Below are 113,589 nucleotides of genomic sequence, written 5' to 3' on the forward strand. Positions count from 1 at the left end.
AACGAAACAATCAGCGAGGTAGCGATGGTCTTCATGGCAGTTCTCCTAGTCCTTGTCAGTGGGAGCAGACCGGTTCGGGTCATTCCGTAGGGGTCTGTTGCTGTTCCCGATGACTGCATTCTGCGCCCGCCAGGACTAGGGATAAACCCGATATGCGCTAAATCACTTTTCCATAAAACAGACTAATCGAGGATATCTACAAGATAAAACTATGAAATCCATAGCTAAGCTCAATCACGGCCTTGCGAGATGAAGCCATGCCCGTGCGCCTATGCAAGCAAGCGCCGCGTACCGGCCAGTGACGTCTGCAAGGCGGCCCTTCCCCGCGCGCGCAGATCGCTTTCGTAGGCCCGGAGCGCGCCTCGCAGGTCGGCCCGCTCGCGCACGGTGGCAAGCGCTGCCGCAAGGCTGGCGGCATCCGCCAGGGCGGTATTGGCGCCGAGGCCACCCGCGGGGCTCATGGCGTGGATGGCGTCGCCGAGGAAAGTCACCGCGCCGACGGGCCATTCCGGCACCGTGTCGGGCATGCGCACCGCGCGCTGGCTGATCGATCGTGGGTCCGCCAGGTCCAGCACGCGGCGCAGCGACGAATGCCAGTCGCGCACGGTGTGCCGCAGCCCCGCGAGCCATGCCGCGGCGTCGGCATCGTCCTCCAGCGCGGCGACGCCCAGCGTCTCTGCGCGGCCGAGAAAGGCCCAGTACAGATAATCGTCGGCCGGGCTCAGCGTGCATCCCGGCGCATGCCGTGCGGCGAGCGCGGGCAGGGGCGCGGAGAAACGCATGGGCTCGATGATCAGCGACAGGCCGGCCCCGAAGACCACGGTCACGCCCTCCAGCAGGCGCGCGTCAAGCGCGGCGGCGCACGCCGGGTCCAGCGGCGTCCTCCCATAGACGGTATAGGCGCCAAGATGGTTGGCGGCGGCGTGCGGCAGCAAGGTCTGGCGCAGCGGCGATGCGACGCCATCGGCCGCGACGATCAGGTCGTAGGCGTGGCGCTGGCCGTCGTCCGTGACCAGCGTTCCCGCCGAGGCGGCCTGCGCGCCTGAAACGTCCACCGCCACGACGGCGTGGCCGTAGCGGATCCGGTCCTGCAAGCCGTCGCCGAGGATTTCGCGCAGCGTCTGGCGATGCACGGCGAGATCGCCCGGCTCCGTATCGGCGTCGTCGCCGGCGCCGCCGGTAGCGCGCCAGTTCACGGGACGCCGTTCCTCGCGCGGCGCCAGGTCCGGCCCTATCCAGCGCGGCGCCCCTTGGGCCTGCGTGGCGCTGTGGCGGAACAAGGCGTACCGGTCCGGCGCCAGGCACGCGGCGAGGGCGCGCTGGCCATCGGCGTCGATGCGCAGCCGATAGCCCTGGGCGCGGGCGTGCATGCCGGCGTCGCGCTCGAAAACATCGACATCCATGCCGACGCGCGCGAGGCCCTGGGCCAGGCATAATCCGCCCAGGCCGGCGCCCGCGATGCCGATGCGCAAGGGATGGTGCTTCATGTAAACGACTCCTGTCAGGCTATGGGGGCAGGCAGCCGTCGCGGAATGCCCCGGCGCCGACCCGTCCCACATTGTTCGGCCCGATGGCAAAGGCGAGGTAATGACGCGAAGCCAACAAATACTGGAATCTGTTCAATCGTCATCGGCGCAGGCGGCCGGCCCCGACGATGCCAGCGAGTGGCTGGGCGGCCCTGCCGTGATCGCCCAGGTCGGTGACGACGGCGAGGGCAGCCAGTACCGACTGGGCAGCCGCGAATACCCGTGGCATCGCCATGCGCGCGGCCAGGTTGCTTGCGTCGAGACCGGCATGGCGCAGATTCGCACCCAGGCGGGCGCCTGGCTGCTGCCGCCAGGACGCGCCTGCTGGATCCCCGCGGGCACCCTGCACCAGGGGCGTGTCAGGGGCGCCATGACAGGCTGGAGCCTGCTGATCGCGCCCCGTGCCGCGCGCCGCCTGCCCAGCCAGCCTTGCGTGATCGGCATCTCCGACCTGCTGGGCAGCCTGGTGCGGCGCGCGCAGACGTGGGATCCACGCTCGCCCTTGACGGCGGCGCAGGCCCGCATCGCGCGGGTGATCCTGGATGAGCTGTGCGCCGCGCCGCATGAGGCCCTGCACCTGCCGATGCCCGCCAGCGAGCGGCTGGCAGTCCTGGCGCGCACGCTGATGGACGAGCCGGGCGACCGCCGCACGCTGGAAGCCTGGGCCGCCACCCTGGCCATGTCAGCCAGCACCCTGCGCCGCCGCGTGCGCGCGGAAACGGGCATGACCTTCGGCCGCTGGCGCCAGCAGATCCAGTTGGTCCATGCGCTGGAGCGGCTGGTCAATGGCGCCAGCGTCGCGGACGTGGCGCACGGCCTGGGCTACGCCACGCCCAGCAATTTCATCGCGATGTTTCGCCTGGCCTTCGGCGCCACGCCGGCGCGCTACGCCACCTCCCATCGACGCTAGGCGCCGGCTCCGGTAAAGTGCGCGGATAATGACGGGCACGGACAGTAGACGCTGACCGTGCAAGCGTGGCGCGTGCCAGCGCCGCGACCCAATGTCATGGCGCGCATCGTATCGGCACTACAGCGGGCGCCGGCCATGCGGACAAGGGCAAGGAGCGATACAGCATCATGGATTCCCTGGACATGGAGGTCCTGCGCCGGGCGCGGGACTGGATCGCCGCGGGTCATCGGGTGCACCTGTTGACGGTGGCGCAAACCTGGGGCTCGGCACCGAGGCAGGCGGGCGCGCTGGCGGCCCTGCGCGGGGATGGGCAGCTGGTGGGTTCGGTATCCGGCGGCTGCGTCGAGGACGACCTGAGCGAGCGCGCGCGCCAGCAGACCTTGCCGGACCGGCCTGAGCGCATCACCTACGGCATTACCTCGGATGACGCGGCGCGTTTCGGCCTGCCTTGCGGCGGCTCCCTGCGCCTGGTGGTCGAACCGCTGCGCGACACCGTCTGGCTGGACCCGGTGCTGGCGGCCATCGGGCGCCATGAGCTGACCATGCGCACGGTCGACATGCAGACCGGCGCCTGCACGCTGGCGCCCGCCAGCCCCATCGACGGCCCGGACTTCGACGGCCGCACCCTGCGCGCCGTGTACGGTCCGCGCTGGCGGCTGCTCATCATCGGGGCGAACCAGACGGCGCGCGCGCTTTGCGACATCGCCATCAGCCTTGATTTCCATGTGCTGGTCTGCGATCCGCGCGAAGATTTCCAGGCCACCTGGGACGGCCGCGGCGCGACGCTGTTGACCAGCATGCCCGATGACGCGGTGGCCGAGATCAACACCGACGAACGCACCGCCATCGTCGCGCTGACCCACGATCCCAAGCTGGACGACATGGTCTTGCTGGAAGCCCTGAAATCCCCGGCGTTCTACGTCGGCGCGCTGGGCTCCGGGCCCAGCCAGGCCCGGCGGCGCGAACGCCTGCGCCTGTTCGACCTCAGCGACGAGGAAATCGACCGCCTGCACGGCCCGGTGGGCCTGCGCATCGCCAGCCGCACGCCGGCCGAGATCGCCGTCGCCATCGCGGCCGAGCTCGTCTGGGTCCGCAACACCCTGGGCGGCGCGGCGGCTTGCGCGCCCCACCCGCCCAGCGCGGCACGCCAGCCCTAGGATCCGGGCGGCATAAGAAGCGCTCGCGGGTGCGCGACGGCTTCAGCGCCGGGGCGGCACCGCGCCCTGGGCGTTCACGTAGAGCGCGTACAGCGACTGGCCCGCCGCCATGAACAGGCGATTGCGGTCCACGCCGCCGAAGCAGAGATTGGCGCAGCGCTCGGGCAGGTGGATGTGGCCGATGCGCTGGCCGTCCGGCGCGAAGATGGCCACGCCGTCGAGTTCTTCCGAGCCCATGCCCCACCCGCACCACAGGTTGCCGTCGGTGTCGCAGCGGATGCCGTCCGACGTGCCGGGACCGCAGTCGATGAAGCTGCGGCCCCGACCCAGGCCGCGGCCGTCCGCGCTGACTTCGTGCGCCGTGATCAAACGGTTGGGCTGGGCGCGCGACTGCACCAGGTAGAGCAACTTCTCGTCCGGCGAAAAACACAGCCCGTTGGGGCCGTGCGCCGTTTCATCGACCACGGTCAGCGTGCCGCTGTCGGGGTCGAGCCGGTATACGCAGGCCGGTAGCTCCTGCTGGGCGCGCTTGCCTTCGTACCAGCCGCCCAGTCCGAACGGCGGGTCCGTGAACCAGATGGAGCCGTCGGACTTCACCACGACGTCGTTGGGCGAATTCAGGGGCTTGCCGTCGTAGCGGTCGGCCAGGACGGTGATGGTGCCGTCGTATTCCGTGCGGGTGACGCGCCGGCCTTCGTGCTCGCAAGTGATGAGGCGGCCCTGCAGGTCGCGCGTGTTGCCGTTGGCGTTGCGCGAAGGCTGGCGGTAGACGCTGAACTGGCCGGTGGGCTCGTCCCAGCGCATGATGCGGTTGTTGGGGATGTCGCTGACCAGCAGGTAGCGGCCGTCGCCGAACCACACCGGTCCTTCGCCCCACCGCAGGCCTGCACCCAGCTTCTCCACGGCGGCATTGAAATGCACATAGCGCGCGAAACGGGGGTCGATGATTTCGATACGGGGATCGGGGTAGCGCTCACTGGGTTGCCACACGGCCGTGTTCTCCAAAATAGGCCCGCTCCAGGCGCGCCGGCAGATCGGCCTCGCGGGCGCCGGCCTGCATGGCGATGCGGCCTTGCGCCAGGGCATACACGCGATCGGCCAAGGCCAATGCTTTCTCCACCAGCTGTTCCACCAGCACGATGGCCGTGCCCCGTGCGCGCAGCTGTCCCGCGACAGCCAGCACCCGGTCGACCAGCACCGGCGACAGACCGGCGGACGGTTCGTCGAGGATCAGCAGGCGAGGCCGTTTCACCAGGCCCTGCGCGACCACCAGCATCTGCTGCTGGCCGCCGCTCAGGGCGCCGGCGCGCTCATGGCGCTTGGCGGCGATCTCGGGAAAGAAGGTCAGGGCTTCCTCGATACGCGCACGGCGTTCTGCCCGTGGGGCATCGTAGCCCGCCAGCATGAGGTTGTCGATCACGCTTTGCTGGGTGAAGACGCGATGGCCCTCGATCACATGGACCAGCCCGGCGCGCGCCGCGGCGCGCGGCGTGGTGCGGCTGAGGTCGGCGCCGTCGAAGGTGACGCTGCCGGCCGTCAGCGGCAGCAGACCGGAGATCGCGCGCATCAGGGTGCTCTTGCCCGCGCCGTTGGGACCCAGGATGGCGACCACTTCGCCCGCGCCCACTTCCAGGTCTATGCCGTGCAGGATGCCGATCTTGCCGTAGCCCGCGTCCAGTCCGCGCACTGTCAGCAGGGGATCGCGCCGTGTCGTTTCAGCCGCCGAGGTAAGCACTGACCACCTCCTTGTGTTCGCGCACCTGCGCCGGGGTGCCGTCGGCCAGTACGCGGCCCAGGTTCAGCACGGTGACGTGGTCGCAGATATCGAAGATCAGGTCGGCATGGTGTTCCACCAGCAGCACGCCGGTGCCGTGGCGGCTGATATGCCGGATCAATTCGCCCAGCTGGCGGATTTCCTCGGCGGCCAGGCCCGCGGCGGGCTCGTCCAGCAGCAGGAAGGCCGGCCGCAGCACCAGCGCCCGCGCGATTTCCAGGAAGCGCAGCTCGCTGTGCTGCAGGCGGTCGGCGCGGGCGTCGGCAAGGGCCGACAGGCCCACCGCCTGCAAGGCGTCGTGCGCGGCCTGGCGCAAGGCGGCTTCGTCGCGATGATGACGCGGCAGGCGCAACAGGGTCTCGACGAAGGAGGCATGGCCTTGCAGCGTGCCGCCGATCATGACGTTCTCCAGCACCGACGCTTCGCCGATGATGCGCGGCGTCTGGTAGGTGCGGGCAATGCCGTGGGGCGCGCGCAGCAGGGGCCGGCCGGCGGGTAGCGGCGCGCCCGCCAGCCGCAGCGCGCCGGACTGCGGTTCGTAGTAGCCGGAGATCACGTTGAGGGTGGTGGTCTTGCCGCTGCCGTTGGGGCCTATCAGGCCATGGACTTGCCCCGGCGCGATGGCCAGCGTCAGGCCGTCGATGGCGCGCACGCCGCCGAAGGCGAGCACGATGTCGCGCAGGACGATGCCGTCCTCGTGGCGTTTGCCGCTGCCATCTCCGTCCCCATTCCCGTCCCTATTCCTGCCGTTGCTTACGCTGCCATTCCCGGCCCGCGCCAGCAGGCGGTCCAGCGGCGCCGCGTCGGGCACGATGTGGCGATTGGCGGGCAAGGGGCGTCGGTTGCGGAAATCCAGCAGCGCGGCGATGCCGCCGGGCGCCGCCAGCACGATGACCAGCAGCATCAGCGCATAGAGAAAGTTCGACCAGGCGGCCAGCGGGGCCGCCAGCTCCGGCAGCACGGTCAGGATGATGGTGCCCAGCAGTGGGCCCAGTATCGAGCCGCGGCCGCCGATCAGGATGGAGATGAAGAACAGCACCGACAGTTCGAAGGTAAAGGCGTCTGGCGTGATGTAGGTCTGGAGCGAGGCGAACAGGCCGCCCGCGATGGCGGCCAGCACGCCGGCGAAGACGAAGATCAGCGCCAGCAGCCGCACCTTGGAAATACCGCTGGCTTCCGCCGCCACTTCGGCGTCGCGTATCGCGATCAATCCCCTGCCGTAGCGGCTGCGCGCGACATTGGCGGTCAGCAGCGTGCACACCAGGGCGAGTCCCAGGCACAGGTAGAACAGGCCCAGCTCGCTATCGAACGGCGCCGGCATGGCCGGCCCGGACAGGCCGATGCCGCCGCCCGTGACGTCCTGCCAGGCGAGCGCGATCTGCGTCACGATGGTGGCGAAACCCAGCGTGGCCATCGCGAAGTAGAAAGTGCGCAGGCGCAGCGCCGGCAAGCCGACGATCAAGCCGAACACGCCGCCCCCGATGCCGGCGCACGCCAGCGCCAGGAACGGCGGCATGGCCGGCAGCACGTTGCCGGCGGCCAGCACGCTGGTAATGTAGGCGCCCAGCGTGAGCAGGGCCACGTAGCCGATGGCCAGCTGGCCCGCATAGCCGACGACCAGGTTCAGGCCCGATACCAGGATCCAGTAGATGGCCGCGCGCGTGGCGATCACCGTCCAGTAGTTGTTGCCCGCCAGCGGCAGCAGCGCGGCCAGGACGAAGATGGCCAGGAAGGGCCAGGCCTTGCGCCAGTCCTCGCCTGCGCGGCGTCCGGTATCGGACTTGGGCAGGGAGGCGCCGGCGCGTCCCGTCATCGCCAGCGGTTGGCGCGAAGGCAGTTGACTGTCGACGCCCATCACACCCTCCGCGCGGTGGCGCTGCCGAACAGGCCTTGCGGCACGGCCAGCAGCACGACGATGAACAGCACGAACACCGCGATCGAGGAGAACACCCCGCCCACCGTGAAGTTCGCGGCCTGCTGGAACAGCCCCAGCGCCAGCCCGCCCACCAACGCGCCGCGGTTATTGCCCAGGCCGCCCAGCGCGACGGGGACGAAGCCGTAGAAATTGAGCAGCGTGCCATTGGCGAAGAAGGCCAGCATCAGCTGGCCGCTGGCGAATCCCGCGATGCCGCCGATTGCCGCAGCCAGTACATAGCTCCACACGCGCAGGCGCCGTTCCGGCAAACCCAGCGCCCGCGCGGCGAAGTTGTCTTCCGCCACCGCCAGGAAGGCCATGCCCACCAGCGTGCGGCGGTAGAGATATTCCAGGCCCAGCACCACCAGTGCGCAGGCCACCACCGGCAGCCAGAATTTCTCGTCCGCCAGGCCGCTGCCCAGGTTGAACAGGCGGGGGAAGGGTTGTGGTTCGGTGCCCCATTCGATGGCGGTGACCTGCTGGATCATCAGCGCCAGGGCCAGCGTCGACAGGACGTACAAGTGCTGGTCCAGGCTCTTGAGCACCGGCCGCACGGCCACCAGTTCGGTCACCAATCCCACCACCGCGCAGCCCAGCAGCGTCGCGATGAATCCCAGCCAGGGCGGCAAGCCCAGCTTGAGCATGAACAGCGAGCCGAATACGCCGCCCAGCATGCCAAGCTGGCCGGCGGTGAAGCTCATGACGCGCGAGGTGGCGAACATGGTGTTGTAGGTGATGCCGATGAGCGCGTATACCGCGCCCATCGCCAATCCCGAAGCGATGATGGAACCGAGCATCGAGGCCTCCGCGTCAGACGTAGCCGGGCGCCAGCAGGAAAGTGCCGTGCTTGGCAGAGTTCGCCGCCGACATCACCACGTCGGCGGTGGGATAGCCGTTGTGCTCCTCGGGCGTGTAGGTGTAGTCGCCGAAATAGCCCGGGTAGGGATGCAGGGTGTTCCAGTAGGCGATGATGTCCTTGGACGAGCCCGCGCCTTCCTGGACTGCCTTCGCGACCATGTTCACGGCGTCATAGCCGGCCGTGACCCACCAGAACAAGGTGTCCTCCAGGTTGACCTTGCCCTGCACCTTGTCGACGAATTCCTGCGAACGCGCCGGCAACTTCCCATCGGCGCCGTAGCTGCAGCTGCGATAGCCCACGGCGTAGACCTTGTCCCAGTTCTGGGGCTTGGCCAGCAGGCCGCGGATCTCGCCCGACGCCATCGAGGGGTGGCCGGCGAAATTGACGTCCCAGTTCATTTCGGCGCGCGTATTGAACAGGCGTGCTTCCATGCCCGTCGAAACGCTCCAGATGACGATGACTTCGGCGCCCGCATTGCGCGCCCGCGTCATGTCCGGCGTCATGTCGGTCTGGGTGGCGTCGATGTTGTTGCTGTAGACCACGTCCGCGCCGTCGCGCTTGAAGTTGGCCACGCAGGCCTTCACCGCCGTGACGCCGTAGCCCGTGGTGTCGCCGATGATGGCGATCTTCTTGACCTTCAGCACCTTGAGGCAATACCCCCGCACGGCGTCGTCCCACTGGCCGTTCGATGGCGCGATGCGGAAGGCGTTGGGGAATTTCTTGGTGTCGATCAGGGTGTCGACCACGCAGGGATGGATATTGGGGATGCCGGCACGCGCCATGATGGGCGTCACCGCCAGCGATTCGCCGGAGTTGGTCGGCCCCCAGATCGCGTGCACCTTCTGCGAGTTGATCATTTCCTGTGTGGCGTTGACGGCCTTGGTGGGGTCGCCCTGGGTATCGCGCGTGATGATCTCCACCTTGCGGCCCTTGACGCCGCCGGCGGCGTTCAAGGTGTCGGCGGCGAACTTGACGCCACGGTCGAAGCCTATGCCCGGCGCGGAGCTGGGGCCGGTCAGCGCGGCCAGCCAGCCGATGCGCAAGGGTTCGGCGGCGGCGCGCGCATGGCGCGGCGCGCCGATGATGGCGGCGCCGGCGATGGCGCTGGTTCCCAGGACGAAGTTGCGGCGCGTCAGGCTCATGGTGGTTTCCTTGGTGTAGGTGTTGTTCAGCGCGTTTCTCTTTCAAGCGCGGCGATGCGCTGCTCGTCGAACGTATATCCCCAGCCCGGGCGCTCCGGCACGATCGCCATGCCGTCGGCGAATTCCAGCGGCTCGCGATACAGCGTCGAGAACCAGGGCATGTACTCCAGGAAGATCGCGTTGGACAGCGCGCCCAGCACCTGCAGGCTGGTCTCGGGAAACAGGTGGCTGGATACGGGAACGTCGTGGCTCTCGGCCATGTGCCCGACGCGCATGAATTCGCTGACGCCGCCCACCCGCTGCAGGTCGGGCATCAGGACGTCGGCGCTGCGCAAGGTCAGCATGTGGCGAAAGCCGTAGCGGGTGTACTCGGTTTCGCCGCTGGCGATGGGCGTGTCCAGGGCTGCCGCCACGCGCGCCAACCCTTCGAGGTCCCAGGCCGGCAAGGGCTCCTCGAACCACGTCAGGTCGTGCTCTTCCAGCAGGCGGCCCAGGCGTATCGCCTGGGCTTCGTTCAAGCCCTGATTGGCGTCGGCCATCAGCTTGACGCCCGGGCCGATTGCGGCGCGCACGGCGCGCACCCGCTCGGCATCCTGCCGCGCGTCCGGCATGCCCAGTCGCATCTTCACCGCGCGGAAACCCTGCGCCACCATGTCTTGCGCTTCGCGCGCCAGCGCGTCGATATCGCGGTCCAGCCACAGGCCGCCGCTGTGGTAAGCGGGCAGGCGGTTGCGCGCGCCGCCCAGCAGGCGATACAGCGGCAGGCCGGCGGCCTTGCCCGCGATGTCCCACAGGGCGCCGTCCAGGGCGGAGATGCCCATCACCGTGACGCCTTTGTGCCCGAAAAAGTTGATGTCCTTCCAGGCGCGCGCCCAGAAGCCGGCGATATGCCCCGGATCCTGGCCGACGAGCAGGTCGGCCAGTTCGTCGACCATCTGGCGCAGCACGCGCGTGCGGCGATCGTTCAGCGCGAACACCAGGTTCTCGCCGACGATGCCCGCATCCGTGTGCACATGGACCAGCACGCAGCCGCAGCTGTGCAACTGTCCCAGCGCGCTGCCTATCGGCTGTTCAAAAGGCAGGCGCACGACGCGGGTTCGAACCTCGGTGACCTTCATGGGCGGGCTCCGCGAGTGACGTGGGGTTGGCCGACGCGGTAGCGCGCCAGTACATCCGGGTCGGGGTCGCAGCCCAGGCCGGGACCTTGCGGCACGGACACCTTGCCGTCCTGCGTGCGGACCCAGGGATCGAAGGGATTGGCCTCCATGTCCAGCCACAAGACCTCGATCAGCGGGCGCTGCGGCAGCGCGGCGGCGATGTGCAGCGTGGCGATGAAGCCCGGCCCGAAGTAGGGACAGTGCGGGACGGTCTGCACGCCGTGCGCCTGGCACAGCGTGGCCACCTTCATGGCTTCGCCGATGCCGCCCAGCTTGGTCACGCTGGGTTGCGCGATGTCCAGCGCGCCCGCTTCCAACAGGGTCTTGAAGCCGGTGGGCCCGGCCACGTTCTCGCCGGCCGCGATCGGAATGCCGCGCGTCCGCACGCGCGCCAGGCCTTCGGCATCCTCCGGCGGCCAGACCGGCTCCTCCAGCCAATAGAGCCCGTCACCGCGCATCGCATCCGCCATCCGCAGCGCCGTGGGCACGTCCCAGGCGCAGTTGGTGTCCAGCATGACGGCGGCGCCGTTGGCGGCTTGCAGCGAAGCCCGCACTGCTTCGTGCGTCACCTCGTGCAGCTTGATGTGACGGTAGCCGCGGTCGGCGGCCGCGGCGGTGTTGCGCGCCACCAGCGCGCAATCGGTGTAGTTCAGCAGGCTGGCGTAGGCCGGCAGCTCCGTGCACGGCGCCGCGCCCAGCAAACGGTGCACGGGCATGCCGGCGCGCTTGCCCAACAGGTCCCACAGGGCGATTTCGATGCCGGACCAGGCATAGACATAGCAGCCGTTGCGGCCCAGCAGATGGGTGGCATGCAGGACCTGGCGGGTCAGGCCGGCGATGTCGCCGGCATCGCGGCCGACGGCCAGCGGCGCGACGATGGTATCGAGCGCGGCGCGCGTGGCGGGAATGGCCGCGTGGCCGAAGGCCTCGCCCCAGCCAACCAGGCCGTCCTCGGTCTCGACCCGCACCAACAGGATTTCCAGCTTGTCCCACAGTGCGCCGGCAAAGCGCTGATAGGGCCCGCCCATGTCGAAGGGCAGGGACACGACATCGGATGTGACGGATACGATTTTCATCCGCCGCACCATTCAAGCTGCGCCATGACGTCTCCTCCTGGCGATTCTTGTGATGGGGCAGCTCGCGGGGCGCTGTGCCGCGCCTTGCCGACGGCTGCCTTCGTTTGGGTACCTTTGTTCGCGACCTGAATGAGGATAGGTAGGCCACAAAATAAAATCAATTGAGTACACCTAATTTCGACATAAGGTGTTCTTATATGCCTCAGCACTGCCGCAAGGCCCGGAACACGAGAAAAACACGCGGACCCGCGCCCCCACGCGGGCAGCCCAGGACGCATGAAAGGAGCGAGACATGGCGCTTACCGTACGCCAGCTGGAGGTCATCCGTGCCGTCAGCCTGCATGGTTCGGTCACCGAGGCAGCCAGCGCGTTGGGCATCTCCCAGCCCGCCATCAGCCTGATGCTGCGCGATTGCGCCTCCCACGCCGGTTTTCCCTTTTTCGTGCGCAAGCACGGCCGCTTGCAGGCCACCCGCGAAACCCAGGTCATCCTGGCGGAACTCAACCGGATCTTCGACGGCATCGAGCGCGTCAATCGCCTGATGGACGACATGCGCGACATGACGGTGGGCACGGTGCAGGTGGCCTCGGTGCCGACCCTGGCCGACAACCTCATTTCGCCCACCATCGCCGCTTTCCAGAAAGCGTGGCCCAATATCCAGGTTGGCGTGTTCACGCTGGACAATGTCGGCGTGTTCGAGAACGTCATCCAGGAGCGCGTGGACTTCGGCCTGGCCCTGTCGCCGCTGAACCATCGCGATGGCCGGGGCGTCGACGGCCGATTGGTCGATCTTTGCACGACCGAGCTGGTCTGCGTGATGCATCCCGACTGCCCGCTGGCGCGGCGCGAGGTGGTGATGCCCAAGGACCTGGCGCCCTATCCGCTGATTTCCTTCGGCAAGAGCCTGCCGCTGGGCGCGCTGGTGGAGGAAAGCTTCCAGCGCGCCGGCGTGCCGCGGCGCATCGCGCTGGAGGTGACCCTGACCTCGGTGGCGTGCTCGCTTGCGCGCTCGGGCGCCGGCGTGGCGATCATCGACCCCTTTCACTTGTGGAGCGAGCGCGATCACGGGGTGGTCACGGTGCCCTACGCGCCCCGCACCGAGGTGCGGGCGCAGATGGTGCTGCCCAGCAATGCGCCGCTGTCGCGCTCCGCGCGGCTGTTCGTCGACGCGCTGCGGCAGACCGCGCGGCAGCGACAGGGGGCGCTGCTGGCGGCCTGACGGCGGCTTGATGGCACCCCGGCCCCAGCCGGTCCCTACGCGTGTCCGGGAAAGCCCTGATCCGGGTTAATCCTTAGCGGTGGCGGCGGCCGGATTGCAACTGACAGTTTTGTCAGTTTTCCGACAGCGTGGCGTCCGTTCGCGACGCCTACAGTGCGTCATGGCAAGGCCGGCGCCTGGTGGCGCGCGGGCCTCTTTTCTCCCCCGCAACCCCTTCCCGAACCGCGCGCTGCGTCATGACTCCTCCGTTTTGCCGGCCGTCACGCCCACCGGGGCGGCTGAAACCTTTCCCGAAGCTGGCCTGCCCGGCCGCCGTCCTGGCCGCTGTCGTGGTCCTCTCCGGCTGCGCCGCGGGGCCCGACTACGTGCGGCCGGCGATGCAGGTGCCTGTCGCCTATGCCGAGCCCGGCCCTTGGAAGACCGCGGCCCCAAGCCACGTCGACCCCAACGGACGCTGGTGGACGGCGTACGGCGACCCCGTGCTGGATGGCCTGATCGACCAGGCCAACCAGGCCAACCAGGACATCGCTCTGGCGGCCGCGCAGTACCGCCAGGCGCGCGCCGCAGCCGATGCCGCCCGGGCGGCCTTCTGGCCGACGGCGGGCCTCAGCGCCAGCGCCGACCGGGCGCGCGCCTTTTCAAGCGGCACCAACAAGCTGGGCAATGCCCACGCCATCGGCCTGGATGTCAGCTGGGAACCCGACCTGTGGGGCGCCGTGCGGCGGTCGGTCGAGGCCGGCAATGCCACCGCCCAGGCCGGCGCGGCGCAATTGGCGGCCGCGCGCCTGAGCATTCAGGCCACCCTGGCCCAGGACTATTTGCAGCTGCGCGTGACCGACCAGGAAAAGGCCTTGTACGCCCGCACCATCGACGCCTATGAACGCGCGCTGAAACTGACCCGCAGCCAGTACGCGGCGGGCGTGGCGCTGCGGTCGGACGTGGCCCTGGCCGAAGCGACGCTGAACACCACGCGCGCCCAGGCCATCGACCTGGACCAGCAGCGGCGCCAGTTGCAGCATGCGATCGCCATCCTGACCGGCCGCGCGCCGGCGGATTTCACCCTGCCGGCGGATCCGGCCTGGCGTCCCGCGCTGCCGCAGGCGCCGGTGGGCCTGCCTTCGGAGCTGCTGGAACGTCGTCCCGACATCGCGACCGCTGAACGCCAGGCGGCCGCCGCCAACGCCAATATCGGCGTGGCGCGCGCGGCCTACTTCCCGTCGGTGGTGCTCAGCGCGACGGGCGGGTTCACGGGCGGCGGCTTCGGGCCCTGGTTCAATACCCCGGGCCGCATCTGGTCGCTGGGGGCCGCGCTGGCCGAAACCCTGTTCGACGGCGGACTGCGCGCGGCTCGCGATGCGCAGGCGGTGGCCGCCTACGACGCCGCCGTGGCGCAATACAAGCAGACCGTGCTGGGCGGCTTCCAGGAAGTCGAGGACAACCTCGCCACCCTGAGCGTGCTGGCCGACGAAAGCCAGGCGCAGGACCAGGCGGTGAGCGCTTCGCGCCTGTCCGAACAGCTGGCCTTGAGCCAATACCGCGCCGGCACCGTGACCTACCTGAACGTGGTGACGGCGCAGAACCTGACCCTTTCCAACGAGCGCGGCGCGGTCCAGCTGCTGGGCCGCCAACTGGTCGCCAGCGTGGCCTTGATCAAGGCCACCGGCGGCGGCTGGGATGCCTCGCAACTGGGGACGGGCGCAAGCGCGACCCCTGTCGTTTCCGCCACGGCCGCGCCGGCCGGGCAAACCAAACCAGACTGAAGAGGCATCGACATGGCCAAATCTTCGACTCAGCGCCGCGTAGGCGTGGCAACCGGCATCGTGGCCCTGGCGGGCCTGGGCATCGCCTTCTGGGGTATCGGGCACAATGCCGCCGCCGATACGCCGGCGACGCAGGGACCGCCCGTGATGGTGACGTCCACCGCGGTCAAGCGCGCCGATGTGCCCATCTACCTGACGGGCGTCGGGACCGTCACGCCCAACCAGTCGGTGACCGTCAAGGCGCGCGTGGACGGGCAGCTCGACAAGGTAGCCTTCACCGAGGGCCAGGACGTGACGGCCGGGCAACTGCTGGCCCAGATCGACCCGCGCACCTTGCAAGCGCAGCTGGCGCAAGCGCAGGCGCAACAGGCCAAGGACCAGGCGCAGCTGACCAACGCCAACCTTGATCTGCAACGCTATACGCGCTTGAGCAAGGAAGACGCCACCACGCAGCAGACCCTGGATACGCAGCGCGCGCTGGTGGCGCAACTGGACGCGGCGGTGAAGACCGACGCGGCCCAGGTCGCCTACGCCAAGGTGCAGCTGGGCTTCACCACCATTACCGCCCCGATCAACGGACGCACCGGCGCGCGCCTGGTGGACCAAGGCAATATCGTGCACGCGACCGATACCACGGGGCTCGTGGTGATCAACCAGATCGACCCCATCAGCGTGGTGTTCACGCTGCCCGAAGCGCATGTGCCGGATATCAACCAGGCCGCGGCGCACGACCAGCAGGGCCTGCCGGTCACCGCCCTGCGCCGCGACAGCGAACAGGTGCTGGGCAAGGGCAAGCTGGTGCTGGTCAACAACCAGATCGATACCTCCAGCGGCACGGTGCAGTTGAAGGCGTCCTTTCCCAATCCCGAGCATCTGCTGTGGCCCGGCCAGTACGTGAACGCGCGCCTGCGGCTGGGCACGCACACCGGCGCGCTGACCATCCCCGCGCCGGCGGTGCAGCGCAGCCAGACCGGCACCTACGTCTACGTCATCGACGAACATACCGTGGCGCGGATGCAGCCCGTGCACGTCGCCATGATCCAGGATGGCGTGGCCGTCATCGACAAGGGCCTGGCCGCCGGCCAGCGCGTGGTCGTCGATGGACAGTACAAGCTCAAGCCCGGCGTGCGCACCGTGGAAAGCAAGCCCGGCCTCGCGCCGGCGGCCCGCCGCGGCGAGGCCACCGACCTGGCCATGAACCAGGTCGCAGAGGGAGCGGGTGCATGAGTATTTCAGCAGCATTCATCAAGCGCCCGATCGGTACGTCGTTGCTGGCGCTTGCCATCCTGTTGGTCGGTATCGCCGCGTGGCCCTTGCTGCCCGTGGCGCCGCTGCCGCAGGTGGATTTTCCGACCATCCAGGTGACGGTCAACCTGCCCGGCGGCAGTCCGGAAACCATGGCGTCCAATGTGGCGCAGCCCTTGGAGCGGCAGTTCTCGCTGATCGCCGGCCTGTCGCAGATGACCTCGACCAGCGCGCAGAGCCAGACCCAGATCACCCTGCAATTCGACTTGAACCGCAGCATCGAATCGGCAGCCGTGGACGTGCAGGCGGCGATCAACGCGTCTTCCGGACAGCTGCCTTCCAACCTGCCCAACGCGCCCACCTTCCGCAAGGTGAATCCGGCCGACGCGCCCATCCTGTTGCTGGCGGTGCAGTCCGATACCTTGCCGCTGACCGAGGTCAACGACTACGCCGACAACATCCTGGCGCAGCAGATATCGCAGATCGCCGGCGTCGGCCTGGTCAATATCGCCGGCCAGCAGAAGCCCGCCGTGCGCATCCAGGTCGACCCCGACCGCCTGAAGTCCCTCAACCTGAGCCTGGAAGACATCCGCGGCGTCATCGCCAACACCACCGTCAACCAGCCCAAGGGCACGCTGGATGGCCCCGCGCAGAGCTTCACCACGTATACCAACGACCAGCTGACCAAGGCGGCGCAGTGGAACGACATGGTGCTGGCGTACCGCAACGGCGCGCCCATCCGCGTGCGGGACGTGGGCGTGGCGGTGGACGGCCCGGAAAACAACAAACTGGCCGCATGGGCGTTCGCCGGCGCCGCCGCGCCGCCGGGCGAGGGCATCACCAACGGCCGTTCCATCGTGCTGCAGATCAGCAAGCAGCCGGGCGCCAACGTCATCGACACCGTGGACGCGATCCAGGCCGCGCTGCCGCGCCTGCGTGCCGCCATTCCGCCGTCCGTCTCCGTGAATACGGTGATCGACCGCACGCAGAACATCCGGGCCTCGGTCAAGGATGTCGAATTCACGCTGCTGCTCACCATCGGCCTGGTGGTGGTGGTGATCTTCATGTTCCTGCGCAACGTGGCGGCCACCGTGATTCCCTGCATCACCGTGCCGCTGGCCATCCTCGGTACGGCGGGCGTCATGTACGTGCTGGGCTACAGCCTGGACAACCTGTCGCTGATGGCGCTGACGATCGCGGTGGGGTTCGTGGTGGACGACGCCATCGTGATGCTGGAGAACATCTACCGCCACATCGAGGACGGCATGCCGCCCTTGCAGGCGGCCTACCAGGGCGCGGGCGAAATCGGCTTCACCATCATGTCCATCTCGGTGTCGCTGGTTGCCGTGTTCATCCCGCTGCTGTTGATGGGCGGCATCGTCGGCCGGTTGTTCCGCGAGTTCGCGGTCACCGTGACGCTGACCATCGTGGTGTCGGTGATGATCTCGTTGACGCTGACGCCCATGTTGTGTTCGCGCTACCTGAAGAACCAGGGGCACGGTCATCAGCAAGGCCGGCTGGCGCGCTTGTTCGAGGCGGGCTTCGACGCCATGCTCAATGGCTACAAGCGCGGCTTGAAAATCGTGCTGCGCCATCAGTTCATCACCTTGATGACTTTCTTCGCGACCCTGGCGGTGACGGGACTGATGTTCCTCACCATTCCCAAGGGCTTCTTTCCGCAGCAGGACACCGGCTATATCTTCGGCTTCGCGCAGTCGTCGCAGGACTCCTCGTTCGCGGCGATGAACGGGCGCATGCTGGCGCTGGCCGACGTGGTGCGCCAGGATCCGGACGTCGTCAGCTTCGGCATGAACGGCAACCAGTCGCAGTACAACACGGGCAACTTCTACATCAACCTGCGCGCCAAGGACGATGGCCGCACGGCCAGCGCCGACGACGTGATCCGGCGCTTGCGGCCCAAGCTGGCGCAGATCGAAGGCGTGACGCTGTACATGCAGGCGGGCCAGGACATCAACGTCGGCGGCCGCCTCTCGCGCACGCAGTACCAATACACGTTGACGGATTCCAACCTGGACGAGCTCAACGCGTGGGCGCCCAAGCTGGCGACGCGCCTGTCCGAGCTGCCGGAGCTGGCCGACGTCGCCTCGGACCAGCAGAACGCGGCGCCCACCGCCACGCTGGCGATCGACCGCGCGCGCGCCAGCAGCTTCGGCTTCACGCCCGCGCTGATCGACGCGACCATCTACGACGCCATCGGGCAGCGCCAGGTGGCCCAGTACTTCACCCAGCTCAACAGCTACCACGTGGTGCTCGAAGTGACGCCGGCGCTGCAAAAGGATCCCGACATCTTCAGCAAGCTGTACCTGACGTCGCCGCTGACCAACCAGCAAGTGCCGCTATCGACCTTCGTGCGGGTGGACACCGAGAAGACCGGCTACCTGGCCATCAACCACCAGGGGCAGTTCCCCGCCGTCACGCTGTCGTTCAACCTGGCGCCCGGCGCCTCGCTGGGCCAGGCGGTGCAGGCCATCGACAAGGCCAAGGTGGAGATGGGCGTGCCGGGCACGGTGGTCGGCTCGTTCCAGGGCGCGGCGCGGGCCTTCGGCGATTCGCTGCGGACCCAGCCCTACCTGATCGCCGCGGCCCTGATCGCCGTGTACATCGTGCTGGGCCTGCTGTACGAAAGCTATATCCATCCCATCACCATCCTGTCGACGCTGCCGTCGGCGGGCCTGGGCGCCCTGCTGATACTCCGGGCGGGTGGCTATGACCTGTCCGTGATCGCGCTGATCGGCATCATCCTGCTGATCGGCATCGTCAAGAAGAACGGCATCATGATGATCGACTTCGCGCTGCACGCCGAGCGCGAGCGCGGCCTGGCGCCCGTCGATGCCATCTACGAGGCCTGCGTGCTGCGTTTCCGTCCCATCATCATGACCACCATGTGCGCCTTGCTGGGCGGCCTGCCGCTGATGCTGAGCCACGGCCAGGGCGCGGAGCTGCGCCGACCGCTGGGCTACGCGATGGTGGGCGGCTTGCTGGTGTCACAGCTGCTGACGCTGTTCTCGACGCCGGTGGTCTATCTTTATCTGGATCGCGCCCACTATTGGTACATGAATCGCAAGAAGGCGCGCGCCGGCCGCCGGCACGCCATACAGGAACCCGACGGCCAGCAGGCCTTGCCGCGACCGGCCGCGGCGCGGGAATGACGGTGCGCCGTGAATTACAGGTAAAGTGAGCCTCCGGAGCCCGCTATCATGAAAATCCTGATCGTCGAAGACGAAGCCAAGACCGCCGACTATCTGCATAAAGGCCTGACCGAGCAGGGTTGCGCGGTGGACGTGGCCAACAACGGCATCGACGGCCGGCACCTGGCCACGGAACTGGACTACGACGTCATCGTGCTCGACGCGATGCTGCCCGGCATGGACGGCTTCGAAGTGCTGCGGGCGCTGCGCAAGACGCGGCAGACGCCTGTCATCATGCTGACGGCGCGCGACGGCCTGGATGACCGCATCAAGGGTTTGCAGGATGGCGCCGACGATTACCTGGTCAAGCCGTTCTCCTTTCTCGAACTGCTGGCGCGCTTGCAGGCGTTGACGCGGCGCGGCCGCGCGCAGGAGCCGATGCAGCTGCGCATCGGCGACCTGCAGATCGACCTGGCGAGCCGCAAGGCGCAACGCGGGGGCGTGCGCATCGATCTCACCGCCAAGGAATTCGCGCTGTTGGCGGTGCTGGCGCGGCGCAAGGGGGAAATCCTGTCCAAGACCGCCATCGCCGAGCTGGTGTGGGACATGAACTTCGACAGCAACGTCAATGTGGTGGAAGTGGCCATCAAGCGGCTGCGCGCCAAGATAGACGGACCTTTCTCCACGCGCCTGCTGCACACCATACGCGGCATGGGCTACGTGCTGGAGCAGCGCGGGAGCGAGGCGGCGTGAAACGGTCCCTGACGACGCGCCTGGCGGCCATGTTCGCCCTGGTCGCCGTGGTCGCCTTCACCTTGATCGGCGCGGCGCTCTACGCGGTGCTGGACCGCGAGCTGGTGCGCCAGCAGATGGACGTGCTGAACACAACGTCCGGCGAGATGATGTTCTCGCTGACCCGCATGGGCACCACGGAGCGCTGGGCGCGCGGCATGGCCAAGATGGACACCTTGACGCCGGCCGACGGCAGCCTGCGCTTCTGGGTGGTGAGCCCGGACCCGCGCTTCAGCTACGGCAAGGACGCGGCCGAGCTGGCCGAAATCGCCCAGCTGGACGAGGGCTACGACGAAGTGGTGCTGCCCGGGCGCGACCGTCCCATGCGCACGTTCACGCGCACGGTCGACGGGCTGGAGCAGCGCCCCGAGGTCAAGTTCGTCGTCGGCATCGCCACCGAGCCTTATGTGCATACGCTGCACACCTTCGTCATCGCGCTGGCCGCGCTGCTGCTGGCGGCGGTGCTGGTGATCATGCTGCTGTGCCAGTGGATGGCTTCGGTGGGCCTGCGCCCGCTCAAGCGGCTGTCCAGCGAGGCGCAGGAGCTCAGCCCGGCGCATCCGGAGCAACGGTTGCGCGCGACCAGCCTGCCCGTTGAGCTGGACGACCTCGCGCACACGTTCAACGGCGCGCTGGACCGCCTGCAATCCGCCTACACGCAGCTGGAAGCCTTCAACGCCGACGTGGCCCACGAGTTGCGCACGCCCCTGACCAACCTCATCGGCCAGACCCAGGTGGCGCTGGCGCGCCCGCGCAGCGCCCAGGAGCTGGAGGAAACGCTGCAATCGAACCTGGAAGAGCTGGATCGCCTGCGCGCCATCGTCAACGACATGCTGTTCCTGGCGCGTGCGGACCGGGGCGAGGCGGCCACGGGGCTGGTCAACACCGTCGTCGCCGACGAGGTGGGCAAGACCATCGAGTTCTTCGAGTTCGTGCTGGACGACCTGGGTCTGACGGTGGTCGTCGAAGGCGATATCGACGCCGTGGCGCCCATGGACCGCGCGCTGTTCCGGCGGGCGGTCACCAACCTGCTGCAGAACGCCATTCAGCACACCCGGGGCGGCACGCGCATCGTGGTGCGGCTGGAGCGCCAGGCAGGCGGCGTCAGCGTGACGGTTTCCAATCCGGGCGAACCCATAGACGCGGCGCACCTGCCGCGGTTGTTCGATCGCTTCTACCGGGTCGATGCCGCGCGCAACGATCATGGCGCCGCCCACGGCCATGGCCTGGGCCTGGCCATCGTCAAGGCCGTGGCCGGCATGCATGGCGGCAGGGTGTTCGCGTTCAGTGCGGACGGCAGCACGGCCATCGGCTTCAACCTGCCGCGGTAGGGACTCCCGGACTACAACTGCTGGAAGCTTCCGTAGCGCTTGTCGATGAACTGGCGTTCGGTTTCGATCCCGCGCACGACGGCGCCCGGAGGACCGCGGCCCAGCCATTCCAGCATGGCGTCGACCTGCTCGGCCGTACCCTGCACCAGCGCCTCGACCGTGCCGTCCTCCAGGTTCTGGACCCAGCCGGTGGCGCCCACCATGTGCGCGCGCCTGACGGTGGACATGCGGAAGCCCACGCCCTGCACTTTGCCGCGGACGTGGACATGGACGGTTTCGATATGGGGTTCGCTCGCCATTGCTGTATTCGGTGTTGAAAACGGAAGACACCTGCATTCTTTCATATCCGGGCGGCGCCCGTGTTGCGGGCCGGGCGCCGTCCGGGCGCGGGATTAGTCGCCTGGCGGAAATAGTCTAGTCACCGATGCCGGGTTTATCACGGGGCTGGCATTACCTATGCTAACCGCATTGTCAATTCGCCCATTTTTGCTTTTGGGGCAATGGTTTACGCATTATGTCCTCCCCTCGTCCCGAGGCCCTCGCGGGCGTCGACGCGGCCGCCTGCGGTCGCATCGCGGCAGATCTTCCCGACCCTCCGAGCCCGGCCGTGCGCTTCTATGGCCGCCGCCGCGCCGATGGTCCCACCCCCCTGATCGTCCACTTCCACGGCGGCGCCTTCAATTCCGGCTCGCTGGACAGCGGCGGCAAGGTCGGCGCCCTGCTGGCCGCCGCCGGCGCCGTGGTGCTGTCGGTTGACTATCCGCTCGCGCCCGAGCATCCCTTCCCCGCCGCGGCCGAGGCCGGTCATGCCGTCCTGGAATGGGCGCACCGGCATCGCCGCCTGCTGGGCGGCCGCGGCAGTCCGCTCTTCGTGGCGGGCGAGGAAGCCGGCGGCAACATCGCCGCCGCCACCGCGCTGATGGCGCGCGACCGGGGCGGCCCCGAACTGGCCGGCCAGATCCTGCTGTCGCCCATGCTGGACGCCTGTATGGGCACGGCGTCCATGCGCGACGCCCATGCCAGCCCGCAAGCCACGCACTGGGCCGATGGCTGGAAGCAGTACCTGCCCTGTTATTGCGATGCGAGCCATCCTTATGCCGCCCCCCTGGTCAACACCCGGCTGGCCGGCCTCGCCCCCATGCTGCTGTTGACCGCCCGCGACGACCCCTTGCGTGACGAGGTGGCCCATTACGCCCGGCGCGCGCGCCAGGCGGGCGTGCGCGTGACGCAGGCGGTCGTGGCAGGCGCCCGCGATTGGCCGGCTGCGCTGGCCGGGGCGGCAGGCGCGCCGGCCGCATGGGACGACGAGGTGCTGGCACAGGTCTTTACGTTTCTCATCACCCATCCGCCCGGGACGGCATCGGCCGCGCGACCTAGTCCGGCTTCCGCCACGACGCGGTCCGGCGCCGCGCGCGGGTGAACGGGTGGCCGAGGGCCGGTCTTGCTACGGCCCTTGCACTAGGCGAGACGAGCGATAGTTGCAACAGAAGGCAAGGTCTACCTTAGCGGCGACGACCATCCGATTCCGGCTGGTTCCATGAAAGCGGAGCTGCAAGGTGAAAGAGCCTCTCCCATTATCGGCAGGCGTGACCTCCGAATACGAGAAGAACGGATATATCTCCATCGAAGCAATGTGCCCGCCCGAGGAGGTGCTGGCCATCCGGCAGACGCTGATGCGCATGTTCGAGAACCGGACCGGATACAACGAGGGCGCGCAGTATGATTTTTCCAGCCGCGACGATCCGGACAAGCCGCAGGTTTTTCCCAGCCTGCACGATCCCTCCCACTATGCGCCGGAATTGCTCAAGACGGAGTATCACAAGCGGGCCCTGGCGATCGCGCGCCAGCTGCTGGGCGAAGACGCCGCGCTGTATGGCGAGCACGCCCTGCTCAAGCCGGCGCGCTTCGGCCCGGAAACACCCTGGCACCAGGACGAGGCCTTCCGTTCGCCCGACTTCGAATACCGCGAACTGAGCATCTGGCTGGCGCTGCAACCGGTCGGCGCGGTCAACGGGTGCATGCAGTTCATCCCGGGGTCGCATAAGCAGGACGTGCTGGAGCATCGATCGCCGGGCTACGACAAGGCCCTGCATCCCCTCGAATGCTGCGCCGATTTCCCGCGCGACCAGGCCGTGGCCGTGCCCTTGCCTGCGGGGGGATGCACCATCCACGACATGCGCACGCTGCACTACACCGCGCCCAATACCTCGGATGCGCCGCGCCTGGCCTATATCCTGATTTTCAACGTCCCGCCGACCTACAAGCCGGGCCTGCGCGAATTCCCGTGGCTGGAGGGGCGCCGCACGGACAGCCAGGTGCGCAAGCGCGAATGGCATCGCCGGGGCGGCATCGCGGTGGAGGTCATGCGGCGCCTGCCACGGGCGCGGCTGACCAGCGGCAAATGGGTGGCCTGGGCCGCCATCCGCGCCGTCAGCAAGGTGTGGAACCGTCCCCGGTAGGGGCCCGGCAGGCGGCCTTCGGCAGGTGGTCAGCTACGCGGCGCCATGAAGGACACCGCTTCCGGCCGCCCGTCGAGATGCAGCGTCGCCGTGGCCGGCGGCGTGCTGGCCACGACCTTGCCGGCGCGCATGACCATCAGCCGGGTGGCGCGCAGGCGCAGCGCCTCCACCGGATCGCGCGCCTGCAGCAGCACCAGGTCGGCGCGCTTGCCGACGTCCAGGCCGGTATCGTCCAGGCCCAGGATGCGCGCCGGCGTGTCGGTGACGGCATGGAAACAGGCTCGCATGGCGTCCTGCCCCGTCATCTGCGCGACATGCAGTCCCATGTGCGCGACCTCCAGCATGTCGCCGCTGCCCAGGCCGTACCAGGGGTCCATCACGCAGTCGTGGCCGAAGGCCACGGGCACGCCGGCCGCCAGCAGTTCCGGCACGCGCGTCATGCCGCGCCGCCTGGGGTAGCTGTCGTGGCGGCCTTGCAGCGTGATGTTGATGAGCGGGTTGGCGATGGCCGCCACGCCGGCCTCGGCGATCAGCGGAATCAGCTTGGAAGCGTAGTAGTTGTCCATGGAGTGCATGGACGTCAGGTGCGAGCCCGTCACGCGGCCTTGCAGGCCCAGCCGTTGCGTGTGGTAGGCCAGGGTCTCGATATGGCGCGATAGCGGATCGTCGCTTTCGTCGCAATGCATGTCCACGCGCAACCCGCGTTCGGCCGCCAGTTCGCACAGCACGCGCACGGATTCGGCGCCATCCTGCATGGTGCGTTCGAAATGCGGAATGCCGCCCACGACATCCACGCCCATGTCCAGGGCCCGTTTCAGGTTGTCGAGGGCGCCGGGCGCGCGCAGCACGCCGTCCTGGGGAAACGCCACCAATTGCAGGTCCAGGTATGGGCGCACGCGTTCGCGCACGTGCAGCAGCGCTTCCGCCGCCAGCAGCCGCGGGTCGCATACGTCGACATGGCTGCGGATGGCGAGCAGGCCCTTGGCGACCGCCCAGTCGCAATAGGCCAGCGCGCGTTCGACCAGGGCGTCCTGGGTCAGCAGGGGCTTGAGCTCGCCCCATAGGGCGATGCCCTCCAGCAGGGTGCCGGACGCGTTCACGCGCGGCTGGCCGTAGGACAGCGTCGAGTCCATGTGGAAATGCGCATCGACGAAAGGCGGCGACACCAGCTGCCCGGCGGCGTCGATGGTATGGCCGGCGGATATGTCCAGCGCGGGCCCGATGGCGGCGATCCGCCCCCCGGAGATGGCGATGTCCACGCCCGTGCGCCCGTCGGGCAGGTGGCAGTTCTTCAACAGGCAATCGACCGGCATGCGCTCCTCCTGGTGTCATGGGCGTGGACAGCTTATCGGGCCTGCGCAGGCCGGGCAACCGATTCAGGGGGGCGAGGCCGCGGCGCCCGCCCGGTCCGGGGCCCGGCGGCCGGCGCGCGGACGGCGCATAATCCCGGTTTGTGTGTATGGGCGCGCACGGCGCCCCGCAATCCGGAGGCAGATATGCGTATGTTGTTCCTGGGCGCCGGCGGTACCGGCGGATATTTCGGCGGCCGCGCGGCCGAGGCCGGTCTCGATGTCACGTTCCTGGTGCGCGAGCCGCGCGCCGCCCGCCTGCGCGAACAGGGCCTGCGCATCAAGAGCCCGGTCGGCGACAGCGTGGTGCATCCTGCGCTGGTCACCGCCGAGACCCTGGACGGCCACTATGACATCGTGGTGCTGGGCTGCAAGTCCTATGACCTGGACAGCGCGATGGACGCCATTGCCCCGGCGATGGGCCCGGATTCCGCGGTGCTCCCCATCATGAACGGCCTGTCGCATTTCGAGGCCCTGGAACAGCGGTTCGGGCCGCGGCGTGTGCTGGGCGGCCTGTGCCAGATCATCGCCACCCTGGGGCCGGACGGCGAGGTCGTGCAGATGGGCAAGAACGCCACCCTGGTGTTCGGCGAAAGGGCCGGCGACCCGCGCAGCGCCCGCTGCCTGACCCTGGAAAGCGCGCTGGCCAAGGCCAACTTCACGTCCAGGCTCAGTACGGCCATACACCAGGAGAACTGGGAGAAATTCGTCTTCCTGTGCACGCTCGCGGCCGCGACCTGCCTGATGCGCGGTCCCGTGGGCCTGATCGTGCGCAGCGACGACGGCGCGGACATCATCCTGTCCATGCTGGCCGAGACGCAGGCCATCGCGGCCGCGTCGGGGTTCAAGGTACGGCCCGACGCGGACGCGTCGGCGCGCAAGGTCCTGTCCGATCGGGACAGCACCGTTACCGCGTCCATGTTCCGCGACCTCAGCCAGGGGCTGCGCGTGGAAGCCGACCACATCGTCGGCGACATGGTCAAGCGCGGCGCCGCGCTGGGCATCGATACGCCCTACCTGCGCGTGGCCTACAGCCATCTGCAGGTCTACCAGGCGCAACGCGCCGCGCATTGACCCCTGTCGGGGTGCGCCGGACTGTGGCGGAAATGCCAATGTCCGGCGCATCACGGATGGTGAGGGTGGCGGACGGCGGATGGTGGTGTCACAAGTCCGTCTAATTATTTGTAAACTGGCACGTTCCTCGGCCCGGGCGGCCTCGCTCCGGCCATCACTTGCCTAGGGAACTGGCCCGGGAATCATGAAACTGCAATCGATAGTCGCGGGTACCGTGCTGGCGGTCGGACTGCTCGGCGGGGCGAATGCCGCCAATGGCAGCAGCAAGGAAGTGGTGCTGGCTTATTACCGCATGATGTTCCAGGACAAGGATGTCGAGCAGGCGATGAGCACCTACGTCAACAAGAACCTGATACAGCACGATCCCTACCTGGGCGACGGCGCGGCGGCCATGACGGACTTTTTCGTGCCTTATTACGAGCAGCATCCCCAGGCCAGCGCCGAAATCAAGCGCGTGGTGTCGGAAGGCGACATCGTGGTCGTGCATGCCTTGTGGAAGGAAACGCCCGAAGACGTGGGCCAGGCCGTCGTCGACATCTTCCGCGTCGAGAACAGCAAGATCGTCGAGCATTGGAATGTCAGCCAGGACATTCCGGATAACCCCGCCAACAAGAACACGATGTTCTGAGCGCCGCGCGGCCGGCGGCCGGGTCGTCCGGCCGTGCGCGGCGGGACGCGCTGATTCGGGCGGCCCATTGTCGCCTTTCCGGCAACGCCGTGCGTCTTCGGACGCGCCTACCGCGGCATGCCCTATCGACCTAGGATAAGGGCGTGGTGCAGGATGCCCCTTGCCGCCCGCAAGAGCGCGGCGGGACTGCAAGCCCCCCAGGCGCCCGCGGGGCGAGCCGTGCCGGGCACCAGTACAAGGGCAATAGGATACTTATGAGCTTGCTGCAGCCTCCCCCGCAGACCCTACTCGACAAATACCGGGGCGAGGACTTCCGCGCCGTGTATACGACCAGTGTCACCGTGCGGGGCGGCGAGGCCGCGCACGGGCGCGCGTCCGGCATTGCCACGTCGGATGATGGCGCGTTGAACCTGGATCTTCGCCTGCCGACCGTAATGGGCGGCCCGGGCGGAGGCACGAACCCCGAGCAGCTCTTTGCCGCCGGTTATGCGGCGTGTTTCCACGGCGCGCTCAGCATGCTGGCCGGGCGCGCCGGCCTCTCGATACCCGACGCGACCGTGACGGCGACCATTTCATTTGGCCGCGACCCGGTGGACGGCCTGTTTTCGCTGACGGCCAACGTCGATATCCACCTGCCCGGCGTGGACAAGCCCGTGGCCGAGGAACTGGTACGCAATACCGAGCGCCTGTGCCCCTACTCCAAGATGGCCCAGGGCGGTATCGAAAGCGTGGTGGCGCTGACGCAGTAGCAGCAACTGCCGCGATAACAGTAGCCCTGCCTGCGCGCAACGTTGGCGGCAGCCTCGCCCCGACCTCGAACTCGGCCCCTTCAGGCCTGCTTCAACAGCAGGCTGTCGAATATCTGCAGGTCCAGAGCGCGGATCCGCTCGGTCATATAGTCGATGAATACACGCATGCGCCCGGGCAGGTGCTGACGGCTCATGAAGCACAGGTAATGCCCCCGATCCTCGGGCGCGTATTGCGGCAGGCAGGCGACCAGGGTCCCGGCGCGCAGGTGCCGGCAGACCTGATAGCCCGCCATTTGCGCAATGCCATGGCCTTCCAGCACCGATTGCAAGACCAGATCGGCATCGTTGAAGGTGAGCATGGCGGCGGGCGTGACCTTGCGCAGGTGGCCGCCGACCTTGAACTCCCATTCATACATGCGCCCGGACGCCTGCCGGAAATTCACGCAACGATGGTTGTAAAGCTCCTCGACGGTCTGCGGCAAGCCGTGCGCGGCAGCGTACTCCGGCGACGCGCATAGCATCATCTGCATGGGTATCACCTTCTTGGCGATCACCTGGCTGTCTTCCATGCGGCCGTCGCGAAACGCCACATCGACGCGGTCCGTGGTGAAATCAGTGGCGCCGTCGTCCAGTAGCAATTCCACCGAGATGTTCGGGTTGGCTTCGCGGAATCCCTTGAGAAGCGGTGCGATGACGTTGCGGCCAAAGCCCACCGTCGAGCGCACGCGCAACTGGCCGGCCGGCGGGCCCTCGCGCAATTCGCGCATTTCATCCAGGGCCTGGATGATGCGGGCCACCCCGGGATGGCAGCGCTCATAAAAACGCTCGCCTTCGGACGTGAGCGACGTGCTGCGCGTCGTACGGACGAATAAGCGGGTGCCCAACTGGTCTTCCAGTTTCTGCACGCTGCGGCTGACCGCCGAGCGGCCGATGCCCAGGCGGTCACCGGCCTTGGCGAAGTTGCCTTCGGTCGCCACCGCGATGAAGGCCATGACGCCGGCGTAACTGGTCGCGAAGCTGTCGGCCAGGGAATCCGGGTAATTGGGCATGGAAGTGACCGGCGAGACGGAGACGGATGTCGACATGGTGGCGGCGCACGTGGTGGTTGATCGTACCCACTAAGACGGCGGAGCAAGCAATTTTGTGACATCGCCCCGGAAAATATTTTCCGCAACACACCATGCCGCGATCGCCCGCCCTGCACGACGGGGATCTACGCGAAGCCGAGCTACAGCACAATCACATCGGCGGACATCCCGGGCAGGTCGACACGCCCCTGCATCTGCTTCAGGTCCCGCTCGATCATCGTGCTGAGACGGCTGATCGGGACATCGTTGGCGCTGCCTTCAAAGGGATTCTCCGTACTTTCGCCCACCTGCTCCAGGGACAGGTAGATCCACGAGATGATCAGGCTGAATGGCACGGCCAGCCATACCATGCGGTCATGCAGGATGCCGGCCATGTCCTGGCCCATCTGGGCGAACTGGCCCATCAGGCCCACAGGCAGCACTACGCAGAAGGCACGCACGAACAAGGTATTGATGATGGCGTATTGGCGCGGATAAGGGAAATTCTTGAGCCGCTCGGCCTGGCCCTGCTGGTCCAGCAGGTCCCTGATACGGCTGTTGAACTCGGCGTACTCCGACGCGGTGATGGCCTCCTCGTCCAACAGCTCCCTCACGGCGCGGCCCTGCATCGCCAGCACCTGCATTGCCTTGCTGTCGGCATGCCGCAAGGCCGTCACTTCTTCCTGCGACAAGTGGGCGGACAGGGCGGTCTCCAGCGCCACGGCGCGCTCCGGAATCACATATCGCTTGCGATATTCCCTGTTCGGCCGGTTGTCCGAACTTTCCCAGGGACGCGCCTCCCGTAACTGATAACGCAGCGCCGTCAACCAGGCCAGGTGGCGCCGCAGCAGGGTTTCGGCGCGCGCGTCATCATCGACATACTCCCGGCTGATGATGCCCCAGTAGCGGCTCGCGCTCACGATATTCATCCAGATCCTTTGCGCTTCGATCGTGCGCGCGTAGGTCTGCACGTTCTTGAAGCCGACGACGAAGGTGGTAGCCGTGCCCAGCAGCGACACTACCGGCAATGGCAGCGTCAGCCATGTCATTCCGGCGTATTCATACAGCAGCACGGGCGCGAGGCTCAACGCCAATAGCGCGTAGATGCTCCTGCGCGTCCAGATCACGAACTCGCCCAGGCGGTAAGCCTTTCCCAGATGCATGGTGCCCGTCCCGCGCCATCGAGGCGCTATGTCGAATATTCGGCAAGCCATGCTAGAGGCGTCCCGCTGCCGACGGTAGCCCTGCCTGCGTACGCACCGCGTTGCCGTGGCGACAACAATCGGCTCACGCAATTGGTGCGCATCGAACAACAGCGTGCTGCGCGTCCGGGCGCTACCGAGCATCTCGCAGCAACCCTACGATGCCTTCCACATCTTCCCAACCCCCGGAGGTCATCGTGAACGAATCGCACAGCCCCGCCCGCCGCGGCCTGCTTGCCAGCAGTGCTGCCCTGGCGGCCGGCGCCTTCTCCCTTTCCGCCGAAGCCGGCGTACAACGCAGTCTCCAAACCGACCGGAGCACGATCATGGCCAGCAATATCTTTATCACCAAGGATGGCACCCAGATCTACTACAAGGACTGGGGTGACGGCCCGGTCGTCACTTTCTCGCACGGCTGGCCGCTCAATGCCGATGCCTGGGACGGGCAGATGCATTTCCTGGCGCGCAACGGGTTCCGGGTCATTGCGCATGACCGGCGCGGACATGGCCGCTCGTCGCAGCCCTCCGCCGGCAACGACATGAACACCTATGCCGATGACCTGGCGCAACTGATCGAAGCGCTGGACATCAAGCACATCACGATGGTCGGCCACTCCACCGGCGGCGGCGAGGTGGTGCGCTACATCGGCCGCCACGGCACCCGGCGTGTTGCCAAGGCCGTGCTCATCGGCGCGGTACCGCCCGTGATGTTGAAGTCGGCCGCCAACCCGGAAGGCCTGCCCATCGACGTATTCGACGGCATTCGTGCCGGCGTGGCGGGCGACCGCTCGCAGTTCTACAAGGAACTGGCCATTCCCTTCTACGGCGCCAATCGCGCCGGCGCCAAGGTGTCGCAGGGCATGCTGGATCAGTTCTGGCTGTGGAGCATGCAAAGCGGTCAGAAGAATGCCTATGAATGCGTAAAGGCATTCTCCGAAACGGATTTCACCGAAGACTTGAAAAAGATCGATGTGCCCACCCTGTTCATGCACGGCGAGGACGACCAGATCGTGCCGGTCCGCGATTCTGCGAAGAAGGCCGCGCGCCTGGTGAAGAACGCGCAGGAGATCTACTACCCCGGCGCATCGCATGGGCTCACCGCCACCCTGCAAGACCGCGTCAATGCCGACCTGCTGGCCTTCATCCTCGCCACGGCATGAGGCGTCGCCTTTTGCCTCTTCCTCTTTCGCTGTTTCCTTTCTCGCTGCCAGCTTCCACGCTGCCAGTTCTTACGGAGATTTCGCCATGCTCGCCATAGACCAACCCTTCCACGCCGACAGCCAGCAAGCCGTCGACCTTGTTCCGTCCCGTTATGCCTTGCGCATCGGAGAGATAGACGCGATGGTGATCAGCGACGGCGTGCTGCCGCTGCCCACCGCAACGATGGCCACCAACGCCGACCCGGCCGACCTGGCCAACTGGCTGGACCATATGTTCATGCCGCCGGACGCTTTCGATTGGCCCCTTAACGTGATGGTCGCCCGGAGCGCAAAGCAGACCATCCTCATCGACGCGGGACTGGGCGGACAATTCTCCGGCTTCCCGCGTGCCGGGCAATTCCCCCAGCGGCTGGCGTCCGCGGGCATCCCCCTGGAGTCCGTGACCGATGTCATCATCACGCATATGCACATGGATCACGTGGGCGGCCTGCTGGTGCCCGGCGTGAAGGAGCGCCTTCGTAAGGATGTGCGCATCCACGTCAACGCTACCGAAGTGGCTTTCTGGACGTCGCCTGACTTCTCGCGGACCGTCATGCCCAAGCCGGTGCCGGCGGTGCTGCGCTCGACCGCCACGAGCTTCTATAGCGAATACCGCGACCGCTTGCATGTTTTCGACGATACGAAGGAAGTGGCGCCGGGCGTAGTGGTCCGCCACACCGGCGGCCATACGCCAGGGCACAGCGTGGTCGACCTGATCTCGGGTGGCGAGCGCCTGACCTTCGCGGGCGACGCCATGTTTCCGGTTGGCTTCGATCATCCCGAATGGCACAACGGATTCGAGCATGATCCCGAGAAATCCGCCCGCGTTCGTATCGGCCTCTTCCGGGAGCTTGCCGAGAACCGCGGACTGCTGGTGGCCGCCCATCTGCCGTTCCCCTCGGTCGGCCGGGTGGCGGTCGACGGCGATGTCTTTCGCTGGGTGCCGGTAATCTGGGATTATTGATCGCCCGCGCATACGTTCAATGCGTCCTTTTTCAGGGGAGCGTCCCATGCCTTTTCGTATTTATCTCGCCGGTTTCGATGTCTTCCGTCCCGACGCCCTTGCCCATGGCCGGGCGCTCCAGGTGCTTTGCGCGGAGGTGGGCATCGAAGGACTGTATCCCCTGGACCACCAGGCGCCGGCCGACCTGGCCGGTCCAGACCTGGCCCGCTGGATCTATTGCGCCAATGTGCGGCTGATCCAGTCCGCCGACGGCGTCATGGCCAACCTGAATCCCTTTCGCGGCGCCGAGCCCGATTCCGGCACGGCCTTCGAGGTGGGCTATGCCATCGCGCTGGGCAAGCCGGTCTGGGCCTATACCGGGCAGGGCGGCAGCGTGGTCGAACAAGTCAGCGTCGGCCAGGCCAGCGACGCCCATGGCACGCGGTATGTCGATGACCAGGGCTATACGGTCGAGGATTTCGGGATGAACCTGAACCTGATGCTGGCGTGCAGCGCGACGGTGGTGGTGGGCGACGCGCGGGCTTGCCTGCGGCGCATCGCCCAGGATGTCGGCAGCGCTGGATGAGGATCGACCTAGGCCGGTTGGCGGGGGAACCTGCCCGATCCGCGGCCCACGTCTCGGCGAAGCGCGGGGCGCGGATCCGCTAGTGGTCAGGCAGGGACCCGCAGCGGACCCCGCAGGCGATCAGGCCGCGACGGCCTGATCCGCGTCGATGGCCCTGGCCTCTTGTCCCGCGCCGGCTAGCAGCAGGCCGCGGCGGTAGTCGGCCAGTTCGGCGATGGTCAGGCCGACCAGCCCGTGATTGGCGGCATAACGCTCCAGCGCGGCGCCGCGCATCATGGTGCCGTCGGCATTCATCAGTTCGCACAGGACGGCGGCGGGGCGCAGGCCGGCCAGGATGGCCAGGTCCACCGATCCTTCGGTATGGCCGCGGCGGGTCAGTACGCCGCCGGGTTGGGCGCGCAGGGGGAAGACGTGGCCCGGGCTGACGATATCGTCGGGCCGGGCGTGCGGCGCGATGGCGGCGCGGATGGTGGTGACGCGGTCCTGCGCCGAGACGCCGGTGCTCACGCCTTCGCGGGCCTCGATGGAAACGGTGAAGGCGGTGCCGTGGCGGCTGCCGTTGTCGCGCACCATCTGCGGCAGTTGCAGGTGATCCAGGGTTTCGTCGGGCAGGCACAGGCAGACGATGCCGCTGCCGTCGCGGATCAGCTGTGCCATGACGGGCACGGTCAGCTTGTCGGCGGCGACGATGAGGTCGGCTTCGTTCTCACGGTCGAAGTCATCCATCACGATGACGGGGCGGCCGATGCGCAGATGGTGCAAGGCACGGGTCAGGCGCAGGGAAAAGGGCTGTGCGTCCAGGGCCGGAGCGGCTGACGTGGCGGGAAGGGAATGTTGAAGCTGGGACATTGAAACGCTCTCGCAAGGTAAGGGGGCGAAAAACGTTCCAGGGCAAAGAACCGTATGCGCAAGCCGCGCGCAGGCCCATGAGGCCCGACTAAGGGATGCGTATGCCGGCACATCTTCTCTCATCCGGACTATTACCGTCGGCTCTGGAGTTGGACCAGATCTGCTGACTCCGGCCGATACGGCGCCGGACGCTCGCGGGCTCGCCGCTTTCGCGGCCTACCGCCGGTGGGGACTTGCACCCCGCCCTGAAGACGTACTGCATGCCGCCCGGAAAGGACAGCATGCGAAACATTGTACGCCCGTGGAAGGGGCGATGGCGGGAAGTCCCCCCTGCCGGCAGGGGTGGAAGCTTATATAAATCTTTATAAGTCTATGCGCGGCGCTTATTAATCGGCCTCGGCCTTTTTCTTGTTCTTCCGCTTCTTCTCGGGCAGGGCCAGCATGGTGCCGCGGCATTCCGGGGCGCCGCAAAGACACTTGTAGCCTTCCTTCAGGGACTTGGTGATCTTGCCGTCGAGGACCAGGCCGTAGTCGTACACCAGCTCTTCGCCACGCGCCAGGTCGCGCAGTGCGACGATGTACACCCGTTTGCCGCCCTTGCCTTCCTGCGCCTCGCAGTTCGGCGCGCAGCTGTGGTTGATCCAGCGCGCATCGTTGCCGTCCACGCCGCCGTCGATGACCTTGCCGGAGGTGATGGAGAAGAAGAAGGTATGGAAAGGGTCGTCGGGGTTGGTCGGATGGCGGCGGTCCGCCTCCTTCGCGCTGATGCGTTCGCCGCCGTATTCGATGATGCGGGTGCCCGCCGGGATCTTGCGCGCGGCGAAGACGCCGTTGCCGTGCAGCTTGGAGCGTCGCACCACGTGCCAGGGTTTGGGAGTGTCGGTGGTCATGGACAGCCAGGAAAGTGGGCGCGCGCGAAATCAGCGCGGCCGCATGGGATTTTGGGGGGTAGCGGTTGCGGGATTATATCGGCGTGGGGGGCGTGAGCGGCAGCATGGTTTCCTTCAGCCGGCGCAGGACGAAGCTGGATTTGCTGTGCCGTATGCCGGGGATGCGATAGAGCTGTTCGCGCAGCAGCCGCTCGTAGTCGCGCGTATCGCGCACGGCGATGCGTATGAAGTAGTCGTAGTCGCCCGAGACCAGGAAGGCTTCCAGCACTTCGGGGATCTGCGCCAGCGCGCGGCCGAATTCGTAGAGCGTTTCCTCGCTGTGGCTTTCCAGCGTGACGTGGACGATGACCGTGTCCATGAAGCCCAGCGCGGCGGGGTCGATGTTCACCGTATAGCCGCGGATCACGCCGGCGGCCTCCATCCGCTTGATGCGATTCCAGCAAGGCGTGGACGACAGCCCCACCGCCGTGCCGATCTCGTTCAGACTGGCGCGCGCGTTGCCCTGCAAGGCCTTGAGAATGGCCAGGTCGAATTTGTCGAGATGCATCATGGGAAATTTTCCGGAGAAATCCAATTGGCTCGGGAAAATTTACTACATCGTGCGCAGAAACAGAGAAAAACAGGATAAAAATTCCGCAAAACTCCACGTAATATGTTTCACATGAATGCACCGCTCCCCTCCGCCGCCCTGGCCGCCGACCCGCCCGTGTCCGACACGCCCTCCCAGCCGGCCCGCCCCATCCTCAAGGCCCGCCCCCGGACCGCGCCCCTCGTCGCGCCCGCCGAGGACGCCCCCCGCAACGGCGCCCGCATCCTCCTCGAAACCCTGATCGCCAACGGCGTGGATACGGTGTTCGGCTATCCCGGCGGCGCCGTGCTGCCGCTGTACGACGCCCTGTACAACGAACCCCGCCTGCGCCACGTGCTGGTACGGCATGAACAGGCCGCGGTGCACGCGGCGGAGGGCTATGCGCGCACCACCGGCCGCACCGGCGTGGTGTTCGTAACGTCCGGTCCCGGCATGGCCAACACCACATCGGGCCTGCTGGATGCCATGTGCGACTCCATTCCCGTGCTGTGCGTCAGTGGCCAGGTAGCGACGTCGGCCATCGGCACCGATGCTTTCCAGGAATGCGACGCCATCGGCATTTCGCGGCCGATCACCAAATGGAACACGCAGATCCGCGCCTTGGACCAGGTGGCCGATACGGTGGGCCGGGCCCTGGCCCTGACGCGCCAGGGCCGTCCCGGTCCGGTGCTGGTGGATTTCCCCAAGGACGTACAACTGGCCCTGCCGGCCGACCAGGACGACGCGCTGCCCGCCAGCGAGCGCCAGGGCGTGGCCGCCCTGCGGGCGCGCCGCCAGGCCGGCAAGGCGCCGCTGAAGCTGCCGCAGGCAGCCGTCCGGCGCGCCGCCGCGATGATCGCCCAGGCGCGCCGCCCGGTTTTCTACGGGGGCGGCGGCCTGATCAATGCCGGCCCGCAAGCCTGCGCGGCGTTTACCGACCTGGTCCGGCATACCGGCGCGCCTTGCACGCTGACGCTGATGGGGCTGGGCGCCTTTCCCGCGTCGGACCCGCAGTTCCTGGGCATGCTGGGCATGCATGGCACGCTGGAAGCCAATCTGGCCATGCATCATGCGGACCTCATCGTCTGCATCGGCGCGCGCTTCGATGACCGCATCACCGGCCGGCTGGCGGACTTCTGCCCGCATGCGCGCAAGATCCATATCGATATCGACCCTGCGTCCATCAACAAGGTCGTGCGCGTGGACGTGGCCATGGTGGGCGACTGCCTGCCGCTGGTGGCGGCATTGCGGGAAGAACTGCAGGCAGCCGCGCCGCCCGAGCAGCTGCACGCATGGTGGCAGCGCATCGACCGCTGGCGCGCCAAGGACTGCCTGCGCGTGACCCCCAGCGCCGACGCCATCCTGCCTCAGCATCTGATGCAGCGACTGCAGGCCGCGCTGGAAGGCCGCGACGCCATCGTGTCGACCGATGTCGGGCAGCACCAGATGTGGGCTGCGCAGTACCTGAAATTCGAGGCGCCGCATCGCTGGCTGACCTCGGGCGGCGCCGGCACCATGGGCTACGGCGTGCCGGCCGCGATCGGCGCCCAGGTCGCGCATCCCGATCGTACGGTGGTGTGCGTCAGCGGCGACGCCTCGGTGCTGATGAACATCCAGGAGATGTCCACCGCCGTGCAGCACGACACCCCTGTCAAGGTCGTCCTGTGCAACAACGGCTATATGGGCATGGTGCGCCAGTGGCAGGAGCTGATCCATGGCGGACGCTACAGCCACAGCTACAACGCATCGCTGCCGGACTTCGTTGCCCTGGCGCGCGCCTTCGGCTGGGACGCCGAACGGGTGTCCGATCCCGCCGAGCTGGACGCCGCGCTGGCGCGCTGCCTGGCCAGCGAGCGTCCCTTCTTCCTGGATGTCTGCGTGGCCGAGCAGGAGAACTGCTTTCCCATGATGCCGGCCGGACAGGGCCATCATCGCATGATGCTGGCCGAAGGCGTGTGGTACGAAGACGAGGCCTGACCGGCCACGGGGTATCCCGCGTCAAACAGGGCAGGCGTGGCTGAAGCGGCCCTTGAAGGTTGGATGCATGTCCGACCTCCAGGGGGCAGTTCAGGCCGCCTGCCCTTTTTCTTCAATCGTGCTTGATGGAGATCGTCTTCAGGACGGTGAAACCGTAGAGCGCCTCGAACCCTTTCTCGCGGCCATGGCCGCTGGCCTTCACGCCGCCGAAGGGCAGCTCGATGCCGCCGCCGGCGCCGTAGTTGTTGATGAATACCTGGCCCGCGCGCACCTTGCGGGCGATGCGGAACTGGCGCCCGCCGTCGCGCGTCCAGACGCTGGCCACCAGGCCGTAGTCGGTGCCGTTGGCGATGCGGACGGCGTCGGCCTCGTCCTCGAAGGGAATGGCCGCCAACACGGGGCCGAACACTTCGTCGCGCGCCAGCCGGTGCGTGAGCGGCACGTCGCGCAGCAAGGTGGGCACCTGGTAGTAGCCCTGTTCCGGCGCGCCTTGCTCCAGGCTGCCTTGCGCCACGGTCGCGATGCCGTCCTTGCGGGCGTCGGCGAGGAATTCGGCCACGCGCGCCTGCTGCGATTTGCGGATCAGCGGGCCGCAGTCCAAGTCGCTGCCGGCCGGTCCGGCGCGCAGCGCGGCGAAGGCATTGCCCAGGCGGTCCAGTACCTTTTCATAGATACTGCGTTGCACCAGCAGGCGGCTGCCGGCCGAGCACGTCTGCCCCGCGTTCTGCACGATGGCGTTGATGGCCACCGGCAACAAGGCATCGATGTCGGCATCCTCGAAGACGATCTGCGGTGACTTCCCGCCCAGTTCCGTGATGACGGGCGTGTGATTGGCCGCGGCGGCCTGCGTGACGAGGATGCCGATAGCCGGCGACCCGGTGAACGAGATATGGTCGATGCCGGGATGCCGGACCAGCGCGTCGCCCGCTTCATGGCCATAGCCGGTGACGATGTTGATGGCGCCGGGCGGAAAGCCCACGTCGGCGGCCAGTTCGGCCACGCGCAGCAACGACAGGCAGGCGTCTTCCGCCGGCTTGACCACGCAGGCATTGCCCGCGGCCAGCGCGCCGCCGACGCTGCGTCCGAAGATCTGCAGCGGATAGTTCCACGGCACGATATGGCCGGTGACGCCATGCGGCTCGCGCAGGGTCAGCACGGTGTAGCCGTTCTGGTAAGGCAGGGTCTCGCCGTGCAGCTTGTCGGCGGCGCCGCCATAGAACTCGAAATAGCGTGCGATGGCCGTGACGTCGGCGCGGGCCTGCTTGGTGGGCTTGCCGCAATCGCGCGATTCCAGCTGGGCCAGTTCATCGAAATGGTCCAGCACCTTGTTCGACAGCTTGAGCAGCAGCCTGCCGCGCTCGGCGGCGGTCAGCTTGCCCCAGGCGCCGTCATAGGCGCGCCGCGCGGCTTGCACGGCGCGGTCGATATCGGCGGCGTTGCCGCGCGCGATGCTGTCGAATTCCTGGCCGGTGGAGGGGTCGACCACGGGGATGCTGTCGCCGGAGGAGGGAGCGACGGAGCGATTGTCGATGTAGTGCTGATGCATGGCCGTGGTGTCTCCTTGTACGGTGGCCGGGGCAGCGGGGGCGCGTCGGCCGGTTTGTCTCTCGGAATATGGGTATCGTCGTCCGGCGCGGGCGCGCACGCGTGGCCGGCCGTGGGCACAGTCTACGCCGGCCGTGGCGGACAGGCCAAATCGATGCGGCATGGGGGGGCCGATGGCAGCCTGGCTGGCGTCATGAAAAACACCCAAAGGCCGGATCGACGGATCGACGGATCGACGGATCGACGGACCGACGGACCGACGGACCGACGGACCGACATCGGGCCTTTGGGGTGTGCTGACCGCCGGCAGGCGGCGCGGGCCTGGTCCCGACGCACGGCATGGTGCGCCGTGCGGGGACGCAGCGCCTGGTGGCTCAGGCCGTGGCCTTGCGCGGCGCGGCCTTCTTGGCGGCCGTTTTGGCGGCCGTCTTCTTCGCGGCGCTCTTCGTCGCCGTCTTGGTCGCCGTCTTCGTCGCCGTGGTGGTCTTCGTGGCCTTCTTGGCGGCGGTCTTGCTTGCCGTCTTGGTGGCTGCCTTCTTCGCGGCCGTCTTCGCCGGCGCCTTGGCCGCCGTTCCCGCCGCCGCGCCGCTCGCCGTCTTGCGCGCCGGCTTGTCGCCGCGCGGTTCGAACTCGAAGCCTATCTTGCCGTCCGGCTGGCGGACGAGGAAGGCCTTGAACTTGCGGTTGGTGCGGCTGGAAACGAAGCCGTCGAGCAGGCTGGTGCGGCCTTCGTTGAGCAGCTTCTCCATTTGCTCGCGCGAGATCTCCTGTTGCAGGATGACCTTGCCCGAACGGAAGTCGCAACTTTTCTCCGGCCCCACCGATTTCTCGCAGACATAGCTCATGCCATGCTCGAACACGCGCGAATGGCATTTCGGGCAGGCGCCCACGGGCGTCTGCCCGGAGAAATCCACGGGCTCGTTATCGTCCTCGTTGCTCTGGCCGAAATCGAACTCCAGCTTGTTGTCGCCGGTGATCCGCAGGATGGCCGCGAACGGCCGCCCCATCTTGCTGATGAAGCCTTGCAGCGGGCCGATTTCGCGCTTGGCCAGCAGTTCTTCCACTTCCGGCAGCTCGAACGTGCGACCGCCCGGATGCTTGCTGATGGAGAAGTCGCAATTGGTGCAGGCATAGCGCCGGTAGTTTTCCTTCACCACGCCGCCGCAGTTCGGGCAAGGCGTCTTCAGCGTGGCGTAGTCGCCCGGCACGGTGTCGCGCTCGTATTCCTTGGCGCGCTTGACGATGACCTGGGTCATCTGCGCGATTTCGCGCATGAAGGCGTCGCGCGCCAGGCCGCCCTGCTCGATCTGCTTGAGCTTGTGCTCCCATTCGCCGGTCAGTTCGGGCGACGTGAGTTCGGAGACATCCAGGCCCGCGAGCAGCGTCATCAGCTGGCGCGCCTTGGCGGTGGGCACCAGGTCGCGACCTTCGCGGCGCAGATAGCCCTCGTTGAGCAGGCCTTCGATGATGGCCGCGCGCGTGGCCGGCGTGCCCAGGCCCCGTTCCGACATGGCCTCGCGCAGTTCCTCGTCCTCGACCAGCTTGCCTGCGCTTTCCATCGCCGACAGCAGCGTGCCTTCGTTGTAGCGCGCGGGCGGCTTGGTGCTCAGGCCGACCGCCTCGACATCCTCGGTGCGCACGGTTTCGCCGTCCTGCACCGGCACCAGGTTCGCGTCCTCGTCCTGGGCTTCCTTGCCGTAGACGGCCAGCCAGCCCGGCGCCACCAGCACCTTGCCGTCAGTGCGGAAGCGATGGCCCTGCACCTCGGTGATGCGGGTGGTCACGCGGTACTCGGCGGCCGGGAAGAAGACGGCCAGGAAGCGCTTGAGCACCAGGTCGTAGAGCTTGGCCTCGGCTTCGCTGAGGTCGCGCGGCACCTGCAGCGTCGGAATGATGGCGAAGTGGTCCGACACCTTCTTGTTGTCGAAGATGCGGCGGTTGGGCTTGACCCAGCTTTGCTCGATGATCTTGGCCGCATGGCGCGACACCGCGCCCGCCGGCCCGCTGCCGGCCTCGGACAGCGTGCGCATGGTGTCGCGCACCGTGTTGATGTAGTCCTCGGGCAGGTAGCGCGAGTCGGTACGCGGATACGTCAGGGCCTTGTGGCGTTCATAAAGCGTCTGCGCCAGCGCCAGCGTGGTTTTCGCGGAGAAACCGAAGCGGCCGTTGGCTTCGCGTTGCAGCGACGTCAGGTCGTACAGGGCCGGCGACATCTGCGAGGACGGCTTGGATTCCTCGGTGACCGTACCGGGCTGCTCGCGGCAGGCCGCCACGACGCTTTGCGCGGCCGCCAGCGACCACAGGCGCGATTCGCGCTTCTCGGGATCGCGCTCGTCCTTCTTGAAATCGGGATCGATCCAGCGGCCGTCGTACAGGCCGGCGGCGGCCACGAAGCTGGCCCGGACTTCCCAGTAGTCGCGCGAAACGAAGTTGCGGATGCGGTTCTCGCGCTCGTTGACGATGGCCAGCGTAGGCGTCTGCACCCGGCCCACCGGCGTCTTGAAGAAACCGCCGTCCTTGCTGTTGAAGGCGGTCATGGCGCGGGTGCCGTTGATGCCCACCAGCCAGTCGGCCTCGGCGCGCGAACGGGCGGCGGCCTCCAGCGGCTTCATCTGCACGTCCTCGCGCAGGTTGGCGAAGGCATCGCGGATGGCGGCCTGCGTCATGGATTGCAGCCACAGGCGCTTCACGGGCTTGTTCACACCCGCATATTGAATGATGTAACGAAAGATCAGTTCGCCTTCGCGGCCCGCGTCACAGGCGTTGATGATGGCATCGACGTCCTTGCGCTTGATCAGGCGGACCAGCAGCTTCAGGCGCTCGCTGGAACGCTTGTCGGCCGGTCCCAATTCGAATTGCGGCGGAATGACGGGCAGGTGCGTGAAGCTCCATTTCCCTTTGACTGGATCGTTGGGCGCGACCAGGCCGAGCAAATGACCGATGCTGGAAGCGAGCACGTAACGTTCGCTTTCAAAGTATTCCCCCTCACGCGTAAAGCCTCCCAGGGCGCGTGATATATCCAGGGCAACCGAGGGCTTCTCGGCAATAATCAAGGTTTTGCTCATGAGTATCCAATGACGGCGGTCCGCCGCAGTAGCGCGGATGATAAGAGGGGAGATTCGCCACATGCAAGTCACCGGCTCGTCGCACGCAGGATCTGAACAGCACATCTGGCGCCATTTCCTGGCCCGGACCACCCTGGCCCTGGGCCTGCTGCTGCTGGCGAGCGCGGCCTTGTGCTGGGTGGCGGCGAACTGGCCTCTTTTTTCCAAGATACAACGGTTGTCCAGTGTTCAGGTGGCGATGGCGGTCGCCGGTGTCCTGGCAGCCGTCCTTTATGCCCGGGGCGCCGACAGCGCCAATGCCCGCCATGGCCGGGCCGCCGTGCTGGGGCTGGCGACGGTGCTGCTGGGCGCCCTGCTGGCGCTGATCGGCCAGACCTACCAGACCGGCGCGGACAACTGGGAGCTGTTCGCCGCCTGGGCGGTGCTGATGCTGCCCTGGGCGGTGGCCGCCCGCAGCCAGGGACTTTGGCTGCTGTGGGCCCTGCTGGTCAATGCGGCCGTGGTGCTGCTGCTGGGCGAGCGGGTGCTGGCCTGGTGGGGCCTGTTCGACGGCCCCGGTTTTCCCAGCCTGGTGGTCGCCGCCCTGAACCTGGTCCTGCTGGGCGTGTGGGAGTTCTGCGCCCGGCGCTGGCAGGCGCGTACCGGCATCGGGCCGCGGGTGCTGGCCCTGCTGGCCGTGGGCGTCCTGGTCCTCGCGCTGGTCTTCGGCGGCCTGGGCTTCGAGAACCTGGGGTCCTATACCGGCGTGGCGTGGGTGCTGGTCACGCTGGCGCTGGCGGCGTTCTACGTCGTGCTGCGGCGCGACCTGGTGATCCTTGCCCTGCTGGCGGCGGGCGTGATCTGCGTGTCCCTGCGGGTGGTGGGCGAGTGGCTGATGAACCTGGAGCCTGGCATCTGGGTGGTCCTGCCGCTCGCGGGCCTGCTGATGGGCGAGGCGGTGCTGGCCGCGCGCTGGCTGCGCCGGCTGGCGGCATCGACGCCGCGCGGGGCGGCCCGGACCCTGGCCGACGCCGAGCCCGCCGGGATCTCGGCGGGGGCGGAGGTCGAGCCGGCCGTGCCCGCGCCGGGGCGCGACCGTAGGGAGGACGCGGAGCCCGGCCAGGCGACCGGCTCGCCCATAGACCTGCAGACACCCGTGGCGCAACTGGCGGAGCTGCCGCCGGACCGGGGGCCGGCGCCCTGGTTCGTCCAGGGCCTGCTGGGCTTGAGCGCGTGGCTTGCCAGCCTCTTGCTGCTGCTGTTCCTGGGGGTCTCCGGCCTGATCTCCAGCGCGTCGGGCGCGCTGGTAGGCGGGCTGGTGCTGTGCGCCATCGGCGTGGCCATGGTGCGCGCCGCCGAGGGGCCGTTCTGGCGCCAATGCGCCACCGCGCTGGCCTTCAGCGGCCAGGTCCTGGTGATGGCGGGGCTCTCCGATGCCAATTCGCCGGCCAGCGCGGCGGTTTTCGTGCTGGCGCTGGCCATCGTGATCTACCTGTTCGGCCCGGACGCCATCCTGCGCTTTCTCAGCGGCCTGACCATGGTGGTGGCGGTCTATCTGCTTACCGCTTTCGCGGTCGAGCGCGCCCATGCCTACGACACGCTGGTCGATGCGGTACTGCGCTGGATCGCGTTCGACGACCTGCGCGGCATCGCATTGTGGCTGCCCGCGTCGCTGTTGACCGCCTGGGTGGCGGCGCTGGCCTTCATTTCCAATCCCCGCCTGTCGGCGCGTCGCCACGACGCCCTGCTGCCACTGGCCTGGTCCTTTGCCCTGGCCGCCCAGGCCAGCGTGGTCCTGGCGGCCGGCGTGCCGGTCTGGCACTTGCCGGACCTGTGGCGCACGTATGCGCCGTCGGTGGCCTACCTGGCGCTGGTGGTGATATTGCCGGTGGTGGCCGCCATTGCGGTGCTGCATCCCCGCCGCGCGGTGCTGGGCCGCGGCGTGCGCTACGGGGTGCCGCTGGGCCTGGCGGTGCTGGCCGTTTTCTGGCTGTCCTGGCCCGGCGTGGCCTATGCCCTGACCTGGCTGCTGCTGGGCTTCGGCCTGCGACGCGCGCGCCTGTTCCGCCTGGGCCAGGCCGCCGTATTGTTGTGTCTGGTCTTCTATTACTACCGCCTGGACACGCCGCTGCTGTACAAGGCGGCCTTGCTGGCGGGCGCGGGCGCCTTGCTGCTGCTGATGCGCGTGGCTGTCTGGGCGGTGCCGCGCCTGCGCGGTGTCGCGATGCCCCCGGCGCCGCGGCCCGCGCAGCCGGCGCCATGGCGGGCGGCGCTGGTCGCGGCGGGACTGCTGCTGTGCCTGGGCATTGCCAACACGGCGATCTGGCAGCGCGAACAGTTGCTGGCGAACGGCCAGCTCGTGCGGCTGGAACTGGCGTCACGCGACCCCCGCTCCCTGCTGCAGGGTGACTATATGGACTTGCGCTTCGCCGCCGCGCAGGCGGTCGGCACGATGCAGGACAACCTTCCCGCCAGCAATGGCGTGCTGCACGCGCCGCTCATAGACGCCTATCTGGTGCTCAAGCCCGACGATCGGGGCGTCGCCCAGCCCGTGCGCGTGCAGGTCGCCCCGCAGCCGCATGACGCGCAAGAGGTGGTGTTGCGCTACCGCCTGCGCGCCGATGGCGTACGCATCGTCACCAATGCCTATTTCTTCCCCGAAGGCCAGGGCGAGCACTATGCAGGCGCCCGCTATGGCGAATTGCGCGTCGACGACAGCGGCACGGGCCTGCTGGTGCGGCTGCTCGGCGAGGACTTCAAGCCGCTTTGACGCCCGATGTCCAGCGCGCCGCCCAGGCGGTGGTGGCCATGCGGAGAAACGTGGCGGGATCGCTGGCGGCCAGGGGCGTGAAGCCCAGCGCCTGCCAGGCGTGGTTCAGGGCCACGAGGGGCCGCGCCACGTCGAGCGCGGGTGCGTGGTTCTGCTTGGATAGCTTCAGGCCGCTATGCGGGTCGAGGACCAGCGGCACGTGCATGACACGCGGCGGCGCCAGGCCCAGCATGCGCGCCAGCACGCGCTGGCGTGCCGTCGAGGTCAGCAGGTCGGCCCCGCGTACGATGTCGGTGACGCCTTGCGCGCCGTCATCGACCACCACCGCCAGTTGATACGCCCACAGGCCGTCGGCGCGGCGCAGTACGAAATCGCCTACCGACCGCGCCACATCCTGGCGCTGCACGCCCAGCCAGCGGTCTTCGAAGACTTCGATGCCGGGCGGCACGCGCAGGCGCCAGGCGCGCGCGCTACGTCCCGGCGGCAGGCCGTGGCGGCAGGTTCCCGCATAGGGGCGTTCGCTGTCGCCAAACGCGGGGTCGGACAGGGCGACGGGCGCCGCGCGCCCAGGCATTTCACCCGCGGCCGCGCCATTGTCGTTGTGCGCGTCTTCGCGCAGTGCCGCCGCCGCCGCGGCCTCGGCGATCTCGCGGCGGGTGCAGCCGCAGCCATAGACCAGGCCGCGTCCGGCAAGCGCATCGAATGCCTGCTGGTAGACCGCGTCGCGCGCGGACTGCCAGATCACTTCGCCGTCCCAATGCAGCCCCAACGTCTCCAGCTGTCCCATGATCACGCGGTCGGCGCCCGGCACGCTGCGCGGCTTGTCCACGTCCTCGATGCGCAGCAGCCAGCGGCCGTCCGCCGCGCGCGCATCCAGATAGCTGGCCAGCGCGGCCACCAGCGATCCCGCATGCAGCGGTCCGCTGGGACTGGGCGCGAATCGGCCGACGTAGGTCATGGCAAAAAAGCAAAAGCGATGGGCGACATGCCGACATTAAACCGCAAGCCGACGGCCTTACGGGGACGGAGATCCCAAACCGGAATCCAGAACGAAACCCAAAACGAAACCGGCCCGTCAGGGCCGGTTCGATGCGCATGAGCGCGGGGCTGGGCAGCCGCGCGTCAGTGCAGGCGCCGCACGTCGCCGTCGTCGTCCAGCAATTCCTCGAGCACCAGGTTGTCGATGTCGGCTTCCTGGCTCCACAGCACCATCAGCGCCGTGATCTTGAGCTTGGCCAGCGGCACCGGCGACTCGGGCGCGGCCAGCGCGCGGTCGATGACGATTTCGCGCAAGGGCGCGGGCAGGACGCCAGCGGTTTCGAGGAAGGTGATGAAGCCGATGGCTTCGGTGCCCAGCTGGCGATATTCGCTGTCTGTGTAGACCCGCATCCCGGTACCGGGTTGAGCAGCGAGGTCGACGCACCGTTCCGTGGTTTCCGCCAGGCCGTACAGCCAGCCTAGCGCATCATCGATATCTTCATGTTCGAAGCCAGCCGCTGCCAGGCGTTTCGCCAAGACATCCGCCGCGGGACAGGCTTGCGGCGTGTAGTAATTTTCGAAAAGGTAGACCAGGATATCGAACATATTGCGCCGTCTTCAGTCGTTGTTTGCCCAGTCGGCCCGCTTATCGGCAAACCAGCAAACGTAAATTCACTTTACGCTTATTCATGTTGGGGGGCAACCGACGATGCGGAGGGACAACACAGCCATAGGCGTCGAGTTACATACCTTATCAGTGACTTTGCGTTTTTTTCAGAGAATATTCAGAAATTTGATTGTATCGGCAATAACACATTGCACTTTGACAAGGAGTACCCGTTTGGAAAATACCGAGATCGACCTTCAGGGCAGCGGCTTGCCTGCCTTGACGCTGCCCCCGCCGGCTCGCCCCGGCATGGTATTGGCCGACGTGGACACGCCGGCCCTGGTCCTGGACCTCGACGTCTTCGAAGCCAACCTGCGCACATTGCAGGATTGGGCGCGCCGCCATGATGTGGCCTTGCGGCCGCACGCCAAGGCGCACAAGTGTCCCGAGATCGCGCTGCGCCAGATCGCGCTGGGTGCGCGCGGCGTCTGCGTGCAGAAGGTCAGCGAAGCGCTGCCCTTCGTCGCGGCCGGCATCGCCGACATCCATATCAGCAACGAAGTCGTCGGCGAGGCGAAGCTCGCCTTGCTCGCCCAGCTGGCGCGCCGTGCCCGGATCAGCGTCTGCGTCGACCATGCGGAGAACGTCGCCGCCCTGTCGCGGGCGGTGGCCGCGCAGGGGGCGCGGGTCGATGTGCTGGTGGAGATCGATGTCGGCCAGGGCCGCTGCGGCGTCGCATCGCCCACGGCGGCGCTGGAACTGGCGCGCCGCGTGGAAAGCCTGCCGGGCCTGCGCTTCGCCGGCATACAGGCCTATCACGGCTCCCTCCAGCACCGCCGCGGCCATGCCGAGCGGGCCCAGGCCTGTCTGGAGTCGGCTGCCCGCGCGCGCCAGTGCGCCGAGGTCCTGCACGAGCACGGCTACGCCTGCCCCATCATTACGGGCGGCGGCACCGGCAGCGCGGAATTCGACGGCCCTGGCGATGTCTATACCGAACTGCAGGCCGGCAGCTACGCTTTCATGGACGTCGACTACGGCGCCAATGAATGGGCCGGCGAATTGAAGTTCGGCAACAGCCTGTTCCTGCTAGGTACCGTGATGAGCGTGCCGACGCCGGACCGAGCCGTGCTGGACGTGGGGCTGAAGTCCACCACCATCGAGTGCGGGCTGCCGAAGGTGCACGAGCGCGACAATCTTCAGTATGTCGCCGCCAATGATGAGCACGGCGTCCTGCGCGTGGCCGCCGGCACGGCGGCGCCAGCCCTGGGCGAAAAGCTGCGCCTGGTGCCGTCGCACGTCGATCCCACGTTCAACCTGCACAGCGAACTGGTGGCGGTGCGCGGCGGCGTGGTCGAAGGGGTGTGGCCGATCGCGGCGCGCGGCCTCAGCCGGTAGCGCGGCCACGGACACCACGGCGGCGGCGGAGAACAACCGCGGCCGCCGCCACGCCACGTCAGTGCGCCATGCCCAGGAACTGTTGCAGTTCGGGCGTGCGCGGATTGCCGAACACCTCATCCGGGGGCCCCAGCTCATGCACGCGCCCTTCATGCATGAAGACGACCCGGTCGCAGACTTCGCGCGCGAAACGCATTTCGTGGGTCACCATCAACAGCGTCATCCCATCCGCGGCCAGTCCACGGACGACGGCCAGCACTTCGTTGACCAGCTCGGGGTCCAGCGCGGACGTGATTTCGTCGCACAGCAGGGCGATGGGCTGCATCGCCAGCGCCCGGGCGATGGCCACGCGCTGCTGCTGGCCGCCCGACAGCTGGTCGGGCCACGCATCGAACTTGTGACCCAGGCCCACCCGTTCAAGCATGGCGCGCGCCAGGGTCTCGGCTTCCGCTTCCGCCAGCTTGCGGGTGACCATGGGCGAGAGCATGACGTTGCGGCCGGCGGTCAGGTGGGGGAACAGGTTGAATTGCTGGAAGATCATGCCCACCTTCAGCCGCAGTGCGCGCAGGTGCAGGTCGTCGGGCACCAGCTTGGCGTCGGCCACCATGATCGCGCCGCCGTCCAGCGTTTCCAGGCCATTGACGCAGCGTAACAGGGTGCTTTTGCCGGACCCGCTCTTGCCGATGATGGCGATGACTTCGCCGGGCTCGACGCGCAGCGTCACGCCCTTGAGCACTTCGTTGGTGCCAAAACGCTTGCGGATGTCTTCAATGGCGATGAGGGGCATTGAGCTTCCTTTCCAGGCGCAGGCTGGCGCGCGACAGCGGCCAGCAGAGAATGAAGTAGATCGCCGCGGCCATGCCGTAGACCGTGAAGGGGTCGAACGTCGCGTTGGTGATGACCGTACTGGCCTTGGACAACTCGGTGAACCCGATGATGGAAGTGAGCGCCGTGCTCTTGACGATCTGCACGGCGAAGCCGACCGTGGGAGCGACGGCGATGCGCATCGCCTGGGGCAGCACGACGTGCCGCATCTGCTGCGCATAGCCCATGGCCAGGCTGGCCGAGGCTTCCCATTGCCCGCGGTTGATCGATTCGACGCACCCGCGCCAGATCTCGGCCAGGAAGGCCGCCGACCACAGGATCAAGGCGCTGCCGGCAGCCAGCCACGCAGGCACGTCGATGCCTGCCAGCGACAGGCCAAAGAACGTCAGGAACAACTGCATGAGCAGCGGCGTGCCCTGGAAGAGTTCGATGAAAGCCCATGCAATGCGGCGCATCCAGCGCGGGCGCGATACGCGCATCATCAACACGGCCAGGCCCACCAGGGCGCCGCCCGCGAACGCGACCACGGCCAGCAGCACGGTCCACCGGGCAGCCAGCAGCAGGTTGCGGACGATGTCCCACAGCGTGAAGGTCATCATCGCGCCGTTCTCCCGAACAGGTGCCGCCCGAGCAGCCGCAGGACCTGGCGCAGCACGATGGCCAGCAGCAGGTAGATGGCCGTCGCGACGATGTAGACCTCGAAGGCGCGGAAGTTGCGGGACTGGATGAAGTTGGCCGCGAAGGAAAGGTCCTCGGCGGCGATTTGCGAACACACCGCCGAGCCCAGCATCACGATGACGATCTGCGACGACAGCGCCGGCCAGATGCGCGACAGCGCCGGCTTCAGGATGATGTGGCGAAAGACCTCCATCCGCGTCATGGCCAGGCTCGCCCCCGCTTCGTACTGGCCGCGCGGGGTGGCCGCGATGCCGGCGCGGATGATTTCCGCGCTGTATGCGCCCAGGTTTACCGCCATCGCCAGGCAGGCCGCCTGCATCTCGGCCAATTGCACACCCAGCGCGGGCAGACCGAAGAAAATGAAGAACAGCTGGATCAGGAAGGGCGTATTGCGGATCAACTCGACATAGGCGGTGACGAGGGGCCGTAGCCAGCGCGGCCCCTCCGTGCGTGCCCACGCCGCGGCTATGCCTATGGCCACGCCCGCCACGGCGCCCACGGCGATCAGTTCGACGGTTACGCCGAGTCCCTTGGCCAGCACGGGCGCGTAGCCGGCGAGCGACTGGAAGTCGAGTCGATAAGCCATGCAGGTCGCCGACTACAGGCCCGCCGGCAGGTCGCTACCCAGCCATTTCCTGGAGATGGTGTTCAGCGCGCCGTCCTTTTTCGCGTCGGCGAGGATGGCATTGACCTTGGCTTGCAGCGACGACTCGCCTTTGTTCAGGCCGATGTAGCAGGGAGAGTCCTTGATGAGGAACTTGGTCTCGGGCTTCTTCGGGGGATTCCTGGCCAGGATGGCGGCCGCCACGACGTTGCCCGTGGCAATCAACTGCACCTGGTTGGAGAGAAAGGCGCTGATGGTGCCGTTGTTGTCTTCATAACGCTTGATGGTGGCGTCGCCAGGAGCGATCTTGCTCAGTTCGATATCCTCCACCGCGCCGCGCGTGACGCCTATGGTCTTGCCCGACAGGTCGGCGGCCTTGGCGACCTTGACGCTGGCGGGACCGAATACGCCGTTGAAGAAGGGCGCATAGGCGTCGGTGAAGTCGATGACTTTTTCGCGCTCCGCGTTCTTGCCCATGCTGGAGATCACCAGGTCGACCTTGTTGGTCTGCAGGTACGCGATCCGGTTGGCGCTGGTGACCGGCACCAGTTCCACCGTCACGCCCAGGCGGCTGGCGATGAGCTTGGCGGTGTCGATGTCGTAGCCGACGGGCTTGAGGTCCGGGCCCACGGAACCGAATGGCGGGAAATCCTGCGGCACGGCGACGCGCAGGCTGCCGCTTTTCATGATGTCGGCCAGGGTATCGGCGTGGGTGGCCGGCACGCCGGCCAGGGAGGCGGCGGCGCACAGCGCCAGCAGCAGTTGACGACGGTTCATTCGGAGTTCCCCTGCATGGCAGTTTGAGGACGATTTGCACACCAGAACGGTATACAAAATCATCCATGCAATATGCGTGCCATCGTTTGCCGGGACGAGAATGGCCCGGCGCCCGGGGAACATTCCTGCCGGGCTCAGGCAAGGCGGCCCTGCTGGCGCACCACCATGAGGCATTGCGCACCGCCGCGGTGCGGCGAACGATGCCGCGTCAGGTCAGGAGTGCGGCGACCAGCCCGCCTGGCGGGTGGGAATCCCTGGCGAAGTCCAGTGCATGTTCGACATGGTCCAGGTGCTTCACCATGAGCGCGCACGCGCGTTCCACGTCGCCCTCGCGCGCGGCGCGCAGGAATTCGCGATGCTGGTCGGAGGAGCAGACCGCGTCCAGGCTGGATTGGTAGAACGCGGTGATGACCGAGCTGCGCGCGGACAGTTCACGGAGCATTTCCGTGAGCACCGCATTGCCGGCGACCTCGGCCAGCAGCAGGTGGAAATCGGCCAGCAGCGTGTTGCGCAGGCGGACGTCCTCGCGGGACGCCGCCTGGCGTTCCTCCTTCAAGTGCCTCTCGATGCGGCGATAGTCCGCCGGCGTGGCGCGCGCCATGAACTCGCGCACCATGGCCGCTTCCAGGATGCGGCGCACCGCGAAGATGTCGCGGGCCTCCTCGGCGGTCGGCTTGCTGACGAAAGCGCCTTTGTCGGGGACAGTGGTGATCAGCTTGTCCTTGGCCAGCATGAGCAAGGCCGCGCGTATCTTCGTGCGGCTGACGCCATAGGCGCGCGCCAGCGCTTCTTCCCGCAATCGGGTGCCGGGCGGCAGGTGGTGTGTCGTGATGGCGCGGGCGATGTCGGCGGCGATGTCCTCGCCGTTCATGTCCGCGGTGGCAGTGGTCTCTGGTTTCATGGCCGGTGTCTTCAGCGTGCGTTGCAAGTCTACCCACAAATCCTGCATGGCGATATTGCATACAAAAATTACATGCACTAAAGTCATTTAGAACCCTGGTTCAGGACCCGATTCAGAACCGTGATTCAGACCCGTGGTTACGGGCCCATGATCCGCCCCCCGCTTCACCGCGCCGACCGGCCGCCTTCCTCTCCTCCCTATGAACATCGACACTTCTTCCACGCTGTTGTCCTTCATCGACCAAGGGCATGCCGCCCAGGTCGAATTCCTGCGCCAGATCGTGCGCGTGCCGTCCGACAACCCCGCGGGCGATTGCGCCCCGCTAGGTCGCCGCGCGGAAGAACTGCTGGCCGCATTGGGCCTCGATGTGCAGGCGCTGCCGGTGCCCGAAGCGCAGGTACGCGCCAACGGCATGGTGTCGGTGACCAACTTGGTCGTGCGCAAGCGTTTTGGCGCGGGCGGTCCGGTCATTGCGTTGAACGCGCATGGCGACGTGGTGCCGCCCGGACAGGGCTGGACCCATGATCCCTACGGCGGCGACATCGTGCAGGACCCGCAGCACGGCCCCGTGATGTATGGCCGCGGCGTGGCGGTATCGAAGTCGGATTTCGCGACGTATACGTGGGCCCTGCTCGCGCTGCTGGAGGCACAGCGCAAGGGAGCGCCGCTGCGTGGCGCGGTGGAACTGCACCTGACCTTCGATGAAGAAGCGGGTGGGGAAATCGGTCCGCGCTACTTGCTGGAAGGGGGCTATTGCAAGCCGGACTATGCGATCTCGGCGGGCTTCGCCTACGGCATCACGTCGGCGCATAACGGCTGCCTGCACGTGGAAGTCACGGTGCGGGGGCAGCAGGCGCACGCCGCGATGCCCGATACCGGCGTCGATGCGCTGGAGGCCGCCACGCACGTGCTGCACGCGCTCTATGCTTTCCGCGCGACGCTGGCGCAGCGCAAATCGGCGACGCCGGGCATCGGCAGCCCGACGCTGAACGTCGGGTTGATCGAGGGCGGCATCAATACCAATGTCGTGCCGGACCGCGTGACCTTGCGCATCGACCGCCGCATGATTCCCGAAGAGGCTGGCTTCGATGCGGAAGGCGAGCTGCGCGAGCTGGTGGAGGCCGCCGTGGCGCAACGCCCGGGCGCCACGGCCACCGTGCGGCGCATCATGCAGGCAGAACCGCTGGTGCCGCTGCCGGGGTCGGAGCGGCTGGTCGAACCGCTGCGCCGGCACGCGCGGGCGATCGTGGGCGGCGACATTCCGGTGCACGGCGTGCCGCTGTACACCGATGCGCGGCATTACACGCATCATGGCGTGCCCACGGTGCTGTACGGCGCCGGTCCCCGCACGCTCATGGAAGCGCGCGGGCACAACACGGACGAGAACCTGCGGTTGAATGACCTGCTCAAGGCCACCAAGGTCGTGGCCCTGACCTTGGCGGACTTGTTGGCGGCGTGATGCATACGCGCCGGTAGCGACCGCTTGCGACGGCGTGAAGTCCGGCGCGCCCTGCGCCGGGGGCAGGCGTGCGAGGGGCGTCCGCCGCCCCGGCCGCGTCATGCCGCGGCCGCGAGTTCCCGAAGAAAGGTTTCGGTCACCTGGGCCGCCAGCTGGGCGTCTTCGACGGTAATGGTTTCCAGCGGGTTGTGGCTGATGCCGCCATTGCCGCAACGGACGAACAGCATGCTCATCGATGTGGCTTGGCCGACCATCATGGCGTCATGGCCGGCGCCCGAGGGCAGCTCGAAGACGGGGGCCCCGTGCGCCGCCATGGCCTTGGCCCACAGGGCGCGTTCGTCCGGCGCGCAGGCGCAGGCCGTCTTGCGCATGACTTCCTCGGTGTCGCAACGCACGCCGCGGCGCTGGCAGATTTCCGCGATACGGGCCTCGATGTCCGCCAGGGCGGCATCGCGCATGCCGTCTTCAGGCGCACGAAGGTCCAGCGACAGGCGGCAGGCCCCGGGGACCACATTGACCGAACCGTTGGGGACCTGCAGGGTGCCGACCGTGCCCACCACGCCCGCGACGCTGGCGCAGCGCTGTTCGACGTAGAGAATGATCTCGGCGGCCGCGCAGGCGGCATCGCGGCGCATGTCCATGGGCGTGGTGCCCGCATGGCTGGCCACGCCGGTCAGCGTGAGGACCCGGCGGACGCCGCCATTGATCGCGGTGACGATGCCCAGCGGCAGGCCGCGGTCGAGCAGCACGGGCCCCTGTTCGATGTGCACTTCGAAGTAATGCCGGATGCGGCCGACGTCCGTGGCGCTGTCGCCCGCCCGCGCCGGGTCCAGGCCGACCGCCTCGATGGCGGCGCGCATGGAAATGCCGGCGGCGTCGGTCCTGTCCAGGACGCTGTTGTCGAAGCGGCCGATGTAGGCGGACGATCCCAGGAACGTGCTGCCGAAGCGCAAGCCTTCTTCCTCGGCGAACGCGACGACTTCCAGGTCGTAAGGCAGGCGGCGGCCATGGGCGTGCAGGTCGGCAACGATGGCCATGGGCAGGAGTATGCCAAGGCGGCCGTCATACTTGCCGCCGTCGCGCACGGTGTCGTAATGGCTGCCGGTGCAGACCAGCGCCGGCTTGTCCGTATTGCGGTCGGCCCGATAAAGGCCGATCACGTTGCCGACGTGATCGTGGCGGACGTCGTCGAAACCGGCCTCCCGCATCCAGGCGTCCAGTTGCCCGGCCACCGCGCGGTGGGCCGGGGTCATGTACGCGCAGGTAAGGTTGCCGGGCTGGTCGGTGTGCGTGGCCAGCGCCTCGCACCAGGCCATGATGCGCGCGCCCGGGGCGATGAAGGGCTTGGAAGACATACGCAGCGGCCCGCTCAATCGACCTGGGCGCCGGAAACGCGCACGGCCTCGCCCCATTTCTTCACTTCAGTGGCGATGAAGGCGCCCGTCTCGGTGGGGCTCATGGGCATGGGCTCGGCGCCGCGATCGCGCAGGAACTGCGTCATGCCGTCGCTGTTGAGCACGCCCTGGATGCGCTTGTTGAGTTCGGCGACGATGGGCGCCGGCGTGCCCTTGGGCGCCAGGATGGCGGCCCAGCCGATGGCCTCGAAATTGGGATAGCCGGTTTCGGCGACCGTCGGGACATCAGGCAGCTGCGGCAGGCGCTTGGCGGTGGTGACGGCCAGGGCGACGGCCTTGCCGCTCTTGACGTGCGGCAGGCCCGCGGTCACCGAGTCCACCATCAACGGAACCTGGTTGCCCAGGAAGTCCGCCTGGGCCGGGCCGCTGCCCTTGTAGGGGATATGGCGGATGTCGACCTTGGCGGCCGCCTTGAACAGTTCGGCGGACAGGTGCTGCGTGCCGCCGATGCCGGCGCTGGCGTAGGCCAGGGCGCCCGGCTTGGCGCGCGCCTTGGCGACCAGGTCCTGCATGCTGGTGATGCCGGACTGGGGGTTGGCCAGGAACATCAGGGGAACCGAGAACACGCCGGAAACGGGCGCGAAGTCGTCCGCCAGGCTGTAGTCCAGCTTCTTGTACAAGGTCTGGTTGACCGCCGCGGCGCTGCCGGCGATGACCAGGGTGTAGCCGTCCGGGGCCGACCGGGCCGCCTGCGCCATGCCGATGTTGCTGCCGGCGCCGGCGCGGTTGTCCACGATGATGGTCTGCTTGAGCTGTTCACCCAGTTTTTCCGCCAGCGCACGGGCAAAGATGTCGGTTGCCTGTCCCGGCGGGAAGGGAACGATCAGCCGGATGGCGTGGTCGGGATATTCGGCATGCGCCGCGAAGGCGGCCGCGGCCAGCGTGGCGCCGGCGATGAGTTTTTTGAACATGATCGAGATCTAAGGCTCAGGAAATTCAGGGAACGCTGCGGGGGCCCAGTGTCTCGTGGAGGCGACTTTGTCGCCGTTCTGGGTGTTTTTCTCTCAGGGTTTTGACGAAAGCGGCCGCTTTTGGCGAAAGCTGTCATCCCAGGGTGCTAAATTTACCCTTTTGCCCGCCGGCGTGCCCGGCGGCGTGTCCTTCCCCCTCTGGAAACGCCATGGACTTCAACCAGTACGACGTCAACACCCTTATGGAAATCACTTCCCGCCCGGACCTGGTGTTCGTGCGCGGTCAAGGTTCCTGGCTGGAGGACAATACTGGCAAGCGATATCTGGATTTCATTCAGGGTTGGGCCGTGAACTGCCTGGGCCACAGCGCTCCGGAAATGATCCGCGCCTTGAACGAGCAAGGCAGCAAGCTGATGAACCCGTCGCCGGCGTATTTCAACGAGCCGTCGCTGCAGCTGGCCAAGCGCCTGACGCAATCGTCGGTGTTCGACCGCGTGTTCTTCGCCAACAGCGGCGCCGAGGCCAACGAAGGCGCCATCAAGCTGGCGCGCAAATGGGGCCGCGTGAACCGCAACGGCGCCTACAAGATCATCACCATGGACCACAGCTTCCATGGCCGCACCATTGCCACCATGTCGGCGTCGGGCAAGCCGGGCTGGGACAAGATGTTCGCGCCGCAGGTGGACGGTTTCCCCAAGGCCGACCTGAACGACCTGGATTCCGTGCGCAAGCTGATCGACGCGCAGACGGTCGCCGTCATGCTGGAACCCATCCAGGGCGAGGGCGGCGTCATCCCCGCGACCAAGGAATTCCTGCAAGGCCTGCGCAAGCTGGCCGACGAGCACGGCATCCTGCTGATCGTGGATGAGGTGCAGACCGGCATGGGCCGTACCGGCACGATGTACGCCTACCAGCAGGCCGGCATCACGCCGGACATCATGACGCTGGGCAAGGGCATCGGCGGCGGCGTGCCGCTGGCTGCCCTGCTGGCGCGCCAGGATGTCAGCGTGTTCTCCCATGGGGAACAAGGCGGGACGTACAACGGCAACCCGCTGATGACGGCGGTGGGCGTGGCGGTGTTCGACGCGCTGGCCGCGCCGGGCTTCCTGGATACCGTGCAGGCCCGTGGCCGCCAGCTGTCCGAAGGCTTGCTGGCGCTGTCCGCGAAGTGGGGCATGCGCGGCGAGCGTGGCGCCGGCCTGCTGCGCGCGCTGGTGATGGACCGCGACGACGGTCCCGCCATTGTCGACGCGGCCCGCAAGCTGAACCCCGAGGGCCTGCTGCTGAACGCCCCGCGCGGCAACCTGCTGCGCTTCATGCCCGCGCTGAACGTCACGGAGCAGGAAATCGAGAGCATGCTGAAGACGCTGGACGGCATCATCACTTCCATCCGGTAGAGGCTGGTAGCGGCCCCCCCCTACCCGCTTACGCGGGCCCCCCAAGGGGGCAAAGCTGGCGGACCGGCAAAGCCGGCTCCGCGGCTTTCCCGATTGGTTCTTAAGGGGGGGAATCTCGAGGGGGGCGTCGGCGGGCGGGGGGCCTGGATCCGCGGTGTCTGCGATCAACCGCGGTGCCTGCGATAAAGGAAGCCCGCGTATGGGGCGGGCTTCTACTCCAGTGCGATGAGCACGGCGCCTTCGGTTACCTGGTCGCCGATGGCATGGAAGATCTCCGCCACGGTGCCGTCGGCGCCGGCGGTGATGGTGTGCTCCATCTTCATCGCTTCCATGACCAGCAAGGGCTGGCCTTTCTCGACCTTGTCGCCCGCGGCGACGTGTATGGCAATGATCTTGCCAGGCATGGGCGCGCTCATGTCGCCGGCGTGCTCGCCTGCCTCGTCGCCGGCATGGGCCAGCGGGTCCTGGCGCGCCAGGACATACGTGGCGCCGTCCAGGAAGACGTAGGCGAACTCCCCTTCCAGCAGCACATCGCCGGTGCAGTCGCGGCCGCCCAGCTGGATGCGCACGCGTGCGCCCTTGCCGTGCCAGGCAAAGGCCTGCGCGCCCTGTTTCGGCGCTGGGTCCGGTCCGGCCGGCGTGCCATCGGCGGGATCCGATGCGCTCGATCCCGCAGCCGCATCGCTTGCGCGACCAGTGGGGCTGGGGACAGCAGCGGCCAGTTCGGCCAGGGTCCAGCCCGCATCCGTCCGTGCCAGGCACACGTGGCGCGACGCATCGCCGTCGCCCCATACCAGCGTGCGACCGTAGCTGCCGGCGACGCGCCACCCGTCGGTGGCCGCCCAGGGATCGGGCGCGGTGTGGGCGGCGGCGATGGCCTCCTGTGTCAGCAGGGCGGCGCTGGCCAGCGCCAGCGCGGCCACCGGCGCGGCCGACGGCGGCGGCAGCAAGGTGGCGCGGCGGCGCTCGATCAGTCCCGTATCGAGGTCCGCCGCGGCGAATGCCTCGTCGCGCATCAACCGGCCGAGAAAGGCGGCATTGGTATGCACGCCCACCACGCGCGTCTGCGCCAGCGCCTGGATCATGCGCGCCCGCGCCTCGTCCCGGTCCGCGCCGTGCACGATGAGCTTGGCGATCATCGGGTCGTAATAGGGCGTGATGGCGTCGCCCGCCCGCACGCCGCCATCGACCCGCACGTCCCCGCGCGTGAAGGCCGCATGGGTAGGCAGGGCCAGGTGCGCCAGGGTGCCGATGGAAGGCAGGAAGCCGTTGTCCGGATTCTCCGCATACAGGCGCGCCTCGATGGCGTGGCCCTGGATGACCAGGTCTTCCTGCCGCGCCGGCAGCGGCGCGCCCGCCGCCACGCGCAACTGCCATTCGACCAGGTCCTGGCCGGTAATGGCTTCCGTCACAGGATGCTCGACCTGCAGCCGCGTGTTCATTTCCATGAAATAGAAGCGCCCGTCGGGTTCCGCGATGAACTCCACGGTGCCGGCGCCCACGTAACCCACCGCGCGCGCGGCGGCGACCGCGGCGGCGCCCATCTCGGCGCGGCGTCGCGGCGTCATGCCGGGCGCGGGCGCTTCCTCGATGACCTTCTGGTGGCGACGCTGCACCGAGCAATCGCGCTCGAACAGGTAAACGCATTGCCCCTGGGTATCGGCGAAGACCTGGATTTCGATATGGCGCGGCCTTTGCAGATAGCGCTCGATCAGCACGCGGTCGTCACCGAAGCTGGCGGCGGCCTCGCGCCGGCACGATGCCAGCGCCTCGGCGAACGAGGCCGATTTTTCCACGACGCGCATGCCCTTGCCGCCGCCGCCCGCGCTGGCCTTGATCAATACCGGATAGCCGATGGCGTCGGCCTGCTTGTGCAGGAAGTCCGCGTCCTGGTTGTCGCCGTGGTAGCCGGGCACCAGCGGTACGCCGGCCTTTTCCATCAGCGCTTTCGCCGCCGACTTGCTGCCCATGGCGGCGATGGCGTCGGGTGGCGGCCCGACGAAGACCAGGCCGGCCTGCGCCGCCTTGCGCGCGAAGTCGGCGTTCTCGGAGAGAAAGCCATAGCCGGGGTGAATGGCTTGCGCGCCGGTATCCAGGGCCGCCTGCAGGATGGCGTCGCCGCGCAGATAGCTGGCGCGCGGCTCGGGCTCCCCGATGCGGACGGCCTGGTCGCAAGCCGCCACGTGACGGGCGTGGGCGTCGGCATCGGAATAGACCGCCACCGTGCGTATGCCCAGCCGGCGCGCCGTGGCGGCGATGCGGCAGGCGATTTCGCCGCGATTGGCGATGAGCAGGGTCGAGAACATGCGGGCTCCTGTGCGGGGGCGCGGAATCGTGCGGGTTGGAAACTACATCCGGAACACGCCGAAGCGGGTGTCCTCGGTTGGCGCGTTCAGGGCCGCCGACAGCCCCAGGGCCAGGACGCGGCGCGTGTCCGATGGAGCGATGATGCCGTCGTCCCACAGCCGCGCGGTGGCGTGCAAGGGGTGTCCTTCCTTCTCGTACTGGGCGCGGATGGGCGCCTTGAAGGCTTCTTCCTCGGCCGCGGGCCACGCGCCGCCGCGCGCCTGGATGCCATCGCGCTTGACCGTGGCCAGCACGCTGGCGGCCTGCTCGCCGCCCATCACGGAGATGCGCGCGTTGGGCCACGTGAACAGCAGGCGCGGCGAAAAGGCGCGTCCGCACATGCCATAGTTGCCGGCGCCGAAGGAACCGCCGATCAGCACCGTGAACTTCGGCACGGCGGCGGTAGCGACCGCGGTGACCATCTTGGCGCCGTGGCGCGCGATGCCTTCGTTCTCGTACTTGCGCCCCACCATGAAGCCGGTGATGTTCTGCAGGAAGACCAGCGGGATCTTGCGCTGCGCGCACAGTTCGATGAAGTGCGCGCCTTTCTGCGCGGATTCGGAAAACAGGATGCCGTTGTTGGCGACGATGCCCACGGGCATGCCATGGATGTGGGCAAAGCCGGTGACCAACGTGGCGCCGAAGCGTGCCTTGAATTCGTCGAAGGCGGAATCGTCGACGATGCGCGCGATGACCTCACGCACATCATAGGGCTTGCGGGTGTCGGCGGGGATGATGCCGTCCAGTTCCGCGGGGTCGTGGCGCGGGGGCAGCGCCGGCGCCAAGGCAATGTCCGGCTGCTTGCGCCTGTTCAGCCGAGCCACCGCGTCGCGGGCCAGGCGCAAGGCATGGTGGTCGTTGTTGGCCAGATGGTCCGCCACGCCCGACAGGCGGGTATGGACGTCGCCGCCGCCCAGGTCTTCCGCGCTGACCTCTTCGCCGGTCGCCGCCTTCACCAGGGGCGGGCCCCCCAGGAAGATGGTGCCCTGGTCGCGCACGATGATGGACTCGTCGCTCATGGCGGGCACATAGGCGCCGCCGGCCGTGCACGAGCCCATGACCACGGCGATTTGCGCGATACCTTGCGCGGACATTTGCGCCTGGTTGTAGAAGATGCGGCCGAAGTGGTCGCGGTCGGGAAAGACGTCGTCCTGGCGCGGCAGGTTGGCGCCGCCGGAATCGACCAGGTAGATGCAGGGCAGGCGGTTCTGCGCGGCGATCTCCTGCGCGCGCAGGTGCTTCTTCACCGTCATGGGGTAATAGGTCCCGCCCTTGACCGTGGCATCGTTGCAGACGATGACGCATTCGGTGCCGGAAATGCGGCCGATGCCGGTGATCAGCCCGGCGCCTGGCGCCTCGCCGTCATACATGCCATGCGCCGCCAGCGGCGAAAGTTCCAGGAAGGGCGTGCCGGGATCGAGCAATTGTTCGACACGCTCGCGCGGCAGCAGTTTGCCGCGCGCGACATGCCTCGCGCGCGCCTGCTCGCCGCCGCCCTCGGCCGTGCGTGCCATGTGCTCGCGCACCGCCTCCAGCTGCGCGCGCATGGCGGCGGCGTTGTCGGTGTATTCCTGCGAGCGGGGATTGATGCGCGATTCGATGATGGGCATGGTGGCTGGGGCCCCTTGAGCTTGATTCGAGCGTGACATGAACGCACTTGCGCAGGATTTGCGCGTGACTTGAGCGTGACTTGAGCATGACTTGCCCCGGCACGCCTTGCGTACGTGTCCGGATCTTGGAACGACCCATGCGTCGTTGGACGCGGCGGCGCATCCCGGCGCGGATCGGCGGGACGCGCCGCAGCGGCGGCATCGGCCGTGGCCGTGGCCGCCGCCACGGCGTCACACCATTTCGATGGCCATGGCCACGGCCTCGCCGCCGCCGATGCACAGCGACGCCACGCCGCGCTTGCCGCCATGTTTGCGCAGCGCACCGATCAGCGTGGTGACCAGGCGTGCGCCCGACGCGCCGATGGGATGGCCCAGCGCCGTGGCGCCCCCATGCACGTTGACCTTGTCGTGGGGCAGGTCGAATTCCTTCATCGCGGCCATGGTGACCACGGCGAAGGCTTCGTTGATTTCATACAGGTCGACGTCGGACGCCTTCCAGCCGGTCTTCTTGAACAGGTTGCGCAGCGCGCCCACGGGCGCGGTGGTGAACCATTCCGGCTCCTGCGAGTGCTGCGCGTGGGCGACGATGCGCGCCAGCGGCTTCAAGCCCAGTTTCTCGGCGGTTGAGGCGCGCATCAGCACCAGGGCGGCGGCGCCGTCGGAGATCGACGCGGACGTGGCGGCCGTGACGGTGCCGTCCTTCTTGAAGGCCGGCTTGAGCGTGGGGATCTTCTCCGGCATGGCCTTGGTCGGCGCCTCGTCGGTGTCGATCACGGTGTCGCCCTTGCGGCCGGCCACGGTGACCGGAGTGATTTCCCACTTGAAGGTGCCGTCCTCGGAGGCGGCGCGGGCGCGGCGCAGCGATTCGGTGGAGAAAGCGTCCTGCTGCTCGCGCGTGAATTCATACTTGCCGGCGCATTGCTCCGCGAACACGCCCATGGCCGTGCCCTTTTGATAGGCGTCTTCCAGGCCGTCCAGCGCCATGTGATCGTAGACGGTCGAATGTCCGTAGCGGTAGCCCTGCCGCCCCTTGAGCATCAGGTAGGGCGCGTTGCTCATGCTTTCCTGCCCGCCCGCCACGATGACATCGGCCGATCCGGCCAGCAGCAGGTCATGGCCCAGCATCGCGGCCTTCAGCCCCGAGCCGCATACCTTGTGGATGGTGGAGCAGGCCACGTTCTTGGGCAGGCCGGCGCCCAGCGCGGCCTGGCGCGCCGGCGCCTGGCCCTGGCCGGCTTGCAGCACGTTGCCCATGATGACTTCGTCGACCTGCTCGGGCTTGATGCCCGCGCGTTCGACGGCGGCCTTGATGGTCGCCGCGCCGAGTTCATGCGCGGCCAGGCCGGACAGGCTGCCCAGCATGCCGCCCATGGGGGTGCGGGCGACGGATACGATGACGACGGGATCGGACATGATGGACTCCTGACTTAAGCGGTTTCGTTGAACAGTTCGCGGCCGATCAGCATGCGGCGGATTTCGCTGGTGCCGGCGCCGATTTCATATAGTTTCGCATCGCGCCATAACCGGCCAGTGGGGAATTCGTTGATGTAGCCGTTGCCGCCCAGGATCTGCACGCTTTCCCCGGCCATCCAGGTGGCCTTTTCGGCGGTATAGAGGATGAGGGCCGCGCAATCCTTGCGCACCTGGCGCACGTGGCTGGCGCCCAGGCGGTCCAGGTTGCGGCCGACGGCGTAGCAGAAGGCGCGGCTGGCCTGCAGCGTGGTGTACAGGTCGGCCACCTTGCCCTGGATCAGCTGGAATTCGCCGATGGGCTGGCCGAACTGCTTGCGGTCGTGGATATAGGGAACGACCACGTCCATGACCGCCTGCATGATGCCCAGGGGGCCGCCCGCCAGCACCGCGCGTTCGTAGTCCAGGCCGCTCATCAGCACCTTGACGCCGCCGTTGACTTCGCCCAGCACGTTTTCCGCCGGCACTTCGCAATCCTGGAACACCAGTTCGCCGGTATGGCTGCCGCGCATGCCCAGCTTGTCCAGCTTTTGCGCCACGGAGAAGCCCGGGAAGTGCTTTTCCACCAGGAAGGCGGTGATGCCGCGCTGGTGCGCCTGCGGGTCCGTCTTGGCGTAGACCACCAGCGCGTCGGCGTCAGGGCCGTTGGTGATCCACATCTTGCTGCCATTCAGGACATAGCGGTCGCCCTTCTTCTCGGCGCGCAGGCGCATGCTGACCACATCGGAGCCGGCCCCGGGCTCGCTCATCGCCAGGGCGCCGATGTATTCGCCGGAAATCAGCTTGGGCAGGTAGCGGGCTTTCTGCGCATCCGTGCCGTTGCGGTGGATCTGGTTGACGCACAGGTTGGAATGCGCGCCATAGGACAGGCCCACCGACGCGCTGGCGCGCGAGATTTCCTCCATGGCGATCATGTGGGCCAGGTAGCCCATCGCGGTGCCGCCGTACTCCTCGGACACCGTCATGCCCAGCACGCCCAGGTCGCCGAACTTGCGCCACAAGTCCATGGGGAATTGATCGCTGCGGTCGATCTCCGCCGCGCGCGGCGCGATTTCCGTCCGCGCGAAATGGCGCAGGGTATCGCGCAGCATGTCCAGGTCGGCGCCCAGATCGAAATTCAAACCAGGAAGATCCATGTGTCTGTCTCCGGAATATCCGTTACGCGGCCGTGTGGCGCTGTGACCCCGCGGCCCGCGGGACGGCGTCGCGCTGCGCGACGGTTGTTATCGCTGTTATCAACAGCCTGGTCTGCCTGGCTGGCATGATGCGCCACGCCATGGACGGCTGCAATGCTGCGGTGCTTATATTACGTTTACGTAAACGTAATATCAATAGCGCGCAAGGCAGGCGGCATACGCTTGCTTGATGGCGGTCGGCCCAGGCGTCAGGCCCGGGCGTCCAGCAGTTCGCGGCAGGCCTTCTCCTGCGCCGCGATTTCGGTCAGCGTGTCTTCGATATCGCGCCGCTGGCCTTCCAGCTGTTCGCGGTGGCGTTGCAGGATGTTCAGGTACTCGCGCAACTGCGGCGCGGTGTCGCCCGGACCATCGTACATATCGATGAGCGACCGTATCTCAGCGAGCAGCAGTCCCAGGCGTTTGCCGCGCAGGGCCAGTTTCAGGCGGGCGCGGTCGCGCGCGTTGTAGACGCGGTTGCGGCCGTCGCGGGCAGGGCTGACGATGCCTTGGTCTTCATAGAAACGGATGGTGCGCGGCGTGATGTCGAACTCGCGCGCAAGTTCCGAGATGGTCCAGGATGTGGTCATGGGCATTTGGCAGCTTACGTAAACGTAACTTATGATGGGCCGAGGAGGACGTCAAGCACGGCCCGCCGTGGGTCCGCAGCGGACAGCGGCATGTTGCGTTGCGGCGTTGCGCGAAAAACAAGACTTTTGACGTGGAGAGCGCGGGCATGAATCCCGATGAGCACAAGTTGACCTATCCCTGGGGCGATGCCTTGCCCAACCCTGGCCAGGCAATCGAGGTCGCCGAGGGCGTGCGCTGGATACGGATGCCCCTGCCGTTCGCGCTGGACCACATCAACCTGTGGCTGCTGCGCGACGAGGTCGACGGGCGCGCGGGCTGGACGGTGGTCGATTGCGGCGTCAGCCGGGATGACGTCAAGGCCTTGTGGGAGCAGGTGTTCGAGCATGCGCTGGATGGCCTGCCCGTCCTGCGCGTGGTGGTCACGCACATGCACCCCGACCACCTTGGCCTCGCCGACTGGCTGTGCCAGCGCTGGAACGCGCCCTTGTGGATGACGATGACGGATTACGCCCTGGCCTGCCTGTGGACGCGCTCGCACCGGTCGGGCGGATCGGGCGCCGGCGGCGACGCGGCGGTGGCGCATTTTTCGCGGCACGGCATGACCGATCCCGCATCGCTGGACAAGCTGCGCGAGCGCGCGCGCTATTACCCGACCCTGGTGCCGGCGGTGCCGGACCGCTTCGTCCGCATCATGCATGGCGACCTGTTGCGCATCGGCGGCCGCGACTGGCGCGTGATCGTCGGTTATGGCCACGCGCCGGAGCACGCGTCCTTCCACTGCGCGCAGGCCGGCGTGGTCATTTCGGGCGATATGGTGCTGCCGCGTATTTCAACCAACGTCAGCGTGTTCGACTACGAGCCCGAATCGGACCCTTTGAAGCGTTACCTGGATTCCCTCGACGGCTATGCCGACGTGCCGGAGGACACCCTGGTCCTGCCTTCGCATGGCCGCCCTTTCAAGGGGTTGCATGAGCGCATCGCCCAGCAGCGGCGCCATCATGCGGAACGCCTGGCCGAAGTCCTGCAAGCGTGCGCCCAGCAGCCGCGCAGCACGGCGGACATCGTGCCCATCATGTTCAAGCGTCCGCTGGACCTGCACCAGATGACCTTCGCGATGGGCGAGGCGCTGGCGCATCTGCACATGCTGTATTTCCAGGGCAAGCTGTCGCGCCGGCACGATGACGACGGCATCGTGCGCTTCCGGGCCATCGACCGTTGATCACCGGCTGACGGCCAGCCGCAGCGCCAATCCCACGAACACCACGCCCGCGCAAATATCCAGGGCGCGCCGCGCCGTGGGCGAACGCTGCAGCACGGCGCCGGCGGCGCCCGAGCAGATCGCGATGGCGCTGAACACGAGCAGCGTGGCCAGCATGAACAGCACGCCCAGGACAATGACCTGCGGCGCGGCGGGCCCGGCCTGGGGCGCGGTGAATTGCGGCAGGAAAGCCAGGAAGAACAGGACCACCTTGGGGTTGGTGAGGTTCATGATGATGCCGCGCCGATACAGCGCGCCCGCGTCCGGCGGCGCTCCCGTGCGCGTGGCCGCCTGCCCTTCGGACGCGGTGCCGGCCGTCCCGGCTTCGGCCGCCGCCGGGCGGAGCAGCGCGCGCAGGATCTGCCAGGCGAGATACAGCAGGTAGGCCGCCCCGCATAGCCGCAGGGCCAGCAGCGCGGCTGGCCATGCCGCCAGCAGCGCCGCCAGTCCCGCGGCTACCGCGGCGGTATGGCCGACCAGCCCGGTGCAGAGTCCCAGCACGACCAGCAGGCCGGCGCGGCGGCCCCACAGCGCGGATTGCATCAGGACGAAAAGATTGTCGGGGCCGGGCGTAAGCGCGAGCAGCACCGCGATGCCGAAGAAACTGAGCAGGGTATGGGTATCGGGCATGGTGCCGTGATGATAGCCGCGGATGGGCAGGATGGGACACCACGCGCGGGCCCGTCCGTGGCGACCGCCGCTTCTTGCGGCCGGGATGGCGGGGTACGGGGATCTGGGGTACAGGGATATGGGGTACGGGAAGCTGGGTACGGGAATGTGGGTACGGGAATGTGGGTACGGGAATGTGGGTACTATAGGCACTCGATCGACCCCTGGTCCTCTTCGCATCGCTTACGAAAACGCTACCTGAAACGCCATGGCCTCCTCGTCTTCCAAGCATCTCGAAACGTTGTTGCAACACGTCGGCACCGCTGACTTCGATCCGGATACCGGCTCCGCGCCTGTCGCCCTGCCTTCCATGCGTACCAGCACGGTGCGGTTCCGCGACCTCTCGGCCCTGGAAGATGCGCAGCGGCGCAAGGGCCGTGGCGAGCGCGCCGTCACCTATGGCCGCATGGGCATGGATACGCACATCGCGTTGGAAGATGCGTTCAAGCGCCTTGAAGGGGGCGAGCAGGCCTATCTGGCGTCTTCGGGTCTATCCGCCATTACGCTGACGTTCATGGCTTTCCTGTCGGCGGGCGACCACGCGCTGGTATCGGACAACGTCTATGGTCCCGTGCGCCTGCTCGACCAGGAAGTGCTGCGGCGCATGGGGATGGAAATTACGTATTTCTCGCCCAATCGCGAGGAAATCGACGGCCTGGTGCGGCCCAATACGAAGCTGCTGTACGTGGAGTCGCCCGGCTCGCTGCTGTTCGAAATGTTGGACATACCCGCCCTGGCGCGCCAGGCGCAGCGCCACAAGCTGGTGCTGGCGGTGGACAACACCTGGGGGTCGGGCTACATCTACCAGCCCTTGAAGCTGGGGGCGCAAGTATCGGTGGTGGCCGGTACCAAGTATGTGGGCGGCCATTCCGACCTGATGCTGGGCGCGGTGGTGACCAACGATGCGGACATCGGCATGCGCCTGAACAAGACCCAGTACGCCATGGGCTATTCCATCAGCGCCGACGACGCCTGGCTGGCCCTGCGTGGCGTGCGCACGTTGCCGGTGCGCATGGCGCAGCATGCGCGGCATGCGATGCAGGTATGCACCTGGCTGCAGGCGCGTCCGGAAGTCGCGCGCATCTATCATCCGGCCTGGCCTTCGGATGCCGGCCATGCCTTGTGGCAGCGCGACTGCACCGGTTCGAACGGCATGTTGGCGGTCGCGCTGAACCTGGCGCCGGCCCAGGCGCGCCGGTTCGTCGACGCCTTGCAGCTTTTCGGCATCGGCTTCTCGTGGGGCGGCTACGAAAGCCTCGTGCAACTGGTGGATGCGGGGACGCTGAAGGCGCACCGCTATTGGGACCAGGACAACACCGCGCTCGTGCGTCTGCACATCGGCCTGGAAGCGCCGGAGGACATCATCGCCGACCTGGCGCAAGCCCTCGACGCCGCGAAAATCGAAGCCACCGGCGTATAGCCTCCCGAGCTCCAAAAACAAAAGCGGAGGCGCACCCAAATGCGCCTCCGCCTTCTTCATCTTGTTCTTAAGAACTCCGCCCCGACCGGGGACACCGCGGATCCGGGTCCCCCGGTCCGCTGGTGTCGCCCCTTGAGGGGAGCCGTGCGCAGCGCGGCTGGGGTGGGCTTTCCTTCCGGTCCGTTGGTGTCGCTCCTTGAGGGGCGACGCGCGTAGCGTGCTAGGGATAGACCTATCTTAAGGACTCCGCCAAGATCGGGGACACCGCGGATCCGGGTCCCCCGGTCCGCTGGTGTCGCCCCCCTGGGGGGCCGCGCTCCGCGCGGTAGGGGGGGGACCTATCTAGCCATGGGAATCAGCTTGTCGACTTCGGCGAGCGCGCCTTCATAGCTGTTGCCGGCCAGCACCGGCGACGTCAGGAACTTGCCGCCCACGCCGAACGAGGGCGTGCCGTCGATGTGGTAGGCCTCGGCCAGCTGATTGGCGCGCTGCACTTCGGTCTGCACCGTGAACGAATCGAACACCGAGTCGAACTTGGCGCGATCCAGGCCCTGCTCGGCCGCCCAGTCGCCGATCGCCTTCTTGTCGAACAGGCGTTTGTGGTCCACGTGCAGCGCGGCGAAGAACTTGGGATGCAAGTCGGAGCGGCCCAGCGCCTCCAGCGTGTAGTACAGCTGCTGCATCGGCTTCATGGCGGCGTTGAACGCCACCGGCACCTGCTTGAGCACCACGTCGGGCGGCGCCTTCTTGGCCCATTCCAGCACCATGGGTTCCATGGCGTTGCAGTGCGGGCAGCTATAGGCGAAGAACTCGAGGACTTCGATCTTCCCCGGCGTGTCCGACGGCAGCGGCGGGTTGACCTGCACGTAGGCCTGGCTGCCCTGGGCATGGCTGAGGGGCGCGAACAGCGTGGTGGCCGCGAGAGCGGTGGCTGCCAGCAGGCGGGTGAGCAATTTGGTCATGTCAGTGGGATTCCGGGGAGTTGAATCAGCAGGAAGGTTGAATCAGCCAAGAAAGGGTGTGAGCTAAGAGACCAGGAATCACGGCCGGAGTTCCTGACCCCCGTCGCAAGGGGCCAGGGGCGCCTATTGGCGCATGACCGCGACTTCGATCTTGCTTTCGCCCAGGCGCGCACGCGCGCGATTCATGTCGTCGAGCCGGTTGAAAGGGCCGACCCGCACGCGGTTCAGGGCCTTGCCGTTGACCTCGGCGCGCTGCACGGCCACGGGCAGCCCCAGCAGGATGATGCGCGCCTTCATGGCTTCCGCTTCGTCCGCGCTGCGATAGGCGCCGGCCTGCAGGTAATAGGTGCCCTTGCCGTCTTTCGCGTCCTTGGCGGCCGTGGGCGCATTGCTGGCCACCGCCACCGGCGGCTTGGCCGCGGGTTTCTCCGGTGCTTTCTCGCGCGCCTTTTCAGCCGGTTTCTCCGCCGCGCCGCGCGCGGCCAGGGTGTCGTTGGACGGCAGCGTGGCGATCAAGGCGCCCAGGTCGTCCGGCTTTTGCGGGCCGGACGGCGCGGTCTGCGGCGCATTCGCCTGCGCGCCCGGCACCGGCGCGGGGGGCGTGGCGGTGGGCCCGCTGGGTGCCGGGCCAGCGGGACCGTCGCGTCCGTACAGCCCCACATTGGGATCGGGCGCGGTGCGCGCGTCCGGCAGGGGCTTCTGGTCCGCTTCGCGGGTGGCGCGGTCGACGAAAGGCACCGGCGCGCGAGTGACGTAGAAGGCCACGCCCGCGGCCACCACCAGGCCGATCAACAACCCGGCAAGGATGCCGTACAAGGTGCTGCCGCGTTCGGACTTGCGCTTGGCGGCGGGTTTGCGTTTGGTCGCCATCTGGGTCTACATGCGCTCGGGCGCGGAAACGCCCAGCAGGGCCAGGCCATTGGCCAACACCTGGCGCGTGGTCGCGGCAAGGCGCAAGCGGGCGCGCTTGAGGTTCACGTCGTCGACCAGCACGCGCTCGGCGTTGTACCAGGCGTGGAAATCGGACGCGCAATCGCGCAGCCAGAAGGCGATGTGATGCGGCGCCAGCTCTTGCGCGGCCAGCTTGACTACCTGGGGCAGTTCAGCCAGGCGCTGCATCAGGGCGAATTCGGACGGCGCGGCGAGGAGCGCCGGATCGGCCTGGGCGATGGTCTCGGCGCTTTCGCCGGATTGCGCCACCATCGAGCAGATGCGCGCATGGGCGTACTGGATGTAGTAGACCGGGTTCTCGTCGCTTTGCGACAGCGCCAGGTCGACGTCGAACACGAACTCGGTGTCGGCGCGGCGCTGGATCAGGAAGTAGCGCACGGCATCGCGGCCGACCCAGTCGATCAGGTCGCGCATGGTGACGTAGCTGCCGGCCCGCTTGGAAATCTTGACCTCCTCGCCGCCGCGCATCACCTTGACCATCTTGTGCAGCACGTAGGCCGGGTAGTCCTTGGGGATGCCGATCTCCAGGGCCTGCAGGCCGGCGCGCACGCGCGCGACGGTGCCATGGTGATCGCTGCCCTGGATATTGACGGCGCGGTGGTAGCCGCGCTCCCACTTGGTGACGTGATAGGCCACGTCCGGAACGAAGTAGGTGTAGCCCCCTTCGCTCTTGCGCATGACGCGGTCCTTGTCGTCGCCGGTGCCCAGTTCGGTGGTGCGTAGCCACAGCGCGCCATCCTGTTCATAGGTATGGCCGGCGGCGACCAGCTTCTGCACGGTCTGCTCGACGCGCCCGCTCGTGTAGAGCGAGCTTTCCAGGAAGTAGTTGTCGAACTTCAGGTCGAAGGCCTGCAAGTCCAGGTCCTGTTCGCGGCGCAGGTAGGCCACCGCATAGCGGCGGATATCGTCGAGGTCATCGAGCTGGCCCGAGCCTATCGTCTCGGCGCCGTCGCTGGCGCGGACGGGCTTGCCGCTCACGTAGTCGCGCGCGATATCGGCGATGTAGTCGCCCTTGTAGCCGTCGGCCGGATAGCTGGCGTCTTCCGGACCGATGCCGCGGGCGCGCGCCTGCACGCTGATGGCCAGGTTCTGGATCTGGTTGCCGGCGTCGTTGTAGTAGAACTCGCGCAGCACATCGTGCCCGCTGGCGTCGTACAGGCGGCAGATGGCGTCGCCCAGGGCAGCCTGGCGGGCGTGGCCCACGTGCAGCGGGCCGGTGGGATTGGCGGACACGAATTCGACCAGCACTTTTTCGCCGTTGCGCGGCGCGCGGCCATAGTCCGCGCCCTGGGCGGCGACGGCGGCCAGCACGGCCTGGCGCGCGGCGGCGGTGTAGCGCAGGTTGATGAAGCCGGGACCGGCCACCTCGGCGCTGTCGACCAGGTCGCGCGCGGCCGGATTGGCCAGCAAGGCGTCGACGATGGCCTGGGCCAGTTCGCGCGGATTGCGCCGCGCCGGCTTGGCCACCTGCATGGCGACGTTGGTCGCCACGTCCCCGTGCGCCGCGACCTTGGGACGTTCCAGCAGGATAGTGGGCTGTACGTCGGGCAGCAGGCCGGCGACGGCGGATTGGATCAGGGAGACAAGCTGTTGTTGTTGCTCGGGGAGCATGGGGACTCGGAAAGAATGAAAAATATCGAAAGAAGGGCGGCAGGCACGGATTCCCAGCCGCGGCGGCGGCCTGGCCTGCAAGCCGGCGACAGGCCGTGGCGGACGGCGCGCGCGATCCTCGGGGACAGATCGCCATCGGCTGGAACAGGACGTGCCGGGGGCCCCTTTCCTGGGTACGTGGATGATAACAGGAGGAGGGGAAAGGCCCACCCGAGAAGGGCCCACCCCAGCCGCGCTGCGCGCGGCTCCCCTCAAGGGGCGACACCAGCGGACCGGGGGACCCGGATCCGCGGTGTCCCCGATGGTTGTCGCAGGGGCGCGGGCGGGGCTATAGGGGCGGCCGGTGGAGCCGGCTCCGCTATGCCCCCGATGGTTGTCGGGGAGAGGTCAGGGGGGCGATAGGGGTCGACGGGTGTTCCCGCGCGCGGCGGTTGTCGTGAGCGCGTGCTTTGGGGTAGTGTTGACCAACCGCCGCGCGGGGCGCGGCCCTCTTTGGAAATGCCATGCTGATCACGTTTCGCTCTAAAGCCGGCGCGGAAGTCCTGATGTTGTCCGAGCATGCCGGACCCCTGCTGCGCGCCGCCGGCAAATCCTTCCCCGAACAAGTCCCCGAACGGGGCGTCTTCACGCCGGAACAGCTACAGGCGGCCATAGACGGCATCGAGAAAGCCATCGCGCAGGCGCCCGCGGTCAAGGAAGAAGACGACGACGACGATAAACCCCCCGTCCACCCCGTCTCCAAGCCCGTGGGCTTGCAGCAGCGCGCCTTCCCCCTGCTGGACCTGATGAAAAAATCCCTGGCCAAGGGCGCCACGCTGTCCTGGGAGGCGGCGTCGCCCTGGTGAATCCGGCCGCGACCACGACCGGAGCGCCGCGCCCTATCGCTACAACACCCCCTATCGCTACGCCACCACCACTCGCTACAACAACATCACACGGGGATTTCCCATGCGCTGCGACCTGACGCTGATCTTTACCGCCCGCCAGACCTTGGACCTCACGGTCCATGTGGATCCCACCCCGGCGCTGGCGACCCAGGCGCGGGAGTGGTTCGAGCAAACCTGGACGGCCCTGGGCTGCGAACCCTTGCGGCCCAGCGGCAAGGTCCTGCTGCTGGACAAGATCATGGGCGTGGCCGACGCCCTGGGGTATGCCGTGTTGTCCAGCGACCAGTCGCGCGCGGACGACTATGCGCGCCAGACCGCCCTGGCCCTGGGCAAGCCGCGCATTACGGTCGACCTGCCCGGCTTGACGGTAGGGTATTGAACGGCGGCGCCCCCGGTGGCACCCCCGGCGGCCCGACAGGCTGGCGCCGCGGTGCAATGGCGCATCAACGCGTCAGCCGTTCGTGGATCCAGGCCCCGATGGCCAGTGTCTTGTGGTCGTCGCCCCGCCTGCCTATGGCTTGCAGGCCGATCGGGAGCCCATGCGGTCCTTGCGCGAAGGGCAGATGCAGGCACGGCACGCCGAACAGCGTCCAGACGCGGCCGAACAGCGGATCGCCCGTGCCCAGGTCGGCCAGGGGCGCTTCGCCCGGCGCGCTGGGCGTCAACAGGACATCGAATTCCTCGAACCAGCCCTCGGCGCGCGCATAGCGCTCCGCCATGAGCGCGAGATTGGCCTGGTGCGCCTGCGCCGTGATGCCGGCGCCGGCGTCCAGCAAGTCCAGCAGGCGCGTGCTCATTTGCCCCGCGAATTCGGCGCGTTCCCGCGCCAGCGCCTGGCAGGCCTCGTACGCCATGACGTCGGACTGCAACTGCACCAGGGAGCAGTAGTCCGGCGGCAGCTCCACGTCCCGCACCGCGGCGCCGGCGCGCGCCAGCACGTCGGCGGCGTGCGCATAGGCTTCCCGGGTTTCCGGCAGCGTGTGGCGCCATTGCAGGGTGCGGTACATGCCGATGCGCGGCTTGCCGGCATAGTCCAGCTTCCGCAGGCCGGGATCGCTCATCAGCACCGAGGCCACCAGGCCGGCGTCCGGCACGGTCCGCGCGAAGCAGCCCACGGTGTCCAGGGAGTCGGCAAGCGGCTTCACGCCTGTGCGCGGCACCGTACCGAACGTCGGCTTGAAGCCCACCACGCCGCAATAGGCGGCAGGCCGCACGATGGACGCGGCGGTCTGCGTGCCCAGTGCGAAAGGCACCATGAAATCGGCCACCGCCGCGGCCGAGCCGCTCGATGAGCCGCCGGGCGTGTAGGCGGGGTCGACGGGATTGCGGGTGGGCGGGGTCTTGTAGGTGGCGAATTCCGTGGTGACCGTCTTGCCCGCCACCAGGGCGCCGGCCTCGCGGCACAGCGCCACCACGGCGGCGTCGGCGTCGGGCTGGTGGCCTTTGTAGATCGACGAGCCATAGGTGGTCGGCAGGTCGCTCGTGTCCATCAGGTCCTTGACGCCGAAGGGCAGGCCGTGCAGCGGTCCGCGTATCGATCCGCGGTCGAGCGCCTCGGCCTGGGCCAGGGCCGCGTCCTTGTTCAAGGCCGCCCATGCGTGGACCGCATGCTCGCGTTGCTCGATGCGTGCAAAGCACGCGCGCAGCAGTTGCGCGGCGGTCAATTCACGGCGTTGCAACAGGCGAGCGGCCTCCAGTGCGCTCAAGCGATTAAGAACGATAGCCATACAAAAACTTCCCCAAAAACAGATCCACCTGCCGGTCCGTGCGTGGACGGGCGAGCAATGGGCTGCCGATGATCTTTTTCTTCACAGCAACCATTGTGCCAGTCCTGCCCGCTCACCGAATCCGTGTATTCCCCCAAAGCGGAATGTTGCGCTGCACAGGCGGTGCCGGCCAGCGCGCCGGTCCAGTACGGCCGCGGTTCGTGCCGTCCCGGCGGGCGGCCGTCCCCGTGTAGCGTACCGCATGCATCTGCAATGCCACTGTCATATGCGGCCCATAAAGTGCCGGAAGGTTGAAAACGTTTTCAAGCCAGCCTCCAGACACGGATATCCGGCGTGCCGCACAAAACCTCGCAACGTCTCTCGATCATCGATATCGCCCACGATGCCGGCGTTTCTCCCGCCACGGTGTCGCGGGCCTTCAATCGGCCCGATCTGTTGAAACCGGAGACCTTGCAACGCATCAGGGAAGTGGCGGGCCAGCATGGCTTCCGCCCCAATCGCGTCGGCAGCAGCCTGCGGTCCGGCAGCACCCGTACCCTGGGCCTGGTGCTGCCCACGCTGCGCAACCCCGTTTTCGCGGAATGCTTCGAGGGCGCCGAGCAATATGCTCATGCGCATGGCTACAGCGTCATGGTGGCGTCGAGCAGCTATACGCCCGCCACCGAGGCCGAGGCGGTGCAAAGCCTGATCGACCACCAGGTGGAGGGGCTCATCCTGACGGTGGGCAATGCCGCGCGCAGCGCCACGCTGCGCATGCTGGCCGGGCAGGCGCTGCCCTATGTGCTGGCCTACAACGAATCCGCCACGCATCCCTTCGTCTCGGTCGACAACGCCGCCGCCGCCAGCGAAATGGTCAGCCTGCTGGCCGCGCGCGGCCACCGCCGCATCGCCATGGTCAGCGGCCCGTTGACCGCGTCCGACCGCGCGCGACGCCGCCTGGCGGGCGCCCGCGGCCAGGCGCGCAAGCTGGGGCTGCAGGAAGTCGTGCACCTGCCCATGGCCTCGCATACCGAAGCCGACAGCGGGCAACTGCGTGGCCTGCTGGGCACGCGCCAGGCCCCGACCGCGCTGTTCTGCTCCAACGATCTGCTCGCGGCTTCCGTGATTTCGTCCCTGCGCGGACTGGGCTTGTCCGTGCCGGCCGACATTTCCGTGTGCGGGTTCGACGGCATGACGTTCGCGGGCCTCATGGTGCCGCCCCTGACCACCATCGAACAACCCAGCCACGACATCGGCACGCGCGCCTGCGCCAGCCTGCTGGCCTGCTTGCAGGGTGAAACGCCGCCGTCGGTACGGCTGGCGCATCGCCTGATTCCCGGCGGCACGGTTGCCGCCGCCACTTCCGCTGCCTCCTGAAGAGGAAACCTTCCATGTTCCGCTCCCTTACCCATGTGCTGCGCGGCGCCCTCCTGGCGCTGGGCCTGGCCGGCGCCGCGCAGGCCCAGCAGGCCGCCGTCTGCTACAACTGCCCGCCCGAATGGGCCGACTGGGCCACCGAGCTCAAGGCCATCAAGGAAAAGACCGGCATCCAGGTGCCGGGCGACAACAAGAACTCGGGCCAGGCCCTGGCGTCGATGGCGGCCGAGCGCGCCAAGCCGGTGGCCGACGTCGTCTACTACGGCGTGACCTTCGGCATACAGGCCGACAAGGACGCGCTGATCCAGGCGTACAAGCCGGCCCATTGGGACGAGATCCCCGCCGGCATGAAGGACCCGAGCGGCAAGTGGTTCGCCATCCACTCGGGCACGCTGGGCCTGATGGTCAATGTCGACGCCCTGCACGGCAAGCCGGTGCCCAAGTCCTGGAAGGACCTGCTCAAGCCGGAGTACCGCGGCATGGTGGGGTATCTGGACCCCGCTTCCGCCTTCGTCGGCTATGTCGGCGCCGTTGCCATCAACCAGGCCCTGGGCGGCACGCTGGACGACTTCGGCCCGGCCCTGGACTGGTTCAAGAAGATGCGGGCGAACGAACCCATCGTGCCCAAGCAGACCGCCTACGCGCGCGTGCTGTCGGGCGAGATTCCCATCCTCATCGACTATGACTTCAACGCCTATCGCGCCAAGTACAAGGACGGCGCCAACGTCGCCTTCGTCATTCCCGCCGAAGGCACCATCGCCGTGCCCTATGTGATGAGCCTGGTGGCCAATGCGCCGCATGAAGCCAACGGCAAGAAAGTGCTGGACTTCACGCTGTCCGACGAAGGCCAGGCCATCTGGGCCAATGCCTTCCTGCGCCCCGTCCGCGCGAATGCGGTGTCGCCCGAAGCGCAGAAGAAATTCCTGCCGGCGTCGGAATATGCCCGGGCCACCGCGGTCGACTACGGCAAGATGGCCGACGTGCAGCGCGCGTTTTCCGAGCAGTACGCCAAGGAAGTGAACTGACATGAGCGGTCGCGGCTGGATCGGATTCGCGGCGCCGGCCGCGGCGCTCTTCGTGGCTTTCTGGCTGCTGCCCATGGCGCGTCTGGCGCTGATGGGCCTGGACGGCCGGGACGGGGCGTCGGCGTACTGGGTCGTGCTGACGCACGCGCAGTACTGGCGCAGCATGTTGAACACGGCGCTGTTGTCGCTGGCGGCAACGTTGGCCACGCTGGCGATCGCCTTGCCGGTCGGTCGCTTTCTCGCGCATCATCCGCGCTTCTTCGGACGCGGCCTGCTGGTGGGATTGCTGATGTTTCCCCTGGCGTTCCCGGGCGTGGTCGTGGGCTTCCTGGTCATCCTGGTGGCGGGCCGCCAGGGCTTGCTGGCCAGCATCACGCGCGCCCTGACCGGCACGCCGTGGGTGTTCGCCTACGGCATGGCGGGCCTGTTCGTGGGCTACCTGTATTTCTCCTTGCCGCGCACCATAGGCATGGTGACGGCCGCCGCGCAGCAGTTGGACCAGGGCTTGCTGGAAGCGGCCCGCACACTGGGCGCCAGCGCGCCGCGGCGGTTCGTCGATATCGAATTGCCGGCCTTGGCGCCGGCGCTGATGGCGGCCGGGGCCATGTGCTTCGCCACCAGCATGGGAGCGTTCGGCACGGTCTTCACGCTGGGAACGCAGATCGATGTGTTGCCGGTGACCATCTACAACGAGTTCACCAATTACGCCAATATCCCCGTGGCCGCCGCGTTGTCGGTGGTGCTGGGCCTGGTGACGTGGGCCGTCCTCTACGCGGCGCATTCCCTGGGCGGCGCGCGCGCCGGCGCGGGGGCATGATGGCTCCATCTTCTTCTCCCTCTTCTAGACCCGCGGCGCGGGCAGCGCTGCCCGGCGACAAACTGGCGTTCCGCCTCGGCCTGGCCGCCACCCTGGCGGTGGCGGCGTTCCTGATCGGCCCCGTGGTCCTGTCGGTGCTGGCGGGTCTCACCAGCAACTATTTCGTCGGCCTGTCCAGTGGCCTGACGCTGCGTTGGGTGGCGCAGGTCTGGGACCTGTATGCGTCCACCATCTGGCGGTCGTTGCTGGTCGCGGCCATGACGCTGGCGGTCTGCCTGCTGGCCGGCGTGCCGGCCGCCTGGGCGCTGACGCTCAAGCGCGGCCGCGTGGCGCGCGCGTTCGAGGAATTGCTGACGCTGCCGGTGGCCGTGCCCGGCCTGGCGACGGCGCTGGCGCTGATCGTGTCCTGGGGCACGGCCGGCGGCCTGCGCGGCAGCGTGATGTTCATCGTCATCGGGCACGTGCTTTTCACATTGCCTTTCATGGTGCGGTCGGCGGCGGCGAGCATGGCCATGGGCGGGTTGGCGGCCCTGGACGAGGCCGCCGCCACGCTGGGCGCCGCGCGTCTGCATCGCTTTCTGCATATCGTCGTGCCCAATGCCGCCCCCGGCATACTCACCGGCGCCTTGACCGTGCTCACGCTGTCGGTCGGCGAGTTCAACCTGACCTGGCTGCTGCACACCCCGTTGACGCAGACCTTGCCCGTAGGCCTGGCCGACAGCTATGCGTCGATGCGGCTGGAGGTGGCGTCGGCCTACACCCTGGTCTTCCTGCTCATGCTGATGCCGCTGCTGCTGGGCCTGCAATGGCTCGCCGCGCGCGCCACCGGCGAACGCCGGGCTTCCCCGAAGGATTCCCCATGAAGCACCCCGTCACCATCACGCTGGAGCACTGCGCCAAGACCTGGCCCGACGGCAGCCGCGCCTTGCATCCCGTGGACCTGCGCATCGAAGGCGGCCGCACCCTCGCCTTGCTGGGGCCGTCCGGCTGCGGCAAGACCACGCTGCTGCGCTTGATCTGCGGGCTGGAGGGCGCGGATGCCGGATCGCGCATCTACTTCGATGACGAAGACGTCAGCGGACAGCCGCCGGAAGCGCGCGGCGTGGGCGTGGTGTTCCAGAACTACGCCCTCTTTCCCAACATGACCGTGGCGCAGAACGTGGCCTATGGCCTGCGCATCCGCAAATGGCGCAAGCCCGAGCAGCAAGAGCGCGTGCGCCATATGCTGAGCCTGGTGCGCATGGAGGCCCTGGCCGATCGCCGCATCGCGCAATTGTCCGGCGGCCAGCGCCAGCGCGTGGCGCTGGCGCGCGCCCTGGCCATCGAACCGCGCGTGCTGCTGCTGGACGAACCGCTTACGGCGCTGGACGCCAAGCTGCGCGAGCACCTGCGGGTGGAGCTGGCGCAAATGCTGCGCTCGCTGCACATCACCACCGTCATCGTCACGCACGACCAGGACGAGGCCATGATGCTGGGCGACCGCATCGCCGTCATGTCCGCCGGCCGCCTGGAGCAGGTGGGCGACGCCGAAACGCTGTACCGGCAGCCCGCCACGCCGTTCGTCGGCGAATTCCTGGGCACCCTGTGCAGGGTGCGCGCGCGCCTGGAGCATGGCGTGGTGACGGACGGCGGCGAAATCGTGGCCTTTCGTCCGCATGAGATCGAGTTGCTGCCCGCGCTGCCGGCGGCGGCGCATGCCCGCATCACGTCGCGCTTTTTCCTCGGCGCCACCTTGCGCCTGCAACTGGAGCTGGAAGACGGCCAGGCGTTTCCGGTCGTCCTGTCCGCCGACAGTCCTCACCGCGTGGGCGATTCGGTGTCCTTGCGCCTGACCCGCCCCCTGCCTGCCTGATGTCCGCCCTTGTCGGAACGGCATTCGTTTTCTTTTCCCGCGGCGTCCGCCCGTAGTTGAACTCCATTGCACCCCTGTTCGCACCCCGTCGCACCGCATCCACCAGGATTCCCATGCTGATCGCCCAGATTACCGACCTGCACATCCGCCTGCCCGGCCAGAAGGCCTATCGCGTCGTCGAGACCGACGCCTACCTGCCCCCCGCCGTACAGGCCTTGAACCGCCTGGATCCCGCGCCCGACCTGGTGGTGGTCAGCGGCGACCTGACCGATTTCGGCAGGCCCGCCGAGTACGCCCACCTGAAGAAGATGCTGGACGCCCTGCGCATGCCCTATGTGCTGCTGCCAGGCAACCATGACGACCGCGACATGTTGCGGGAAGTGTTTGACGATCATCCCTATCTCGCCGGCGCCGATACCGACGGCTTCATGCAATACGCGGTGGAGGATTTTCCCGTACGCGTGCTGGCGCTGGACACGGTGGTGCCGCGCCAGAGCCACGGGTCGCTCTGCGAGCGGCGCCTGGCCTGGCTGGCGGACCGGCTGGGCGAGCAGCCGGAGCGCCCCACCGTGATCGTCATGCACCACCCTCCGTTCGAGACCGGCATCGGCCACATGGACGCCATCGGCCTGCTGGAGGGCGGCGAAGGACTGGCCGACGTCGTCAGCCGCCACCGCAACGTCGAACGCATCCTGTGCGGCCATTTGCACCGCACCATTTTTCGCCGCTACGCCGGCACCATCGCGTCCACCTGCCCCAGTCCCGCGCACCAGATCGCCCTGGACCTGCGGCCCGACGGCCCGTCGGCCTTCGTCATGGAGCCGCCCGGCTTCCAGCTGCACGAATGGCGTAACGGCGCGCTCGTCAGTCATGTGGCCGTCATCGGCGACTATGCCGGACCCTATCCTTTCCATGAAGGCGGCGCCTTGATCGACGAGTGACCCGACAAGCGACGCCGCAAGGGCGATGCCATGATTTCGTCATGTTCGCACCGCAAAATGAAAAGGATTTCATTTGCCCGCACAATAGCCATGGAAAATAACCAGAGCGAGGGGACATGGCCGCGATAGTTCTGGACAACCTGACCAAGCAGTACGCCGACGCGGCGGCCATCAGCAATGTGGCCTTTACCGTGCCGGCGGGCAGCTTCACTGTCCTGCTGGGCCCGTCGGGCTGCGGCAAGTCCACCACGCTGCGCATGATCGCCGGACTGGACACGCCCACTTCCGGCCGCATCCACATCGGCGGCCGCGATGTCACCGACCTGCCGCCGGCCAAGCGCCGCGTGGCGATGGTTTTCCAGTCGTATGCCTTGTTTCCGCACCTGTCGGTGCGCGAGAACATCCTGTTCGGGCTCAAGGTTCGCAAGGAGCCGGCCGCCGACTACGCCCGCCGGCTGGACCGCGTCGCCGGCCTGCTGGGCCTGGGCCATTTGCTGGATCGCAAGCCGTCCCAGCTGTCGGGCGGCCAGCAGCAGCGCGTGGCCCTCGGACGCGCGGTCATTTCCGAAGCCCCGGTCTGCCTGATGGACGAGCCTCTTTCCAATCTGGACGCACAGTTGCGCCATGAGATGCGCCGTGAAATCCGCGCCCTGCAACAGCAGCTGAACATCACCATGGTGTACGTCACGCATGACCAGACCGAGGCCATGAGCATGGCCGACCAGGTGGTGCTGCTGCGCAATGGCGTCATCGAGCAGTGCGACACGCCGGATCGCCTGTACGCGCGTCCCGCCACCGAATTCGCCGCGCGCTTCATCGGCACGCCGCCGATGAACCTGGTCACGCTGGACAGCGTGGCGGGCGCCCTGGTGCCCGCCGGCACCGGCGGTCCGGCGGTGGCCGACGCGCCCGCCGGCGCGCGCAAGCTGGGCGTGCGTCCCGAGCACATACGCCTGGCCGGGCAGGGCCACGCCGCCGTCGTGGAGGGTGTCGAATACTTCGGCGCCGATTCCATCGTGACCTGCGGCATAGGCACCAGCGGCGGCATCGCGGTGCGGGTCACCGGCCATCTGCGCGCCGCGCCGGGCGATGTCCTGCATCTGCAATGGGATGCGCGGCATCACCACTTTTTCGACGCCGGCGCCATGGCGCTGGCGGCGGCTTGAAAACCGCGCCCTTTCCGCCTCCGCAGTCCCGTCGTGCTCCGTCCGTTGTTCCGATTCTTGTCCCGATTGCCGTGTTTCCGATTGTCGTCTACTAGCGAGATCCTTCCATCATGCGACGCACCGTATTGAAAAGCCTGGCCGCCATGATCGCCGGCGCCTTCCTGTCCCTGCCTGCCCACGCCCAGAACAAGCCGGTCGAGGTGGAGTTCTACTACCCGGTCGCCGTGGGCGGTCCCATTACCAAGATCATCGACACCATGGTGTCGGATTTCGAAAAGGAAAACGCCGGCATCAAGATCAAGCCGGTATATGCCGGCTCGTACCAGGACTCCATCGCCAAGGCGCTGACCGCGCTCAAGGGCGGCAACCCGCCGCAGCTGGCCGTGCTGTTGTCGACCGACATGTTCACGCTCATCGACGAAGACGCCATCGTTCCCATCGACGGCCTGGCCAAGGACGACGCCGGCAAGAAGTGGCTGGGCGGTTTCTACGATGCGTTCATGCAGAACAGCCGCACCGGCGGCCATGTCTGGGGCGTGCCCTTCCAGCGCTCCACCATCGTCATGTACTACAACAAGGCGATGTTCAAGGAGGCCGGCCTGGACCCGGAACACCCGCCGGCCAACTGGCAGGAACTGGTCGACTTTTCCAAGAAGCTGACCAAGAAGGACGCGGCCGGCAATGTGACGCAATGGGGGCTGGAAATCCCCTCGGGCGGCAGCTTCGCCTATTGGCTGTTCCAGGCGCTGACCACGCCCAATGACGCCATCCTGATGAACGAAGCCGGCAACCAGGTGATGCTGGACAAGCCCGCCGTGGTCGAGGCCGCGCAGTTCTGGCGCGACCTGGCCGCCAAGCACGGCGTCATGCCCACCGGCACCATCGACTGGGGCACGACGCCCAAGGACTTCCTGGAGAAGAAGGCCGCCATCATCTGGACGACCACCGGCAACCTGACCAACATCCGCGCCAACGCCAGCTTCCCCTTCGGCGTGGCGATGATGCCCAAGCAGAAGCGCGGCGGCAGCCCCACCGGCGGCGGCAACTTCTACATCTTCAAGAGCGCCACGCCCGCGCAGCAGGAAGCCGCGCTGAAGTTCGCGCGCTGGGCCACGTCGCCGGAACGCGCGGCCGACTGGAGCATCGCCACCGGCTACGTGGCCGTCACGCCCGCCGCCTGGCAGACCGACAAGATGAAGAAGTACGCGCAGGAGGTGCCCGCCGCGGCGGTGGCGCGCGACCAGTTGGACGTCAGCGTGGCGGAGTTCTCCACGCATGAGAACCAGCGCGTGACCAAGGTGCTGAACGACGCCTTGCAGGCGGCCCTGACCGGCGCCAAGACGCCGCAGCAGGCGCTGACCGACGCCCAGCGAGAAGCGGACCGCATCCTGCGTTCCTACAAGTAAGCCCGCGGGCCGGCGATCACGGGAGTCCACGGACGATGAACAGGACCTTGAACACGGTCTATGCCTGGCTGCTGTTGCTGCCGGCCATGGTCCTGCTCGTCGCGTTCACGCACTACCCCGCGCTGGCGACGCTTTGGCACAGCTTCTTTTCCACGCCCAAGGGTCGCCGGCCGGCGGTGTTCGTCGGCCTGGAAAACTACCAGGTCATGTTGCAGGACCCCGTGTTCTGGCGCGCGCTGGTGAACAACCTGTGGTTCGCATTGGGCACGGTGCCGGTGGCGGTCGGCATCGCCCTGCTCATGGCCCTGTGGGTCAACCGCGGGTTGGCCGGGCGCGGTTTCCTGCGCATGTCGTATTTCACGCCTACTGTCCTGCCCATGGTGGCCGTGGCCAACATCTGGCTGTTTTTCTACACGCCGCAATACGGCCTGCTGGCGCAAGCCCTGCAACTGTTCGGCTGGTCCGGTCCGAACTGGCTGGGCAACCGCGAAACGGCGCTGCCCGCGCTGATGATCGTATCGGTGTGGAAGGAAGCCGGCTTCTTCATGATCTTCTACCTGGCGGCGCTGCAAGGCGTGTCGCCGTCCCTGCGCGAGGCGGCGATGCTGGAAGGCGCCTCGCGCTGGCAGTATTTCCGCCGCGTGTTGTGGCCGCTGCTCATGCCGACCACGCTGTTCGTCCTGATCAACGCCCTGATCAACGCCTTCCGCCTGATCGACCATGTGGTGGTGATGACGCATGGCGGCCCGGACAACGCCAGCACGCTGCTGCTGTTCTACATCTACCAGGTCGGCTTCAGCTTCTGGGACACGGCGTATGCCGCGACGCTGACCGTGGTGTTGCTGGTGGTGCTGGGCGTCATCGCCGCGATCAAGTTCCGCTGGCTGGACAAGAGGACGCACTATCAATGAACGCCGGTGTGAAAGCCCTCGCCCGCGCCCCTCGGCAACCCGGCGCCTGGCTCGATACCCTAGGGGCCTGGCTGCTGGGCATCATCTGGATCCTGCCCCTGCTGTATGCGGTGTGGGCGGCCGTGCATCCGCCGGCCTACGCGACGCGGTTCGACCTGCTCGCGCCCTGGACGCTGGACAACTTCGTCCGGGCCTGGGAAGCCGCGCCATTCCCTCGCTATTACCTAAACACCTTCATGCTGGTGACCATGGTGCTGGTCGCGCAGCTGATCCTGTCGACCATGGCCGGCTATGCCTTCGCGCGCCTGGAATTCCGGGGCCGCGAATGGCTTTTCCTGCTGGTGCTGCTGCAATTGATGGTGATGCCCGATGTCCTCATCGTGGAGAACTATCGCACCATGAGCTGGCTGGGCGTGCGCGATACGGTGTTCGCCATCGCCTTGCCTTATTTCGCGTCGGCCTTCGGCATTTTCCTGCTGCGCCAGACCTTCAAGACCATTCCGCGCGAACTGGAGGAAGCCGCGCGGGTGGAGGGCGCCAGCGCCTTGCAGGTCTTGCTCAAGGTCTACGTGCCGCTCGGCAAGCCGACCTATATCGCCTATGGCCTGGTGTCGGTCAGCTACCACTGGAACAACTTCCTGTGGCCCTTGATCATCACCAACTCGGTCGAGGCGCGCCCGTTGACCGTGGGCTTGCAGGTTTTCTCGTCAACCGACCAGGGCATAGACTGGTCGGTCATCACCGCCGCCACCCTGCTCTCGGCGGCGCCGCTGCTGGTCGCCTTCCTGCTGTTCCAGCGGCAGTTCGTGCAATCCTTCCTGCGCGCCGGCATACGCTGAACCTGCCGCCCGGCAGCGCGGGCCATGCAAAGGGGCCGCGGCCGCGGATAAAGCGGCAGCGGCCCCTGCGCCATCCCGGCCGCGCGGGATCGATCCGCGCGGGGGACGAGAGCCCGGCACGGCCCCGGTCGAGGAGGCCGTGCCAGGAAAAGGACTTCGGGAAATCCGTGTCAGGCCGATACGGCCTCGTCGGCCGGAACCTCGACCTGGCCCGGATTGGCGGCCATGTGGCGGTTCACCGCGCTGAGCAGCGCGTGGAAGGACGCGGTGACGATATCGCGGTCGATGCCGACGCCGAAACCCGTCGGCGCATCGCCCACGCGCACTTCCACGTAGCTGGCGGCGCGCGTATCGGCGCCCGCGCCTATGGCGTGCTCGTGGTAGTCCATGACCTTGACCGGCAGGCCCAGCGCGGCCACGAACGCGGAGATCGCGCCATTGCCCTCGCCGACGATGGTGCGGCGCTCGCCGTTCACCTCGACGTCTGCCTCGACCCGGAAATCACGGCCTTCGCCCGCGGCGGGATCGCCCACGATGCGGTGGCGGATCAGCTTCCAGGGGGTGTGCAGTTCCAGGTACTCCTGCTTGAAGATGCCGTAGACGGCATCGGCGGTGACTTCGCTGCCCGTTTCATCCGTGACACGCTGGATGGCGCGGCTGAATTCGATTTGCAGGCGGCGCGGCAGGGCCAGGCCGTGTTCCTGTTCGAGCAGGTAGGACACGCCGCCCTTGCCCGACTGGCTGTTCACGCGGATGACCGCGTCATAGCTGCGGCCGAGATCGGCCGGGTCGATGGGCAGGTAGGGCACTTCCCAGACGGCGTCGGCCTGCTGTTGCGCGAAGCCCTTCTTGATGGCGTCCTGGTGCGAGCCGGAGAACGCGGTGAAGACCAGGTCGCCGGCATAGGGATGGCGCGGGTGCACGGGCAACTGGTTGCAGTACTCGGCGCAACGGCGCACTTCGTCGATGTCCGAGAAGTCCAGGCCGGGGTGCACGCCCTGCGTGTAGAGGTTCAATGCCAGGGTCACCAGGTCCACGTTGCCGGTGCGTTCGCCGCTGCCGAACAGGCAGCCTTCGATGCGGTCGGCGCCGGCCATGACGGCGAACTCGGCGGCCGCCACGGCGGTGCCGCGGTCATTGTGCGGGTGCACGCTCAGCACGATGCTGTCGCGGCGAGCGAGGTTCTTGTGCATCCACTCGATCTGGTCGGCGTACAGGTTGGGCGAAGTCGCTTCGATGGTGGCCGGCAGGTTGAGGATCATCTTGTTGTCCGGCGTCGGCTGCCAGATGTCGGCGACGGCGTTGGACACCTCCAGCGCGAATTCCGGCTCGGTGGTGCTGAAGACTTCCGGCGAGTACTCGTAGCCCCATTGCGTCTGCGGGTACTTCGCCATCGCCTGCTTGACCAGGGCGGTGCCGGTGGTCGCGATGCCCTTGATCTGTTCGCGCGTCATGTTGAACACGACTTTACGGAAGGCCGGCGCAACGGCGTTGTACAGGTGGATGATGGCGCGATGGGCGCCGGCGGCCGCTTCGGCGGTGCGCGTGATCAGGTCCTCGCGGGACTGCGTCAGCACGATGATGGTGACGTCCCGCGGGATGCGCTTTTCGTCGATCAGCTTGCGCACGAAATCGAAGTCGGTCTGCGACGCCGATGGGAAGCCGACCTCGATTTCCTTGAAGCCGATCTTCACCAGCTGTTCGAAGAAACGCACCTTGCGCTCCACGCTCATCGGCTCGATCAGGGACTGGTTGCCGTCGCGCAGGTCGGTACTCATCCAGATCGGCGGCTGCGTGATACGGCGGCTGGGCCAGGTGCGTTCGGAGAAATCCTTGGCGAACGGGACGAAGGGTACGTACTTGGTGGCGGGGTTGGCGAGCATCATGGTCAGGGCACCTTTGCGGGTGGTCGCGGTTCGCGGCGCTGCCGGATCGGTGCTCGGGCCACGGCATGGGGCGGCCTGCATGAGCTTCCTGGACGGCGGCGCCGGTATCAACCGGCGAATACTAAAGACGAAAAAAGACGAGGAGAAGACGTGGTGGCGCGTGGGGCTGCCGAACTGCCACGGGACGCTAGGCCCGGCAACCGATCGATAGGTTTAGCGCTAGCGATAGCGCGCGCACGGCCAGTAGATTGCCGCGGGCGGACTGGGGGGCCGACACAGCCGCAAGGCTGGTGGTCAGGGAGGAATCAGCGCGCAGGCCGACCGCCGGGGCGCTGTTGCGTCCGGTAGTCATCGCGAAGGAAGTGCGCGTGTAGGCCATGGCTGATCAATGAGGTAAGCCGTTAGTCAAACATAAAATCAGGCCGGGCGCAAGTCCGCCTGATCGCTCAGCGTGCCCCGACGCCGTCGAGGAACAAACCGGCCAAGTGCGCGATGCGCGATTTCGACGCGTCGCCTTGCTCGGCGGCGAGGGAGATCGCCATGACTACGCATAGCAGATCCTCGGGGGACACGTCTTTGCGCACGGAGCCCGCATCCTGCGCACGCTGGAGCAATCGGCGCCCTTCTTCGGTCCCCGCGAGGCAGCCGGGCGTGCCGGACTGCAGCACCGCCCCCAGCAATACGGCCAGGCCACGATAGTGGCTGGCGTGCGCGGCGAGTTCTTCGATGAAGAGGCGCAAGGAAACGTCCGGTTCCAGCGTGTCGTCTCGCGCACGGCTTGCCTCGGCGAGCGCCAGGAGGCGCTCATCGCTTATCGCGGCGAGCAGCGCATCGCGCGTGGGGAAGCGGCGGTAGAGCGTCCCGATGCCCACCTTGGCGCGCTTTGCGATCTCGTCGAGGGAGGCATCCGCGCCGCGTTCCAGGAACACTTCGTTCGCCGCCGCGAGGATGCGCTGGCGGTTACGCGCGGCGTCGGCGCGTAAGGGGGCTTCGGGGGCTTCGGGTGCCTCGGGCGCTTCGTCGGCGACAGGAGATTTGTTTTTCATTTTCGTCTTTGCTTGATAAGCGGAGTATTGCTCCATATACTAAGTGGAGCAATTCTCCACTTTTAAGAGGGCACGTATGGCAAAGCGATTTGAAGGCAAGGTTGTGGCGATCACCGGCGGCAGCGAGGGCATCGGCCTAGCGACCGCCAAGCTGTTCGCCGCCGAAGGCGCGCAGGTTTATGTCACCGGCCGCAGGCAGGATCGGCTGGACGAGGCCGTGCGGGAGATCGGCGGCGGTGCCGTTGGCGTGCAGGGAGATGCGTCGAATCTCGCCGACCTCGACCGGCTCTATGCACGCATCGAGCACGACCACGGCAAGCTCGATGTGGTTTTCGCCAACGCCGGCATTGGCGAGATCGAGCCCCGCCCGCTGGGCACGATTACCGAGGAAAGCTTCGACCTCCTTTTCGGCCTGAACGTGCGCGGGCTGCTGTTCACTGTACAAAAGGCGCTGCCGCTGATGGCGGCGGGCAGCACGGTCATCCTCAACGGCTCGGTTGCCGGCAGTAAAGGCTTTGCCGGCCAGTCGCTATACAACGCCAGCAAGGCGGCGGTGCGCTCCTTCGCGCGCACCTGGACGGCGGATCTGAAAGATCGCGGCATCCGCGTGAACGTCGTCGCGCCGGGCGGCACGGAAACGCGCCTGATGCGTGGCTATCTGGAAGCGCATCCTGGCTTCGAAGACATGCTGAGGCAGGCCATCCCGCTTGAGCGTTTGGGCGTGCCGGAGGAGATCGGGCGCGCCGTGCTGTTCCTCGCTTCCAGCGAAAGCAGCTACATCGCAGGCGTGGAACTCCACGTGGACGGCGGCTCGATCGCTGTTTAAGCCTCGATCTCGCGGCGTTTCCCTGGATGGATGCTGGCGCGTAGGCGTAAGCCATACTGTCGCGGCATGGAAAAAGCCCCGGCGCGATGCGCCGGGGCTTTGGCGCGATGTCGCGCAGCCACCGCGTGAGCGTTCGCTCCGTCGGCAGTATTTTCGGGCGCGTCGGCATCAACTGCCGGCAAGGCGGCAGACGATTTCCCCGCCGTCGTCAGCGTCTTGCTGGACGCCGTGCCGCCTATTTCGCCGGTCCGATGCGGGGTTCGACCTGGCGGTCGCGCGGCAGGCGGTCGTCCAGCACAGGATCCTGGCGCTCGGCGGCGCGGTAGTCGCGCGCGCCCGTGCGGGGCGCCCGGTCCCCCAGGACCGGCACATCCGCGCGTTGCGGCGTCGGGCCGGCGCCGGGCAAGGGCGGCAGCCCCAGCAGGGCCTCCTGTTCGCGCACCATGGCAATCTTCTCGATACGCCCGCTGCGCGTCTCGCTGAGGACGCGTTGCAGATCGCCAACGGTAAAGGGTTCTTCCCGGCCGCCCCAGCACCAGCGCACCACGTCGACGGTCTCGTCGGAAAGCTGCGGCACCAGGTCGGCGAAAGTGTCGGCCGGCACCACGCGGGCACGGCCGGCGTAGATATTGCCCCGCAGCCAGCCGCGCACGACGAAAAAGACGATCAGCAGCCAGATCGCCGCCACGCCCCACCACAAATAGGGGTTGATCCGGTTCAACAAGTCTATGCTTTGCTGCCCCAGCGGCTGCAGGGCCCCATAATTGATGGTCTTGCCGAAGTCGGTGATCTGGCCGGCCCCATAGAGCCAGATGGCGGCTGCCACTATGATGACGATGGCCCGGAGCACCAGGCGGGGGGAAGCCAGTCTGAGCAAGGTCTGACGGATCAGACGGCAGTCCTGACGGATGCGATCGGGCGAGGTCGGATTCATGCAAAATATTGTACCTATGAGTCCGCACCTATTTATCGCACGGCATCGCCTAGAAACATTTTTATGACGCGGCACAGCCTCGAACTTCGCCCCGGTCAGCATTTGACGCTGACACCGCAACTGCAGCAGTCCATCCGGATGCTGCAATTGTCGACGCTCGACCTGGAAGCCGAGATTTCCCAGGCCCTGGCGGAGAACCCCTTGCTGGAGCGGGATGAGGACCTGCGGCCGGACGAGACCGATCCCAATCGCGAGGCCTCGGCCCAGGACGATGATCCCGCGCCCGACCGCGAGACGCCGCTGGACGAAATGCCCGGCTCGAAGGGCGTGTACAACGACGAGGACAGCGACCTGCCCGAGGCGGCACGGCCGGACACGCTGCGCGAGCACCTGCTCGGCCAGCTGGCCTTGACGCGAGCCAGCGCGCGCGATGTCGCCTTGACGGCATTGTTGATCGACGAACTCGACGAGAACGGCTATCTCGGTTCCCCGCTGGAGGAAATCCTGCAATGGCTGCCGCCGGAGGCCGAAGCCGATCTCGATGAATTGCGCGCCGCGCAGCGGCTTTTGCAGTCTTTCGACCCGCCCGGCATCGGCGCCCGCGATATGGCGGAATGCCTGGCGCTGCAACTGCGTCATCCCGACATCACCCGCCTGCCGGAGGCCGCCGGCCCGGCCGTGCTGGCCTGTGCCCGGGAAATCTGCGCCCACCATCTGCCGCTGCTGGCGGCCGGCAATCCGGCGCGCCTGCGCGAAGCCCTGCATTGCGACGACGCAACGCTGCGCGCCGCGCGCGCGCTCATCCTCAAGCTCGACCCGCGGCCGGGCCGGGCATGGACGGTGGGGGCGGCGGATTACGCCGTGCCCGACGTCATCGTCCGCAAGACGCGCAAGGGCTGGCATGTGGTGCTGAACAGCGCCGCCATGCCGCGCCTGCGGATCAACGGCCTGTATGCCCAGATGCTGGGCAACCAGCGCGAATCGAACCATGCCGGCCTGCACGCCCAGTTGCAACAGGCGCGCTGGATGATACGCAACGTCGAACAGCGCTTCGACACCATCCTGCGCGTATCCCAGGCCATCGTGAACCACCAGGCGGCCTTCTTCAGCCAGGGGCCGTCCGCGATGCGCCCCTTGATACTGAAGGACATCGCCGGCGAATTGGGCCTGCACGAATCGACCATTTCGCGGGCGACGACGCAGAAATTCATGCTGACGCCCTTCGGCACGCTGGAGCTCAAGCATTTCTTCGGCGCCGGCGTCGCGACGGAGACAGGCGACTCGGCGTCCGCCACCGCGGTCCAGGCCCATATCCGCCGGATGGTATCCGAGGAGAACCGGGCCAAGCCGCTGTCGGACAACCAGCTCATGCAGAAACTGGCTGAAGAAGGCATCGTCATTGCGCGCCGTACCGTGGCCAAGTACCGCGAAGCCCTGCGCATCGCACCGGCGGCGGTGCGCAAGGCCCAGGCCGCGCTGGGCTAGGGCGCGGCGGGCGGTGTGATGGTGCGGCGGTGTGGCGGAATGCGCACACCGCGGCCAGGGTGCAAGCCGCCCCCGTTTATTCTCCGAACGTCCCCGTTTTTGCCGCTTGCATGATCGAGAATAAGCATCAATAATTATTCTCATGTACATTTGCGTATGTAATGCGATCACCGAGCGTCAGGTCCGTTCCTGTGTGGATGCGGGCGCGACGACGCTGGATGACCTGGAATTCGAGCTGGGCGTGGCCTCGTGCTGCGGCTCGTGCGCGGCCACCGCGGCGGAATACCTGCCGGGCGGGCGCTGCTCCAGCGTATGCCAGGTGCAATCGGTCGCGGTTCCCACCCGCGCGCGCGGCTTGTCCGACACGGTGCCGCTGGCCGAACAAGGCGGTCAGGCCGCCAATTCCTTCCCCATTCCGGTCGTCGCCGCCGCGTAATCGCTGCCCGCGCCGCGCGGCTGGCCGCGACGATCGGCATCGCACAATCCCCGCATCAATTCCGCCAGTTCGCGCGCCGCGTCGCCCGCGGACGGCTCCAGTATGAGCGCCATCTCGCACTCGGCGATTTCCGGAAGGCCGGCGTCGAGTATCCGCATGTCCGGGCTGAGCGTCAGCGCGTCGACCAGCGCGACGCCCAACCCGCCCGCCAGCGCGGCGCGGATCCCCATGAGGTTCTGGCTTTCGTAGGCAATGCGCCAGCGCCGGCCATCCCGTTCCAGCGCGTGGATGGCCCGGTTTCGATACAGGCAGCCCTGCGGCCGGCTGACGAGCGACAGCGGCGCCAGGCAGGGCTCGGGCGCCGCCGCGCCGGTCACCCACAGCAGTCGTTCCCGCCATGCAGCCATGCAGGGGCCGCTATCCGGCTCGCGCTTGAGAAGGACCACATCGAGGTCTCCCTGCTGCAGCGCCTGCCCCAGGTTGGCGCTGAGGTCGCAGCGCACGCTCAGGCGCACATCGGGACGGGTGCGCGCGAAAGCGGCCAATGCCCGCGTCAGTGATTCGACCGCGAAGTCGTCCGGCAGGCCCAGCCGCACCACCTGCGCGGGGGCGCCTCCGCCCACCGCATCCTGCATTTCGGCCGACAGCGCCAACATGCGCCGGGCGTAACCCAGTAAGCGCTCACCCTCGGCGGTGAGGCGGATTTGCCTGCCTTCACGCGTGAAGAGTACGCAGCCAAGGCGGTCTTCCAGCTTGCGTATTTGCTGGCTGACCGTCGACTGGGTGCGGTGGACGCGCTCTCCGGCTCGGGTGAAGCCTCCGGCATCGACAACGGAGGTGAAACTGCGCAGCAGGTCGAGATCGGGCATGTCGGGAGTCCATCGATTTTTCAAATACTGTCGATGGAAATAAGGAATTTGTCAATGAAAGGCCGGGCTCGCACAATGGACGCCTTGGTCCGCCATGGATCAGTCTCGCCCCGCGCCGGCCCGTCCGGCCGGCGCATTGTGGAGGAACGCATGAAAACCCCGGCCGGCCCGTCGGTGCCGCTCGTTTATTCGCACGCATCGGAGCAGGCCCCGCCGCGACAAGCCGCGGCCGGCGCCCGCATGGCCTGGGGACCCGTGGCGCTGTTCTGCCTGTTGTGGAGCTCGGCGTTCGCCGGCGCCAAATTCGGCCTGCGCGACTGTCCGCCCTTGACCTTGCTGACCATCCGCTTTTTCCTCGCCGCCGTCGCGCTGCTGGCGCTGGCGGCCTGGAAAGGGAGCCTGCGCTTGCCGGGCTGGCGCGAACTGGGCCTGCTCGCGCTGCTGGGCATCCTGAACAATGCGCTGTACCTGGGCTTGAGCTGGATGGGCATGCTTACCGTGTCGTCCGCATTCACGGCGGTGTTGATCAGCACCAACCCGCTGCTGATCGGCGTGCTTGCCGGCCCGGTGCTGGGCGAGCGCTTGACCGGACGCAAGCTGGCCGGCTTGCTGCTGGGCCTGGCCGGCGTGGCGCTGGTGCTGCGCTCGCGCCTGGGCGGCATGCACGAGGATCCCCATGGCGTGTGGCTGGTGGCCGGCGGCCTGGTGGCGCTGGTCGCGGCCACGCTGTTGTACAAGCGTCATCCGCCGGCCAGCGGACTGTGGCTGTCGACGGGTGTGCAGGCGCTGGCGGGCGCGTTGGCATTGTTGCCCTTCGCGCTGCTGCGCGAGGGCGGCCAACCGATCGCGTGGACGGCGAATCTGTTCTGGAGCCTTGCCTATATGGTTCTCGCCGTCTCGGTCGGCGGTTATGGACTCTGGTTCCATATTCTCCGACGTTCGACCGCGACCGCGGCCAGCGCGCTGCATTTCCTGATGCCGCCACTCGGGCTGTTATTCGGTTGGTTGACACTGGGCGAACACGTTGCGGCGATGGACCTGGTGGGTATCCTGCCGATCGCCGCCGGTATCTGGCTGGCGACGCGCGAGCCCATGAATAAGGGACTTTCCCGCTGATTTCAGGGGTTGGCGCCAGCGCTCATGATCCAGATTCATTCTCATTTTCTTCTTGCTTCAGTTTTCCGATAGCGGTCGCAAAGCGATTTACTACGTGCAGGCAAAGGGGTATCCGTGACGCGGCGCCGATGGTAGTCTCCCGGAAATCGAAGCAAGGAGTTCATCATGAAAGGCGATAAAACCGTCATACAGTTTCTCAACAAGCAGTTGACCAACGAGTTGACGGCGATCAATCAGTATTTCCTGCATGCCCGCATGCTGCGCCACTGGGGCCTGAACAAGTTGGGCAAGCACGAGTACGAAGAGTCGATCGGCGAAATGAAGCATGCCGATCGCCTGATCGAACGCATCTTCATGCTCGACGGCCTGCCCAATCTGCAAGACCTGCACAAGCTGCTGATCGGCGAGGACGTTCCGGAATTGCTGGCCTGTGACTTGAAGCTGGAAACCGCGGCGCAGGCCACGGTCAAGGACGCCATCGCCTACTGCGAGTCGGTGCGCGACTACGTTTCGCGCGATCTGTTCCAGGACATCCTGGACGACACCGAGGAACACATCGATTACCTGGAAACGCAGATCGGCCTGATCGACCAGGTGGGCTTGCAGAACTACCTGCAAAGCCAGATGGAAGTCGAAAGCTGATCCCTGCGCCGTACGCGGCGGGATGACCGTCGCGCCGCAACCGGGCATAACGCCATCCACGGATGGCGTTTTTCTTGCCCGCTTGCGTGGATGCCGCTTGCCTGGATGCCGCGTGCCTGCACACCGGCTTGCGTCGCGCGTGGCATGCGCATTCATTGCACGGGTCATTCCACCTTGCGCGGACATTCGCGCATCGTGCCCCACGCCTGGTTGGGCCCGCAGTACCTGTTGCGCGCGGCCCATGCGCAGGTGGGGCGTTGGAAGAAACCGCGTGAGGCGCATTGCGACAGCTCATGCCTGAGCGCATCCCGCCAGTCCGGCGGCGTCGTTGCGAGTGACGGTGTTTCGACGGCCACGAGCCGGACGTCGGGCAGGGGCGTGCGTTCCAGGACCGTCCGTTCCATGACCGCGCCAGGCACGCCGGGTCCGGCCGCGGCGACGAGATGTGGCGTGTCCACGGCGCGCGGCGAGGTCGGCACGACGACCACCTTGCCCGAGGGCATGTCCATGGTCTGGAGCGCTGTCTGCGGGATGACGTCGTCCGCCGCGTGCAGTTGCGGGTAGGCTGCGTCGGCGTTCATTCCGGCGGTCCGCGCGGCCAGGATTTCGGCGGCAATGCGGCGTGCCTGAGACAGGTCGACGCCGCGCCGCGAAATCTGCACCAGCGGATCGTGCGGACCGTTGAACAGCGAGGCTTGCCGGCTTACATGCCAGTTTGGCGGCGCGGGCCTCTCGGGCACGCCCATCGTGCCGTCCACCAACGGTTGCGGTGGCCAGGACAGCAGCGGTTCGCCATGCTCGTCGCGGGGCAAGGGCTGCGCCAAGGCCGTGGTTTCATTGGTGGGCGACGAGCCGGGCGCATACGCCACGAGCCAGTCGCCGAATTGAATGCCACCCCACGCCGAGGCGCAGAGCGCCACCAACAGCGTGGCGAACAGGGCTCGCCAGGACATTTCCAACCTTCCGCGCCGGCGGCGGCAGGCACGATACGGTCATGGCCCGACGGCGTCGACGACGCGCCAATAGCTAGGATGGAAAAATCTTGCCACCGCCACGGGCGGGGCCGTGAGTAATGTCCTGTAAGGGAAAACGCGCCGGTGATCGGCGCGTCGTACTTGTTGGACCTTGCTCAGTTACTGGACCTTGCTCGGGCACTCCGGGATCGTGCCCCAGGCCTGGTTGGGACCGCAGTATTTATTGCGGGCATTCCAGGAGCAGGTGGGACGATCGAAGAAGCCCATCGATGCGCATTGGGACAGTTCGCGCTTGAGCGCATCCTGCCAGCCCTTGGCGGCCGGGCTGTTGTTCGCCATGGCCTGTTGCTGGCGCGGCGTAGGCATGTCGATGGCCTGAACCATGGTCGACTGCGTGACGTTGCGCGATGCCTGGATCTGCGCGTATTGCTGCGCCGCCTGCTGGGTCTGCGCCTGCTGCGTGGCCAGGTCCAGCGTGCTGATGTCGTTGGGTCCGCTGGGCAGCGGCACGTTGGTCTCGGACGCGATCTGGCGCGCCTGGTCCATGGTGATGGTGTCGCGGGAAATCTGCACCAGCGGATCGTGCACGGTGTCGAACAGGGATGCGGTGCCGATCTGCCAATCGGTGTCCGCGGGCTTCTCGGGCACGCCCAGCGTGCCGTCCACGCGTGGTTGCGGCGGCTGGGCCAGATAGGGTCGGCCGTTCGCATCCAGGATGGCTTCGTCCGCGCCGCCATTCTGGCCGGGTGCTGGCGCGGCAGGGGGCGCATGGGCCACCAGCCAGTCGCCGAACTGGATGCCGCCCCACGCCGCGGCGCCCAGCGCTACAAGCAGTGTTGCGAACAATACTCGCCAAGACATTCCTAACCTCTCGGGTCTTTGGGGACGGTAATCGTATCAGGCCTGGACTTTGTCGCCGAAGACACGGCCCCCATGCTCACGCATGGCATGGAATTTCACATCTGGATATAACTCTTCCGCCACTCGTAACTGCGCGGGCGAGCTTACCAAAAAGGCCGCCGCATCCACCACATCATAGGCGATGTGGGCGGCATTGGCATCCATGAACTTGCGCAGCGCCTTGGGGTCTTCCGACGTAATCCAACGCGCCATGGTGTAACGCGAAGGCATCAGGCGGGCATCGGCGTTGTACTCGGCCTTCAGGCGATGGGCCACCACTTCGAACTGCAGCTGGCCGACCGCGCCCAGCAGCATGGCGCCACCCGCCGCCACCGGACGGAACACCTGGATGGCGCCCTCCTCGCCCAGCTGTACCAGGCCCGTGCGCAACTGCTTGGTGCGCAGCGGATCCTTCACTTCCACGGCCTGGAACAGTTCAGGCGCGAAGAAGGGCAGGCCGGTGAACTGCAGCTGTTCGCCTTCCGTCAGCACGTCGCCCAGTTGCAGGACGCCATGGTTGGGGATGCCGATCACGTCCCCCGCATAGGCCTCGTCGAGCAGCTCGCGGCGTTGCGAGAGGAAGGACACCACGTTGTTCGGCCGCATTTCCTTGTTGGTGCGGCTGACCTTCAAGCGCATGCCGCGCTCGAAGCGGCCGGAGCAGACCCGCACGAAGGCCACGCGGTCGCGGTGCGCCGGGTCCATGTTCGCCTGCACCTTGAAGACCACGCCGCTGAAGCGGGGCTCGTCGGGCTGGACCTCGCGTTGCAGCGACTGGCGCGGGCCGGGGCGCGGCGCCATGTCCACCAGCGCGTCCAGGACTTCCTGCACGCCGAAGTTGTTGATGGCCGAGCCGAAGAACACCGGCGTCTGGCGGCCTGCCAGGAACTCGGCCTCGTCGTAGGGCGGCGAAGCTTCGTTGATGAGGGCGATTTCGCCATTGGCCTGTTCGAAGGCGCTGCCGAAGCGCTGGGCGATTTCCGGGTTGCCCAGGCCCTGGATGAACTCGTCGTCGCCGCCGCGGCGCTCCTGGCCCGGACGGAACAGGCGCATGCGGTCCTGGCGGATGTCGAACACGCCGCCGAAGGCCTTGCCCATGCCCACCGGCCAGGAGAAGGGCACGGTGTCCATGCCCAGGTGCGATTCGATCTCCGACAGCAGGTCCAGCGGCTCGCGGACTTCGCGGTCCATCTTGTTGATGAAGGTGATGATGGGCGTATTGCGCGCGCGGCAGACCTGCAGCAGGCGCTTGGTCTGCGGCTCCACGCCGTTGGCCGCGTCGATCACCATGAGCGCGGCGTCCACCGCCGTCAGCACTCGATACGTATCTTCCGAGAAGTCCTGGTGCCCCGGGGTGTCGAGCAGGTTGATGACGCAGTCGCGATATTCCATCTGCATCACCGACGAGGCAACCGAGATGCCGCGCTGCTTTTCGATTTCCATCCAGTCGGATGACGCGTGGCGGCTGGCCTTGCGGGCCTTGACGCTGCCGGCGATCTGGATCGCGCCCGCGAACAGCAGGAGCTTTTCGGTCAGCGTGGTCTTGCCCGCGTCCGGGTGGGAAATGATGGCGAAAGTGCGGCGGCGCGCGACTTCTTGTTGGATATTCATCTAGGCATTCACTACGTAGCGTTGCGAGGCGGCCGGCTCAACTGGCGCGGCGGAAGGTCGCCAGGAACAGGCCGGCGGCGATGAAGAGCGAGCCGAATACGCGGTTCATCCAGCGGATATGGCGCGGGCTGCGCAGCAGCCGCAGCACGCGCGCGGCCAGCAGGGTGTAGACCGCCATGGCGACCAGGTCGGTGAAGGCCAGGGTGCCCGCGATGGCGGCGTATTGCGGCGTCAGGGCATGGGCGGGGTCGATGAACTGCGGCACCACGGCCAGCAGGAACACCGTGCCCTTGGGATTGCTGGCGTTGACGAGGAAACCGCGCAGCACGAGGGCGCGCACGGACACGTCCGCCGGATTGCCGGTGTCCACCGAGACCGGCGCGGCGTCGGTGCGGAACTGACGCCAACCGAGGTAGATGAGGTAGGCCACGCCCAGGTACTTGACGATGGCGAAGGCCAGTTCCGACGCGGCGAGCACGGCGCCCAGGCCCACGCCGACAACCACGAACTGGAACAGGATGCCGCTGATCAACCCGACCGTATTCCAGTAGCCGCGCGCAAAACCGTACTTCAGTCCGGAGGACATGGCGGAAATGGCGCCCGCCCCGGGCGAAAACGAAATCGCCCAGGATGCGAGGAAGAAAGTCAGCCAGGAGGAGAGCGTCACGGCTGTTTACTTGGACAGCAAGGCCGGGCGGCGTGCCGCTTCCGGACGACGGCCCAGCCCTGCGGCGGGGCGGTTGTCGCCATGGCTGCGCGCGCCGTCGCGGCTTTCCGCCGGACGTGCCGGCGCCGGGCGACGCGGTTCGCCGGCACCGTTGCCGGCATTGCCGCCACGGCCATCGGCGGCAGCACGGCCCGCGCCGCCGCGCGGCGGCTGGCCGCTGCGGGCGCCCGCGCCGGGACGGCCGTTGGCGCTGCCCTGGCCATTGCCATTGCCGCCGCGCGCGCCGCCGGCCGGGCGGCCATTGCCCTGTTGGCCGCGGCCGCCGCCGTTGGAGGCGCGGCTGCCGTTGCGGCCCGCACCGTTGCGAAAGCCGCGGCTTTCGCGTTCGTCGTCCTCGTCGTCGCGCTCATGCGCCGGCACGCCGGCGGGAGGCGTCCAACCCTGGATTTCCACGCGGTCGATGGGCTTGCGGATCAGTTTCTCGATGGCGCGCAGCAGCTTCACTTCGCTCGGGTCGACCAGCGAAATGGCGGCGCCGGTGGCGCCCGCGCGGCCCGTGCGGCCGATGCGGTGCACGTAGTCCTCGGGCACGTTGGGCAATTCGAAGTTGACCACTTGCGGCAACTGGTCGATGTCCAGGCCGCGCGCGGCGATGTCGGTGGCGACCAGCACGGTCACGCCGCCATCCTTGAAGCCGGCCAGCGCGCGCGTGCGGGCGGCCTGGCTCTTGTTGCCGTGGATGGCGGCGGCGCTCAGGCCGTCCTTCACCAGCTTCTCGGCCAGGCGGTTGGCGCCATGCTTGGTGCGCGTGAACACCAGCACCTGGTGCCAGCCGCTTTCGCGGATGATGTGGCTGATCAGGTCGCGCTTGTGATGCTGGTCGACCAGGTGCACGGTCTGCTTGACCAGTTCGGTGGCGGTGTTGCGCGGCGTGACCGAGACTTCGCCCGGGTCGTTCAACACGCCGCGCGCCAGGGTGCGGATCTCGTCCGAGAACGTGGCCGAGAACAGCAGGTTCTGGCGCTTGGACGGCAGCAGGGCCAGCACCTTGCGGATGTCGCGGATGAAGCCCATGTCCAGCATGCGGTCGGCTTCGTCCAGCACCAGGATCTCGACGCCCGACAGGTCGACCGTCTTCTGGCCGGCATGATCGAGCAGGCGGCCCGGCGTGGCGACCAGGATGTCCAGCGGCTTGCGCAAGGCGCTGATCTGCGGATTGATATTGACGCCGCCGAACATCACCATGGATTTCAGCGCGGTGTATTTACCGTAGGTCTGCACCGATTCCTCGACCTGCGCCGTCAGTTCGCGCGTCGGGGTGAGGATCAGGCAGCGCGGGCGGCCGGGCTTGCGCACGGCGGCGGGCGCCTGCATCAGGCGGTGCAGGATGGGCAGCGTGAAGCCGGCCGTCTTGCCGGTGCCGGTCTGGGCCGCGGCCAGCAGGTCGCCGCCTTGCAGCACTAGCGGAATGGCCTGGGCCTGGATGGGCGTCGGCGCCGTGTAGCCGGTTTCGGCGATGGCGCGCAACAGGGAATCAGCCAGCCCGAGGTCGGCGAAAGTGGTATTGGCAGTCAAGTACAACTCCAGCGGCAGCCTGTCGCTCAAGTTGAGAGACTCCAATCAAGGCGGACGGAAACAGGAGAAAGGGAAGGCCCGGTGGGCCAGTCACGGCGGCGAGCGCCGCGCATGGGATGTGTGCCGATTGGCATTGCACACGGCGGGCATTGTAGCTGAACACCGGGCGGTGCCAGCCTGCGGCGTAGGGTTTCGTCACAGGAAGCGCAGCACGTCAGGGCAGCACGTCAGTTTCACGTTAGGCTGTCCCAGGGCCTGGAAGTTCCCTTTTCCGCGTGCGCCAGGCAGCGGGGACCGCCGTTACGACAACTCCGCGATTTCCCGGATTGACACCAGGGCATCCGACCAGGGTCGATTCGTAGCGTCCTGTAACTGTTTGCTGGGTTTAAGTACGCTTTTGCCCGTGCGGGCGCATTTGTAACTTCTATAATCCCCGGCTCGAATCAACCGGGAAGTGGAAGCCTCATGAAAAAATCACTAGGTGTGGTGGCAGGCGTGGTCGTGGTCGCGGGCGTGGCCTGGGTGGGCGCGTCCTGGTACACCGGCAAGCGCGTCGAAGCCGTGGTGCGCCAGAGCGTGGACGACGGCAATGCCAAGCTGCAGGCGCTCCTGCCGAACGCCAAGATCAAGATCGCGGTGAACGCTCTGGAGCGTCACGTTTTTTCATCCGATATCCAGTACAGCCTGGTGATCGAAGGGGTGACTGTCGAGAAGGACAAGCCCGTGCAGGACGTCGCCTTCCTGCTGCATGACCATGTGGAACATGGCCCCTTCCCGCTGGCGCGCCTGAAGACCGGCGCCCTGGCGCCCGTGATGGCCACCAGCGCGTTCGAGCTGGTCAACAACGACACCGTGAAGCCCTGGTTCGACCTGACCAAGGGCGTGGCGCCGTTCTCCGGCAACGCCACCATCCATTACAGCCGCGATGTCGACGGCAACCTGACGCTCCAGCCGGTGAAAGTCCAGCATGACGACGCCGACCTGGACTTCTCGGGCATGACGCTGCAAGTTGCGACGACCTACGCCACCAAGGCGGCCAAGGTCTCGGGCAATATGGACTCCGTCAGCCTGGACATCAAGGATGCCGAGCAACCGGGCAAGGTACAGGTCTCCGGCCTGGCGCTGAACAGCGACATGCACCAGGGCCAGGCCGGCCTGCAGGTGGGCACCAACCAGTTGGCGGTCAAGCAGATCAGCATCGTGCATGGCACGGATCCGACCATCCTGCTGAATAACTACACGCAGAACGCCGAATTGATCGAAGGCGCCGGCGGCATGTCCGCGCGCGTCATGTACGACGTCGGCATGCTCAACGTGGGTAGCCAGGACATCGCGGGCCTGCGCCTGGGCTTCGGCGCGCGCAACCTGGCGTCCGACGCGGTCAAGACCCTGGTCGAGCTGTATGGCAATGTGTTCTCCCGCACCCTGAAGCAGAAGCCGGGCGATGATCCGGAACAGGCGTTCGACCTGCCGCCCGAAGAGCGCCAGAAGGCGATCGCCGCGGGCAAGGCCTTGCTGGCGGGCAATCCGACGTTCTTCATCGATCCCATCCTGGTCCGCAACGCCAAGGGCGAGTCGCGCTTCAACCTGACGCTGGACCTGGGCGATCCGGGCTCGACGGACCAGCCTGTCGACCAGATGGTCACCAAGCTCCTGCGCAAGCTGGACGCCAAGGTGGTCGTGTCGACGCCGATGGTGACCAGCATCGTCGCGCAGCAGTTGCAGCAGCAGGGCAAGCTGGACGCCGCCACCGCGCAGCGCCAGGCCGAGGCGACTACCCAGGCGTTGGCGCAAATGGCGGTCGCGACCGGCTACCTGAGCAAGGATGGCGACAACGTGGTCGGCACGCTGGGCTATGCCGACAAGGTGGTCGACCTGAACGGCAAGAAGATGCCGCTGGAGGAGTTCGCGATGATGGTCGCCGGCATGGCGATGGGCATGCATCCGGACGAAGGCATGGACGAGGAAGATCCCGATGCCCCGGACGCCGATGAAGGCGACGACGCGGAAGACGCCGCCAAGCCGGGCGCCGGCGCGGTCGTGGTCCCGCCGCCCGCGCGCGCCAAGTAAGCCGACGCGTCCGGCGCGGGCCGGACCGGCGGTAAGGATGAACACGGCCGGGAGCGATCCCGGCCGTTTGCATTTTCGCCGTCCGTGTTTTCTTTCCCCGGGCTGGCCGCGCGGCCGGCCTGCGCCCCGGATTGCGTCACCCGCGGGCGCCGGCGTGCGCCGGCGCCGTTTCAGGTACGCTTCCAGTCTTTCCCATTCCCATTGCAACGGCGGCCGCGCCGTCGTTTGAACGCTTCATGCCTGACTTTCCCTTCCACGCCGTCCTGTTCGATTGCGATGGCGTGCTGGTCGATTCCGAACCGATCACCAACCGCATATTGACCGCCATGCTGGGCGAGATGGGCTGGCGGCTTACGCTGGAAGAGACGCTGCGCATCTTCCTGGGCAAGACGGTGCTCGACGAGGCGCCGCGCATCCAGGCCGAGACCGGCCATCTGATCGATGCGGCATGGATAGAACGCTTCCGCGCGCGCCGCAATGCGGCGCTGGAAGCGGAGTTGCTGCCCGTTCCCGGCGCGCCCGAAGCGGTGCGCGCCGTGCACGCCGCCGTCGACGGCCGCATTGCCGTGGCTTCGGGCGCGGACCGCTACAAGCTGCATCTGCAACTGACCAAGATCGGCCTGCAGGATTGCTTTGGCGAGCACGTCGTCAGCGGGCAGGAACAGGCGCGCAACAAGCCCTGGCCCGACGTCTACCTGGCCGCCGCCCGCACACTGGATGTCGATCCGGCGCGGTGCGCGGTGGTGGAGGATTCGGTCACCGGCGCCCGCGCCGGCGTGGCAGCGGGCGCGACGGTCTTCGGCTACAGCCCCGGCGGCCCCGGACATAGCGATGCCCAGGCCCTGCTCGATGCGGGCGTGGCGCAGGTGCTACGCGACATGCGGGAGCTGCCGTCCGTGCTGGCCGGCTGGCGGGCCCGATAATCAGCTACTTTTATTAGCCGCTTCAAGCTGCTTTTATCAGCCGCTTTATTTAGTCAGCCGCTTTAGTCAGCCGCTTTAGCTAGCCGCTTTAGCTAGCCGCTTTATCAGTCGCCCGCGCCCACGCAGGTCTCCTCGGACGCCGCGGTGCGCGGCATGCGTGCCGCCGGCGCCGTCCGCGCGGCCGCCGCGCGGCGGGTGCCGCGCATCAACCAGGCCGCCACCACCAGGGCCAGCGCCAATACCGCCGTCGCCGCCCAACCCAGCGCGCCCAGGCCATAGGTGTCGATGATGCGACCGCCCAGGGCCGCGCCCACGCCTATGCCGATATTCGCGCCGGAGATATTCAGGGATGCCGCGAATGCCGCCGCGTGCGGCGCCGCTTTCATCACGCGCGCATGGCACACGATGAACAGGGCCGACTGGGCGATGCCCCACAAGGCCAGGGCCAGCGCCAGTCCCACCGGCACATGCACCAATGGCACCATGGCCATCAAGCCCGCGGCCATGAGCACGCTGAACAGGGCGGTGGCGCCGATCGGGCTGCGGTCGACCATGCGGCCGCCCAGCGTATTGCCGATCAGGCCGACCGCGCCGAAGGCCATCATGGACCAGCCCACCACCTGGCCGTTGAAGCCCGCCAGGCGCTCCAGCATGTCGGCCAGGTAGGTATAGGCGGTGAACATGCCGGTGAAGACCAGCAAGGACAGCAGCACGTGGCCGACCAGCAGGGGATCGCGCAGGCTGCGCAGCTGGGTGGACAGCGAACCGGCGTGGGCGCTGCTCGGCACCGACGGCATGTAGCGTTGCAGCAAGCCGGCCTTGGCGAAAGACAGCACCGCCAGCACGACGAAAGCCGCGCGCCAGCCGAAGGCGTCGGCGATGAGGACGCCGATGGGTATGCCCAGGACGGTCGCCACGACGATGCCGAAGGCAACCATGGATACGGCCCGGCCGGCTTTCGCCGGCCCCACCAGGCTGATGGCGGTATCGCTGGAGAGGGACCAGAATACCGGCAGCGCGAGCGCGGGCACGAAGCGCGCCACGCCCATGACAAGGACATTCGGCGCCCAGGCGGCCATGGCATTGGCCACGCCGAAGATGGCCAGGGCGGCGACGAAGACACGCTTGCGCGGCAGGGACGCCATCAGCGCCGTCGAGAAAGGACCGGTCGCCGCCACGGTGAACGCGAACAAGGTCACCAGCAGGCCTGCCTGCGCGACATCCACGCCGAGATCGCGCGCCATCGCGGGCAGCAGCCCGATGATGATGAATTCGGTGGTGAGGATCGTAAAGCCGGCGGCGGAAAGAAGCAGGATGGGCAACAGCATGGGCAATGCGCGCGGGCGGGGCCGAACGCGCTTATCGAATCTTCAGGGGTGGCAGGGAAGGCGGACGCAGCGTCCGACAGGCGGGCACGGACTTGCACGCAATAGTGTGGCGCATGCACACACACCGATACGGCGGCGTTATGCCAGCGAAGCAAGATTAAGGGAAACGGGGTGGGGGAAAAAGCGGCGGCGCCCGGAAACTTTAGTCACGTAGCGCCGACAATGGCGGCCGGGGATAAAGGACGGCGCGCACACTGGATTACCTTCCAGTCGCTGCGCGTATCTTCCCTGTGGAAGGATACGCGCTTGGGGCGGCCCCGGCGCGCCCGCGTGCAGCGGCCATCAACCGCGGACGGACTCGATGCGATGAACGTGTTCGTGGCGGAAGCGGAAACGCTGCTTGAGGATGCGGCCGTTTTCCGCCATGCACGGAACCAGGTCCGTCGTATAGGTCGTGGCGCCGTTGAACGGCGTGTTGTAGATCACTCGAGCGGCGATGCGGGGGCCGTGTTCCGGTTGCAGATGGACGATGTCGCCCACATGGATGGGGGTGTTGTCCAGCGCGTGGGTCGAGCGCCGCGTCAGTCGGGGTTGCATCATGGTGGTCATTGTTGGGTACTCCAATCTAGCTATGTGTTGTTATGGCCCGCGTGGGGCGGGCTTCTGGTTTTGCGTCGGACCGTCGGGTCCGGCGCTGTCGCGGTTCGCCGGGAAATATTCACCGTTGCGGACTCGCGTTCGGCATACGCGCCAGGTCTTGGCGCGGGTGACGTGACTCGTTATATGGTGTCCCAGTTACGTGACCGGAACATTGCTGCGGATGGCGTATTGGGCTCATCCAGAAGGATGAGGCCGTACGGCCGGAAAAGGCCGTGCATAAGTGCACAAGACGCTACAAGAATCAACTGCAGCAGGTTCTGCAATCGACGGAGGACTTCCGGGCATGCCATGGTACAGGCGGATGGCCTGATGGAACGGCAAGCAGGACGCTTTCGACGCCGGCGGGATTTTCCGTGTTTTTTATGGAGGACGAGGAAACCGCCAGTGTGCACCCGGCTGCGTATATCGCCGGCAAAACCTGCGATGACAGCCGCGTCAGGTCTGGAGATGAACGCCAGGGACTTCCTGGAACCGCCATCTGGCCATCTGGATGACCCATCTGGACTGCTATCGACCTGATTTCTATGCTGGACACCACGCTCGCAATACAACGAGCTTTTCGGATACTACGCCATTTGCTTGCAAAAGTCAACATCCCTGTTTCAACCTCGCCCTTTTCGCCGTATGCGGGGCAAGAGCGCGGCGCCTGGCCCCGGGTGCGAACGCTAGAATGCGCCATTGCGCGGCAGCGTCCGCCAGCGCATCCTTGGGAGCCACCGGCCGCCATGGCCCAGACCAACGACACCCCTGCCCGCCGCCGGCGGAACCGGACATGCCGGCATTGAACACCTCCGCGATATCCTCCGCGCCGGCGGCCCGCGCCGCGTTGGATGACTTGTGGCTGGCGGAAACCGTGCGTTTGCGCGAGGAGCACTGGGGGCCGGTGGATGACGCCCAGGCAGTGCGCCAGGCGCGCCTGGCACCGGGGCCGCTGCCGCAACGCATCCTGTTGCGAGCCCGCTTGCTGGGCCGGCAGACCGGGCTGGCCGCCTGTCTCGCGGCGTGGCGCCGCGCCGCCGTCATCGGCCTGGTCCTGCTGCTGGGCGCCGGGCTCATGGCCGGCATCGGCGCCGCGCTGGGCGCCCTCGGTGACGGTGCCCGCGCCGTCAACGTATTGCATGCGCTGGGCGCCTTGCTGGGCCTGCATGCCCTGACCTTCCTGTTCTGGGTAGGCGCCAGCGTGGCGACGCCGCGCGGCGCGGGCCAGGGGCTGGCGCGCCTCTGGCTATGGGTCAGCCGACGCCTGGCGCGTGGCCCGGATACCAGCCTTGCCGCGCAGGCCTTGCTGGGCCTGCTGGCGCGGGCCGGCGGCCTGCGCTGGTTGTTCGGGACGGTAAGCCATTTCGTGTGGCTCCTGGCGCTCACCGCCGCGCTGGCGACGTTGCTGCTCGTCCTGTCCACCGCCAGTTATCGCTTCATCTGGGCCACAACGCTGCTCGACCCGCAAACGTTCGTGCGCCTGACCGATGTGCTGGGCTGGCTGCCGGCGCGCCTGGGATTTTCCGTGCCGGACGCCGCCCTGGTGGCGGCCAGCGACGGTACGCGGCAGTTGCCGGCGTTGGCGCAGGCGCAGTGGTCGATGTGGCTGATCGGCGCCTTGGTGACGTATGGCATCCTGCCGCGCCTGCTGGCGTGGCTGCTCAGCGTCTTCATGCTGCGGCGGGCGCTGGCCGGCTTGCGGCTGGATCCCGATCTGCCCGGCTACGCCGGCCTGGCGTCCCGCCTGGCGCCTCCCGCCGACACCCTGGACGACGATGCGCCGGCGCCGGCGTGGCAGGGGCCGCGCATCGGCCATGCGAACGCCAGCGCTGTCGGCGTCGCGCCCACCCTGGTGGGGCTGGAGCTGGCGCCGGATCTGCCGTGGCCGCCCGCGGCCCTGCCCGCGACCGTGGCCGACGGCGGCAATCTGGACACGCGGGAGCAGCGGCGGCGCCTGCTCGATACCCTGGCGGCGCGGCCCGCGCCGCGCTTGCTGATTGTTTGCGATGCACGCCAGACGCCGGACCGGGGCGCATTGGCCTTGATCGCCGACTTGTCCGCGGCCGCGCAACGAACCCGGCTCTGGCTGCTGGGCGATGACGATATCGCGGCCGCGGCGCCGTCGCGCGCGGCGGCCTGGCGCGATCGCTTGCGTGCGGCCGGGGTCGCCGAAGAGGATCTATTGCGCGACGCCGCACCGGCGCTGCGCTGGCTGGAGGAGGGCCATGGCTGACGCACCCGACGATCCCGCCCGCCCGGCGTCCGCGCCTGCGCCCTCGATGCCACATCCGCCACTGGATGGGCCTCGTGCCCCGGTGGACGTGCCACTTCCGCCGGCGGGTGAGAGACCGGCCGCCTTGTCCCGCCCGCTGCAAATCGCCCTGGTCGGCCACACCAACACGGGCAAGACGTCGCTGCTGCGCACCCTGACCCGCGACGCCGGCTTCGGCGAGGTTGCCGACGCGCCCGGCACCACGCGCCGCGTGCAGGGCGCGCAACTGCGCCTGGACGGCCGGCCGGTGCTGGCCTGGTACGACACGCCCGGCATGGAGGACAGCGTCGCCCTGCTGGACTACGTCGACCGCCTGGCGGGCACGGAACGGCTGGATGGCCCGGCGCGCATCCGCCGCTTCCTGGACGCGCCGGAGGCGCGCGGCCGCTTCGAACAGGAAGCGCGCGTGCTGGCCAAGATGCTGGACTGCGACGCCGCGCTGTATGTCATCGATGCGCGCGACCCCGTGCTGGCCAAGCATCTGGACGAACTGGCATTGCTGGCGGCTTGCGGCAAGCCGCTGCTGCCCGTCCTGAACTTCGTGCGGGCGCCGGCCCATCGCGCCCAGCAATGGCGCGACGCCATGGCGCGGCTGGGGCTGCACGCGCTGCTGGAGTTCGACACCGTGGCGCCGCCGCTGGACGGCGAGCGCCAGCTATATGCGCGCCTGGCCATGCTGCTGGACGCGCGGGCGGATACGCTGCAGGCGCTGTCCGATCAATTGGCGACCCAACGCCGGGAACGCCGCGACAAGGCAGGACGCCTGGCGGCCGGCATGCTGCTGGATATCGCCGCCTTGCGCCTGGCGTCATCCTCCGACGAGGCCGCGTTGCGCGCCGCCGCCCAGGATTTGCAGGACCGTGCGCGACACCGTGAGCAGGCCTGCATCGATGCCGTGCTCGCGCTCTACAACTTCCGCCACGAGGACTACGACGCGGAGACCTTGCCGCTGACCGGCGAACGCTGGGGCATGGATCTTTTCCATCCGCAGGCGCTGAAGGACGCCGGCGTGAGCGTTGGCATGGGCGTGGCCGCCGGCGCCATGGCAGGCGCGGCGGTCGATTTGATGCTGGCCGGCGTCAGCCTGGGCACGGCGGCGCTGGTTGGCGCCGCCACCGGCGGCTTGTGGCAAAGCGCGGAGCGTTATGGCCAGCGCCTGCTGGGTAAATTGCGCGGCTATCGCGAACTGAGCATCGACGATGCCGTGCTGCGCCTGCTGGGCTTGCGCGCGCGCCAGCTGATCGAGGCGCTGGACCGCCGGGGCCACGCGGCGCGCGATCCGCTGCGCCTGGCCGATGTATCGGCCGATACATCGGCCGATGGCGACCGGGCCTGGCGGGAAGGCAAGCTGCCGGCCGAACTCAAGGAGGCGCGCAGCAAGCCGGAGTGGTCCACGCTCAACGCCTCCCACGAAGACAGCCCGCGCCGAGCCGCGGCCCTGCGCAACTTGGGTGAGCGGTTGTCACACGGAGATTGAGAGTGCTAATTCGATTTTCGCGTTCGGCCTGGCCTGGGTAGCACGCCTGGTGATCTCTTCTTCCTTCAGATAGTTCTTTGCGGCTGAAACATCCTTGCCGCCTGTCTTCCGATGACGTCAACTTGCGGCAGTTGCGCTGGCTGATCCAGCAAGCGCCCTTCGTTGTACAGCTTACGCACCAGGCTCAATTCCCGGTTTCGTTGACGCTCTCGCGAAGCCGGCTCGGCAGCAGTTCGCCTTCCCTGGCCAGCACTGGATAAGCCGCCGCGCCGACCAGGTGTGAGTTGATGCTCTTCACATCGCGCAGGATGTCCAGGTACAGCTGGCCGACTTCGGCGGCGTCCACCTGACCTGACTTGATCTTGTTCAGGTGGGCTTCCGACGCGCGGATTTCCAACGCCCGCAGCCTTTCCTTCTCCCCCGCCAGCGCGCGTGCCTGCCGCAGGTCCGCATTGACGAACAGGGCGGCGGTGCTGCTTTCGTTGGCCAGCAGTTCGCCCAGTACCTCGTCCAACTCCGCGCGCTGCTCCGGTGCCAATACCAGCCCCTGCTTGCGGAGTTTGTTCGCATGCGACAGCAGGCCGTGATACGCGGCATCGGCGGCATGGCCGATATTGCTGGCGAAAGCCAGTATTTCTTCCATGCGCCGCGTGTCGTCGCTGGTCATGTTCTCTCGATCCAGCGTGGCCAGGTACAGCGTGATGGCAGTCTCGAGCTTGTCCAGCGCGCCGTCCAGCTGGCGCGCCTGCACCAGGCGATGGCGGTTGTCGCGCCTGAAGCCGGCGCGGGCAAGCAGCAGCAAGGTCTGCAACATGTCGGCCATTCGCAGCGCTTCGCGCGAGGCATTGCCCAGCGCTACGGCCGGCACGTCGTGCGCTGCCTCGTCCAGGTAATGCGGCAGCGAAGGGTCGTTGGGGTTGGCGCGCTTTGGCAGCCAGCGCGTCAGTAGCGCACCGTAGGGCGTGAGGAAGGGCAGGAACACCACGGCGATGATGGCGTTGAACAGGGTGTGGAAATTGGCTACAGCGCGCGCGCCGTCCTCGGACAGCCCCTCCATCCACGGCTGCACCCAGGGCAACAGCAACAGCCCCAGCACCACGCCAGCCAGGCGTGTCAGCAGATTGCCCAAAGGCAGGCGGCGCGCCGCAGGATCATCGCCCGTGACCCCTTCGATGATGGGATTGATGGCCGTGCCCAGGTTGGTGCCCAGCACCATGGCGAAGGCGGCCGGTCCGCTCACCAGGTGGTGGCTGGCCATGGACATGAGCAGGACCACCACGGCCACGCTGGAATGGGCGGCCCAGGTCAGGGTCGCGGCCAGCAGCATGGCGGCCACCGGCTGGGTGGCCAGGGCATCCAGAATGGTGCGCAGCAGCGGTGCGGTCTGGAAGGGCGCGAACAGGTTCACCAGGGAATGCAGCGACATCAGCAGCAGGCCCAGACCGATGAACACGCGGCCCAGGTCGCGTCTGAGTCCTGGCGGATAGCGGCGGAACAACCACACGCCGACAAGGATCAGGATGGGGACCAGCGCCGTCAGGTCGAAGGACAGCAGCTGCACGATCAAGGTGGTGCCGACGTTGGCGCCTAGCATGGCAGCCAGGGCCGGCACCAGGGCCACCACGCCGCCGGCCGCGAAACCGGTGATCATCAGGCCGGTGGCCGTGCTGCTTTGCAGGGCGGCTGTGATGGCCAGTCCCGCGCAAAAGGCGCGCAGGCGGGTGCTCAATGCCCGTCCCAGGAACGTGCCCAGGGCCGCCCCGAACGCGCGCTGGACGCCCGTCTGGACCATGTGCACGCCCCACAGCAGCAGGGCGACATAGCCAGCAAAGTCGAGTAGCGTGATGATTCCGGACATAGGCAGGTAGCGACAGTAAAAATGCTCATGGCCCCGGAATCGGGAGCGTGCGGCCGGCGGCTAGGGCATAGCCGTAACGCCGGCGGAGGTATCCGGAACTGGCAGCGTGCCCGTGAATGCTGTTCGGTGCTCTTTGGGCAGCATCAAAGTCCGTGGGAAGCTTACAGGCCGGTCTGCAACGGCTGCTTCATCTGCTTGCACGGCGGCTCGAATCGTTAAGCGCTGATGTGGCTTAGCTGTCCGCGGTGGATCATCAGAAGCGGAACGAGTTGCCTCATTCCGGCTTGATATTCGCTTGCCGGATAATGACTTTGTTGTGCTCCATTTCCTTGTTCATCAGAGAGTTGACAGCGGCGCCATCCATAAAGGTGTTTTCGATTCCGTTGAGAAGCAGCGATTGCTGAAGATCCGCACTACCCATGGCAGCCTTGGTCGCTTCCTCGATTCGCTTGAGGACGGCTACGGGTGTGCCCTTGGGAGCGGCCAAGACAAACCATGCAGCGAAATTGAATTCGCCGAGGCCTGTGGACGCTATCGTCGGGACATTCGGCAGTTGCGCGAACGGGCTTTCTGTCGTGACGGCCAGGGCGACTATTTTCTTGGCCTTGATCAGCGGGAGCGCCGCGGGAAGCGTGTCAAAGGAGAGGGGGATTTGATTCCCCATTAGGTCTGCAAGGCCCGGGGTGCTGCCCTTGTACGCGGTGTGAATCAACGATATGTTCGCTTTTCTGGAGAATGACTCACCCGCCAAGTGGGCGGTCGAGCCGCTTCCGAACGAAGCATATGCAAGCATCCCCGGTGACTTCCGAGCAGCGGCAATGACGTCGGATACGCTCTTGAATCCCGTTTCCGTATTGGTAATCAACACCAGCGGTGTTTTCCCAGTGATGGCGACATAATCAAAATCTTGCGGCTTATAGCCGAGATTAGGATAGAGAATCGGATTTGTCGTGAACGTCGCAGCGCCGGTAAGCAACAACGTATACCCGTCGGGCTTTGCTTTTGCGACATACTGCGCGCCTATGGCCGAATTAGCGCCCGGCTTGTTCTCGACAATAATTCCCTGTCCTAGCTGGGATTGCAGCTTCTGCGCGATCAGTCGCGCAATGATGGAATTCGATCCTCCGGCCGCGGTCGGCACAACCAACGTCACAGCGCGAGTGGGATAATTTTCCTCGGGACTCTGCGCATGAGCGGCGCAAGTGAATAAAAATCCCAGGCAAGCCGTGATAGTCTTCGTCTTCATGAGTACCTTTCAGTTTGACCGAGATGATTCGAATAGTTGAGAAAGGATTTCCTTCCTACGAACGAATGTTGGCGCAAGGTGTCAGGCATTGATCGTTCCGTTTCGAACGAACGAGTAGCGATCTATATCCGTCCTCAAGGTCCAGCCCTGTCTCTCCCAGTATTCACGAGCCGCGGCATTTGTCTTGATGACGTCAATGTGGGTCTTCACGATGCCGATTTCTTCTAGTTCGGAGAGGCATCGTTCGACCAGCGCGCTTGCGACTCCTTTCCGTCGATGGTCTGCCGCGACGACGAGATGCTGCAGATACCCACGACGCCCATCGTGCCCACACATGACGCATCCAATGAGCTCATTGCGGACCCTGGCGACAAAACTAAGTCCCGGGTTGCGCTCGAGATACTTGCTCGTGGATTCCCTTGAGTCTGCATCGCGGAAAGTTACGCCAGGCGTCCGTTGCATGAGACTGATGACGTCGTCGTAGTCGTCGATGCACATGTTCCGAATTAGCAAAGCACTACCCCTCTTAGCTGACGCAGTCCAAACGGGCCGCGATATTGTTCAGTCGAACTTAAGGTCGATGCGGTCCGCCGCAAATCGGGAAAACCCGTGGTCTACCGGTACGCCTTGCTGATCGACATAAACGCTCTCCACCACTATCACCGGCGCGGGATGTACCAGCTTCAGGAGCTTAAGATCGTCGGTATCGCCAAGCTTTGCGGACACGATCATTGATTGACGACTTGACACCACATCGTACGTTTTCAGCGTGGCACTAAGCGACTTCGTGTGTTTGTACCGGTCAAGAAAATCCGGAAACCTCTGCACCGGAATGGAGTGTCGAGCACTGATTGCAGGCATTCCTTCGATGGTGCTCAAGGAATCAATCATCCAGACGCGCGCATCGAGGGGCAGACGCATCGCACTCGCAAGGTCTGGGGGGGGGATCGACTGTTGCGCCTTGAGAACCTTGACCTTCATGTCGAGTCCGCTCCGCAGCATGCTTTCCAAAGAGCGAGTCTGCTTGTCGATCCTGTAGCTGAGGACTCTTTGGGTAACGAATGCTCCTCGCCCATTTTCGACCTGCACCATCTTCTGCGCGGAAAGTTCGGCCAATGCTCGACGAACGGTGTGCCGATTGACGCCAAACCGCTCGGCCAGGGCGCTCTCGCTTGGGAGACGTTCCCCAGGTCCGAGCTCGCCCGCGACGATTTCCGCGAGCAGCGTGTCCTCAATCTGCTTCCATACTGAGGTACCTTGGCGGCGAGGCGAAAGACTGCCTTCAGATGACACAGTTATTCCTCATGGCATTGCGTTTCCAGGAAGCACCCATGCGATTTACCTCAACGGGAAGGCTGATTCCCCAAGCCAGCCGCATTTCCGGGCGCTTTCATCACCCGAGACACGACTGTCAGGAAATGCTCGAGATCCGGCGTGTCGAGGTGGGCCACCTTGGCGCGGTCATCCCAGCGGCGCACACGTAATGCATCCTCTGCGTAGGGTCGCCGGAGGAACTCTGCGGCCTCTACTTCAGAAAGAGGCCCGCCCTGCCGCTTCAGGCTTCGTACTGATCCGGCAGTCAGTTTGTTGAAATACCCTTCATCGACCGCGCATAGGCACCGCTTGGCGTCCACGTGCAGATGAATCGGCTCCACAACCGCATCAGGGAAGACTGAACGCAGAAAGGGCAACCCGTAGTACTGATGTAAATCGTCGGTGCCCGGCAAGGCCGGGTTGACACTGCTCTTGTTGAGCAAATGCCCGACGTCATGGAGAAGCGCGGCGCAGATCAATTCATCGCTCGCCCCCTCGGCCTCTGCAAGCGCTGCACACTGCAGCGCATGCTCGAGCTGCGTGACCGGTTCACCACTGTAAGAAAGGTCGCCGTAGCGGAGGTAGAGTGCCCTGATTTGTTGAAGATCGAGTGCCATATTTTTCGACGCGCCAGCGCGCCGTCCAGGAAAGTAAAACAGCCTAGATACACGTGAAAAAGCTCACCATATAGGTTTGCCCCGCAACACAGCTATCTACATTGGTAGACAGGTAAGAGCCTATACCGCGCGTAATCTGCTTGTCAAGGGTGCATCGCAATACGTGGCAGTCGAGCCCCTGCCTCTTTTTCTGGAAATCCCGCACAATGCCTCGCGGTCGCAGCAGTCCAGCGTAAACGCCACCCGTAGCGGCTCGCCGTTGCCGCATCGGAACTCGAGACGTCCCAGACCGTCTTCACTGGCCGCTGCCGGGCAACGAAGGCGAGCGCGCAATCCACTTTCGGGATTTCATGACGTCGACCGCCTCCCGCAATATTTTCTATCGTCTTCTTGCCCGGCACGCATCATGGTTAGCAGATTGGATCCCGGCTGGCCTCATTGGTTACGGGGTTTTCGACATTCATCGGCGGACTTGTTGATGAGTTTTCAGCAGGTACAACAAAAATGCCATCGGCGACGATGGTATGCCCATAGGCCTGCCTGGACTGTGATAGGCAACAAAAAAAGCCCTGAGTCTTTGAAAACTCAGGGCTTTTAGGCTGTCTTGGACTTCTATGGACTGCGTTATGGTGCCGGCTAGAGGAATCGAACCCCCGACCTTCGCATTACAAGTGCGCTGCTCTACCAACTGAGCTAAGCCGGCTGTGAACGGCCCGCCGCCATCAGGGGCGGGCCGTTACGGGACGCGTATTGTAAACGCTCCGGGCGCGTGCGGCCGGCGGGTGGGCCGCTACGCCTATTTGACGATGGTCAGGCGCGGCCGCGGCGGGGGATCGTCGCCGGGCGGTTCGTCATCGCGCGTGTCGGTTTGCCCGGCGGGCGCTTCCGTCGCGGCATTCTCGCCTTCCGAAGCCGGCTCGTCGGCCTGGACTTCGAAACCCATGCCGGCGCCCGTCTCGCGCGCATAAATCGCGCTGACGGCGCCCACGGGAACCGAGACATCCTCCACGATCCCGCTGAAGCGGGCCTGGAACTCGATGAGGTCGTTGCCCAGGCGCAGCTGGTTGGTGGCCAGGTTGCCGATATTCAGCGTGATCTGGCCGTCGCGGACATGCGCCGGCGGCACCATGGTGCGGGCATTGACCTGCACCACGATGTACGGGGTATAGCCGTTATCCGTGCACCACTCGTGGAGAGCGCGGATCAGGTACGGTTTGGTCGACGATTCGCCCATGCCGGTCCCTTAGCGACGCATCACTTTTTCAGACGGGGTCAGCGCCTCGATGTAGGCCGGACGCGAGAAAATGCGCTCGGCGTACTTCTGCAGCGGAGCCGCGTTCTTCGGCAGCTCGATCCCGTAGTGATCCAGGCGCCACAGCAGGGGCGCGACGGCCACGTCCAGCATGGAGAATTCGTCGCCCAGCATGTACTTGTTCTTCAGCAGCATGGGGGCCAGCTGGGCCAGGCGGTCGCGGATGTTCTGGCGCGCGCGATCCAGGCGCTTCTCGTCCGGCTTGCTGTTGCGGTCTTCCAGCTCCGACACGTGCACGAACAATTCCTTTTCGAAGTTGAACAGGAACAGGCGGGTGCGGGCGCGCATGACCGGATCGGCGGGCATCAGCTGCGGATGCGGGAAGCGCTCGTCGATGTACTCATTGATGATGTTCGATTCGTACAGCACCAGGTCGCGTTCGACCAGGATGGGCACCTGGCCATAGGGATTCATGACCGAGATGTCTTCGGGCTTGTTGTACAGATCGATGTCCCGGATTTCAAAATCCATGCCTTTTTCGAACAGCACAAAGCGGCAGCGTTGCGAAAACGGACACGTGGTTCCGGAATAAAGCACCATCATGGCGATAAGTCCTTGTATGAAAAGCGAAAGGCCAGCGCCGCCAATCTAGCAGGCGCTGGCCCCAATTGCCAGGGGGGCAGCAAGGGCGATGCTGCCCACGGAGGCTCCAGGAGCCCCGCCAGCCCCCGGCGGGGCAAGCTGGTTTACCGGACGTGCTTCCAGTAGGAAGCATTAAGGC

99 protein-coding genes, 1 tRNA gene, 1 pseudogene and 1 riboswitch (1 of these 102 only partly in view) are annotated in these 113,589 nt (G+C 67.0%); of the genes and pseudogenes, 45 read left to right on the forward strand and 56 right to left on the reverse strand.

Going from position 1 to position 113,589, the window contains the following annotated elements:
- Window positions 1–269: 269 nt before the first annotated feature.
- Window positions 270–1,487 (reverse strand): FAD-dependent oxidoreductase, encoded by a 1,218-nt coding sequence (locus tag C7R54_RS11045; protein WP_129150507.1) that lies wholly within the window; start codon window positions 1,485–1,487, stop codon window positions 270–272.
- Between the two features lie 100 nt (window positions 1,488–1,587).
- Between C7R54_RS11045 and C7R54_RS11050 the strand changes: the two genes are divergently transcribed.
- Complete coding sequence (locus tag C7R54_RS11050; protein ID WP_129150508.1) at window positions 1,588–2,436, forward strand: AraC family transcriptional regulator; 849 nt, start codon at window positions 1,588–1,590, stop codon at window positions 2,434–2,436.
- 167 nt (window positions 2,437–2,603) lie between these two features.
- Window positions 2,604–3,593, forward strand: coding sequence for an XdhC family protein (locus tag C7R54_RS11055; RefSeq protein ID WP_129150509.1), 990 nt, complete (start codon window positions 2,604–2,606; stop codon window positions 3,591–3,593).
- Between the two features lie 42 nt (window positions 3,594–3,635).
- Here the strand turns inward: C7R54_RS11055 and C7R54_RS11060 are convergent, their stop codons facing one another.
- From C7R54_RS11060 to C7R54_RS11090, 7 genes are read right to left on the reverse strand one after another with little or no spacing between them, the layout of a single operon-like run.
- Complete coding sequence (locus C7R54_RS11060) at window positions 3,636–4,583, reverse strand: SMP-30/gluconolactonase/LRE family protein (protein ID WP_240039486.1); 948 nt, start codon at window positions 4,581–4,583, stop codon at window positions 3,636–3,638.
- Window positions 4,567–5,328: an ABC transporter ATP-binding protein gene (locus tag C7R54_RS11065; protein ID WP_129150511.1), complete on the reverse strand. Its 762-nt coding sequence runs from the start codon at window positions 5,326–5,328 to the stop codon at window positions 4,567–4,569. Before C7R54_RS11065 ends, C7R54_RS11060 begins: the two co-directional genes overlap by 17 nt.
- Entirely contained in the window at window positions 5,309–7,222 is a 1,914-nt protein-coding gene (locus C7R54_RS11070) for a branched-chain amino acid ABC transporter ATP-binding protein/permease (protein ID WP_204524321.1), read from the reverse strand. Before C7R54_RS11070 ends, C7R54_RS11065 begins: the two co-directional genes overlap by 20 nt.
- A complete protein-coding gene (locus tag C7R54_RS11075; protein WP_129150512.1) occupies window positions 7,222–8,079 on the reverse strand; it encodes a branched-chain amino acid ABC transporter permease in 858 nt (285 codons plus the stop codon). Before C7R54_RS11075 ends, C7R54_RS11070 begins: the two co-directional genes overlap by 1 nt.
- A 13-nt stretch (window positions 8,080–8,092) precedes the next feature.
- On the reverse strand, window positions 8,093–9,283 hold the full coding sequence (locus C7R54_RS11080; RefSeq protein WP_129150513.1) for an ABC transporter substrate-binding protein: 1,191 nt from the start codon (window positions 9,281–9,283) through the stop codon (window positions 8,093–8,095).
- A 26-nt stretch (window positions 9,284–9,309) separates the two neighbouring features.
- Entirely contained in the window at window positions 9,310–10,401 is a 1,092-nt protein-coding gene (locus C7R54_RS11085; protein WP_129150514.1) for a mandelate racemase/muconate lactonizing enzyme family protein, read from the reverse strand.
- Complete coding sequence (locus C7R54_RS11090; RefSeq protein ID WP_129150515.1) at window positions 10,398–11,516, reverse strand: mandelate racemase/muconate lactonizing enzyme family protein; 1,119 nt, start codon at window positions 11,514–11,516, stop codon at window positions 10,398–10,400. The genes C7R54_RS11085 and C7R54_RS11090 overlap by 4 nt, the downstream gene beginning before the upstream one ends.
- A gap of 292 nt (window positions 11,517–11,808) precedes the next feature.
- On the opposite strand from C7R54_RS11090, the gene C7R54_RS11095 reads away from it, so the two are divergent.
- From C7R54_RS11095 to C7R54_RS11120, 6 genes are all read left to right on the forward strand, one after another.
- Window positions 11,809–12,735: a LysR family transcriptional regulator gene (locus C7R54_RS11095; RefSeq protein WP_129150516.1), complete on the forward strand. Its 927-nt coding sequence runs from the start codon at window positions 11,809–11,811 to the stop codon at window positions 12,733–12,735.
- A 236-nt stretch (window positions 12,736–12,971) separates the two neighbouring features.
- Window positions 12,972–14,495, forward strand: coding sequence for an efflux transporter outer membrane subunit (locus C7R54_RS11100; protein ID WP_129150517.1), 1,524 nt, complete (start codon window positions 12,972–12,974; stop codon window positions 14,493–14,495).
- 12 nt (window positions 14,496–14,507) lie between these two features.
- On the forward strand, window positions 14,508–15,722 hold the full coding sequence (locus C7R54_RS11105) for an efflux RND transporter periplasmic adaptor subunit (RefSeq protein ID WP_129150518.1): 1,215 nt from the start codon (window positions 14,508–14,510) through the stop codon (window positions 15,720–15,722).
- Window positions 15,719–18,910 carry an efflux RND transporter permease subunit gene (locus C7R54_RS11110; RefSeq protein WP_129150519.1) on the forward strand — a complete coding sequence of 1,064 codons (3,192 nt, stop codon included), beginning with the start codon at window positions 15,719–15,721 and terminating at the stop codon, window positions 18,908–18,910. The genes C7R54_RS11105 and C7R54_RS11110 overlap by 4 nt, the downstream gene beginning before the upstream one ends.
- A gap of 48 nt (window positions 18,911–18,958) precedes the next feature.
- Entirely contained in the window at window positions 18,959–19,642 is a 684-nt protein-coding gene (locus C7R54_RS11115) for a heavy metal response regulator transcription factor (protein WP_129150520.1), read from the forward strand.
- On the forward strand, window positions 19,639–21,012 hold the full coding sequence (locus C7R54_RS11120; RefSeq protein WP_129150521.1) for a heavy metal sensor histidine kinase: 1,374 nt from the start codon (window positions 19,639–19,641) through the stop codon (window positions 21,010–21,012). The genes C7R54_RS11115 and C7R54_RS11120 overlap by 4 nt, the downstream gene beginning before the upstream one ends.
- A gap of 11 nt (window positions 21,013–21,023) precedes the next feature.
- On the opposite strand, the gene C7R54_RS11125 is transcribed toward C7R54_RS11120, so the two are convergent.
- A complete protein-coding gene (locus C7R54_RS11125; protein WP_129150522.1) occupies window positions 21,024–21,311 on the reverse strand; it encodes an acylphosphatase in 288 nt (95 codons plus the stop codon).
- A gap of 215 nt (window positions 21,312–21,526) precedes the next feature.
- Between C7R54_RS11125 and C7R54_RS11130 the strand changes: the two genes are divergently transcribed.
- Both C7R54_RS11130 and C7R54_RS11135 read left to right on the forward strand, forming a co-directional pair.
- Complete coding sequence (locus tag C7R54_RS11130; RefSeq protein ID WP_129150523.1) at window positions 21,527–22,432, forward strand: alpha/beta hydrolase; 906 nt, start codon at window positions 21,527–21,529, stop codon at window positions 22,430–22,432.
- A gap of 136 nt (window positions 22,433–22,568) precedes the next feature.
- Complete coding sequence (locus C7R54_RS11135; RefSeq protein WP_240039487.1) at window positions 22,569–23,471, forward strand: phytanoyl-CoA dioxygenase family protein; 903 nt, start codon at window positions 22,569–22,571, stop codon at window positions 23,469–23,471.
- Between the two features lie 29 nt (window positions 23,472–23,500).
- Here the strand turns inward: C7R54_RS11135 and C7R54_RS11140 are convergent, their stop codons facing one another.
- Window positions 23,501–24,784 (reverse strand): amidohydrolase family protein, encoded by a 1,284-nt coding sequence (locus tag C7R54_RS11140; RefSeq protein WP_129150524.1) that lies wholly within the window; start codon window positions 24,782–24,784, stop codon window positions 23,501–23,503.
- Window positions 24,785–24,967: 183 nt separating this feature from the next.
- Between C7R54_RS11140 and panE the strand changes: the two genes are divergently transcribed.
- The 3 genes from panE (at window position 24,968) to C7R54_RS11155 (ending at window position 27,271) form a co-directional block, all read left to right on the forward strand.
- A complete protein-coding gene (gene panE, locus C7R54_RS11145) occupies window positions 24,968–25,894 on the forward strand; it encodes a 2-dehydropantoate 2-reductase (RefSeq protein WP_129150525.1) in 927 nt (308 codons plus the stop codon).
- 184 nt (window positions 25,895–26,078) lie between these two features.
- Window positions 26,079–26,522, forward strand: coding sequence for a nuclear transport factor 2 family protein (locus tag C7R54_RS11150; protein ID WP_129150526.1), 444 nt, complete (start codon window positions 26,079–26,081; stop codon window positions 26,520–26,522).
- Window positions 26,523–26,776: 254 nt separating this feature from the next.
- On the forward strand, window positions 26,777–27,271 hold the full coding sequence (locus tag C7R54_RS11155) for an Ohr family peroxiredoxin (protein WP_129150527.1): 495 nt from the start codon (window positions 26,777–26,779) through the stop codon (window positions 27,269–27,271).
- A gap of 80 nt (window positions 27,272–27,351) precedes the next feature.
- Here the strand turns inward: C7R54_RS11155 and C7R54_RS11160 are convergent, their stop codons facing one another.
- Entirely contained in the window at window positions 27,352–28,356 is a 1,005-nt protein-coding gene (locus C7R54_RS11160; RefSeq protein ID WP_129150528.1) for a LysR family transcriptional regulator, read from the reverse strand.
- Window positions 28,357–28,499: 143 nt separating this feature from the next.
- Window positions 28,500–29,501, reverse strand: a complete 1,002-nt coding sequence (locus tag C7R54_RS11165) for a bestrophin family protein (RefSeq protein WP_129150529.1) — start codon at window positions 29,499–29,501, stop codon at window positions 28,500–28,502.
- A gap of 365 nt (window positions 29,502–29,866) precedes the next feature.
- On the opposite strand from C7R54_RS11165, the gene C7R54_RS11170 reads away from it, so the two are divergent.
- The 3 genes from C7R54_RS11170 to C7R54_RS11180 all read left to right on the forward strand — a co-directional run bounded on the left by C7R54_RS11170 (window position 29,867) and on the right by C7R54_RS11180 (window position 32,268).
- Window positions 29,867–30,700: an alpha/beta fold hydrolase gene (locus C7R54_RS11170; RefSeq protein WP_377814721.1), complete on the forward strand. Its 834-nt coding sequence runs from the start codon at window positions 29,867–29,869 to the stop codon at window positions 30,698–30,700.
- An 85-nt stretch (window positions 30,701–30,785) separates the two neighbouring features.
- On the forward strand, window positions 30,786–31,703 hold the full coding sequence (locus C7R54_RS11175; RefSeq protein WP_129150531.1) for an MBL fold metallo-hydrolase: 918 nt from the start codon (window positions 30,786–30,788) through the stop codon (window positions 31,701–31,703).
- A 46-nt stretch (window positions 31,704–31,749) separates the two neighbouring features.
- Window positions 31,750–32,268, forward strand: coding sequence for a nucleoside 2-deoxyribosyltransferase (locus tag C7R54_RS11180; protein ID WP_129150532.1), 519 nt, complete (start codon window positions 31,750–31,752; stop codon window positions 32,266–32,268).
- A gap of 120 nt (window positions 32,269–32,388) precedes the next feature.
- On the opposite strand, the gene ribB is transcribed toward C7R54_RS11180, so the two are convergent.
- From ribB to C7R54_RS11195, 3 genes are all read right to left on the reverse strand, one after another.
- The gene (gene ribB, locus C7R54_RS11185) at window positions 32,389–33,117 is read right to left on the reverse strand and encodes a 3,4-dihydroxy-2-butanone-4-phosphate synthase (RefSeq protein ID WP_129150533.1); all 729 of its coding nucleotides are present in this window, start codon (window positions 33,115–33,117) and stop codon (window positions 32,389–32,391) included.
- Between the two features lie 107 nt (window positions 33,118–33,224).
- Window positions 33,225–33,374: riboswitch (FMN riboswitch) on the reverse strand.
- A 129-nt stretch (window positions 33,375–33,503) separates the two neighbouring features.
- Window positions 33,504–34,007, reverse strand: a complete 504-nt coding sequence (locus C7R54_RS11190; RefSeq protein ID WP_129150534.1) for an SET domain-containing protein — start codon at window positions 34,005–34,007, stop codon at window positions 33,504–33,506.
- A 73-nt stretch (window positions 34,008–34,080) separates the two neighbouring features.
- Window positions 34,081–34,554, reverse strand: coding sequence for an Lrp/AsnC family transcriptional regulator (locus C7R54_RS11195; protein ID WP_129151022.1), 474 nt, complete (start codon window positions 34,552–34,554; stop codon window positions 34,081–34,083).
- A 114-nt stretch (window positions 34,555–34,668) separates the two neighbouring features.
- On the opposite strand from C7R54_RS11195, the gene ilvB reads away from it, so the two are divergent.
- The gene (gene ilvB / locus C7R54_RS11200; RefSeq protein WP_192903641.1) at window positions 34,669–36,552 is read left to right on the forward strand and encodes a biosynthetic-type acetolactate synthase large subunit; all 1,884 of its coding nucleotides are present in this window, start codon (window positions 34,669–34,671) and stop codon (window positions 36,550–36,552) included.
- Between the two features lie 112 nt (window positions 36,553–36,664).
- Here ilvB and C7R54_RS11205 read toward each other — a convergent pair whose 3' ends face one another.
- Together C7R54_RS11205 and C7R54_RS11210 are read right to left on the reverse strand one after the other, a co-directional pair.
- Window positions 36,665–38,098 carry an aldehyde dehydrogenase family protein gene (locus C7R54_RS11205; protein ID WP_129150535.1) on the reverse strand — a complete coding sequence of 478 codons (1,434 nt, stop codon included), beginning with the start codon at window positions 38,096–38,098 and terminating at the stop codon, window positions 36,665–36,667.
- 373 nt (window positions 38,099–38,471) lie between these two features.
- Window positions 38,472–41,162, reverse strand: a complete 2,691-nt coding sequence (locus C7R54_RS11210; protein ID WP_129150536.1) for a DNA topoisomerase III — start codon at window positions 41,160–41,162, stop codon at window positions 38,472–38,474.
- Window positions 41,163–41,223: 61 nt separating this feature from the next.
- Here C7R54_RS11210 and C7R54_RS11215 point away from each other — a divergent pair, with 61 nt between their 5' ends.
- Entirely contained in the window at window positions 41,224–43,911 is a 2,688-nt protein-coding gene (locus tag C7R54_RS11215; RefSeq protein WP_129150537.1) for a GDYXXLXY domain-containing protein, read from the forward strand.
- Here C7R54_RS11215 and gluQRS read toward each other — a convergent pair.
- Complete coding sequence (gene gluQRS, locus C7R54_RS11220; protein WP_129150538.1) at window positions 43,898–44,869, reverse strand: tRNA glutamyl-Q(34) synthetase GluQRS; 972 nt, start codon at window positions 44,867–44,869, stop codon at window positions 43,898–43,900. The genes C7R54_RS11215 and gluQRS overlap by 14 nt on opposite strands.
- Window positions 44,870–45,033: 164 nt before the next feature.
- A complete protein-coding gene (locus tag C7R54_RS11225) occupies window positions 45,034–45,495 on the reverse strand; it encodes a Smg family protein (RefSeq protein WP_129150539.1) in 462 nt (153 codons plus the stop codon).
- A 310-nt stretch (window positions 45,496–45,805) separates the two neighbouring features.
- On the opposite strand from C7R54_RS11225, the gene C7R54_RS11230 reads away from it, so the two are divergent.
- A complete protein-coding gene (locus C7R54_RS11230; protein WP_129151024.1) occupies window positions 45,806–46,891 on the forward strand; it encodes a DSD1 family PLP-dependent enzyme in 1,086 nt (361 codons plus the stop codon).
- A gap of 58 nt (window positions 46,892–46,949) precedes the next feature.
- Here C7R54_RS11230 and C7R54_RS11235 read toward each other — a convergent pair whose 3' ends face one another.
- The 5 genes from C7R54_RS11235 to C7R54_RS11255 all read right to left on the reverse strand — a co-directional run bounded on the left by C7R54_RS11235 (window position 46,950) and on the right by C7R54_RS11255 (window position 50,676).
- On the reverse strand, window positions 46,950–47,678 hold the full coding sequence (locus C7R54_RS11235; RefSeq protein ID WP_129150540.1) for an amino acid ABC transporter ATP-binding protein: 729 nt from the start codon (window positions 47,676–47,678) through the stop codon (window positions 46,950–46,952).
- On the reverse strand, window positions 47,659–48,315 hold the full coding sequence (locus tag C7R54_RS11240; RefSeq protein WP_129150541.1) for an amino acid ABC transporter permease: 657 nt from the start codon (window positions 48,313–48,315) through the stop codon (window positions 47,659–47,661). The genes C7R54_RS11235 and C7R54_RS11240 overlap by 20 nt, the downstream gene beginning before the upstream one ends.
- On the reverse strand, window positions 48,312–48,980 hold the full coding sequence (locus C7R54_RS11245) for an amino acid ABC transporter permease (RefSeq protein ID WP_129150542.1): 669 nt from the start codon (window positions 48,978–48,980) through the stop codon (window positions 48,312–48,314). Before C7R54_RS11245 ends, C7R54_RS11240 begins: the two co-directional genes overlap by 4 nt.
- A 12-nt stretch (window positions 48,981–48,992) precedes the next feature.
- Window positions 48,993–49,775, reverse strand: a complete 783-nt coding sequence (locus C7R54_RS11250) for a transporter substrate-binding domain-containing protein (RefSeq protein ID WP_129150543.1) — start codon at window positions 49,773–49,775, stop codon at window positions 48,993–48,995.
- 208 nt (window positions 49,776–49,983) lie between these two features.
- Window positions 49,984–50,676 carry a GntR family transcriptional regulator gene (locus tag C7R54_RS11255; RefSeq protein ID WP_240039488.1) on the reverse strand — a complete coding sequence of 231 codons (693 nt, stop codon included), beginning with the start codon at window positions 50,674–50,676 and terminating at the stop codon, window positions 49,984–49,986.
- Between the two features lie 199 nt (window positions 50,677–50,875).
- Here C7R54_RS11255 and C7R54_RS11260 point away from each other — a divergent pair, with 199 nt between their 5' ends.
- Window positions 50,876–52,135 (forward strand): M20/M25/M40 family metallo-hydrolase, encoded by a 1,260-nt coding sequence (locus C7R54_RS11260; protein WP_129150544.1) that lies wholly within the window; start codon window positions 50,876–50,878, stop codon window positions 52,133–52,135.
- A 98-nt stretch (window positions 52,136–52,233) separates the two neighbouring features.
- Here the strand turns inward: C7R54_RS11260 and C7R54_RS11265 are convergent, their stop codons facing one another.
- Both C7R54_RS11265 and C7R54_RS11270 read right to left on the reverse strand, forming a co-directional pair.
- Window positions 52,234–53,490, reverse strand: coding sequence for an allantoate amidohydrolase (locus tag C7R54_RS11265; RefSeq protein ID WP_129150545.1), 1,257 nt, complete (start codon window positions 53,488–53,490; stop codon window positions 52,234–52,236).
- Window positions 53,491–53,504: 14 nt separating this feature from the next.
- Complete coding sequence (locus tag C7R54_RS11270; RefSeq protein ID WP_129150546.1) at window positions 53,505–54,461, reverse strand: tripartite tricarboxylate transporter substrate binding protein; 957 nt, start codon at window positions 54,459–54,461, stop codon at window positions 53,505–53,507.
- A gap of 209 nt (window positions 54,462–54,670) precedes the next feature.
- On the opposite strand from C7R54_RS11270, the gene C7R54_RS11275 reads away from it, so the two are divergent.
- Window positions 54,671–55,858, forward strand: coding sequence for an acetylornithine transaminase (locus C7R54_RS11275; RefSeq protein ID WP_129150547.1), 1,188 nt, complete (start codon window positions 54,671–54,673; stop codon window positions 55,856–55,858).
- Between the two features lie 212 nt (window positions 55,859–56,070).
- Here the strand turns inward: C7R54_RS11275 and C7R54_RS11280 are convergent, their stop codons facing one another.
- The 5 genes from C7R54_RS11280 to C7R54_RS11300 all read right to left on the reverse strand — a co-directional run bounded on the left by C7R54_RS11280 (window position 56,071) and on the right by C7R54_RS11300 (window position 63,052).
- A complete protein-coding gene (locus tag C7R54_RS11280; RefSeq protein ID WP_129150548.1) occupies window positions 56,071–58,164 on the reverse strand; it encodes an acetyl/propionyl/methylcrotonyl-CoA carboxylase subunit alpha in 2,094 nt (697 codons plus the stop codon).
- A gap of 42 nt (window positions 58,165–58,206) precedes the next feature.
- Window positions 58,207–59,814 (reverse strand): carboxyl transferase domain-containing protein, encoded by a 1,608-nt coding sequence (locus tag C7R54_RS11285; protein WP_129150549.1) that lies wholly within the window; start codon window positions 59,812–59,814, stop codon window positions 58,207–58,209.
- 231 nt (window positions 59,815–60,045) lie between these two features.
- Window positions 60,046–61,227 (reverse strand): acetyl-CoA C-acetyltransferase, encoded by a 1,182-nt coding sequence (locus C7R54_RS11290; RefSeq protein WP_129150550.1) that lies wholly within the window; start codon window positions 61,225–61,227, stop codon window positions 60,046–60,048.
- 14 nt (window positions 61,228–61,241) lie between these two features.
- A complete protein-coding gene (locus C7R54_RS11295) occupies window positions 61,242–62,420 on the reverse strand; it encodes an isovaleryl-CoA dehydrogenase (protein ID WP_129150551.1) in 1,179 nt (392 codons plus the stop codon).
- A 248-nt stretch (window positions 62,421–62,668) separates the two neighbouring features.
- A complete protein-coding gene (locus tag C7R54_RS11300; protein ID WP_129150552.1) occupies window positions 62,669–63,052 on the reverse strand; it encodes a MerR family transcriptional regulator in 384 nt (127 codons plus the stop codon).
- Between the two features lie 140 nt (window positions 63,053–63,192).
- Between C7R54_RS11300 and C7R54_RS11305 the strand changes: the two genes are divergently transcribed.
- Window positions 63,193–64,266, forward strand: a complete 1,074-nt coding sequence (locus tag C7R54_RS11305; RefSeq protein ID WP_129150553.1) for an MBL fold metallo-hydrolase — start codon at window positions 63,193–63,195, stop codon at window positions 64,264–64,266.
- Here C7R54_RS11305 and C7R54_RS11310 read toward each other — a convergent pair whose 3' ends face one another.
- Window positions 64,267–64,935, reverse strand: a complete 669-nt coding sequence (locus C7R54_RS11310; RefSeq protein ID WP_129150554.1) for a LysE family translocator — start codon at window positions 64,933–64,935, stop codon at window positions 64,267–64,269.
- 247 nt (window positions 64,936–65,182) lie between these two features.
- Between C7R54_RS11310 and metC the strand changes: the two genes are divergently transcribed.
- A complete protein-coding gene (gene metC / locus C7R54_RS11315) occupies window positions 65,183–66,394 on the forward strand; it encodes a cystathionine beta-lyase (protein ID WP_129150555.1) in 1,212 nt (403 codons plus the stop codon).
- Window positions 66,395–66,732: 338 nt separating this feature from the next.
- On the opposite strand, the gene C7R54_RS11320 is transcribed toward metC, so the two are convergent.
- From C7R54_RS11320 to argS, 3 genes are all read right to left on the reverse strand, one after another.
- A complete protein-coding gene (locus C7R54_RS11320; RefSeq protein ID WP_129150556.1) occupies window positions 66,733–67,356 on the reverse strand; it encodes a thiol:disulfide interchange protein DsbA/DsbL in 624 nt (207 codons plus the stop codon).
- A gap of 123 nt (window positions 67,357–67,479) precedes the next feature.
- A complete protein-coding gene (locus C7R54_RS11325; RefSeq protein ID WP_129150557.1) occupies window positions 67,480–68,226 on the reverse strand; it encodes an SPOR domain-containing protein in 747 nt (248 codons plus the stop codon).
- 6 nt (window positions 68,227–68,232) lie between these two features.
- On the reverse strand, window positions 68,233–69,918 hold the full coding sequence (gene argS, locus C7R54_RS11330; protein ID WP_129150558.1) for an arginine--tRNA ligase: 1,686 nt from the start codon (window positions 69,916–69,918) through the stop codon (window positions 68,233–68,235).
- 503 nt (window positions 69,919–70,421) lie between these two features.
- On the opposite strand from argS, the gene C7R54_RS11335 reads away from it, so the two are divergent.
- Both C7R54_RS11335 and C7R54_RS11340 read left to right on the forward strand, forming a co-directional pair.
- Window positions 70,422–70,763 carry a DUF1840 domain-containing protein gene (locus tag C7R54_RS11335; protein WP_129150559.1) on the forward strand — a complete coding sequence of 114 codons (342 nt, stop codon included), beginning with the start codon at window positions 70,422–70,424 and terminating at the stop codon, window positions 70,761–70,763.
- A gap of 103 nt (window positions 70,764–70,866) precedes the next feature.
- Window positions 70,867–71,184, forward strand: coding sequence for a hypothetical protein (locus C7R54_RS11340; protein ID WP_129150560.1), 318 nt, complete (start codon window positions 70,867–70,869; stop codon window positions 71,182–71,184).
- A gap of 64 nt (window positions 71,185–71,248) precedes the next feature.
- Here the strand turns inward: C7R54_RS11340 and C7R54_RS11345 are convergent, their stop codons facing one another.
- Window positions 71,249–72,532, reverse strand: coding sequence for an amidase (locus C7R54_RS11345; RefSeq protein ID WP_129150561.1), 1,284 nt, complete (start codon window positions 72,530–72,532; stop codon window positions 71,249–71,251).
- 333 nt (window positions 72,533–72,865) lie between these two features.
- Between C7R54_RS11345 and C7R54_RS11350 the strand changes: the two genes are divergently transcribed.
- The 10 genes from C7R54_RS11350 (at window position 72,866) to C7R54_RS11395 (ending at window position 82,845) form a co-directional block, all read left to right on the forward strand.
- On the forward strand, window positions 72,866–73,888 hold the full coding sequence (locus C7R54_RS11350; RefSeq protein WP_129150562.1) for a LacI family DNA-binding transcriptional regulator: 1,023 nt from the start codon (window positions 72,866–72,868) through the stop codon (window positions 73,886–73,888).
- 14 nt (window positions 73,889–73,902) lie between these two features.
- Window positions 73,903–74,913, forward strand: coding sequence for an ABC transporter substrate-binding protein (locus tag C7R54_RS11355; RefSeq protein WP_129150563.1), 1,011 nt, complete (start codon window positions 73,903–73,905; stop codon window positions 74,911–74,913).
- Between the two features lies 1 nt (window position 74,914).
- On the forward strand, window positions 74,915–75,730 hold the full coding sequence (locus C7R54_RS11360) for an ABC transporter permease subunit (RefSeq protein WP_129150564.1): 816 nt from the start codon (window positions 74,915–74,917) through the stop codon (window positions 75,728–75,730).
- Window positions 75,730–76,593, forward strand: coding sequence for an ABC transporter permease (locus tag C7R54_RS11365; RefSeq protein ID WP_129151026.1), 864 nt, complete (start codon window positions 75,730–75,732; stop codon window positions 76,591–76,593). Before C7R54_RS11360 ends, C7R54_RS11365 begins: the two co-directional genes overlap by 1 nt.
- Window positions 76,590–77,582 carry an ABC transporter ATP-binding protein gene (locus C7R54_RS11370; RefSeq protein WP_129150565.1) on the forward strand — a complete coding sequence of 331 codons (993 nt, stop codon included), beginning with the start codon at window positions 76,590–76,592 and terminating at the stop codon, window positions 77,580–77,582. The genes C7R54_RS11365 and C7R54_RS11370 overlap by 4 nt, the downstream gene beginning before the upstream one ends.
- A 113-nt stretch (window positions 77,583–77,695) precedes the next feature.
- Complete coding sequence (locus C7R54_RS11375) at window positions 77,696–78,523, forward strand: phosphodiesterase (protein WP_129150566.1); 828 nt, start codon at window positions 77,696–77,698, stop codon at window positions 78,521–78,523.
- Between the two features lie 116 nt (window positions 78,524–78,639).
- Complete coding sequence (locus tag C7R54_RS11380; RefSeq protein WP_129150567.1) at window positions 78,640–79,689, forward strand: ABC transporter ATP-binding protein; 1,050 nt, start codon at window positions 78,640–78,642, stop codon at window positions 79,687–79,689.
- 110 nt (window positions 79,690–79,799) lie between these two features.
- Window positions 79,800–81,095, forward strand: coding sequence for an ABC transporter substrate-binding protein (locus tag C7R54_RS11385; RefSeq protein ID WP_129150568.1), 1,296 nt, complete (start codon window positions 79,800–79,802; stop codon window positions 81,093–81,095).
- 35 nt (window positions 81,096–81,130) lie between these two features.
- On the forward strand, window positions 81,131–82,006 hold the full coding sequence (locus C7R54_RS11390; protein WP_129150569.1) for a carbohydrate ABC transporter permease: 876 nt from the start codon (window positions 81,131–81,133) through the stop codon (window positions 82,004–82,006).
- Window positions 82,003–82,845, forward strand: coding sequence for a carbohydrate ABC transporter permease (locus tag C7R54_RS11395; protein ID WP_129150570.1), 843 nt, complete (start codon window positions 82,003–82,005; stop codon window positions 82,843–82,845). The genes C7R54_RS11390 and C7R54_RS11395 overlap by 4 nt, the downstream gene beginning before the upstream one ends.
- Window positions 82,846–83,015: 170 nt before the next feature.
- Here C7R54_RS11395 and leuA read toward each other — a convergent pair whose 3' ends face one another.
- Together leuA and C7R54_RS11405 are read right to left on the reverse strand one after the other, a co-directional pair.
- The gene (gene leuA, locus C7R54_RS11400; RefSeq protein WP_129150571.1) at window positions 83,016–84,731 is read right to left on the reverse strand and encodes a 2-isopropylmalate synthase; all 1,716 of its coding nucleotides are present in this window, start codon (window positions 84,729–84,731) and stop codon (window positions 83,016–83,018) included.
- Window positions 84,732–85,177: 446 nt separating this feature from the next.
- Window positions 85,178–85,777 (reverse strand): TetR/AcrR family transcriptional regulator, encoded by a 600-nt coding sequence (locus C7R54_RS11405; protein WP_129150572.1) that lies wholly within the window; start codon window positions 85,775–85,777, stop codon window positions 85,178–85,180.
- A 76-nt stretch (window positions 85,778–85,853) separates the two neighbouring features.
- Here C7R54_RS11405 and C7R54_RS11410 point away from each other — a divergent pair, with 76 nt between their 5' ends.
- Window positions 85,854–86,603, forward strand: coding sequence for an SDR family NAD(P)-dependent oxidoreductase (locus C7R54_RS11410; protein WP_129150573.1), 750 nt, complete (start codon window positions 85,854–85,856; stop codon window positions 86,601–86,603).
- 235 nt (window positions 86,604–86,838) lie between these two features.
- On the opposite strand, the gene C7R54_RS11415 is transcribed toward C7R54_RS11410, so the two are convergent.
- Window positions 86,839–87,537: a hypothetical protein gene (locus C7R54_RS11415; RefSeq protein WP_129150574.1), complete on the reverse strand. Its 699-nt coding sequence runs from the start codon at window positions 87,535–87,537 to the stop codon at window positions 86,839–86,841.
- A gap of 63 nt (window positions 87,538–87,600) precedes the next feature.
- On the opposite strand from C7R54_RS11415, the gene rpoN reads away from it, so the two are divergent.
- Window positions 87,601–89,022: an RNA polymerase factor sigma-54 gene (rpoN, locus tag C7R54_RS11420; protein WP_129150575.1), complete on the forward strand. Its 1,422-nt coding sequence runs from the start codon at window positions 87,601–87,603 to the stop codon at window positions 89,020–89,022.
- 142 nt (window positions 89,023–89,164) lie between these two features.
- Complete coding sequence (locus tag C7R54_RS11425) at window positions 89,165–89,458, forward strand: (2Fe-2S)-binding protein (protein ID WP_129150576.1); 294 nt, start codon at window positions 89,165–89,167, stop codon at window positions 89,456–89,458.
- On the opposite strand, the gene C7R54_RS11430 is transcribed toward C7R54_RS11425, so the two are convergent.
- A complete protein-coding gene (locus C7R54_RS11430; protein WP_129150577.1) occupies window positions 89,413–90,327 on the reverse strand; it encodes a LysR substrate-binding domain-containing protein in 915 nt (304 codons plus the stop codon). The two genes, C7R54_RS11425 and C7R54_RS11430, sit on opposite strands and share 46 nt — an antisense overlap.
- Window positions 90,328–90,567: 240 nt before the next feature.
- Here C7R54_RS11430 and C7R54_RS11435 point away from each other — a divergent pair, with 240 nt between their 5' ends.
- Both C7R54_RS11435 and bfr read left to right on the forward strand, forming a co-directional pair.
- The gene (locus C7R54_RS11435) at window positions 90,568–91,443 is read left to right on the forward strand and encodes a DMT family transporter (RefSeq protein ID WP_129151027.1); all 876 of its coding nucleotides are present in this window, start codon (window positions 90,568–90,570) and stop codon (window positions 91,441–91,443) included.
- A 165-nt stretch (window positions 91,444–91,608) separates the two neighbouring features.
- Window positions 91,609–92,085 carry a bacterioferritin gene (bfr, locus tag C7R54_RS11440; protein ID WP_129150578.1) on the forward strand — a complete coding sequence of 159 codons (477 nt, stop codon included), beginning with the start codon at window positions 91,609–91,611 and terminating at the stop codon, window positions 92,083–92,085.
- Window positions 92,086–92,249: 164 nt separating this feature from the next.
- Here bfr and C7R54_RS11445 read toward each other — a convergent pair whose 3' ends face one another.
- From C7R54_RS11445 to C7R54_RS11465, 5 genes are all read right to left on the reverse strand, one after another.
- Window positions 92,250–93,038 (reverse strand): hypothetical protein, encoded by a 789-nt coding sequence (locus C7R54_RS11445; RefSeq protein WP_129150579.1) that lies wholly within the window; start codon window positions 93,036–93,038, stop codon window positions 92,250–92,252.
- Between the two features lie 180 nt (window positions 93,039–93,218).
- A complete protein-coding gene (locus tag C7R54_RS11450) occupies window positions 93,219–93,920 on the reverse strand; it encodes a hypothetical protein (RefSeq protein WP_129150580.1) in 702 nt (233 codons plus the stop codon).
- 36 nt (window positions 93,921–93,956) lie between these two features.
- The gene (locus tag C7R54_RS11455; RefSeq protein WP_129150581.1) at window positions 93,957–95,570 is read right to left on the reverse strand and encodes a peptide chain release factor 3; all 1,614 of its coding nucleotides are present in this window, start codon (window positions 95,568–95,570) and stop codon (window positions 93,957–93,959) included.
- A gap of 37 nt (window positions 95,571–95,607) precedes the next feature.
- Complete coding sequence (locus C7R54_RS11460) at window positions 95,608–96,237, reverse strand: LysE family translocator (protein ID WP_129150582.1); 630 nt, start codon at window positions 96,235–96,237, stop codon at window positions 95,608–95,610.
- A 6-nt stretch (window positions 96,238–96,243) separates the two neighbouring features.
- The gene (locus C7R54_RS11465) at window positions 96,244–97,812 is read right to left on the reverse strand and encodes a DEAD/DEAH box helicase (protein WP_192903642.1); all 1,569 of its coding nucleotides are present in this window, start codon (window positions 97,810–97,812) and stop codon (window positions 96,244–96,246) included.
- Window positions 97,813–98,277: 465 nt separating this feature from the next.
- Between C7R54_RS11465 and C7R54_RS11470 the strand changes: the two genes are divergently transcribed.
- Both C7R54_RS11470 and C7R54_RS11475 read left to right on the forward strand, forming a co-directional pair.
- Window positions 98,278–99,882, forward strand: coding sequence for a YdgA family protein (locus C7R54_RS11470; RefSeq protein ID WP_129150583.1), 1,605 nt, complete (start codon window positions 98,278–98,280; stop codon window positions 99,880–99,882).
- Window positions 99,883–100,118: 236 nt separating this feature from the next.
- Window positions 100,119–100,805 (forward strand): HAD family hydrolase, encoded by a 687-nt coding sequence (locus C7R54_RS11475; protein WP_129150584.1) that lies wholly within the window; start codon window positions 100,119–100,121, stop codon window positions 100,803–100,805.
- 104 nt (window positions 100,806–100,909) lie between these two features.
- Here the strand turns inward: C7R54_RS11475 and C7R54_RS11480 are convergent, their stop codons facing one another.
- Together C7R54_RS11480 and C7R54_RS11485 are read right to left on the reverse strand one after the other, a co-directional pair.
- Window positions 100,910–102,133 carry an MFS transporter gene (locus C7R54_RS11480; RefSeq protein WP_129150585.1) on the reverse strand — a complete coding sequence of 408 codons (1,224 nt, stop codon included), beginning with the start codon at window positions 102,131–102,133 and terminating at the stop codon, window positions 100,910–100,912.
- Between the two features lie 342 nt (window positions 102,134–102,475).
- Complete coding sequence (locus C7R54_RS11485; RefSeq protein WP_129150586.1) at window positions 102,476–102,742, reverse strand: hypothetical protein; 267 nt, start codon at window positions 102,740–102,742, stop codon at window positions 102,476–102,478.
- An 823-nt stretch (window positions 102,743–103,565) separates the two neighbouring features.
- On the opposite strand from C7R54_RS11485, the gene C7R54_RS11490 reads away from it, so the two are divergent.
- Together C7R54_RS11490 and C7R54_RS11495 are read left to right on the forward strand one after the other, a co-directional pair.
- Entirely contained in the window at window positions 103,566–105,005 is a 1,440-nt protein-coding gene (locus C7R54_RS11490) for a DUF2868 domain-containing protein (protein ID WP_129150587.1), read from the forward strand.
- A gap of 124 nt (window positions 105,006–105,129) precedes the next feature.
- Window positions 105,130–106,521: a GTPase/DUF3482 domain-containing protein gene (locus C7R54_RS11495; RefSeq protein ID WP_240039490.1), complete on the forward strand. Its 1,392-nt coding sequence runs from the start codon at window positions 105,130–105,132 to the stop codon at window positions 106,519–106,521.
- 184 nt (window positions 106,522–106,705) lie between these two features.
- On the opposite strand, the gene C7R54_RS11500 is transcribed toward C7R54_RS11495, so the two are convergent.
- Window positions 106,706–108,379 (reverse strand): Na/Pi cotransporter family protein, encoded by a 1,674-nt coding sequence (locus C7R54_RS11500; RefSeq protein WP_129150588.1) that lies wholly within the window; start codon window positions 108,377–108,379, stop codon window positions 106,706–106,708.
- Window positions 108,380–108,443: 64 nt separating this feature from the next.
- Between C7R54_RS11500 and C7R54_RS29210 the strand changes: the two are divergent.
- Window positions 108,444–108,615: pseudogene (locus C7R54_RS29210) on the forward strand (PLP-dependent aminotransferase family protein); the annotation flags it as partial.
- A gap of 38 nt (window positions 108,616–108,653) precedes the next feature.
- Here C7R54_RS29210 and C7R54_RS11510 read toward each other — a convergent pair.
- The 8 genes from C7R54_RS11510 to C7R54_RS11550 form a co-directional block, all read right to left on the reverse strand.
- Window positions 108,654–109,625 (reverse strand): Bug family tripartite tricarboxylate transporter substrate binding protein, encoded by a 972-nt coding sequence (locus C7R54_RS11510; protein WP_129150589.1) that lies wholly within the window; start codon window positions 109,623–109,625, stop codon window positions 108,654–108,656.
- 81 nt (window positions 109,626–109,706) lie between these two features.
- Window positions 109,707–110,138, reverse strand: a complete 432-nt coding sequence (locus tag C7R54_RS11515) for a GNAT family N-acetyltransferase (protein ID WP_275669688.1) — start codon at window positions 110,136–110,138, stop codon at window positions 109,707–109,709.
- A gap of 48 nt (window positions 110,139–110,186) precedes the next feature.
- Window positions 110,187–110,918 (reverse strand): phosphonate metabolism transcriptional regulator PhnF, encoded by a 732-nt coding sequence (phnF, locus tag C7R54_RS11520; protein WP_158021193.1) that lies wholly within the window; start codon window positions 110,916–110,918, stop codon window positions 110,187–110,189.
- A gap of 50 nt (window positions 110,919–110,968) precedes the next feature.
- Window positions 110,969–111,556: a phosphonate degradation HD-domain oxygenase gene (locus tag C7R54_RS11525; protein ID WP_129150592.1), complete on the reverse strand. Its 588-nt coding sequence runs from the start codon at window positions 111,554–111,556 to the stop codon at window positions 110,969–110,971.
- Window positions 111,557–112,183: 627 nt separating this feature from the next.
- Window positions 112,184–112,259, reverse strand: a tRNA-Thr gene (locus tag C7R54_RS11535).
- A 93-nt stretch (window positions 112,260–112,352) separates the two neighbouring features.
- Window positions 112,353–112,790, reverse strand: coding sequence for a ClpXP protease specificity-enhancing factor (locus C7R54_RS11540; protein ID WP_129150594.1), 438 nt, complete (start codon window positions 112,788–112,790; stop codon window positions 112,353–112,355).
- A 9-nt stretch (window positions 112,791–112,799) separates the two neighbouring features.
- Window positions 112,800–113,411, reverse strand: coding sequence for a glutathione S-transferase N-terminal domain-containing protein (locus C7R54_RS11545; protein ID WP_088596781.1), 612 nt, complete (start codon window positions 113,409–113,411; stop codon window positions 112,800–112,802).
- Between the two features lie 143 nt (window positions 113,412–113,554).
- A protein-coding gene (locus C7R54_RS11550; RefSeq protein ID WP_240039491.1) for a cytochrome c1 crosses the window boundary here: on the reverse strand, window positions 113,555–113,589 show its final stretch. 820 nt of this gene lie beyond the right edge of the window; 35 of the gene's 855 nt are visible here — the last part of the coding sequence; its start codon lies beyond the right edge, outside the window; it ends in the stop codon at window positions 113,555–113,557.

The organism is Achromobacter aloeverae, assembly GCF_004121055.1.
Lineage (GTDB): Bacteria > Pseudomonadota > Gammaproteobacteria > Burkholderiales > Burkholderiaceae_B > Bordetella_C > Bordetella_C aloeverae.

Excerpts from the sequence above, each read along its gene's own strand:
- C7R54_RS11045 (WP_129150507.1), bottom strand. The coding sequence starts at position 1,487 with ATGAAGCACCATCCCTTGCGCATCGGCATCGCGGGCGCCGGCCTGGGC.
- C7R54_RS11050 (WP_129150508.1), top strand. The coding sequence starts at position 1,588 with ATGACGCGAAGCCAACAAATACTGGAATCTGTTCAATCGTCATCGGCG.
- C7R54_RS11055 (WP_129150509.1), top strand. The coding sequence starts at position 2,604 with ATGGATTCCCTGGACATGGAGGTCCTGCGCCGGGCGCGGGACTGGATC.
- C7R54_RS11070 (WP_204524321.1), bottom strand. The coding sequence starts at position 7,222 with ATGGGCGTCGACAGTCAACTGCCTTCGCGCCAACCGCTGGCGATGACG.
- C7R54_RS11075 (WP_129150512.1), bottom strand. The coding sequence starts at position 8,079 with ATGCTCGGTTCCATCATCGCTTCGGGATTGGCGATGGGCGCGGTATAC.
- C7R54_RS11080 (WP_129150513.1), bottom strand. The coding sequence starts at position 9,283 with ATGAGCCTGACGCGCCGCAACTTCGTCCTGGGAACCAGCGCCATCGCC.
- C7R54_RS11085 (WP_129150514.1), bottom strand. The coding sequence starts at position 10,401 with ATGAAGGTCACCGAGGTTCGAACCCGCGTCGTGCGCCTGCCTTTTGAA.
- C7R54_RS11090 (WP_129150515.1), bottom strand. The coding sequence starts at position 11,516 with ATGAAAATCGTATCCGTCACATCCGATGTCGTGTCCCTGCCCTTCGAC.
- C7R54_RS11095 (WP_129150516.1), top strand. The coding sequence starts at position 11,809 with ATGGCGCTTACCGTACGCCAGCTGGAGGTCATCCGTGCCGTCAGCCTG.
- C7R54_RS11100 (WP_129150517.1), top strand. The coding sequence starts at position 12,972 with ATGACTCCTCCGTTTTGCCGGCCGTCACGCCCACCGGGGCGGCTGAAA.
- C7R54_RS11105 (WP_129150518.1), top strand. The coding sequence starts at position 14,508 with ATGGCCAAATCTTCGACTCAGCGCCGCGTAGGCGTGGCAACCGGCATC.
- C7R54_RS11110 (WP_129150519.1), top strand. The coding sequence starts at position 15,719 with ATGAGTATTTCAGCAGCATTCATCAAGCGCCCGATCGGTACGTCGTTG.
- C7R54_RS11115 (WP_129150520.1), top strand. The coding sequence starts at position 18,959 with ATGAAAATCCTGATCGTCGAAGACGAAGCCAAGACCGCCGACTATCTG.
- C7R54_RS11125 (WP_129150522.1), bottom strand. The coding sequence starts at position 21,311 with ATGGCGAGCGAACCCCATATCGAAACCGTCCATGTCCACGTCCGCGGC.
- C7R54_RS11130 (WP_129150523.1), top strand. The coding sequence starts at position 21,527 with ATGTCCTCCCCTCGTCCCGAGGCCCTCGCGGGCGTCGACGCGGCCGCC.
- C7R54_RS11140 (WP_129150524.1), bottom strand. The coding sequence starts at position 24,784 with ATGCCGGTCGATTGCCTGTTGAAGAACTGCCACCTGCCCGACGGGCGC.
- panE (WP_129150525.1), top strand. The coding sequence starts at position 24,968 with ATGCGTATGTTGTTCCTGGGCGCCGGCGGTACCGGCGGATATTTCGGC.
- C7R54_RS11150 (WP_129150526.1), top strand. The coding sequence starts at position 26,079 with ATGAAACTGCAATCGATAGTCGCGGGTACCGTGCTGGCGGTCGGACTG.
- C7R54_RS11155 (WP_129150527.1), top strand. The coding sequence starts at position 26,777 with ATGAGCTTGCTGCAGCCTCCCCCGCAGACCCTACTCGACAAATACCGG.
- C7R54_RS11160 (WP_129150528.1), bottom strand. The coding sequence starts at position 28,356 with ATGTCGACATCCGTCTCCGTCTCGCCGGTCACTTCCATGCCCAATTAC.
- C7R54_RS11165 (WP_129150529.1), bottom strand. The coding sequence starts at position 29,501 with ATGCATCTGGGAAAGGCTTACCGCCTGGGCGAGTTCGTGATCTGGACG.
- C7R54_RS11170 (WP_377814721.1), top strand. The coding sequence starts at position 29,867 with ATGGCCAGCAATATCTTTATCACCAAGGATGGCACCCAGATCTACTAC.
- C7R54_RS11175 (WP_129150531.1), top strand. The coding sequence starts at position 30,786 with ATGCTCGCCATAGACCAACCCTTCCACGCCGACAGCCAGCAAGCCGTC.
- C7R54_RS11180 (WP_129150532.1), top strand. The coding sequence starts at position 31,750 with ATGCCTTTTCGTATTTATCTCGCCGGTTTCGATGTCTTCCGTCCCGAC.
- ribB (WP_129150533.1), bottom strand. The coding sequence starts at position 33,117 with ATGTCCCAGCTTCAACATTCCCTTCCCGCCACGTCAGCCGCTCCGGCC.
- C7R54_RS11190 (WP_129150534.1), bottom strand. The coding sequence starts at position 34,007 with ATGACCACCGACACTCCCAAACCCTGGCACGTGGTGCGACGCTCCAAG.
- C7R54_RS11195 (WP_129151022.1), bottom strand. The coding sequence starts at position 34,554 with ATGCATCTCGACAAATTCGACCTGGCCATTCTCAAGGCCTTGCAGGGC.
- ilvB (WP_192903641.1), top strand. The coding sequence starts at position 34,669 with ATGAATGCACCGCTCCCCTCCGCCGCCCTGGCCGCCGACCCGCCCGTG.
- C7R54_RS11205 (WP_129150535.1), bottom strand. The coding sequence starts at position 38,098 with ATGCATCAGCACTACATCGACAATCGCTCCGTCGCTCCCTCCTCCGGC.
- C7R54_RS11210 (WP_129150536.1), bottom strand. The coding sequence starts at position 41,162 with ATGAGCAAAACCTTGATTATTGCCGAGAAGCCCTCGGTTGCCCTGGAT.
- C7R54_RS11215 (WP_129150537.1), top strand. The coding sequence starts at position 41,224 with ATGCAAGTCACCGGCTCGTCGCACGCAGGATCTGAACAGCACATCTGG.
- gluQRS (WP_129150538.1), bottom strand. The coding sequence starts at position 44,869 with ATGACCTACGTCGGCCGATTCGCGCCCAGTCCCAGCGGACCGCTGCAT.
- C7R54_RS11225 (WP_129150539.1), bottom strand. The coding sequence starts at position 45,495 with ATGTTCGATATCCTGGTCTACCTTTTCGAAAATTACTACACGCCGCAA.
- C7R54_RS11230 (WP_129151024.1), top strand. The coding sequence starts at position 45,806 with ATGGTATTGGCCGACGTGGACACGCCGGCCCTGGTCCTGGACCTCGAC.
- C7R54_RS11235 (WP_129150540.1), bottom strand. The coding sequence starts at position 47,678 with ATGCCCCTCATCGCCATTGAAGACATCCGCAAGCGTTTTGGCACCAAC.
- C7R54_RS11240 (WP_129150541.1), bottom strand. The coding sequence starts at position 48,315 with ATGATGACCTTCACGCTGTGGGACATCGTCCGCAACCTGCTGCTGGCT.
- C7R54_RS11245 (WP_129150542.1), bottom strand. The coding sequence starts at position 48,980 with ATGGCTTATCGACTCGACTTCCAGTCGCTCGCCGGCTACGCGCCCGTG.
- C7R54_RS11250 (WP_129150543.1), bottom strand. The coding sequence starts at position 49,775 with ATGAACCGTCGTCAACTGCTGCTGGCGCTGTGCGCCGCCGCCTCCCTG.
- C7R54_RS11255 (WP_240039488.1), bottom strand. The coding sequence starts at position 50,676 with ATGAAACCAGAGACCACTGCCACCGCGGACATGAACGGCGAGGACATC.
- C7R54_RS11260 (WP_129150544.1), top strand. The coding sequence starts at position 50,876 with ATGAACATCGACACTTCTTCCACGCTGTTGTCCTTCATCGACCAAGGG.
- C7R54_RS11265 (WP_129150545.1), bottom strand. The coding sequence starts at position 53,490 with ATGTCTTCCAAGCCCTTCATCGCCCCGGGCGCGCGCATCATGGCCTGG.
- C7R54_RS11270 (WP_129150546.1), bottom strand. The coding sequence starts at position 54,461 with ATGTTCAAAAAACTCATCGCCGGCGCCACGCTGGCCGCGGCCGCCTTC.
- C7R54_RS11275 (WP_129150547.1), top strand. The coding sequence starts at position 54,671 with ATGGACTTCAACCAGTACGACGTCAACACCCTTATGGAAATCACTTCC.
- C7R54_RS11280 (WP_129150548.1), bottom strand. The coding sequence starts at position 58,164 with ATGTTCTCGACCCTGCTCATCGCCAATCGCGGCGAAATCGCCTGCCGC.
- C7R54_RS11285 (WP_129150549.1), bottom strand. The coding sequence starts at position 59,814 with ATGCCCATCATCGAATCGCGCATCAATCCCCGCTCGCAGGAATACACC.
- C7R54_RS11290 (WP_129150550.1), bottom strand. The coding sequence starts at position 61,227 with ATGTCCGATCCCGTCGTCATCGTATCCGTCGCCCGCACCCCCATGGGC.
- C7R54_RS11295 (WP_129150551.1), bottom strand. The coding sequence starts at position 62,420 with ATGGATCTTCCTGGTTTGAATTTCGATCTGGGCGCCGACCTGGACATG.
- C7R54_RS11300 (WP_129150552.1), bottom strand. The coding sequence starts at position 63,052 with ATGCCCATGACCACATCCTGGACCATCTCGGAACTTGCGCGCGAGTTC.
- C7R54_RS11305 (WP_129150553.1), top strand. The coding sequence starts at position 63,193 with ATGAATCCCGATGAGCACAAGTTGACCTATCCCTGGGGCGATGCCTTG.
- C7R54_RS11310 (WP_129150554.1), bottom strand. The coding sequence starts at position 64,935 with ATGCCCGATACCCATACCCTGCTCAGTTTCTTCGGCATCGCGGTGCTG.
- metC (WP_129150555.1), top strand. The coding sequence starts at position 65,183 with ATGGCCTCCTCGTCTTCCAAGCATCTCGAAACGTTGTTGCAACACGTC.
- C7R54_RS11320 (WP_129150556.1), bottom strand. The coding sequence starts at position 67,356 with ATGACCAAATTGCTCACCCGCCTGCTGGCAGCCACCGCTCTCGCGGCC.
- C7R54_RS11325 (WP_129150557.1), bottom strand. The coding sequence starts at position 68,226 with ATGGCGACCAAACGCAAACCCGCCGCCAAGCGCAAGTCCGAACGCGGC.
- argS (WP_129150558.1), bottom strand. The coding sequence starts at position 69,918 with ATGCTCCCCGAGCAACAACAACAGCTTGTCTCCCTGATCCAATCCGCC.
- C7R54_RS11335 (WP_129150559.1), top strand. The coding sequence starts at position 70,422 with ATGCTGATCACGTTTCGCTCTAAAGCCGGCGCGGAAGTCCTGATGTTG.
- C7R54_RS11340 (WP_129150560.1), top strand. The coding sequence starts at position 70,867 with ATGCGCTGCGACCTGACGCTGATCTTTACCGCCCGCCAGACCTTGGAC.
- C7R54_RS11345 (WP_129150561.1), bottom strand. The coding sequence starts at position 72,532 with ATGGCTATCGTTCTTAATCGCTTGAGCGCACTGGAGGCCGCTCGCCTG.
- C7R54_RS11355 (WP_129150563.1), top strand. The coding sequence starts at position 73,903 with ATGTTCCGCTCCCTTACCCATGTGCTGCGCGGCGCCCTCCTGGCGCTG.
- C7R54_RS11360 (WP_129150564.1), top strand. The coding sequence starts at position 74,915 with ATGAGCGGTCGCGGCTGGATCGGATTCGCGGCGCCGGCCGCGGCGCTC.
- C7R54_RS11365 (WP_129151026.1), top strand. The coding sequence starts at position 75,730 with ATGGCTCCATCTTCTTCTCCCTCTTCTAGACCCGCGGCGCGGGCAGCG.
- C7R54_RS11370 (WP_129150565.1), top strand. The coding sequence starts at position 76,590 with ATGAAGCACCCCGTCACCATCACGCTGGAGCACTGCGCCAAGACCTGG.
- C7R54_RS11375 (WP_129150566.1), top strand. The coding sequence starts at position 77,696 with ATGCTGATCGCCCAGATTACCGACCTGCACATCCGCCTGCCCGGCCAG.
- C7R54_RS11380 (WP_129150567.1), top strand. The coding sequence starts at position 78,640 with ATGGCCGCGATAGTTCTGGACAACCTGACCAAGCAGTACGCCGACGCG.
- C7R54_RS11385 (WP_129150568.1), top strand. The coding sequence starts at position 79,800 with ATGCGACGCACCGTATTGAAAAGCCTGGCCGCCATGATCGCCGGCGCC.
- C7R54_RS11390 (WP_129150569.1), top strand. The coding sequence starts at position 81,131 with ATGAACAGGACCTTGAACACGGTCTATGCCTGGCTGCTGTTGCTGCCG.
- C7R54_RS11395 (WP_129150570.1), top strand. The coding sequence starts at position 82,003 with ATGAACGCCGGTGTGAAAGCCCTCGCCCGCGCCCCTCGGCAACCCGGC.
- leuA (WP_129150571.1), bottom strand. The coding sequence starts at position 84,731 with ATGATGCTCGCCAACCCCGCCACCAAGTACGTACCCTTCGTCCCGTTC.
- C7R54_RS11405 (WP_129150572.1), bottom strand. The coding sequence starts at position 85,777 with ATGAAAAACAAATCTCCTGTCGCCGACGAAGCGCCCGAGGCACCCGAA.
- C7R54_RS11410 (WP_129150573.1), top strand. The coding sequence starts at position 85,854 with ATGGCAAAGCGATTTGAAGGCAAGGTTGTGGCGATCACCGGCGGCAGC.
- C7R54_RS11415 (WP_129150574.1), bottom strand. The coding sequence starts at position 87,537 with ATGAATCCGACCTCGCCCGATCGCATCCGTCAGGACTGCCGTCTGATC.
- rpoN (WP_129150575.1), top strand. The coding sequence starts at position 87,601 with ATGACGCGGCACAGCCTCGAACTTCGCCCCGGTCAGCATTTGACGCTG.
- C7R54_RS11425 (WP_129150576.1), top strand. The coding sequence starts at position 89,165 with ATGTACATTTGCGTATGTAATGCGATCACCGAGCGTCAGGTCCGTTCC.
- C7R54_RS11430 (WP_129150577.1), bottom strand. The coding sequence starts at position 90,327 with ATGCCCGATCTCGACCTGCTGCGCAGTTTCACCTCCGTTGTCGATGCC.
- C7R54_RS11435 (WP_129151027.1), top strand. The coding sequence starts at position 90,568 with ATGGCCTGGGGACCCGTGGCGCTGTTCTGCCTGTTGTGGAGCTCGGCG.
- bfr (WP_129150578.1), top strand. The coding sequence starts at position 91,609 with ATGAAAGGCGATAAAACCGTCATACAGTTTCTCAACAAGCAGTTGACC.
- C7R54_RS11445 (WP_129150579.1), bottom strand. The coding sequence starts at position 93,038 with ATGTCCTGGCGAGCCCTGTTCGCCACGCTGTTGGTGGCGCTCTGCGCC.
- C7R54_RS11450 (WP_129150580.1), bottom strand. The coding sequence starts at position 93,920 with ATGTCTTGGCGAGTATTGTTCGCAACACTGCTTGTAGCGCTGGGCGCC.
- C7R54_RS11455 (WP_129150581.1), bottom strand. The coding sequence starts at position 95,570 with ATGAATATCCAACAAGAAGTCGCGCGCCGCCGCACTTTCGCCATCATT.
- C7R54_RS11470 (WP_129150583.1), top strand. The coding sequence starts at position 98,278 with ATGAAAAAATCACTAGGTGTGGTGGCAGGCGTGGTCGTGGTCGCGGGC.
- C7R54_RS11475 (WP_129150584.1), top strand. The coding sequence starts at position 100,119 with ATGCCTGACTTTCCCTTCCACGCCGTCCTGTTCGATTGCGATGGCGTG.
- C7R54_RS11480 (WP_129150585.1), bottom strand. The coding sequence starts at position 102,133 with ATGCTGTTGCCCATCCTGCTTCTTTCCGCCGCCGGCTTTACGATCCTC.
- C7R54_RS11485 (WP_129150586.1), bottom strand. The coding sequence starts at position 102,742 with ATGACCACCATGATGCAACCCCGACTGACGCGGCGCTCGACCCACGCG.
- C7R54_RS11490 (WP_129150587.1), top strand. The coding sequence starts at position 103,566 with ATGCCGGCATTGAACACCTCCGCGATATCCTCCGCGCCGGCGGCCCGC.
- C7R54_RS11500 (WP_129150588.1), bottom strand. The coding sequence starts at position 108,379 with ATGTCCGGAATCATCACGCTACTCGACTTTGCTGGCTATGTCGCCCTG.
- C7R54_RS11510 (WP_129150589.1), bottom strand. The coding sequence starts at position 109,625 with ATGAAGACGAAGACTATCACGGCTTGCCTGGGATTTTTATTCACTTGC.
- C7R54_RS11525 (WP_129150592.1), bottom strand. The coding sequence starts at position 111,556 with ATGGCACTCGATCTTCAACAAATCAGGGCACTCTACCTCCGCTACGGC.
- C7R54_RS11540 (WP_129150594.1), bottom strand. The coding sequence starts at position 112,790 with ATGGGCGAATCGTCGACCAAACCGTACCTGATCCGCGCTCTCCACGAG.
- C7R54_RS11545 (WP_088596781.1), bottom strand. The coding sequence starts at position 113,411 with ATGATGGTGCTTTATTCCGGAACCACGTGTCCGTTTTCGCAACGCTGC.